75 protein-coding genes, 3 tRNA genes and 4 pseudogenes (1 of these 82 cut by a window edge) are annotated in these 86,128 nt (G+C 66.2%); 48 read left to right on the forward strand and 34 right to left on the reverse strand.

All coding sequences use genetic code 11. The annotated features are described in order from the left end of the window. On the reverse strand, window positions 1–166 hold the start of the coding sequence (locus B8W69_RS04375) for a DUF5318 family protein (RefSeq protein WP_065029591.1). 269 nt of this gene lie to the left of the window's left edge; only the first 166 of its 435 coding nucleotides appear in the window; the start codon lies at window positions 164–166; its stop codon lies off the left edge, out of view. Window positions 167–286: 120 nt separating this feature from the next. Between B8W69_RS04375 and B8W69_RS04380 the strand changes: the two genes are divergently transcribed. The 14 genes from B8W69_RS04380 (at window position 287) to B8W69_RS04445 (ending at window position 13,992) form a co-directional block, all read left to right on the forward strand. Continuing rightward, window positions 287–1,165, forward strand: a complete 879-nt coding sequence (locus B8W69_RS04380; protein ID WP_085288726.1) for a DUF1707 SHOCT-like domain-containing protein — start codon at window positions 287–289, stop codon at window positions 1,163–1,165. 159 nt (window positions 1,166–1,324) lie between these two features. After that, window positions 1,325–1,867, forward strand: coding sequence for a PadR family transcriptional regulator (locus B8W69_RS04385; RefSeq protein WP_003874738.1), 543 nt, complete (start codon window positions 1,325–1,327; stop codon window positions 1,865–1,867). A 56-nt stretch (window positions 1,868–1,923) separates the two neighbouring features. Continuing rightward, a complete protein-coding gene (locus B8W69_RS04390; RefSeq protein WP_085288727.1) occupies window positions 1,924–3,021 on the forward strand; it encodes an inositol-3-phosphate synthase in 1,098 nt (365 codons plus the stop codon). A gap of 144 nt (window positions 3,022–3,165) precedes the next feature. Next, window positions 3,166–4,293: an LLM class flavin-dependent oxidoreductase gene (locus B8W69_RS04395; RefSeq protein ID WP_085288728.1), complete on the forward strand. Its 1,128-nt coding sequence runs from the start codon at window positions 3,166–3,168 to the stop codon at window positions 4,291–4,293. Next, window positions 4,290–5,459 (forward strand): sulfotransferase family protein, encoded by a 1,170-nt coding sequence (locus B8W69_RS04400; protein ID WP_085288729.1) that lies wholly within the window; start codon window positions 4,290–4,292, stop codon window positions 5,457–5,459. The genes B8W69_RS04395 and B8W69_RS04400 overlap by 4 nt, the downstream gene beginning before the upstream one ends. A 1-nt stretch (window position 5,460) precedes the next feature. Continuing rightward, a complete protein-coding gene (locus tag B8W69_RS04405) occupies window positions 5,461–6,264 on the forward strand; it encodes a sugar phosphate isomerase/epimerase family protein (protein ID WP_085288730.1) in 804 nt (267 codons plus the stop codon). 2 nt (window positions 6,265–6,266) lie between these two features. Continuing rightward, on the forward strand, window positions 6,267–7,475 hold the full coding sequence (locus B8W69_RS04410; protein WP_085288731.1) for a DUF1214 domain-containing protein: 1,209 nt from the start codon (window positions 6,267–6,269) through the stop codon (window positions 7,473–7,475). Between the two features lie 15 nt (window positions 7,476–7,490). Beyond that, window positions 7,491–8,405, forward strand: coding sequence for an Rv0045c family esterase (locus tag B8W69_RS04415; RefSeq protein WP_085288815.1), 915 nt, complete (start codon window positions 7,491–7,493; stop codon window positions 8,403–8,405). A 16-nt stretch (window positions 8,406–8,421) separates the two neighbouring features. Beyond that, window positions 8,422–9,234 (forward strand): LLM class F420-dependent oxidoreductase, encoded by an 813-nt coding sequence (locus B8W69_RS04420; RefSeq protein ID WP_085288732.1) that lies wholly within the window; start codon window positions 8,422–8,424, stop codon window positions 9,232–9,234. Between the two features lie 109 nt (window positions 9,235–9,343). Next, window positions 9,344–10,084, forward strand: a complete 741-nt coding sequence (locus tag B8W69_RS04425; protein ID WP_085288733.1) for a GntR family transcriptional regulator — start codon at window positions 9,344–9,346, stop codon at window positions 10,082–10,084. Window positions 10,085–10,132: 48 nt separating this feature from the next. After that, the gene (locus tag B8W69_RS04430) at window positions 10,133–11,947 is read left to right on the forward strand and encodes an ABC transporter substrate-binding protein/permease (protein WP_085288734.1); all 1,815 of its coding nucleotides are present in this window, start codon (window positions 10,133–10,135) and stop codon (window positions 11,945–11,947) included. After that, window positions 11,944–12,693, forward strand: coding sequence for an amino acid ABC transporter ATP-binding protein (locus B8W69_RS04435; protein WP_065029491.1), 750 nt, complete (start codon window positions 11,944–11,946; stop codon window positions 12,691–12,693). The genes B8W69_RS04430 and B8W69_RS04435 overlap by 4 nt, the downstream gene beginning before the upstream one ends. A 65-nt stretch (window positions 12,694–12,758) precedes the next feature. Then, entirely contained in the window at window positions 12,759–13,262 is a 504-nt protein-coding gene (locus B8W69_RS04440; RefSeq protein ID WP_085288735.1) for a MarR family winged helix-turn-helix transcriptional regulator, read from the forward strand. A gap of 58 nt (window positions 13,263–13,320) precedes the next feature. Beyond that, entirely contained in the window at window positions 13,321–13,992 is a 672-nt protein-coding gene (locus B8W69_RS04445; RefSeq protein ID WP_085288736.1) for an SDR family oxidoreductase, read from the forward strand. A 7-nt stretch (window positions 13,993–13,999) separates the two neighbouring features. Here B8W69_RS04445 and leuS read toward each other — a convergent pair whose 3' ends face one another. Then, a complete protein-coding gene (leuS, locus tag B8W69_RS04450) occupies window positions 14,000–16,909 on the reverse strand; it encodes a leucine--tRNA ligase (protein ID WP_085288737.1) in 2,910 nt (969 codons plus the stop codon). A gap of 185 nt (window positions 16,910–17,094) precedes the next feature. Between leuS and B8W69_RS04455 the strand changes: the two genes are divergently transcribed. Continuing rightward, window positions 17,095–18,288, forward strand: coding sequence for an LpqN/LpqT family lipoprotein (locus B8W69_RS04455; protein WP_085288816.1), 1,194 nt, complete (start codon window positions 17,095–17,097; stop codon window positions 18,286–18,288). Window positions 18,289–18,353: 65 nt separating this feature from the next. Continuing rightward, window positions 18,354–18,695, forward strand: a complete 342-nt coding sequence (locus tag B8W69_RS04460; protein WP_085288738.1) for a hypothetical protein — start codon at window positions 18,354–18,356, stop codon at window positions 18,693–18,695. A gap of 33 nt (window positions 18,696–18,728) precedes the next feature. On the opposite strand, the gene B8W69_RS04465 is transcribed toward B8W69_RS04460, so the two are convergent. Beyond that, window positions 18,729–19,334: a YqgE/AlgH family protein gene (locus tag B8W69_RS04465; protein ID WP_065029486.1), complete on the reverse strand. Its 606-nt coding sequence runs from the start codon at window positions 19,332–19,334 to the stop codon at window positions 18,729–18,731. A gap of 100 nt (window positions 19,335–19,434) precedes the next feature. Here B8W69_RS04465 and B8W69_RS04470 point away from each other — a divergent pair. Beyond that, window positions 19,435–20,767: pseudogene (locus B8W69_RS04470) on the forward strand (MFS transporter). A gap of 50 nt (window positions 20,768–20,817) precedes the next feature. Next, window positions 20,818–21,591, forward strand: coding sequence for a TIGR03084 family metal-binding protein (locus B8W69_RS04475; RefSeq protein WP_085288740.1), 774 nt, complete (start codon window positions 20,818–20,820; stop codon window positions 21,589–21,591). A gap of 234 nt (window positions 21,592–21,825) precedes the next feature. Here B8W69_RS04475 and B8W69_RS04480 read toward each other — a convergent pair whose 3' ends face one another. Further along, window positions 21,826–22,146 carry a DUF2710 family protein gene (locus tag B8W69_RS04480; RefSeq protein ID WP_065029483.1) on the reverse strand — a complete coding sequence of 107 codons (321 nt, stop codon included), beginning with the start codon at window positions 22,144–22,146 and terminating at the stop codon, window positions 21,826–21,828. Window positions 22,147–22,218: 72 nt separating this feature from the next. Continuing rightward, window positions 22,219–23,877, reverse strand: coding sequence for a DUF5632 domain-containing protein (locus tag B8W69_RS04485; RefSeq protein WP_085288741.1), 1,659 nt, complete (start codon window positions 23,875–23,877; stop codon window positions 22,219–22,221). A gap of 82 nt (window positions 23,878–23,959) precedes the next feature. On the opposite strand from B8W69_RS04485, the gene B8W69_RS30490 reads away from it, so the two are divergent. Beyond that, window positions 23,960–24,103 (forward strand): hypothetical protein, encoded by a 144-nt coding sequence (locus B8W69_RS30490; protein WP_165762549.1) that lies wholly within the window; start codon window positions 23,960–23,962, stop codon window positions 24,101–24,103. 24 nt (window positions 24,104–24,127) lie between these two features. Here the strand turns inward: B8W69_RS30490 and B8W69_RS04490 are convergent, their stop codons facing one another. The 6 genes from B8W69_RS04490 to B8W69_RS04515 all read right to left on the reverse strand — a co-directional run bounded on the left by B8W69_RS04490 (window position 24,128) and on the right by B8W69_RS04515 (window position 28,402). Beyond that, window positions 24,128–24,439 carry a DUF2694 family protein gene (locus B8W69_RS04490; RefSeq protein ID WP_085288742.1) on the reverse strand — a complete coding sequence of 104 codons (312 nt, stop codon included), beginning with the start codon at window positions 24,437–24,439 and terminating at the stop codon, window positions 24,128–24,130. Next, window positions 24,436–24,753 (reverse strand): ESX-1 secretion-associated protein, encoded by a 318-nt coding sequence (locus B8W69_RS04495; protein WP_007771671.1) that lies wholly within the window; start codon window positions 24,751–24,753, stop codon window positions 24,436–24,438. The genes B8W69_RS04490 and B8W69_RS04495 overlap by 4 nt, the downstream gene beginning before the upstream one ends. A gap of 50 nt (window positions 24,754–24,803) precedes the next feature. Beyond that, complete coding sequence (locus B8W69_RS04500) at window positions 24,804–26,249, reverse strand: DUF4226 domain-containing protein (RefSeq protein WP_085288743.1); 1,446 nt, start codon at window positions 26,247–26,249, stop codon at window positions 24,804–24,806. Window positions 26,250–26,384: 135 nt separating this feature from the next. Further along, on the reverse strand, window positions 26,385–26,750 hold the full coding sequence (locus B8W69_RS04505; protein WP_085288744.1) for a DUF4226 domain-containing protein: 366 nt from the start codon (window positions 26,748–26,750) through the stop codon (window positions 26,385–26,387). Window positions 26,751–26,798: 48 nt separating this feature from the next. Then, window positions 26,799–27,620, reverse strand: a complete 822-nt coding sequence (locus tag B8W69_RS04510; RefSeq protein ID WP_085288745.1) for a C40 family peptidase — start codon at window positions 27,618–27,620, stop codon at window positions 26,799–26,801. Next, a complete protein-coding gene (locus B8W69_RS04515; protein WP_085288746.1) occupies window positions 27,617–28,402 on the reverse strand; it encodes a helix-turn-helix domain-containing protein in 786 nt (261 codons plus the stop codon). The genes B8W69_RS04510 and B8W69_RS04515 overlap by 4 nt, the downstream gene beginning before the upstream one ends. A gap of 144 nt (window positions 28,403–28,546) precedes the next feature. Between B8W69_RS04515 and B8W69_RS04520 the strand changes: the two genes are divergently transcribed. The 7 genes and pseudogenes from B8W69_RS04520 to B8W69_RS04550 all read left to right on the forward strand — a co-directional run bounded on the left by B8W69_RS04520 (window position 28,547) and on the right by B8W69_RS04550 (window position 33,089). After that, window positions 28,547–28,963, forward strand: a complete 417-nt coding sequence (locus B8W69_RS04520; RefSeq protein ID WP_085288747.1) for a WhiB family transcriptional regulator — start codon at window positions 28,547–28,549, stop codon at window positions 28,961–28,963. A gap of 94 nt (window positions 28,964–29,057) precedes the next feature. Further along, complete coding sequence (locus B8W69_RS04525) at window positions 29,058–30,440, forward strand: acyl-CoA dehydrogenase family protein (protein WP_085288748.1); 1,383 nt, start codon at window positions 29,058–29,060, stop codon at window positions 30,438–30,440. 63 nt (window positions 30,441–30,503) lie between these two features. Beyond that, window positions 30,504–31,499, forward strand: coding sequence for a pirin family protein (locus B8W69_RS04530; RefSeq protein ID WP_085288749.1), 996 nt, complete (start codon window positions 30,504–30,506; stop codon window positions 31,497–31,499). Next, window positions 31,486–31,815, forward strand: coding sequence for a GNAT family N-acetyltransferase (locus B8W69_RS04535; protein ID WP_085288750.1), 330 nt, complete (start codon window positions 31,486–31,488; stop codon window positions 31,813–31,815). Before B8W69_RS04530 ends, B8W69_RS04535 begins: the two co-directional genes overlap by 14 nt. Window positions 31,816–31,836: 21 nt before the next feature. Beyond that, window positions 31,837–32,004 (forward strand): annotated as a pseudogene (locus tag B8W69_RS31210) (GNAT family N-acetyltransferase); the annotation flags it as partial. Between the two features lie 187 nt (window positions 32,005–32,191). Then, complete coding sequence (locus tag B8W69_RS04545; protein WP_085288751.1) at window positions 32,192–32,689, forward strand: DinB family protein; 498 nt, start codon at window positions 32,192–32,194, stop codon at window positions 32,687–32,689. A gap of 41 nt (window positions 32,690–32,730) precedes the next feature. Then, window positions 32,731–33,089 (forward strand): annotated as a pseudogene (locus B8W69_RS04550) (nuclear transport factor 2 family protein). A gap of 79 nt (window positions 33,090–33,168) precedes the next feature. Here the strand turns inward: B8W69_RS04550 and B8W69_RS04555 are convergent. Further along, window positions 33,169–33,251, reverse strand: a tRNA-Leu gene (locus B8W69_RS04555). Window positions 33,252–33,504: 253 nt separating this feature from the next. Here B8W69_RS04555 and B8W69_RS04560 point away from each other — a divergent pair. The 7 genes from B8W69_RS04560 to pknB all read left to right on the forward strand — a co-directional run bounded on the left by B8W69_RS04560 (window position 33,505) and on the right by pknB (window position 43,280). Further along, window positions 33,505–35,145 carry an FHA domain-containing protein gene (locus B8W69_RS04560; protein WP_085288752.1) on the forward strand — a complete coding sequence of 547 codons (1,641 nt, stop codon included), beginning with the start codon at window positions 33,505–33,507 and terminating at the stop codon, window positions 35,143–35,145. Window positions 35,146–35,269: 124 nt separating this feature from the next. Next, window positions 35,270–35,737: an FHA domain-containing protein FhaB/FipA gene (locus B8W69_RS04565; protein ID WP_007771646.1), complete on the forward strand. Its 468-nt coding sequence runs from the start codon at window positions 35,270–35,272 to the stop codon at window positions 35,735–35,737. Beyond that, window positions 35,734–37,242: a PP2C family protein-serine/threonine phosphatase gene (locus tag B8W69_RS04570; RefSeq protein WP_085288753.1), complete on the forward strand. Its 1,509-nt coding sequence runs from the start codon at window positions 35,734–35,736 to the stop codon at window positions 37,240–37,242. Before B8W69_RS04565 ends, B8W69_RS04570 begins: the two co-directional genes overlap by 4 nt. Next, window positions 37,239–38,645: a peptidoglycan glycosyltransferase RodA gene (locus B8W69_RS04575; protein WP_085288754.1), complete on the forward strand. Its 1,407-nt coding sequence runs from the start codon at window positions 37,239–37,241 to the stop codon at window positions 38,643–38,645. Before B8W69_RS04570 ends, B8W69_RS04575 begins: the two co-directional genes overlap by 4 nt. Then, window positions 38,642–40,120 carry a D,D-transpeptidase PbpA gene (gene pbpA / locus B8W69_RS04580; RefSeq protein ID WP_085288755.1) on the forward strand — a complete coding sequence of 493 codons (1,479 nt, stop codon included), beginning with the start codon at window positions 38,642–38,644 and terminating at the stop codon, window positions 40,118–40,120. Before B8W69_RS04575 ends, pbpA begins: the two co-directional genes overlap by 4 nt. After that, window positions 40,117–41,403, forward strand: coding sequence for a serine/threonine-protein kinase (locus tag B8W69_RS04585; protein ID WP_085288756.1), 1,287 nt, complete (start codon window positions 40,117–40,119; stop codon window positions 41,401–41,403). Before pbpA ends, B8W69_RS04585 begins: the two co-directional genes overlap by 4 nt. After that, window positions 41,400–43,280, forward strand: coding sequence for a Stk1 family PASTA domain-containing Ser/Thr kinase (gene pknB / locus B8W69_RS04590; protein WP_085288757.1), 1,881 nt, complete (start codon window positions 41,400–41,402; stop codon window positions 43,278–43,280). Before B8W69_RS04585 ends, pknB begins: the two co-directional genes overlap by 4 nt. Here the strand turns inward: pknB and B8W69_RS04595 are convergent. Both B8W69_RS04595 and B8W69_RS04600 read right to left on the reverse strand, forming a co-directional pair. Continuing rightward, window positions 43,258–43,944, reverse strand: coding sequence for an aminodeoxychorismate/anthranilate synthase component II (locus B8W69_RS04595; protein WP_085288758.1), 687 nt, complete (start codon window positions 43,942–43,944; stop codon window positions 43,258–43,260). The genes pknB and B8W69_RS04595 overlap by 23 nt on opposite strands. 39 nt (window positions 43,945–43,983) lie before the next feature. Then, window positions 43,984–44,727, reverse strand: a complete 744-nt coding sequence (locus B8W69_RS04600; RefSeq protein WP_085288759.1) for a DUF881 domain-containing protein — start codon at window positions 44,725–44,727, stop codon at window positions 43,984–43,986. Between the two features lie 129 nt (window positions 44,728–44,856). Here B8W69_RS04600 and crgA point away from each other — a divergent pair, with 129 nt between their 5' ends. Then, a complete protein-coding gene (gene crgA / locus B8W69_RS04605; RefSeq protein WP_085288760.1) occupies window positions 44,857–45,138 on the forward strand; it encodes a cell division protein CrgA in 282 nt (93 codons plus the stop codon). A gap of 155 nt (window positions 45,139–45,293) precedes the next feature. Then, complete coding sequence (locus B8W69_RS04610) at window positions 45,294–45,719, forward strand: PH domain-containing protein (RefSeq protein ID WP_085288817.1); 426 nt, start codon at window positions 45,294–45,296, stop codon at window positions 45,717–45,719. A 23-nt stretch (window positions 45,720–45,742) separates the two neighbouring features. Here the strand turns inward: B8W69_RS04610 and B8W69_RS04615 are convergent, their stop codons facing one another. Next, window positions 45,743–46,291 (reverse strand): peptidylprolyl isomerase, encoded by a 549-nt coding sequence (locus tag B8W69_RS04615; RefSeq protein WP_085288761.1) that lies wholly within the window; start codon window positions 46,289–46,291, stop codon window positions 45,743–45,745. Between the two features lie 123 nt (window positions 46,292–46,414). On the opposite strand from B8W69_RS04615, the gene cwsA reads away from it, so the two are divergent. Then, on the forward strand, window positions 46,415–46,849 hold the full coding sequence (cwsA, locus tag B8W69_RS04620) for a cell wall synthesis protein CwsA (RefSeq protein ID WP_085288762.1): 435 nt from the start codon (window positions 46,415–46,417) through the stop codon (window positions 46,847–46,849). 2 nt (window positions 46,850–46,851) lie between these two features. Here cwsA and B8W69_RS04625 read toward each other — a convergent pair whose 3' ends face one another. Then, on the reverse strand, window positions 46,852–48,066 hold the full coding sequence (locus B8W69_RS04625; RefSeq protein ID WP_085288763.1) for a cytochrome P450: 1,215 nt from the start codon (window positions 48,064–48,066) through the stop codon (window positions 46,852–46,854). 196 nt (window positions 48,067–48,262) lie between these two features. Between B8W69_RS04625 and B8W69_RS04630 the strand changes: the two genes are divergently transcribed. Then, the gene (locus B8W69_RS04630) at window positions 48,263–48,826 is read left to right on the forward strand and encodes a TetR/AcrR family transcriptional regulator (protein ID WP_085288764.1); all 564 of its coding nucleotides are present in this window, start codon (window positions 48,263–48,265) and stop codon (window positions 48,824–48,826) included. A gap of 23 nt (window positions 48,827–48,849) precedes the next feature. Here B8W69_RS04630 and B8W69_RS04635 read toward each other — a convergent pair whose 3' ends face one another. Then, a complete protein-coding gene (locus B8W69_RS04635; protein ID WP_085288765.1) occupies window positions 48,850–52,023 on the reverse strand; it encodes an ATP-binding protein in 3,174 nt (1,057 codons plus the stop codon). 130 nt (window positions 52,024–52,153) lie between these two features. Continuing rightward, a complete protein-coding gene (locus B8W69_RS04640) occupies window positions 52,154–52,927 on the reverse strand; it encodes a phthiotriol/phenolphthiotriol dimycocerosates methyltransferase (protein ID WP_085288766.1) in 774 nt (257 codons plus the stop codon). Between the two features lie 112 nt (window positions 52,928–53,039). Between B8W69_RS04640 and B8W69_RS04645 the strand changes: the two genes are divergently transcribed. Together B8W69_RS04645 and B8W69_RS04650 are read left to right on the forward strand one after the other, a co-directional pair. After that, window positions 53,040–54,767 (forward strand): AMP-binding protein, encoded by a 1,728-nt coding sequence (locus B8W69_RS04645; RefSeq protein ID WP_085288767.1) that lies wholly within the window; start codon window positions 53,040–53,042, stop codon window positions 54,765–54,767. Between the two features lie 64 nt (window positions 54,768–54,831). Continuing rightward, window positions 54,832–55,881 carry a rhamnan synthesis F family protein gene (locus tag B8W69_RS04650; protein ID WP_085288768.1) on the forward strand — a complete coding sequence of 350 codons (1,050 nt, stop codon included), beginning with the start codon at window positions 54,832–54,834 and terminating at the stop codon, window positions 55,879–55,881. Window positions 55,882–55,895: 14 nt separating this feature from the next. On the opposite strand, the gene B8W69_RS04655 is transcribed toward B8W69_RS04650, so the two are convergent. The 13 genes from B8W69_RS04655 to dnaA form a co-directional block, all read right to left on the reverse strand. Then, the gene (locus B8W69_RS04655) at window positions 55,896–56,597 is read right to left on the reverse strand and encodes a GAP family protein (protein WP_085288769.1); all 702 of its coding nucleotides are present in this window, start codon (window positions 56,595–56,597) and stop codon (window positions 55,896–55,898) included. Beyond that, on the reverse strand, window positions 56,594–57,850 hold the full coding sequence (locus tag B8W69_RS04660; RefSeq protein ID WP_085288770.1) for a glycosyltransferase: 1,257 nt from the start codon (window positions 57,848–57,850) through the stop codon (window positions 56,594–56,596). The genes B8W69_RS04655 and B8W69_RS04660 overlap by 4 nt, the downstream gene beginning before the upstream one ends. After that, entirely contained in the window at window positions 57,847–59,289 is a 1,443-nt protein-coding gene (locus B8W69_RS04665) for an amino acid adenylation domain-containing protein (RefSeq protein WP_085288771.1), read from the reverse strand. The genes B8W69_RS04660 and B8W69_RS04665 overlap by 4 nt, the downstream gene beginning before the upstream one ends. Before the next feature lie 11 nt (window positions 59,290–59,300). After that, the gene (gene pks2 / locus B8W69_RS04670; RefSeq protein WP_085288772.1) at window positions 59,301–65,699 is read right to left on the reverse strand and encodes a sulfolipid-1 biosynthesis phthioceranic/hydroxyphthioceranic acid synthase; all 6,399 of its coding nucleotides are present in this window, start codon (window positions 65,697–65,699) and stop codon (window positions 59,301–59,303) included. 253 nt (window positions 65,700–65,952) lie between these two features. Then, window positions 65,953–66,025 (reverse strand) — tRNA-Ala (locus tag B8W69_RS04675). Between the two features lie 148 nt (window positions 66,026–66,173). Then, window positions 66,174–66,247 (reverse strand) — tRNA-Ile (locus B8W69_RS04680). Window positions 66,248–66,318: 71 nt separating this feature from the next. Beyond that, complete coding sequence (locus B8W69_RS04685) at window positions 66,319–67,200, reverse strand: DUF3566 domain-containing protein (RefSeq protein ID WP_085288773.1); 882 nt, start codon at window positions 67,198–67,200, stop codon at window positions 66,319–66,321. Between the two features lie 89 nt (window positions 67,201–67,289). Beyond that, the gene (gyrA, locus tag B8W69_RS04690; protein WP_085288774.1) at window positions 67,290–69,809 is read right to left on the reverse strand and encodes a DNA gyrase subunit A; all 2,520 of its coding nucleotides are present in this window, start codon (window positions 69,807–69,809) and stop codon (window positions 67,290–67,292) included. A gap of 43 nt (window positions 69,810–69,852) precedes the next feature. After that, the gene (gene gyrB / locus B8W69_RS04695; protein ID WP_085288775.1) at window positions 69,853–71,886 is read right to left on the reverse strand and encodes a DNA topoisomerase (ATP-hydrolyzing) subunit B; all 2,034 of its coding nucleotides are present in this window, start codon (window positions 71,884–71,886) and stop codon (window positions 69,853–69,855) included. Between the two features lie 255 nt (window positions 71,887–72,141). Next, window positions 72,142–72,699 carry a DUF721 family protein gene (locus B8W69_RS04700; protein WP_085288776.1) on the reverse strand — a complete coding sequence of 186 codons (558 nt, stop codon included), beginning with the start codon at window positions 72,697–72,699 and terminating at the stop codon, window positions 72,142–72,144. Then, a complete protein-coding gene (recF, locus tag B8W69_RS04705) occupies window positions 72,696–73,853 on the reverse strand; it encodes a DNA replication/repair protein RecF (protein WP_085288777.1) in 1,158 nt (385 codons plus the stop codon). The genes B8W69_RS04700 and recF overlap by 4 nt, the downstream gene beginning before the upstream one ends. After that, entirely contained in the window at window positions 73,854–75,053 is a 1,200-nt protein-coding gene (gene dnaN / locus B8W69_RS04710; RefSeq protein WP_085288778.1) for a DNA polymerase III subunit beta, read from the reverse strand. It lies immediately after the preceding gene. Window positions 75,054–75,620: 567 nt separating this feature from the next. Further along, window positions 75,621–77,156, reverse strand: coding sequence for a chromosomal replication initiator protein DnaA (dnaA, locus tag B8W69_RS04715; protein ID WP_085288779.1), 1,536 nt, complete (start codon window positions 77,154–77,156; stop codon window positions 75,621–75,623). Window positions 77,157–77,754: 598 nt separating this feature from the next. Between dnaA and rpmH the strand changes: the two genes are divergently transcribed. The 9 genes from rpmH to B8W69_RS04765 all read left to right on the forward strand — a co-directional run bounded on the left by rpmH (window position 77,755) and on the right by B8W69_RS04765 (window position 84,212). Beyond that, the gene (rpmH, locus tag B8W69_RS04725) at window positions 77,755–77,898 is read left to right on the forward strand and encodes a 50S ribosomal protein L34 (RefSeq protein ID WP_003874369.1); all 144 of its coding nucleotides are present in this window, start codon (window positions 77,755–77,757) and stop codon (window positions 77,896–77,898) included. 23 nt (window positions 77,899–77,921) lie between these two features. Further along, window positions 77,922–78,281, forward strand: a complete 360-nt coding sequence (rnpA, locus tag B8W69_RS04730) for a ribonuclease P protein component (protein WP_085288781.1) — start codon at window positions 77,922–77,924, stop codon at window positions 78,279–78,281. After that, the gene (gene yidD / locus B8W69_RS04735; protein WP_085288818.1) at window positions 78,278–78,625 is read left to right on the forward strand and encodes a membrane protein insertion efficiency factor YidD; all 348 of its coding nucleotides are present in this window, start codon (window positions 78,278–78,280) and stop codon (window positions 78,623–78,625) included. Before rnpA ends, yidD begins: the two co-directional genes overlap by 4 nt. Next, complete coding sequence (gene yidC, locus B8W69_RS04740; protein ID WP_110881831.1) at window positions 78,609–79,703, forward strand: membrane protein insertase YidC; 1,095 nt, start codon at window positions 78,609–78,611, stop codon at window positions 79,701–79,703. The genes yidD and yidC overlap by 17 nt, the downstream gene beginning before the upstream one ends. Window positions 79,704–79,785: 82 nt before the next feature. Then, entirely contained in the window at window positions 79,786–80,352 is a 567-nt protein-coding gene (locus B8W69_RS04745; RefSeq protein WP_085288783.1) for a Jag family protein, read from the forward strand. 78 nt (window positions 80,353–80,430) lie between these two features. Then, window positions 80,431–81,171 carry a 16S rRNA (guanine(527)-N(7))-methyltransferase RsmG gene (gene rsmG, locus B8W69_RS04750; RefSeq protein ID WP_085288784.1) on the forward strand — a complete coding sequence of 247 codons (741 nt, stop codon included), beginning with the start codon at window positions 80,431–80,433 and terminating at the stop codon, window positions 81,169–81,171. Then, window positions 81,168–82,184: a ParA family protein gene (locus B8W69_RS04755; RefSeq protein WP_245843111.1), complete on the forward strand. Its 1,017-nt coding sequence runs from the start codon at window positions 81,168–81,170 to the stop codon at window positions 82,182–82,184. Before rsmG ends, B8W69_RS04755 begins: the two co-directional genes overlap by 4 nt. Before the next feature lie 23 nt (window positions 82,185–82,207). Further along, window positions 82,208–83,194: a ParB/RepB/Spo0J family partition protein gene (locus tag B8W69_RS04760; RefSeq protein ID WP_085288785.1), complete on the forward strand. Its 987-nt coding sequence runs from the start codon at window positions 82,208–82,210 to the stop codon at window positions 83,192–83,194. A 265-nt stretch (window positions 83,195–83,459) separates the two neighbouring features. Then, window positions 83,460–84,212 (forward strand): acetyltransferase, encoded by a 753-nt coding sequence (locus tag B8W69_RS04765; RefSeq protein WP_110881832.1) that lies wholly within the window; start codon window positions 83,460–83,462, stop codon window positions 84,210–84,212. A gap of 3 nt (window positions 84,213–84,215) precedes the next feature. Here the strand turns inward: B8W69_RS04765 and B8W69_RS04770 are convergent, their stop codons facing one another. From B8W69_RS04770 to B8W69_RS04780, 3 genes and pseudogenes are all read right to left on the reverse strand, one after another. Continuing rightward, entirely contained in the window at window positions 84,216–85,436 is a 1,221-nt protein-coding gene (locus tag B8W69_RS04770) for an N-acetylmuramoyl-L-alanine amidase (RefSeq protein ID WP_085288786.1), read from the reverse strand. A gap of 132 nt (window positions 85,437–85,568) precedes the next feature. Then, window positions 85,569–85,922, reverse strand: a complete 354-nt coding sequence (trxA, locus tag B8W69_RS04775) for a thioredoxin (RefSeq protein WP_085288787.1) — start codon at window positions 85,920–85,922, stop codon at window positions 85,569–85,571. After that, window positions 85,919–86,128 (reverse strand): annotated as a pseudogene (locus B8W69_RS04780) (thioredoxin-disulfide reductase); the annotation flags it as partial. The pseudogene B8W69_RS04780 and the gene trxA, both read right to left, overlap by 4 nt.

Here is an 86,128-nt window from a genome sequence, read left to right on the forward strand (position 1 = left end):
AGATCGGGCACATGACCTGACTCGGTTTCCCGTGAAACTTGGCGGCGCGCAGCAGATACGGGTTCGCGTCACAAACCTCGGACACACCGGTGCGGCCCGAGTACACCTCGGCCAGCAGTGAGCGCCGCCGGAGCGCGTAGTCCACCACTTGTCGCTGCAGTCGCACGCCCACCAGACTACGTCGCCATCCCGACCAGTGATACGCAACCGAACCGTGGCGGTCCGTGGCGGGCAGTCGGGGACGGTTTCGACGCCAAAGCGGGCCCGGACTTCTACGATCATCCCCGTGACGAAATGGCTCGGGTCACCGCTGGGAGGCGGGGTGACCACGACGACCCGCGCCAAGGACAGTGACCGCCAAGACACCTGCACGGTCCTCGACGACGCCCTGGCCGACGGCGAGCTGTCCGCCGAAGAGCACCGGGAGCGGGTCAGCGCGGCCACCAAGGCGGTGACGCTGGGCGACTTGCACGCCCTGGTGAACGACCTGCAGACCAACGCCGGGCGGCAACTGCCCGCCCTCGACTCGCGCCCCAAGCTGCCTCGAATCGGCGGCTGGGGAGTGCCGGCCGCGGCCTTCGTCGCATCGGTGTTGCTGGGGGTGGGCATCGGCTGGGGGTTGTACGGGAACACACGCTCGCCGCTGGACTTCACCACCGACCCGGGGGCCAAGCCCGACGGCGTCAGTGCCGTGGTGCTGACGCCGCCCACCCAGCTGCACTCGGTCGGCGGGCTCACCGGGCTGTTCGAGCAGATGCGCAAGCGGCTGGGCGACACCGTCGGCTATCGGTTGGTGATCTACCCCACCTACGCGGTGTTGGACCGCCCGGACCCCTCCGACGACCGCCGGATGCTGGCCTACACCTACCGCGGCGGGTGGGGCGATCCGACCAGTTCGGCCAAGAGTTCGTCGGACGCCCCCGTTCCCGTCGACCTGAGCAGATTCGACGTGACGAAGACGGTGGGCATCATGCGCGGCGCACCCGAAACGCTGCACATGAGGCCATCCGACGTGAAATCCACGTACCTGATCATCGAGCCAGGCACCGATCCGACCACACCGGGCGCGCTCTCGCTGTCGCTGTACGTCTCGAGCGACTACGGGGGTGGGCATATCACCTTCGCGGGTGATGGCACCGTCAAGCAGATGAGTCTGCCCACGTAAAGAGCGGTTCCGCGGCTCATTTCACACACCCCTGCACTGTGACGAACGGCAAACCAACAGTCAGTGGTGTTGTGGCTAATATATCGAGACGATACGATTGCGCGAGGCGTCGAACCGTCGTAACCAGCCACGCAAATCTTTTTCAGGGAGGTGATTCGATTGCTGGAGCTTGCCATCCTGGGTCTCCTGATCGAGTCGCCCATGCACGGCTACGAGTTGCGCAAGCGGCTGACCGGTCTCCTCGGTGCGTTCCGAGCGTTTTCGTACGGATCGCTCTACCCCGCCCTGCGGCGCATGCAGGCCGAGGGGTTGATTGCCGAGGATGCTGCCCCAGCCGGGACGCCGGTCCGGCGGGCCCGGCGCGTCTACCAGCTGACCGACGAGGGCCGCCGGCGCTTCGGTGAGCTGGTGGCCGACACCGGTCCGCACAACTACACCGACGACGGCTTCGGGGTACACCTGGCGTTCTTCAACCGGACTCCGGCAGAGGCGCGGATGCGCATTCTGGAAGGCCGCCGCCGTCAGGTCGAGGAACGACGGGAAGGCCTGCGCGAAGCGGTTGCGCGGGCCAGTAGCTCGTTCGACCGCTACACCCGTCAGCTTCATCAATTAGGGCTCGAGTCCAGTGAGCGCGAAGTCAAGTGGCTCAACGAGCTCATTGCTGCGGAGCGGGCTATGCCCGGCCTCTCCGAGCAAACGTAAATCCCTGCACAAACCCAGCATCCCAGTCAGTGGTTAGAGGTTAGGAGAACGCCCATATGAGTGAGCAGAACGCGCCGCAGGCGTCGACGGAGGTACGAGTCGCCATTGTCGGCGTCGGTAACTGCGCGTCTTCGCTGGTTCAGGGCGTGCAGTACTACTACGACGCCGACGCGAACAGCACCGTGCCCGGCTTGATGCACGTGAAGTTCGGTCAGTACCACGTCCGCGACGTGAAGTTCGTCGCGGCGTTCGACGTGGACGCCAAGAAGGTCGGCTTCGACCTGTCCGAAGCGATCTTCGCGTCGGAGAACAACACCATCAAGATCGCCGACGTGCCGCCCACCAACGTGACGGTGCAGCGCGGCCCGACGCTGGACGGCATCGGTAAGTACTACGCCGACACCATCGAGGTGTCCGACGTCGAGGCCGTCGACGTGGTCCAGGCGCTGCGCGAGGCCAACGTCGACGTCCTGGTCTCCTACCTGCCGGTGGGCTCCGAAGAGGCCGACAAGTTCTACGCCCAGTGCGCCATCGACGCGGGCGTGGCGTTCGTCAACGCGCTGCCGGTGTTCATCGCCTCCGACCCGGTGTGGGCCAAGAAGTTCGCCGACGCCGGTGTGCCGATCGTCGGTGACGACATCAAGAGCCAGGTCGGCGCGACGATCACGCACCGCGTGATGGCCAAGCTGTTCGAGGACCGCGGCGTGCAGCTGGACCGCACCATGCAGCTCAACGTCGGCGGCAACATGGACTTCCTGAACATGCTCGAGCGCGAGCGCCTCGAGTCCAAGAAGATCTCCAAGACGCAGGCCGTGACCTCCAACCTGCAGCGCGAGTTCAAGACGCGCGACGTGCACATCGGGCCGTCGGACCACGTCGGCTGGCTCGACGACCGCAAGTGGGCCTACGTGCGGCTGGAAGGCCGCGCCTTCGGTGATGTGCCGCTGAACCTGGAGTACAAGCTCGAGGTCTGGGACTCGCCGAACTCCGCTGGCGTCATCATCGACGCGGTGCGCGCCGCCAAGATCGCCAAGGACCGCGGCATCGGCGGCCCGGTGATTCCGGCGTCGGCGTACCTGATGAAGAGCCCGCCCCAGCAGCTGCCCGACGACGTCGCGCGCACCCAGCTCGAAGAGTTCATCATCTCGGGCTAAGGCCCGACGTTCGGCCGGGTGTTCGCCGTCGAGTGTGGGCCCTGGGAAGGAATTCGCGGGCTGTCCCCGCGCAGGGCCCACACCCGGCGCATCATCGCCAAATCATCGACATGGTGCTGTGCAGGTGCTTAGCATCATGTCTCGATGACCGTTCACCCCGCAGCGTTCCTGCGCACCACTCTCCCCCTTGACCTGTCCGGGCTCGCGGGACTCGACAGCGGCCGGTACCACTCCATCTGGCTGCCCGATCACATGGTCAGCTTCTGGCCGGACGCGATCTGGACTCCCGAGTTCACCGACCTGGCCACCGCTTCCCCGTCACCGCACCGCCACCTGGACGGGCTCGCGGTGGCGGCCGCGGCGGCCGTGCTGACCGAGCGGGTTCCTCTGGTCAGCGCCGTGGTCGACACCGTGCGCCGCCATCCCGCTATGCTCGCCCAGACGGCGCTGACCATCGATCACCTCGCCAAGGGCCGTTTCATCCTGGGGCTGGGCAGCGGCGAGAGCGAAAACACGCTGCCCTACGGCTTCGACTTCTCGCGCTCGGTCAGCCGTTTCGAGGAAGCGCTGGCGGTGATTCAGTTGCTGTGGCGCAGCGACGGCCCGGTCAACTTCGACGGCCAGTTCTATTCGCTGCATCATGCCCGCCTGGACACCGAACCCTACGAGGGCCGGGTGCCCCCGATCTGGATCGGCGCCAGCGGCCCACGGATGCTCGACATCGCGGGCCGGTACGCCGACGGGTGGTGGCCAGCGGGCGCCTGGACTCCCGAGCACTACGCCCAGATGCTCGCCGCGGTAAGGGCATCCGCGGACCGCGCCGGCCGCGACCCGATGGCGATCACCCCGTGCTTCATCCAGGTGTGCCTGATCGGTGCGGACGACGGTGCCCTCGCCGAGATCCTGCAGGCTCCCCTGGTCAAGGCCTTCCTGCTGCAGGTCTCCGCAAAGACATTGCGCGACTTCGGATTCGAACACCCCATGGGCGAGGGCTGGCGCGGATTCCAGGACATCGACCCGGCCGTGCTCACCCGGGAACGGATCGTGGAGTTCCTGGGCAACGTGCGACCCGAGATGGTCCTGGCCGTCGTACCCCATGGCACGCCGAAAGAGGTCGCCAAGATCGTCAAGACATACGTCGACGCCGGCCTTCGCGTGCCCAAGATCCTCGACTACGGCGCGATGGCCGGCGTGGAATACACGCAGGCTTCGGCGGCCAACGTCCGCGCGGCCGAAGACGAACTGATGCGGCTCTGCGGAGACCTGCCGTGACACCACGTTTGGACGCCGCGGAGATGCTCGCCGCCGCCGAGGCGGAGACCGGGCTGCGCGACTACGGCGATCCCAGCCTGCCCGAACGCTTCGCCGTCGCCGTCGACCACCTCAACGGTCTGGGCATGGATGCCGACGGCCGCTTCGAAGCGACGCAGGTTTGTCGCTGGCTGCTGACGTCGCGCCTTGAACTCATCGAAGACCGCAACCGCTACCCGATCGGTGCCGAAGTGATCGAGTCGCCGATGTTCGTCACCGGCGAACCCCGCTCGGGGACAACGCTTATGCATGCCCTGATGTCGGTCGATCCGCGCGCCCGCGCGCTGCGGTTCTGGGAGGTGATGTATCCCTCCCCGCCGCCGGGGCTGGCCGCACCCGATGACGACCGCAGGGCGCGCGCCGACGCGGACTGGCGTGAGATCAACGCCAAGATGCCGAAATGGCTGCACAGCCACCCCTACAACGACATGCTGGGCGACGGCCTTCCCGAAGACGAGCGCACCTGGGCATTCGACTTCCGGGTGATGACGCCGACAGCGTGGTGGCGGGTACCAATGCAGTCGCTGGTCGGCGGTCTGGCCACCGACCCGGCCGCACAGTACCGGCTGCACAAGGCCATGCTCCAACAACTGCAATACCAGCGGCCCCCAAAATACTGGGTGCTGAAGGGATTTCACGGATTCCGGCTCAAGGAGATGTTCGACGCCTACCCCGACGCCACCCTGGTCTGGCTGCACCGCGACCCGGTGCAGGTCGCGGCCTCACGCACGATGATGATGGCCGACATCGCCGAAGGCATGGTCGGTCCCGTCGACCTGCACGCCCTGGCGAAGATGCATCTGGAGTTGACGCGCGAGGGCGTCAACAACACCATGAGCGACCCCATGGTGGACGATCCGCGCATCCTGCACATCCGTTACACCGACTTCGTTACCGATCAAATCGCAACGGTCCGACGGTATTACGAATTCGCCGGACGCCAACTCACGCCCGAGGCCGAATCGGCGATGCGCGTGTACCTGGCCGACAACCGCGGCGACCGCTACGGCAAGTTCCGCTACTCCACCCAGCTGCTGATCGACATCGGCGAAAACCTCGATGCGCTGCACGCCGAATTCCGGCCCTTCCGCGAGCGATTCGGTGTCCAGATCGAGACCCGCGGCTAACGTGACGGCGCCGCACAAACGCCTGTCGGTCCATGACGTCACCTTCTTCGGCGCGCCGCTGGCCGAGGTGGCACAGCATTGGGCCGCCCTCGGCGTGTCGCGGCTCAGCGTCTTGGACAGCGAGCTGCTCGACCCCCAATTTCCAAAGCTTCTGCAGCACAACACCTACACCGTGGAGGCGGTGTGCCACATTTTCGGCGGCGGCCGGCTCGACACGCCCGGGACCGCGGCGCGGGATGCGCTACTGGCGGTGATCGATGCCGCGGCCGCGGTGGGCGCGCGGGTGGTCTACATGCTCACCGGCGGCCGGGGCGCGCTGACCTGGCCGCAGGCAGCCGATCGCTTCACCGCCTTGATCGCTCCCTGCGTCGAGCACGCGAGGCGGGCGGGAGTGGCGCTGGCGATCGAGAACGCGTCAAGCCTCTACGCCGACATTCATCTCGCACACACCCTGCGCGATACCGTCACACTGGCCGAGATAAGCGGGCTGGGAATCTGTATCGAGCTGTTCCACTGCTGGGCGGAAGGCGATTTCGAAGCGATGGTGCAGCGGGCAATGCCCCGAACCGAGCTCATCCAGCTCAGCGATTACGTGCTGGGCGACCGGGCGCTCCCGGGTCGCGCTGTGCCCGGCGACGGCGCGATCCCGCTCGAAGCGTTCGTGGCCCAGGCCCTGGCCGGCGGCTACGCGCACGGATTCGACCTGGAACTGATCGGGCCCCGCATCGACGCCGAGGGCCGCCTGCAATCCGCGCGGCGCGCCTGCGAGGTCGTCGGCGCGATGCTGAACAGATTGGGTGCATGACAATGGGTTTCGGCGACGGCCCCGACGACGCGGCGCTGCAATCGGCGTGGACCGACTTCTGCGCCCGGCTGGAGCGCGCGGGCCGGCAGGTGTTCAAAGACGCCAACCCCGTCGCCGCGTCGCAGCGCGTCGACGCGTACCGATTTCTCACCCAAAACCTGGGCCAGGCCTTCGATCTGGCGCTCGAGACGCGCGATACCAGCTACCCGGCGCTGCACGCCTTCTGCGGCCCCACCCGCAAACTCGGCGGAGACTGCGCCGACTTCACCTATCAACAAGCATGGATCGACGGGCACTCCACCTACCGGCTCACCGGCACACGCGGCACCTCCCGTTTTTTCAACGTCACCGTGCAAGGACGACGCACGCCCGGCCCGGGCGTCCTGCACGAGCCATTCGGTGACACACCGGAGGCCAACCTACTCGGCCACCAACTCGACATCGGCGAAGACGGGCAATTCCAGCTTTACCTCGGAGGTCCCGAACGCGGGCCGAACTGGCTGCCCACCACACCGGAGTCCCGAAAACTGTTCATCCGCCAGGGGTTTGACCGCTGGGACGAGTCGCCGGCACAACTGTGCATCGAACGCATAGACATGGCATCCCCCAAGCCGTTGCCCACCCCCACCGACATGGTCGACGCGATGCGCTGGGCCGGCGATTTCGTCACCGGCCTGATGTCCGACTGGCCCGAATTCCCCTTCAACTACGGCGGCGTCGACGTCGAGCACCCCAACACGTTCCCGCGCGTCGGCGCCAGCGACGCCGACAACCAACGCGGCCGCGCCGCGGCCAACATGTTCTGGGAGCTGGCGGCCGACGAGGCGCTGATCGTCGAGTTCGATGCCCACGACGGGCTGTGGATGTTCACCAATATGGGCGTCTTCTTCAACAGCATGGACTACCTGTACCGTCCGGTGAGCTATACGCCGAGCCGCACCAAGGTCGACCGCGACGGCCGCATCCGCCTGGTTATGGCTCACCGCGATCCGGGCGTGCACAACTGGCTTGACACCCAGGGCTTTGAACGCGGCAACCTGACCTACCGGCACATGCTCGAGGGCGAACCCGCTGCGCTGGACACCCGGGTGGTCAAGCACGACGCACTGCTGGGCGTACTGCCCGCGGAAACCGCCATGGTGAGCACGCCGGAGCGCGCCGCCGCGATGTGGCAACGCTTCCACGGCATTCGCCGCCGCTACGTCCTATAGCTAGTGTCAAAGATCGTGACCGAGATCTCCGAAGACGAACTGGCCGGGCTGTCCGAATTCTCGCTGCTGTCCGAAAACGCCGAGCAGGCCGGAGTCTCCGGTCCCCTGCCCGACGTCGAACGCGTCGAGTCCGGCACGGGCGAAAGCAAAATCAGCGCCCTGCGTTGGGGCAGCACTCCCTCACGAATCGTGTTCGTGCATGGCGGCGGGCAGAACGCGCACACCTGGGACACCATCATCGTCGGCCTCGGTGAACCTGCTCTGGCGGTCGACCTTCCCGGCCACGGCCACTCCGCCTGGCGCGAGGACGGCGACTACTCGCCGCAGCCCAACGCCGACAGCTTGTTGCCGATCCTGCGCGAACATGCCGCGTCGGCCGATCTAGTCGTCGGTATGTCGCTGGGCGGACTGACCGCGATCCGGCTGGGCGCGGTGGCACCAGACCTGGTCAAAGAACTGGTGCTGATCGACGTCACCCCGTCGGCGCTGCAACGGCATTCCGAGATGACCAAGGAACAGCAGGGCACCGTGGCTCTGATGCACGGGGAACGCGAATTTCCCAGCTTCCAGGCCATGCTCGACTTGACGGTCGCGGCGGCGCCGCACCGGGAGGTGAAGGCTCTGCGCCGCGGGGTGTTCCACAACTCGCGCAAGCTCGAGAACGGCCAGTGGACGTGGCGCTATGACGCCATCCGCACCTTCCCCGACTTCGCCAGCCTGTGGGACGACGTCGACGCGTTGTCCGCACCCGTCACGCTGGTGCGCGGTGGCACGTCGGGCTTCGTCAGCGACGACGACGCGGCCGAGCTGGCCCGTCGCGCAAAGCATTTCCGCTCCGCGCACGTCGTGGAGAATTCGGGCCATTCCGTGCAAAGCGACCAGCCACGCGCGCTGATCGACCTGCTACGTGGAGTGCTCGACGCACGCTGAGCCTACGGTTGGGGTTATGACTTCTGAGTTCCCGATCCGTATCGGTGTCCAACTGCAGCCGCAACACGCTCCGCAGTACGGCCAGATGCGCGACGCCGTGCGCCGCTGCGAGGACATCGGCGTCGACATCGCCTTTAACTGGGACCATTTCTTCCCGCTCTACGGCGATCCCGACGGTGCGCATTTCGAATGCTGGACGATGCTCGGGGCCTGGGCCGAGCAGACGTCGCGCATCCAGATCGGCGCGCTGGTCACGTGCAACTCCTACCGCAATCCGGAACTGCTGGCCGATATGGCTCGCACCGTCGACCACATTTCCGACGGCCGGCTCATCCTCGGCATCGGTTCGGGTTGGAAACAAAAGGACTACGACGAGTACGGCTACGAATTCGGCACCGCCGGCAGCCGCCTTGACGACTTGGCGGCCGCACTGCCCCGGATCAACGCGCGGCTGGCCAAACTGAACCCGGCTCCCCCCCGCGACATCCCGATCCTCATCGGCGGCAAAGGCCCGCGGAAGACATTACGCATGGTCGCCGAATACGGCGACATCTGGCACGGCTTCACCACCGTCGAGACCTATCCGGGGGCGGCGGCTGTGCTGGAAGAACACTGCGCCGCCGTCGGGCGCGACCCGTCCACCATCGAAAGGTCGGCCGGCGTCGAGAACAACAGCGGCGTCCGGCGCGGCGAGGGCCTCGACGGGCTGATCGCCAACGCGGAAGGCCTCACCGCCCTGGGCGTGACGCTGCTGACCGTCGGCGTAAATGGTCCCGACTACGACCTGACCGCCGCCGAAGCGCTATGCAAGTGGCGCGACAGCCGTTAAACGCCGTATTCAGGTTCATCGGCCAAACACCTAAACGCGCGCGTCAATTCGTGAGAAACTCTCACCGCTAGATTGCCGAACCGGGTGTGAAAGAGACTGAAACAAAAAGATGCCGAAGAAATACGGGGTCAAAGAAAAGGACCTGGTTGTTTCGCACATCCTCCACCTGTTGTTGACCGGGAAGCTGCGCAGTGGAGACCGCGTCGACCGCAATGAAATTGCGCTGGGGTTGGGAGTGAGCCGGGTGCCGATTCAAGAGGCACTGGTCCAACTCGAACACGACGGCATTGTGTCCACGCGTTATCACCGGGGCGCGTTCGTCGAGCGGTTCGATGAGGCCGCCGTCCTCGAACACCATGAGCTCGACGGAATGCTCAATGGGATAGCGTCCGCACGCGCGGCGACCAGCCCCACGCCACGGATCCTGGGGCAGCTCGACACACTGATGCGCTCGCTGCGCACCGCCAAGGATTCGCGCGCCTTCACCGATCTCGCCGCCGAATATCGGCGCACCGTCAACGAGGAGTACGCCGGTCCGCGGCTGCATGCCACGATCCGCGCCTCGCAGAATCTCATCCCCCGCCTGTTCTGGACGACCTATCGGAGCGGGCGCGAAGACATGCTGCCGTTCTACGAAGACGAGACGGCGGCGATACAGCGGCGTGACCCCGAAGCCGCGCGGGCCGCGTGCGTCGACCGCTCCTATCTGATGGCGCAGACCATGCTGGCCGAACTGGTCCGGCGACGGGTCTTCACCCCGCCGGACGACGTCGGTCGGATCGTTCCCGGCCCGCTGCGGGTGATCGCCGACGCGGACACGATCTGCGACGAAGCATCCCTGGTGCTGTGAACCGACGCTGAGCGGCCGCGTCGCCGTTCAGTCGTTACGGTGACACTGATGAGTTCGCGCGTGGGCCGGCATACCGAACGCCGCAAAAGGGCATTCGGCCTGGCCGCGACAGTCGTGATGGTGTGCGGCCTGGCGCTGGGTGGACCGGTCGCGCCGGCGGCCGCCGACTGGAATCAATGCGCGCCGCCCGGCGTGGACAGCGCGCGGACCCTGCCCAAAGACCTGATCGAGAGCCCGACGACCGGCGAGGACGACCGGGACACCACGGCGTCGGTCGAGCCCCTCGACGCGGTCGACGTCGGCTCCCTGGGCCTCGGCGTGCCGGGTGTCCTGACCGTTGGCACGCTGTCGGATGCCCCACCCAACATCTGCATCAACCCCACCGGCGAATTCAGCGGCTTCGACAACCAATTGCTGCGCGCCATCGCCGCCAAGCTGGGTCTGCAGGTCCGCTTTGTCAGCACCGACTTTTCCGCGCTACTCGCCCAGGTGGCGTCCCGGCGCTTCGACGTCGGCTCGGCAGCGGTGAAAGCGACCGACGCCCGCCGGCACACCGTCTCTTTCACCAACGGCTACGACTTCGGGTTCTATTCGCTGGTGGTCCCGCCCGGTTCGGCCATCCACAAATTCAGCGACCTCGCCGCCGGCCAGCGGATCGGCGTCGTGCAAGGCACCGTCGAGGAGTCGTACGTCGTCGACGTGTTGCATCTGCAACCCGTGAAGTATCCGGGCTTCGCCACCCTGTACGCCAGCCTGAAGTCGCGGCAGATCGATGCGTGGGTGGCGCCCGGGTCCCTTGCGGCGACCGTTATTCGCCCGGGCGATCCGGCGGTGGTCGCCGCGAATACCTACAGCCCAGGCAATTTCGTCGCCTATGCGGTCGCCAAAGGCAACAAGCCGTTGATCGACGCGCTCAATTCCGGGCTGGACGCCGTCATCGCCGACGGCACCTGGGCGCACCTGTATAGCCAATGGGTGCCGCGGACAGTGCCGCCCGGCTGGAAGCCCGGCTCCAAAGCCGCGCCCCTCCCCAAGCTGCCGGACTTCGCCGCGATCGCGAAACAACACCGCTCGCCCGCGGGCCCGCCCGCCCCGAAATCTCCACTGGCCCAGTTGGGTGAATCGTTCTTCGACTGGGATATGTACCGGCAGGCCGTTCCCATGCTGTTGACCACCGGCCTGCCGAACACGTTGATCCTGACCAACAGCGCCTTGGTCATCGGCCTGGCGTTCGGGATGGTGTTGGCGGTGGCGGGGATCTCGCACCGGCGCTGGCTACGCTGGCCGGCCCGGGTGTACACCGACATCTTCCGGGGCCTGCCCGAAGTGGTGATCATCCTGCTGATCGGGATGGGCGTCGGCCCGTTGGTCAGTGGGCTGACCAACAAGAACCCTTACCCGCTCGGCATCGCCGCGCTGGGATTGATGGCCGCCGCCTACATCGGCGAGATTTTGCGCTCCGGCATTCAAAGCGTCGATCCCGGACAACTGGAGGCGTCCCGGGCGCTGGGCTTCAGTTACGTCACCGCGATGCGGCTGGTGGTGGTGCCGCAGGGCATCCGCCGCGTGCTGCCCGCCCTGGTCAATCAGGCCATCGGGCTGTTGAAGGCCTCCGCGCTGGTGTACTTCCTCGGCTTGATCGCCGATCAGCGGGAGCTGTTCCAGGTGGGACGGGATCTCAACGCGCAGACCGGGAGCCTGTCACCGTTGGTGGCCGCGGGTCTCTTTTACCTGCTATTGACCATCCCGCTAACGCATTTGGTGAACTACATCGACACCCGGCTTCGCCGCGGTCGTCGCGCCGCCGCGCCGGAGGACGACGCCGACCTGCTCGGGACGGCATTCGGCCAGGAGATCACGTGACCTCCGGCATCCACGGGCGTGCGTCAGTTTCGCTGGCCGCCAAGGACGTTCACCAGACCCTGGGCGGAAGCAAGGTGCTGCGTGGCGTCGATATCGAGGCACCCGCGGGCAGCACCGTGGCGATCATCGGGCCGTCCGGTTCGGGCAAGTCGACCCTGCTGCGCACGCTGAACCGCTTGTATGAGCCCGACAGCGGCGACATTCTGCTGGATGGCCGGTCGGTGCTGCGCGACGATCCCGACGAGTTGCGCCAGCGCATCGGCATGGTGTTCCAGCATTTCAATCTCTTTCCGCATTTGAGCGTCCTGGCCAACGTGGCGATGGCACCACGCAAGTTGCGGCGGCTGCCGGCCGACGAGGCCCGCGACCTGGCGATGACGCAGCTGGACCGAGTTGGCCTGAAACACAAGGCCGGTGCCCGCCCCAGCATGCTGTCCGGCGGGCAACAGCAGCGGGTGGCGATCGCCCGCGCGCTGGCCATGGGCCCGCAGGTGATGTTCTTCGACGAGGCGACCTCGGCGCTGGATCCCGAAATGGTCAAGGGAATACTGCAACTCATTGCCGACCTCGGCGCCGATGGCATGACAATGGTTGTGGTAACCCACGAAATGGGGTTCGCGCGGTCGGCATCCGACGCCGTGGTGTTTATGGATCACGGCAAGGTCGTGGAATCGGGCCCTCCCGAGCAGATATTCGATGCCGCAGAGACCGAACGGCTGCAGCGGTTTTTGTCCCAAGTGCTTTGATCTCCACTAACTGGTGGGCAATAGCTCCCTTGTAAGCACCTCATATCGGGATAGACTCCCGATTTATGGCAGACAGCGAATCGAACCCGGCCGAGGTAGCCGAGCTCGCCGAGGGTTTGCACCGAACGCTGTCCAAATTGTTTGCGATGCTGCGCCGCGGAGACCCCAGCGGCGCGGCGGCCGGGGAGCTGACCCTGGCGCAATTGTCGATCTTGGTCACGCTGCTCGACCAGGGCCCGATCCGGATGACCGATCTCGCCGCACACGAACGGGTACGGACCCCCACCACCACGGTGGCGATCCGGCGGCTGGAGAAGGTGGGGCTGGTCAAGCGTTCCCGCGATCCGTCTGACCTTCGCGCCGTGCTCGTGGATATCACCCCGCGGGGACGGGCCGTGCACGGTGAATCGCTGGCCAATCGACGCGCCTCGCTGGCCGCGATGCTCAGCCAGCTCCCGACGTCCGACCTCAACACCCTGATGCAGGCACTGGCGCCGCTGGAGCGGCTGGCCTCCGGTGACCCGACGTCCGGACCCGCCGGCGTGCCACCCGCGCGCAAGGAAGCCTGAAAAGGACTAGCCGTCAAAGCTTTTCGCTCGCGTTTGCGGCGTCGGTAAACTGCGGGGCATGCCCAATGCACTCATCACCGGCGCCGGCGGCGGTATTGGATCGGCCATCGCCACAGCGCTGGCACCCACGCACACCCTGCTGCTGGCGGGCCGGCCGTCCGATCGGCTCGACGCGGTCGCGGAACGGCTCGGCGCCACCACGTTTCCACTGGACCTCACCGACTCCGGCGATATCGAAGCCGCCTGCGAAATTGTGGACGAGCTCGACGTGCTCGTGCACAACGCGGGGCTGGCCATCCCCGGCAGCGTCGCCGACTCGAACGTCGACGAGTGGCGCGCCACCTTCGCCGTGAACGTCTTTGGACCGGTAGAACTTACGCTGGCGCTGTTGCCCGCGCTGCGGCGGGCGCGCGGCCAGGTGGTGTTCATCAACTCCGGTGCGGGGCGCACCGCTTCGCGGGGTATGGCCTCTTATTCGTCCAGCAAGTTCGCACTGCGCGCCTTTGCGGACTCGCTGCGCAGCGACGAACCGGAGTTGCGGGTGACGACGGTCTATCCGGGCCGCACCGATAGCGACATGCAGCGCGAACTCGTCGAGTTCGAGGGCGGCACCTATGACCCCGCCAAGTTTCTGAAGCCCGAAACGGTCGCGGCCGCTGTGGCCCATGCGGTGGCCACCCCGCGCGACGGTCACATGCACGAGGTGGTGCTGCGGCCCGCCGGGCAATAGGGCAGGGTTATACGACGAGGTTGACCAGGCGGCCGGGGACCACGATCACCTTGCGGGGGTTGGCGCCCGCCAGAAACGCCTGGACCTTTTCGTCGGCGAGCGCGGCGGCCTTCAGGGTGTCCTGATCGGCGTCGGCGGCCACCAACACCCGGCCGCGCACCTTGCCGTTCACCTGCACCGGGTACTCCACCGTATCGTCGACCAGATAGGCGGGGTCGGCGACCGGAAACGGCCCGTGCGCCAGCGGTGTCTGGTGACCCAGGCGCAGCCACAACTCCTCGGCCATATGCGGGGCCAGGGGCGCCAACATCAGCACCAGCGGCTCGACCGCCGCGCGGGGCACCGCGTCGCGGTGCTCCTTGGTGAGATGGTTGGTGTATTCGATCAGCTTGGCCGCGGCGGTGTTATTGCGCAGTGCGGCATAGTCTTCCGCGACTCCGGCGATGGTGCGATGCAGCGCTCGAAGCGTGTCGGTTGCCAACTCCGGTGCGGGACCGTCGGCCACGCGGGTGTCGCCGGTCTGCTCGTCGATCACCAAGCGCCACACGCGCTGCAGGAAGCGGTGGGCTCCTACGACATCCTTGGTGGCCCAGGGCCGGGATGCCTCCAGCGGGCCCATCGACATCTCGTAGACCCGCAGCGTGTCGGCGCCGTAGTCGTCGCAGATCTCGTCGGGTGAGATCGAATTCTTCAGGCTCTTCCCGATTTTCCCGAATTCCTGGAAGACTTCCACCTCTCCCCCAGGTCCGGGGTAGACGAAGCCACCGTCCCGTTCGACGACTTCCTCGGCCGGCACGTACGAGCCGCGCGCGTCGGTGTAGGCGAAGGCCTGGATGTAGCCCTGGTTGACCAGTCGGCGGTAGGGCTCCCGCGAGCTCACGTGGCCCAGGTCGTAGAGGACCTTGTGCCAGAACCGCGCATACAGCAGATGCAGCACCGCGTGTTCGGCGCCGCCGACGTACAAGTCGACGCCACCGGGATCCTGCGGCCCATGCTCGGCCGGCCGCGGACCCATCCAGTAGGCCTCATTCTCCTTGTCGCAGAACCGTTCCGAGTTTTGCGGATCGGTGTAGCGCAGTTCATACCAGGAGCTGCCGGCCCACTGGGGCATCACGTTGGTGTCCCGGCTGTAAGGCTTGAGGCCGTCGCCGAGGTCCAGCTCGACGTGTACCCACTCCGTCGCCTTGGCCAGCGGCGGCGACGGCTCGCTGTCGGCATCGTCGGGGTCGAACAGCACCGGCGAGTAATCCGGGACGTCGGGCAGCTCGACCGGCAGTGCGGCTTCGTCGAGCGCATGCGCGCGTCCGTCGGCGTCGTAGACGATGGGGAACGGCTCGCCCCAGTACCGCTGCCGTGCGAAAAGCCAGTCGCGCAACTTGAATTCGATGCGCGCCCAGCCGCGACCCTCGGCCTCCAAGCGGGCGGTGATCTTTTCTTTGGCCGCGGCCACATCCAGCCCGTTGAGGTAGCCGGAGTTGACCAGCACCCCGTCGCCGGCGTAGGCGGACTCCGAAATGTCGCCGCCGGCAATGACTTCCACGATCGGCAGGCCGAACTCGTGGGCGAAGTCCCAGTCGCGCTGGTCGTGGCCGGGGACGGCCATGATCGCCCCGGTGCCGTATCCGGCCAACACGTAGTCGGCGATGAAGATCGGCACCGGCTTGCCGTTGGTGGGGTTGGTCGCGTAACTGCCCAGGAAGACGCCGGTCTTGGCTTTACTCTCCTGGCGCTCGAGGTCTGACTTCGACCCGATCGCCTGCCGGTAGGCGGCAACGGCCTCAGCCGGTGTGGCGGCGCCGTACGTCCAGCGCGGGTCGGTGCCGTCCGGCCAGGAGGCCGCCACCAACTCGTCGACCAGGTCGTGCTCGGGCGCCAGCACCAGGTAGGTGGCACCGAAGAGCGTGTCGGGCCGGGTGGTGAACACTTCGATGTCGACCGTCTCGCCAGCGCGCCCGGTCGCCGCGAACAGCGCTTTGGCGCCGGTGGACCGGCCGATCCAGTTGCGCTGCATGGCTTTGACCGGTTCGGGCCAGTCCAGCACGTCGAGGTCCTCGAGCAGCCGATCGGAGTAGGCGGTGATCCGCATCATCCACTGCCGCAACCGTTTCCGGAACACCGGGAAGTTGCCGCGGTCGCTGCGGCCGTCGGCGGTCACCTCTTCGTTGGCCAGCACGGTGCCCAGACCGGGACACCAATTCACCATCGAGTCGGCCCGGTAGACCAGCCGGTGGCCGTCGATCACATCGGCCCGCTCCCCCGCCGACAGCCCGGCCCAGTCCCGTCCGTCGTCGAGGCGGCGCGCACCGGATTCGAATTCGGCGACCAGCTCGGCTATGGGACGGGCCTTGTTGGCTGCGGTGTCGAACCAGGCGTTGTAGATCTGCAAGAAGATCCACTGGGTCCACTTGTAGAACTCACCGTCGGTGGTGGAGAAGCTGCGCCGGCTGTCATGGGCGAGGCCCAGGCGTCCCAGCTGGCGCTTGAAGTTGACGACGTTGGCCTCGGTGCGGGTGCGCGGGTGGGTGCCGGTCTGTACCGCGTACTGCTCGGCGGGCAGCCCGAAAGCATCAAACCCCAACGCGTGCAGGACGTTACGGCCGGTCATTCGGAAATAGCGGGCGTATACGTCCGTCGCGATGTAGCCCAGCGGGTGGCCGACATGCAGCCCCTCCCCCGACGGGTAGGGAAACATGTCCTGCACGAACAACTTGTCGTCCGGGACCGGGGCTCCGTCTGCCGGAGCCAGCGAACCGACCGGGTTGGGCACGTTGAACGTCCCGAGCTTCGCCCAGTTCTCCTGCCACGCGCCCTCGATACGCCCCGCCAGCGCCGCGGTGTAGCGATGCGGCGGCGCATCGGAGTCGGGCACGGCGGCGCCGGAACTGCTTGCCGGCGAAGCGGTCGGGGAGTCGGTCACCTGAACAGGGTATAAGGGCCGACACGGCGGGTCCCCAGGCCACAGGTTGGTCTCGGTTCCGTTGCGCGCCGATCAGAGGTTCATCCCAGGTGTGTTTCGAGCCTGTTCACCGCCTTTGACCTCTAGTTACAGTCAGCCACTATCGACGGCTTCTGGTACTGACGCCTTTGGAAGGACCGACGCAGATGATTGAGATCGTCCCCGTCCACCGGGCACTCCTCGGCGGTATGGTCGCTGGCCTGATGGGCCTGGCGGTTGTCACGGGCGGCGCGGCATCGGCAGACCCTGCGCCCCCAGCGCCGGCACCCGTCCCCGCGGTTCCCGCCCCGGCGCCGCAGAACCTCGGGCCCGAGTTGGTGCCGCCGAGCAGATACCTCGCGGCCCCGCCGGCCGGCAACCAGATCGCCCCGCCGGCGACCGCCATCGCTCCGGGAACCGCGGCGCCGGCCGCGGTCACCCCGCCGGCCCCGGCTCCGGTCCCCGCTCCCGCGACGTCCGGCACCATCCACGAATTCCTGCAGTCGAAGGGCGTGAAGCTCGAGGCGCAAAAGCCTGAGGGCTTCAAGGCACTCGACATCACCTTGCCGGTGCCCGCCCGCTGGACCCAGGTGCCTGATCCCAACGTGCCCGATGCGTTCGCGGTTATCGCCGACCGGCACGGCAGCAGCATTTACTCGTCGAACGCGCAGGTCGTGGTGTACAAACTGGTCGGCAACTTCGACCCGAAAGAGGCCATCACCCACGGCTACGTCGACAGCCAGAAGCTTCTGGCGTGGCAGCCCACCAACGGCGCGATGACCGATTTCGGCGGCTTCCCGTCGTCGATCGTCGAAGGCACCTACCGCGACGGTGATCTGACGCTCAATACGTCGCGGCGTCACGTCATCGCCACCTCGGGACACGACAAATACCTCGTGTCGCTGTCGGTGACCACCGATCGCGCGGTGAGCGTCGCCGACGCACCAGCCACCGACGCGATCATCAACGGATTCCGCGTGAGCGCACCCGGCGCGGCCGCCCCGGCGCCGGCCCAGGCCCCCGCCGCCTCTCCCGTCGGACTGCCCGCCCAGGCTCCCGCCGCCGCTCCCGTCGCGCCGGTCGCTCCGGCACCGGCTGTGGCTCCGGTCGCGCCTGCCGCCCCGGCACCCGTTGCTGCCCCGGTCGCCCCGGTCGCTCCGGCACCGGCTGTGGCTCCGGTTGCGCCTGCCGCCCCGGCACCCGGCGCAGCGCCGCTGGTACCGCTTGCCCAGACGACCCCCGCGGCCCCGGGCGGGCTCCCCGCGCAGGCGCCCGTGACGAACCCGCAGCGCACCCCCAGCCTGTTGGCCATGGTGCCGGGCCTGCCCCCGCTACCGAACTTCTCGTTCCTGCAGCACTAGAGGACGGCGCCGGCACCCACCGAGCCGGATGTGCGGGCCGCTAACCCGGCTCGTATTGTGAGCCCATGCTGATTGCGGGCGTGCTGTGCATGTGTGCGGCGGTGGCCTCGGCGGGGTTCGGCACCTGGTCGCTTGCCCACAACGGGAATTTCGGTGCCACCGCGTTGGCGCTGCGCGCGATGGCGCCGACTCAGTTGGCGGCCGCGGTGATGTTGACAGCCGGCGGCGCGGTGGCGATAGCCGCCGTCCCGGAGACCGCGCTGGTCGTGCTCATCGTCTGTGTGGTGGGCGCGCTCGGAACGCTGGCCGCGGGCTCGTGGCAGAGCGCGCGCTTCGCGCTGCGCCAGGAAGCGGCGGCGCCCGCCTGCGCCGGCAGCTGCGCCGGCTGCACGCAGTCGTGCCAGTGAACTAGAGGGCCGGTGGGCCCGACGTCAGCAGCCCTAGTTCCGGCTGATGTCGATGGGGTGGGTGGCCAGCAGCGAGAGCGGCAGCGGCTGGCGACGCAGGACTTGGCCCCACAGGTCGGACCTCGGTCCGACGAGCACGTCGGATGGCAACGCGGACAACACAATCCAGTCGTCGCGCTCGATCTCGCCTTCCAGCTGACCAATCGTCCAGCCCGAGTACCCCGCGAAGATTCGCACCCCTTCGACCAGCGGCGCGATCACGTCGGGGTCGGCGTCCAGGTCGACCATGACCACCCGGCCGTCCACGTGCCGCAAGCCCGGCACGCCCTGGGGATCGGCGCCGACCCGCAGCGTCGCCAGACACAACGCCGCGTCACGCTTCACCGGCCCGCCGATGAACATCGTCTTCGGCTTGGCCGACAGCTTGGTCCACTGGGGCAACACGTTGTACACCGCGGTTTCGCTGGCGCGATTCAGGACGACACCCAGGGTGCCTCCGTCGTTGTGCTCGACGATGTAGATCACGCTGCGCCGAAATGTCGGTTCGAGGAGATCGGTGTTGGCGAGCAGCAAAGTGCCCGCACGCACCCGTTGCGCGGCAGGTGCGACGTAGTCCTCTGGATCCTCCGGCGGCGGCACCCCACCATCATCGCATCCGGCGCATGGTGGCCCGGGGCAATCGAGAGCGTGGGCCACGGAGATTTGTACTGTTGTTGGGACGGCTCTGATCGCGCGAGCTTTGCCAGCCCCAATCGTGGAAGTCGGTTTCGGTGATCCCAACCCGGATGCAGTCCAGTGCACCCGTCGAGATTTGGCGGTCCGTGCGTGATTTGCCGGATTTCTGGCGGCTGCTGCAGGTGCGCGTCGCAAGCCAATTCGGTGACGGCTTGTTTCAGGCGGCGCTGGCCGGCGCCCTGTTGTTCAACCCGGATCGGGCCGCCGACCCTCTCTCCATCGCGCGCGCGTTCGCGGTTCTGTTCTTGCCGTACTCGCTGCTCGGTCCGTTCGCTGGTGCGCTGATGGACCGATGGGATCGGCGGCTGGTGCTCGTCGGCGCCAACGGCGGTCGGCTGATCCTCTTCGCCGCGATCGGCACCATCCTGGCGGTGCGGGCCGGGGATCTGCCGCTGTTGCTGGGCGCCCTGTTCGCCAACGGCTTGTCCCGCTTCGTCGGGTCCGGGCTGTCGGCGTCGCTGCCGCACGTGGTGCCGCGCGAGCAGGTGGTGACGATGAACTCGGTTGCCACCGCGTCCGGGGCCATCGCGGCGTTCATCGGCGCAAACTTCATGCTGGTGCCCCGGTTCATCTTCGGGTCCAGCGACAAGGGCGCCTCGGCGATCGTGTTCCTCACGGCGGTTCCCGTGTCGATCGCGTTGCTGTTGTCCTTGCGGTTCGGGGCGCGAGTGCTGGGGCCCGACGACACCTGGCGAGCGATCCACGGGCCGGTCATCTACGCGGTGATCACCGGCTGGCTGCACGGCGCACGGACGGTGGCGCAGCGCCCCACGGTCGCCGCCACCCTGTCCGGCCTGGCCGCCCATCGGATGGTCATCGGCATCAACTCGCTGCTGGTCTTATTGCTGGTCCACCACATGCCCAACCTCGAGGGCGGGGGATTCGGCACCGCCTTACTGTTCTTCGGCGCCGCCGGCCTGGGCGCCTTCCTGGCCAACGTTCTGACGCCGCCCGCCATCCGCCGCTGGGGGCGCTACGCGACGGCCAACGGCGCGTTGGCGACGTCGGCGATCATCGAGGTCGCCGGCGCCGAGCTGCTTCTCCCGGTCATGGTCGCGTGCGGCTTCCTGCTCGGCGTCACCGGGCAGATGGTCAAGCTCTGCGCCGACACCGCGATCCAGATGGACGTCGACGACGCTCTTCGCGGGCATGTGTTCGCAGTGCAGGACGCACTGTTCTGGGTCGCGTTCATCGTCTCGATCACGGTGGCCGGCAGCTTGATTCCCGACGACGGGCACGCACCCACATTCGCGCTGTTCGGATCGGTGCTCTACCTGATCGGACTGGCCGTGCACAGCATCATCGGGCGCCGCGGCGACCAAGCGAACGATCGTTAAGGTACAGACGTGACGTGTCCGACGGCCGCAGCCGACAGTCGAGGACTCCGATGACCGGCCCCGCGCCCATGATCGACGACCTGCGCGCCGAAAGCGACGCGCTCGACGAGCTGGTCGCGCCGTTGCCCTCCGACCGCTGGGGCGACCCGACACCGGCGCCCGGGTGGACCATCGCACACCAGATCGGCCACCTACTGTGGACGGATCGCGTCGCCCTGATCGCCGTCACCGACGAGGCTGGCTTCGCCGAGGTGTTGGCGGGCGCGGGCGCCGACCCGGCGGGTTTCGTGGACAAAGGCGCCGAGGGGCTGGCGGCGCTGGCGCCGGCCGAGTTGCTCGCGGACTGGCGGGTCACCCGAGGCCGGCTGCACGAGGCGCTGCACACCGTGCAGCCCGGTCGCAAGCTCCCGTGGTTCGGCCCGCCGATGAGTGCGGCCTCGATGGCCACCGCGCGCCTGATGGAGACCTGGGCGCACGGTCTCGATGTCGCCGACGCGCTGGGCGTGACGCGGCCCGCGACCGAGCGCCTGCGGTCGATCGCTCACCTTGGGGTGCGCACCCGCGACTTCGCCTTCGCCGTCAACAATTTGGCGCCACCGGCCGAGCCGTTCCTGGTCGAGCTGCGCGGGCCCGCCGGCGACACCTGGTCCTGGGGGCCACCCGACGCCGAGCAGCGGGTCAGTGGGTCCGCGGAGGATTTCTGCTTCCTGGTCACCCAGCGGCGTCCGTTGAGCGCCCTCGATGTCACCGCCCAGGGCGCCGACGCCCAGCGGTGGTTGCAGATCGCGCAGGCTTTCGCCGGGCCACCCGGCCCCGGTCGATGAGCGCGTGAAACGCGCGAAGAGAGCCGGGGCCCATCAGGTCAAGCCCGGTCGATGAGCGCGTGAAACGCGCGAAGAGAGCCGGGGCCCATCAGGTCAAGCCCGGTCGATGAGCGCGTGAACCGCGTCAAGAGAGCCGGGGCCCATCAGGTCAAGCCCGGTCGATGAGCGCGTGAACCGCGTCAAGAGAGCCGGGGCCCTTCAGGTCAAGCCCGGTCGATGAGCGCGTGAAACGCGTCAGTGCAGCGGCCCGCCGTAACTCGCCCGGTTCTCGGCCTCGGCCTCCTCGCGCAACGCGGTAATCGCGAGGTTAAGTCGTTCGGCCAGCTCTCCGTGGCCGTATCCGGTCATCACCCCGGGGTGCAACGTCAGTTTGAGTAACCGGCCGTCGGAATTCGCGACGGCGTGGACGTCGCCCAGATCGACGCTGTAGGTGACCGCTTCGGCCTGCGCCACAAGGGCTTCCCACTTGTCGGCCGCCTCGCTCAGTTCCCGAAGAACCGATTCGACGAGATCCTTCTCGCTGAGATTCGCGCGACTGCCCGAACCCGCCACCATGACAGTATCGTCGACCCCTCCGACCAGCGTCAATTCATACGCGAGCAGGTGTGCGGCCGGCCCGCCGCGCGTTCACCCGCCGAGCTTTTGATACCAGGCGAGGTGGTAGTTCGCGGACACCGCGTCGCCGCTGGCGATGCCCTCGGTAGCGGCCATCAACAGGCACTTGAGTAGGAGCGCGGGATTGACGTTCGGGTACTGAACAAGGAGCTGGTAGCGCGCGGTATCGAGATGCACCCGCAGCACGTCGACCTCCTGGTCGACGACGACCGTTCCCGCGGCGGCCGCCTCTGCCAACCTCGGCACGATCTTGGGCAGATCGTCACGTCTGCGGGTGGTCGCGCTGAGTACGCTCGCCAAATCATCGATCGCGGGCAGGGTGCGCGGCTCCACCGACGACCTGGTCGCGGCGAAGTCGACCGAGCGGCGCAGCGAATCACCGGGAGCGTAAGTGACGACGCGCGCCGTTTCTCCGATCAGCGCGTCCACCCTGCCGGTGCGCCGCTCGGGCTCCAACAACCGCACGCCCGCAGGAAGGCTGATTCCCGACGGTATCCACCCGTGAGCAAGGTCGGTGACGAGTACCGTCGTGCCGTCGGCGCGGTCTCCGATCGCCCAATTCACACGTGGCTCCTGCCGGACCACGAACTCGAGCAGCCGATTCAGCCGCTCGCCATCGGATCCTGTTGACGGCGTTGGCTTTTCGGTCTGCGGCCGGGCGGCGGCGAAGGCGGTGGTTTCGGCCTCGGCGGCGGGAGTGACGTCGACCGGGGGTTTCTGCCCGGCCGGCTCCGCCTTTGCGACGATCGCCTCGTCGACCACCGCGTGGTGGCGACCGGAATCGCTCAGCTCCGGGGCCGGCTCGGGCGCGCGCTGCGCCGGCGCCTCGAACACCGGCTCCGCCCGCGTGACCAAGGGGATGACCTGCGTCTCGTCGAGATGCGTTGCATCGGCGGCGGCGACAGGCTCGTCTTCGTCTTCCGGGTCGACGACCGCGTGGTGGCGACCGGAATCGGTCAGCTCCGGGGTCGGCTCGGGTGCAGGCTCGGCCGCCGTCGGCGAAACCGGCTCGTCCCTGACCACCGGGATGATTTGCGTCTGGTCGAGATGTGACGCATCGGCGCTGCGACGGGCCGCGTCGTCGGCAGGGGCTTTGGGCCCGGCTGCCTGCGGTGCGCCGGTGTCGCTGATGGTCTGTTCCGCGGACTCTCGACGACTGCGCCGTGTGCCCGGCCGCGGGGTGGACTCGGGCGGACTCGGCGGAGGCGCCTCGGCGACGGGCTTCACCTCGCGGATTGTTGGCAGCACCTGTGTCTTTTCCAGGTCCGTGTCGGATGGCTCGACCCGCGGTGGGGGAGCAACGGGAGCTTGGATTCCGCTCTGCACCGCGTGCAAATAGCGGATGGTCGATTCGACTCGGCGCACCGCACGGCCGCGGGCGGCGTCGATGACCCGCGCCTCCGCCGCCCGACGGGAAAGGTCCGTCATTCCCGATCGCTTGACCAACTTCAGTTCGTCGTTGGCGGCGCGAGCAATTCGTTCCAGGTCGGCCTTGAGATACTCCGCGAGGGTGGCGGTTTCGGGCGTCACCGTCGACAATTCGGCAGGCCACAACCCGCCTGTCACCCACGGGGTGCAGTCGATAGGGGAGCTGAAAGCCGGCATCGCCAGTGATTCCCGGGTAGCTCTCCGGAGGCGCTGGCGCGCCGACATCCGACCGAAGACCGCCACCGGCTAAGCGTACCGGGATCCGGCGGGCGACTTGTGCGGTCAGTGAATTGTGCGGTCGCAAGGCCCTGGGTAGCGTAAGGCCATGGCTGATTCTGCACTGCAGCAGCAACTCGACGAGGTGCGCACCATGCTCGCTCGCGCGCGAGAGTTGTTCGGCCCCAATCCGGTAGAGCCGCCGACCGGTATCGCTCCCGATCCCAGCGTGGCTAAGCCGTGGTTGCGCTAGGCCGGCAGCTCGCCTGACAGCCCTTTAAATCACACCGTTTCGGCGACGTAGTTTGTGCGCCAGCAACTTTTCGATGGCCGCATCCAGATCCCGGTGGGTCGGAACCTCCGCGGAGGGGGTGTGCCCGGCCGCGACGATCTCGTTGCGAATTTCCAGCAACGCTTTGAGGCACGACACGTCGGCGGTCAGCAGAATGCCCTGCGCCAACGTCTCGGCGTCGGTCTCCATCGCCTCTTCGCTCAGCGCGACGCTGTGCATATAGCCGCCGCGGCAAGAGCGGACGAGGATGTGTCCACTCGGGTGAACGGTGTCGAAAGCGGGATTCGCGTCGGTCATCGACCGCGGTCGACGATGTCGCCGAACTTCCCTGCCGCCTCCTGCTCGTGCTGTTCCCACATCGTCGCCGAAACCGTCAGTTTGTCGGCCAGATCGGCGTGGTCGGCAGCCTGCTGCTCATAACACTGGCGTCGAAGTTCCAGCAGCTCCCGGCCCGCGTCGCGCAGCTCACTGAAGATCGGCCCGAGCGAGTCGAGGCTCTCTTGGATCGCCGCATGCGACGACGGAACGGTGCGCAAGTATTCCGAGGTGTCCTGGTGATGCGCGGCAGCCTGACGTAAGTGCGCAGGCACTACATGAATCGAATCTGCCATCCGCTGTCTCCTGTTGACGACCGCCGGTTGTGCCGGCGGATTCATTTTTGTCAGGCGGTCGACGAGGTCGCCGGCCGGGTAGGTGTCGGTGGGTCAGGCTTGGCCGGCGTCGGTATTGCCGCGGCCGCCGCCGGCGGATGCTCCCAGCCTAGGAAGGTCGGCCCGCTCACGGTGGCGATGTGTTGAATTTGGCCATCGAGAAGCGCCTTGCCGGAGCCGAGGGCGAGTGCGTGACGATCGGTTAACATCCCGATATCGCCGGGTGCGACCTGGAGGGCATCGATGGGGCTGGGCACCGCCGTTCCCGCTGGCGGAATGGTCATTCCCTGCTGTTGAAAGGCCTCCGCGATCGGGGTACCGGCGACGGCGGCCATGATCGCGGCCGCCAACTGTGGGCTGGCGGCGGTCACCGTTTCCCCGTCGGGCAAGGTCACCGGTGTCGGACCGGCCGGCGGCTCATCGGACGACGTGCCGTGCTGGGCGTCGGTGCCGTCGGCCGCCTCGTCCGAGGCATCGCGCGCTCCCGGGTCCTGGCCCTGGTCGTCCGGCAGTTCCTCATCGGCAAGATCCTGAAGAGCCGGATCGGCCCCGTCGCCACCATCTGGTCCGGAGAGCGGAAGGCCGCCCGGCTCCCAACCGGCCATCGTCGGCATGGAGCCGAGCCCCGGCAGTGAGCCACCACCAAAGTTGGGCATGGCCGGCGTCATCGGCGGCTGCGGTACGGTCGGCATCGCCGCGGCGGCGCCCGAATCCGGACCCGGCACATCCCCGGACAGGTCGTCATCGTCGGCCAACAACGAGTCCAGCAGCGGATCCCATCCGGCGTCGAGATCATCGGTCGCGTCGTCCGCGGATGTATCACCAACCGGCACCGCGGCCCGCGCCTGTTCGCCTGGCGCATGCGGTTCCCCTTTGGAGGCGTCGTACAGCGACGTCCAGGCGGCCATCAACGCTGACTTCGACGTGTCGTCCAGGCTGGCGTTCAGGACGACCTCGCGGATGTCTCGGAGCTTGCCGATAAGAAAACGCTGGAAGTCCCGCGCCCCCGCCGGGGTGTCCAGGTCTGACCTGGTCCGCACCGCGGCTTCGGTTTCATGTTGCAACTTGGTCAGGGCTTCTCTGCCGTCGACCGCACGCAGGTGTGCGTTCAGGATCGCCGAGACCACCTGCATGTCCAGCTGCGAGCTCGCCGAATTCTGTTGCGCAAGAGCGGCTTCGGCATTGGCAATGGCATCGGCCGCGGCGCCCGTCTCGCGATCCGGCGGTGCCGAGGTTCCGGCGGACGGCCGCTGCACGGCCGCCGTTGCGGCGCCGAAGACGCCGGCGTGCTGCTGCCGGATCTTGCGCAGGATCGCCTCGACCTCTTCGGGGCGAGTGGTCGGCGTGATCACGGCGGTCACTTCGGCGGGCGCCAATCCCGTCTGCCATGCGTTCGGGTCACCGGTACGGTCTCGGACGTATTTGACCGCGGCAAGCAGGTCGTCATACGCCGACATCAGCCGGGCAGGCGGCGCCGCAGCCTGCCCGAACGCTGCTGCGGGAAACGACGCGACCCCTCCATGTTCGGGGACAGTACTCAGAGGCATCGCCGCCGACAATTCACTGCATCGCACGGTGTGGACTAGTTCTGGCTAACCGCTGTCGGCGGCGTATTGGGCCCGGAGGCTCTGTAACACAGCCCTTTTCGACTGGGCGAATTCGCGCGCTTCGGCCACGACCGAGGCGATCTCGCGTTGCTTGGCCATCAGGAATTTCTGAAACTCGCGCGCCCCCATGGGCGTATCGAGCGCGAGGTCCGCCTGGTTCACGGTCGCGTGGTCGATCTGCTCGGCGATGGAGTCCAATCGCCGGATGCTCTCGCGGGCTGCCTCGTGAGCCCCCGTCAGCACCTCGGTCAGCACCTGATCAGCTTCCGACGCGGTGCCGTGCTGACTCGCCAGCGCCGACCGTCGCGCCTCGACGGCCTCTAACGAGGGCCCCGGTTGTTGTTCCGGCATCGGCTCACCCCATTCGTCGTGCCCGCATTGCCGGGCGGTCTTGGGTTGTCATATCGGTCGGCGGATCGCAACGTTGTTGCCCAGTCGGCTTATTCGCACCGAGGCGCCCGAATAGGGCGCTTCCACGACTAGGTTGTTCCCGATCGCCAGCTGCACGTGGCCGGCATGCGGAAACACCAGATCACCGGCCCGCACCTGGGCACGGGTCACCGGGATGCCGTCGTTGATCTGCTGATACGTGGTGCGATCCAGATGGATGCCGGCCTGCGCATAGCTCCACTGCACCAGCCCGGAACAGTCGAACTGGTCGGGTCCGGTCGCGCCCCAGACATACGGCCGGCCCAAGCGAGACAAGGCGGCGCGCACCGCGAGTGCGGCGCGACCGTTCGGCAGTCCCGCTATCCCGAACCGACGGTCATGCCGGAGCCGATAGCGCAAGGCCAGTAGTTCCGCGTAGCGCTGTCGAGCACGCAAGCGCGCCGACAGGACGTGCGCCCGTTGGGCCCGCAGGCGAGTCGCGCGGCGCCGCATGGCCTCCCGCTGAGCCAGTGGTGTCGCGGGCATATCGGCATCCGCGCGGGCCGCATCCAGCACGCTTCGGGTCACGTCGCTGGCCTGTGCCCGATCGCGGTGCGCGCCGGCGATGACGTCAGAGGCCGCGGCGTCGATGCCGGCCGCCGCGGTGAGGCGTTGCCGGCTGTGGTCCACCGCGAGTTGGTAACCGCCGTGCGCCATCTTGTCGCTCAGCCGGGCCGCTTGCTGCAGTACGTTGCGGTAGTGCGCGGTGCCCGCGTCCAGGAACGACGGATGCGTGCCGCCGGCGAACAGTTGATGGGCGCGGCTCAATGCCTCGACTTCGGTTTGACTCACGGCGCCCCCTCGTCGTCGGCTCGGCTTTCCTCGGTTTCGCCGGACTCGACCGCGTCGGTGAAGGCGCGGACGCGGGGCAGAGCACCCGGCGCGATCACCCCCCGGTTGCGGATGTCCCACATCTCGTCGACATCCACGCCGACCAGTGCCGCGATGATGGTCTCCGGCAAGGGCGACTGCGCGCACGCCCGGTCGAAACGGGCGCTCAAGCTGGTGGGCATCCGCTCCAGCAGCGCCGCGCGCGTCGCCTCCAGGGCTTGCAGATGCTCCATCAGCCGACCGGTCGAGTCGGCGCCGGCGTTCACGGCCACCCGCCACGAGCTGGCTGCGAGCATCTCTGCCTTCACGCACTGCGCGATCACAGACAGAATATACGTCTCATATTCGTTTGATGTTGTCGCAGGCAATCGATCGATGACGGATTTGAGGGCATCGAGCTGCGCTTCGGCATAGCCTTCCAGCACTTCTGTGTCGCTGTGACGGTCCACCACCACCGGTCCGCTGCGCCGCGTGGGCATGGGGGCCGGCGGCTGGGCGGCCATCAGACGCGCTAGCTCGGCGTCCGGATCGGCGGCCACCAACAGCCGCGAGTAGGTGCCAGGCGGCAGGCCAAGGCCGTTTTCGATCTTCTGAACTGTGCTTTTGTGCGGCTTGCGGGCGCCACGCTCGAGAAAGCTCAGTCCCATGATGCTGACCCCGGTCGCGGCGGCGAGGTCGGCTAGTGACCAATCGCGCGACTCCCGTAGCGCGCGGATAGCCGCACCGGCCGATTCACGGGTCACCGCACGCTCCGGCCATGGGCCGGATATTACACAGCCAGCGCCTTCGATATCGGTATATACGTTTCTGTCTCGTTTCTCTTGCGCCCGGCTTCACGTTTTGTATACGCTTCCATCTACGTTTCACGCTCGACCAAGGAGACCGAAATGGCACACCCCTGCGCAGCCAACCCGGAACTGTGGTTCGGCTACCCCGACGACGACAGTGGTGACGGCGCCGCGAAGGCGCGCGCATACGAGCGGTCGGCCACCGAGGCGCGGATCCAGTGCCTGCGTCGCTGCCCGCTGGCACAGCAGCGCCGTTGCGCCGCCCACGCCATCGCCCACCGCGAGGAGTACGGCGTGTGGGCCGGGGTGAAGCTACCGGGAGGCCAATACCGCAAGCGGGACCAGCTCGCTCACGCACACGACGTCCTGCGGCGTATCGCCTCCGGCGAGATCAATGCCCGGCAGCTACCCGAGAACGCAGCCCTGCTGGCACGCCACGAGCACGAAGCGGTCGCGGTGGCCGCGGTCGTGCTGCACCTGCCGCTGGCCCAAGTCAAACCCCGTTCGGCTGCCTGACATTTCGCCGAAAGCCCGCGGCGGCAGTTTGCTGAGCCGGTCAACGGGGTAGTCGGGGTCGGCAAGACCAGTCTGTCGACCTAGAGGCGCACCCATGACGTTCGACCTGACCCCGACGGCGGCACAACACGACCTTGCCCGGCGCACACACGAGTTCGCCGAATCCGTAATACGCCCAGTCGCACTCGACTACGACCAGCGACAGGAATTTCCGTGGGCCGTACTCGAGGAGGCGGCCCAGCGGGGGTTCTACAGCCCGCTGTTCTACCGCGACCTGATCGGCGACCCGACCGGCATCTCGCTGCCCATGTTCATGGAGGAGCTGTTCTGGGGCTGCGCGGGCATCGGCTTGGCGATCGTCATGCCGGCGCTGGCGCTCTCCGCCATCGGCCAGGCCGCGTCGCCGGAGCAGATGCTGGAGTGGGCGCCCGAATGTTTCGGCACACCAGGAGATCTCAAGCTGGCTGCCCTGGCCATCTCCGAGCCCGAGGGCGGCAGCGATGTGCGTAACCTGCGCACCCATGCGCGCCGCGATGGTGACGACTGGATCATCGACGGCCACAAGATGTGGATCGGCAATGGTGGCATCGCCAACGTGCACGTGGTCAACGCGGTGGTCGACGAGGAGCTCGGCCATCGCGGTCAGGCACTGTTCGTGGTGCCGGGCGGCACGCCCGGACTGAAGCTGGTGCGAAAACTGGACAAACTGGGTTGTCGGGCCTCTCACACCGCCGAGTTGCTCTTCGAAGGAGTGCGCGTTCCGGGCGCCAATCTGCTTGGCGGAGAAGAAAAGCTCGAATACAAGCTCGCCAAGGCCAGGGAAGTCGTGGCGGGCGGGAAGCGGTCCGGCTCGGCGACGCTCGGCACCTTCGAGCAGACCCGACCCATGGTCGCCGCCCAGGCCATCGGCATCGCCCGCGCGGCGCTCGAGTACGCCACCACGTACGCCACCGAGCGAGAGGCCTTCGGCGGGCCCATCATTGACAACCAGGGCATCGCGTTCCCGCTGGCGGAGCTGGCCACCCAGATCGACGCCGCCCGGCTGCTCACCTGGCGTGCGTCGTGGATGGCGGCCAACAACGTTCCCTTCGAACGGGGCGAGGGTTCGATGTCGAAGATGGCCGCCAGCGAAGTCGCGGTCAAGGCCACCGAACGCGCTATCCAGACCATGGGCGGCTGGGGTTACATCACCGATCATCCGGTGGAAAAGTGGTATCGGGACGCCAAGCTGTACACCATCTTTGAAGGAACGAGCGAGATCCAGCGGATGGTCATCTCCAACGCGCTGGGTGCCGCCGTGGGTACCCCGCCGCTGCATGTGGTGCTCGAGCCGTCCGGGGGACCGCTGAACCGGGTATTCGGGCGGGGCACCCCGCTGCGTTCCCGCGCAGCCGACAGCGCCCTGTCGATGAAGGATCGCGTGCCCGAGCCCGTCATGCGACTGGCCATGAAAGTGCTGCGGCCCCCGCGCAAATAGGCGTGGCGGGTACCGTCGCGGAGGACGGCGCTTGCGCGAGGCCCCGCGACGGAGGGTGGACGGATGAGCAATCTCGAAGCCGCGCCGGCCGAAGTCGCCTGCGCCGCTTCACAACAATTTGATGCCTCGGCGATGGTGGAAGTTCTGCGGCCGCGAGAGGTTCCGTTGGGCGGCCCCAGGGCGATCCGGGTGCAACGCATCCTTCCGCAGCGACAGCGCTCGCTGGTCGGGGCGTGGTGCTTCATCGACCGCTACGGTCCGGTCGCCGGGCGAATGGACGTCCCGCCGCACCCCCATACGGGACTACAAACCGTCAGCTGGTTGTTCAGTGGGGAAGTGGAGCACCGCGACAGCGCCGGCGTGCACGCGGTTGTCCGGCCCGGCGAGCTGAACCTGATGACCGCGGGGGCCGGCATCTGCCATTCGGAAGTCTCACTCGATTCCGGCGCGCTGTTGCACGGCGTCCAGCTCTGGGTCGCGCTGCCCGCAGCCGATCGCGACACCGGACGTGACTTCGCCCATTACGCACCCGCGCCCCTTGCGCTGCCGGGCGCAACCGCGCGGGTCTTTCTTGGCGAGCTGGCCGGCGGCCGATCGCCGGTGCCGACGGCTACGCCGTTGGTGGGTGCCCAGATCGACCTTGACGCCGGGGCCGCGCTGGACTTCGGCGTGGACCCGGCCTTCGAGCACGGGGTGCTCTGTGATTCCGGGACCGTACACGTGGATGGGGCAGCCCTGGCGATCGCCGAATTGGCGTACCGGAGTCCCGGCCGGGCCCGGCTGCAGGTAGAGAATGCGGGGGAGGGCCCCGGGCGGGTACTGCTGCTCGGCGGCACGCCGTTCACGGAAGAGTTGGTGATGTGGTGGAACTTCGTCGGGCGAAGCCACGAGGACATCGCCAACTACCGACAACTGTGGGAGGACGCCGACGACCGTTTCGGCGCCGTCCATGGATACCGGGGAGCGCTCGCCCGACTGCCCGCCCCACCGCTGCCGACCGCCCGGCTGCGGCCCCGACCTACACCGCAAAGAAAGGGAAACACAGATGACAACCGATAAGACCGGCGCCGAAGCCACGGTCACTCTCGAGGACGGCAAGTACACGATCGCCGTCGAGGGTAAGGCGGTGGGGCTGGCCGATTTTGCCGACCGCGGCAATCAGCGCGTCTTCTATCACACCGAAATCGATCCGGCGTATGGCGGACGTGGGCTGGCGACAATCCTTGTCGAGGAGGCGCTCAACGAGGCGCGGGATGAGGGCAAGCGCATTGTTCCGGTGTGCTCGATGATCGGCACGGTGCTCAAGAAGCATCCCGAATTCGATGACATCACCGACGCGGTCACTCCAGAGATTACGCAGTGGGTGCGCTCGTAGCGCGGTAAGTGATAATCGGGCAAGGTCATCGCCAGCATCCTGGACATTGACCCTGCGTGCCAACGGATCACGTTCGATCCCGACCATCGAAACACGACGGTGCGGCGGCTCTGCGAGTTCCTGGGTTGCGAATTCCTCGGCGAACACGACATGCCGAACCGCCGGATGGCGCTTTACGCGCTGGAGCGTGCACCGTCGCGCGACCCCGGACGCGCTGCCCCGCTCGTCTCGGCCTGCTATGGCGTGGCGCATTCACTGCGAAGGGCGGCGGTGTCTTCTATTTGCCGCCTCCACAACAACTTTCCAGGCCGCTGCATCGGCCGCGCCAGCAACCATTTTGGCGCTTCGCGCAGGAAGGGTCTGAAATGATGGTCTGGTGACGGACCCCTGCGCGGGATGCGGTTTCAGATACGACCTGCGGCAAGCCACATCCGCCGGCGATGACATCCGCGCCACTGCCGCCGAAGTTGTTTCGCTTCTGTGTAATAGCGGTGGCGGCGTGCGGCGGCGGGCACAACCCGTCATCTGGTCTCCGCTGGAGTACGCGTGCCATCTGCGCGATGTGCTGCTCGTGCAGCGCGAACGGGTGCTCGCGGCGCGGCGCGCCAACGGCGCCGACTGCGTGTCTATGGGCCGCGAAGAGCGTGCCGAGCACGACGGCTACAACGAGCAAGATCCCCTCGAGGTCGCCCGCCAACTCAGCGACGCCGCAACGCTCTTCAGCAATGTGCTGGCACGGCTTGCCGGCGACGACTGGGAGCGCACGGTGGTCTATCACTATCCCGAGACCAGTGAGCGGTCGTTACGCTGGGTTGCGGTGCACACCGCACACGAATTGCAGCACCACCTCCTCGACATTCGCCGCCAACTATGAGCTGGCGCCGGCAGCTGAAGCCCCAAAGCCAGAGTGCCGGCATGAATGTCGATGCGGTCACTTTCAGCGAACGGTGGGTGCGCAACTGGAACGCCCACGACGTCGAAGCCGTTCTCGCCGACTTCCACGACGACGTCGTGTTCACGTCGCCGGTGGCCGCCAAACTTTTTCCGGAAACGCGCGGCGTGGTCCGCGGTAAGGCCGCGTTGCGGCGGTACTGGACCGAGGCCGTCACACGCATTCCGGATCTGCGGTTCTCCGTTGACGGCCTCTACCAAGGCATCGACACGATCGCCATCGCGTCCGCAACCAGAACGGCGGCCCGGTCAACGAGGTCTTGACCTTCCGGGACGACGCGGTCATCGAGGGCCACGGAACCTATCGGATATCCGACTCGTAGCGCTCCGCCACACCCACCCACAAAACACGAAAGCCACGACCTCTTTCGAGGCCGTGACTTTTCGTTGAACCGCTCAGTGTGGGCGAAGGGGGACTTGAACCCCCACGTCCCGAAGGACACTGGCACCTGAAGCCAGCGCGTCTGCCATTCCGCCACTCGCCCGGAAAAACAACCGATGGACCATATCACTCTAATGGCCTGATCCCCGAACCGCCGAAGTGGGCCCCGAAGCCGCACGGAACGGTGCAACCGTCGGCCGACACCTGTCTGAGCTGGGCCGATGCAATTCTCACGATTTCGAAAGTGCCGCGCCGACACGGTGTGCCGATACCATGCGGAAGTGATCCAGCACCGAGGTGATTCGTTTGCCGTCCACCGGCAATACCTGAGGGCAAGTGCACGCGAACGGTAGGACATGAGTAGCCAACGGGGGCTGGTTGCGCGGATCGAGCGCAAACTCGAGGCGACGGTAGACAATGCCTTCGCCCGGGTATTCGGCGGATCGATCGTTCCGCAGGAGGTCGAAGCCCTGTTATGCCGCGAAGCGCGTGACGGGATCCAGAAGCTCCACGGAAACCGCCTTTTGGCCCCCAACGAATACATCATTACCCTCGGTATGCACGACTTCGAGAAGGTGAGCGCCGATTCGGATCTCACGTCGAGCGCTTTCGCGAGGTACTTGGCTGACTACATCCACGAACAGGGGTGGCAAACGTATGGTGAGGTGGTCGTTCGGTTCGACCAGTCGTCGAACCTGCGCACCGGCCAGTACCGCGCCCGCGGTGCTGTCAACCCCGATGTCCAGCCCCGCCCGACGGTCCACGACCCCGTCCGGCCACAATCAAATAACGCGTTCGGCGAAGAACGAGGAGTAGCACCAATGACTGACAATTCTGGCTACCGCGGGGCTCAGGGGCCGGGCCGATCCGGCGACGAGTACTACGACGACCGCTACGGGCATCCGCAGGACGACGCGCGCGGTGGCCCGGACCCGCAGGGAGCACCCGACCAGCGCGGTGGATATCCACCCGAGCAGCAGGGCTACCCGCCTCAGCAGGGCTACCCGCCGCCCCGCCAACCCGAGCAGGGTGGCTACCCGGAGCAGGGCGGCTATCCCGAGCAGGGGCACGGCGGCGGCTACCCGCCGCAGCAGGGCTACCCGGACCAGCGCGGCTACCCCGACCAGCAGGGTCAGGGCGGCTACCCCCCGCAGCAGGGCTACCCGGACCAGCGCGGCTACCCCGACCAGCAGGGTCAGGGCGGCTATCCGCAGTCGTACGAGCAGCGTCCACCCGCTCCCGGCGGTTACGGCGGCCAGGGTTATGACCAGGGCTACCGCCAGGGCGGCGGCTACGGCCCTCCCGGCGGTCAGCAGGGCGGCGGCCAGCAGGGATACGGCGGATACGGCGACTACGGTCGCGGTCCGGCCCGCCCGGAGGAGGGCGGCTACGCGCCGCCCGAACACCGACCCGGCTACCCCGAGCAGGGTGGCGGATACGACCAGGGCTACCAGCAGGGGGGCGGATACGGCCGCCAGGACTACGGGTCCGCCGAGTACACCCAGTACTCCGAGCACGCGCAGGGCGGAACGTACGGCGGCCAGGCCGGGGGCTACCCCGACGCCGCCAGCCCCGAGTACGAGTACGGCCAGCCGGCCGACTACGGCCAACAGGCTGACTACGGCCAGCCAGCCGACTACGGGCAGCCCGCCGACTACGGCCAGCAGGGTGGTTACGGCGGCTACGACCAGGGCGGCTACGGCGCCGGCGGGACCACGATCACTCTTCAGCTCGACGACGGCAGCGGGCGTACCTACCAGCTGCGCGAGGGATCGAACATCGTGGGTCGCGGGCAAGACGCCCAGTTCCGGTTGCCCGACACCGGCGTGTCACGGCGTCACCTCGAAATCCGCTGGGACGGACAGGTCGCGCTGCTGTCGGATCTGAACTCGACCAACGGCACCACGGTGAACAACGCACCGATCCAGGAGTGGCAGTTGGCCGACGGCGACGTGATCCGCTTGGGCCATTCGGAGATCATCGTCCGGATCCACTAAGCCACTGGGCTTAACGCTGCCGTGCTTCGCCCCGTGTCGTCCGCCGTCCAAGTATCGTGACGTAGCCGATGTGCTCGGAGTCACGGGCGCCAGGAATGCGACGCTAGGACGGAAAGGACGCCAGATGCAGGGACTGGTACTGCAGCTGACGCGCGCCGGATTTTTAATGTTGCTGTGGGTATTCATCTGGTCCGTGCTGCGAATCCTTCGGACCGACATCTACGCGCCCACCGGTGCTGTCATGGTACGACGTGGTTTGGCGCTGCGGAGCACGCTGTTGCCTTCGCGCCAGCGCCGCCACGCGGCTCGGTACCTGGTGGTCACCGAAGGCGCGCTGGCCGGCGGACGCATCACGCTGAGCGGACAGCCGGTCTTGATCGGCAGGGCCGACGACTCGACGCTGGTGCTTACCGACGACTACGCCTCGACGCGGCACGCCAGGCTGTCTCAGCGCGGCTCGGAGTGGTACGTCGAGGATCTAGGATCGACCAACGGCACTTACCTTGACAGGGCGAAGGTGACGACTGCGGTACGAGTTCCGATCGGAACACCGATTCGAATCGGCAAAACGGCGATTGAGTTGCGCCCGTGACCCTGGTCCTGCGATATGCCGCGCGGAGTGATCGCGGCCTGGTACGCGCCAACAACGAAGATTCCGTCTATGCGGGCGCACGGCTGCTCGCGCTGGCCGACGGCATGGGTGGTCATGCAGCCGGCGAGGTGGCGTCCCAGCTGGTGATCGCCGCGCTGGCCCACCTCGATGACGACGAGCCGGGCGGCGATCTGCTGGCCAAGCTCGACAACGCGGTGCGTTCCGGCAATGCGGCCATCGCCGCACAGGTGGAGGCCGAGCCCGAGCTGGAGGGGATGGGCACCACGCTCACCGCGATCCTGTTCGCGGGCGACCGCATCGGGATGGTGCACATCGGCGACTCGCGCGGCTACCTGCTGCGCGACGGGGAGCTGACCCAGATCACCAAGGACGACACGTTCGTCCAGACCCTGGTCGATGAAGGCCGCATCACCCGAGAAGAGGCTCACAGCCACCCGCAGCGGTCGTTGATCATGCGGGCGCTCACCGGCCACGAGGTCGAGCCGACGTTGACCATGCGCGAGGCGCGCGCCGGTGACCGCTATCTGCTCTGCTCGGACGGGTTATCGGATCCGGTGAGCGACGAGACCATCCTCGAGGCCCTGCAGATCCCCGATGTCGCCGAGGCCGCCTACCGCCTCATCGAGTTGGCGCTGCGCGGCGGCGGGCCGGACAACGTGACCGTCGTGGTCGCCGACGTGGTCGACTACGACTACGGGCAGACCCAGCCGATTCTCGCCGGCGCGGTGTCGGGCGACGAGGATCAGATGACCCTGCCCAACACCTCGGCCGGCCGCGCCTCGGCGATTCGGCCCCGTGAAGAGGCCGCCAAACGCGTTGCGCCGCAACCGGAGACACCGAACCGGCCGCGCTGGTCGCGCCAGAAGATGTACATGGCCGTCGGCCTGGCGGTGCTGTTGGTGTTCGCGGGCCTCACCGTCGGATGGTGGGTCATTCAACGCAACTACTACGTCGCGGAATACAGCGGCAGGATCTCCATCGTCCGCGGGATCCAGGGCACCCTGCTGGGCATCCCGTTGCAGGAGCCCTACCTGGTGGGCTGCCTCAACGCCCGCAACGAGCTCTCCCTGGTCAGCTACGGGCAATCCAGTGGCCACCCCAATTGCCAGCTGATGACGCTGCAAGACCTGCGCCGCCCCGGACAAGTGCAAGTCCAAACCGGGTTGCCGGGCGGCAGCCTGGACCAGGCCGAGTCGCAGCTGCGGCAGCTTCTGGCCGAATATCTGTTGCCGATCTGTCCGCCCCCGCGCGCGACGTCACCGCCCGGCTCACCGGGCGCCCGCAGCGGAACACCAGAATCCGGCACCACCGCATCGCCCGCACCACCGACCACCAGCTCTTCGAGCGCCAGCCCCTCACCGAGCACGAGCGCCAACGGCCCCGCGAACTCTGCGCCGGCAGGCCCGACGACCACGTCGCAGACAGTCACCGCGCTTCCCGGGCCGCCACTTCAACCGGGCATCGATTGCCGGACGGTGGCATGACGACCCAACTTCAGCCGCCGGTCGCGGTCACGCCCCCGTTGCCTACCCGGCGTAATGCCGAGTTGCTGCTGCTGGGCTTCGCCTCACTGATCACTGTCGCCGCGCTGCTGATAGTTGAAGCCAACCAGGAGCGCGATCTGCACTGGACCGCGATCAGCTACGGGCTGGTGTTCCTCATCGTCTTCGGGTCGGCGCACATGGCGATCCGACGTTTCGCGCCCTACACCGATCCGCTGCTGTTGCCGATCGTGGCCTTGCTCAACGGCCTTGGCCTGGTCATGATTCACCGACTCGACCTGGTCACCAATCAACTCAGCGGACGACACCACCCCAGTGCGACCCAGCAGATGCTGTGGACCCTGATCGGCGTGGTTACCTTTTCGCTGGTGGTCACGTTCCTGAAAGACCATCGGCAACTGGCGCGCTACGGTTACATCTGCGGCCTGGTCGGCCTGGTCTTCCTGGTGATCCCTGCCCTGCTGCCGGCGTCGCTGTCCGAGCAGAACGGCGCCAAGATCTGGATTCGCTTCCCCGGCTTCTCAATTCAGCCCGCCGAGTTCTCCAAGATCCTGCTGCTGATCTTCTTCTCCGCGGTGCTGATCGCCAAGCGCGGCCTGTTCACCAGCGTCGGTAAGCATTTCATGGGACTGACCCTGCCCCGTCCGCGCGACCTCGCGCCCCTGCTGGCGGCGTGGGTGATCTCGGTCGGCGTGATGGCGTTCGAAAAAGATCTCGGCACATCGCTATTGCTGTACACCTCGTTTCTGGTGGTGGTGTACCTCGCCACTCAACGCTTCAGCTGGGTGGGGATCGGCCTAGTGCTGTTCATCGCGGGAAGCGTTGTCGCGTATTACATTTTCGCCCACGTCCGGGTCCGCGTGCAGATGTGGTGGGACCCGTTCTCCGACCCCGACGGGAGCGGCTACCAGATTGTCCAGTCGCTCTTCAGTTTTGCCACCGGCGGGATCTTCGGGACCGGCCTGGGTAACGGTCAGCCCGACACCGTACCGGCCGCTTCGACCGACTTCATCATCGCCGCGTTCGGCGAAGAACTGGGGCTGGTGGGCCTGGCCAGCATTCTGATGCTCTACACCATCGTGATCGTGCGGGGCCTGCGCACGGCGATCGCCACCCGCGACAGCTTCGGCAAGCTCCTGGCCGCGGGCCTGGCGTCGACGCTGGCCCTTCAGCTGTTCATCGTCGTCGGCGGGGTAACCCAACTCATTCCGCTGACCGGCCTGACAACGCCGTGGATGTCTTACGGGGGCTCGTCCCTGCTGGCGAACTACGTGCTGCTGGCCATCCTGGCGCGCATCTCGCACAGCGCCCGTCGTCCCCTGCGCAGCCGCACCCGCAAGCCGCCGATCGCGGCGGCCAGCACAGAGGTGATCGAGAAAGTATGAACGCCTCTCTGCGCCGGATCTCGGTGACCGTGATGGCGTTGATCGTGTTGCTGTTGATCAACGCCACGATGACGCAGGTCTTCGCCGCCGACTCGCTGCGTGCCGACCCGCGCAATCAGCGGGTTTTGCTCGACGAGTATTCGCGCCAGCGCGGCCAGATTGTGGCAGGCGGCCAGCTGCTGGCCTATTCGGCCGCCACCGACAACCGCTACCGCTTCCTGCGCGTCTACCCCAACCCGGCGGAGTACGCACCCGTCACCGGCTTCTATTCGCTGCGCTATTCCAGCACCGGCCTGGAACGCGCCGAGGATCCGCTGTTGAACGGGTCCGACGAGCGGCTGTTCGGGCGCAGGCTGGCCGACTTCTTCACCGGCCGTGACCCGCGCGGCGCGAATGTCGACACCACGATCAAGCCGCGGATCCAGCGCGCCGCCTGGGACGCGATGCAACAGGGCTGCGGCGGCCCGCCGTGCAAGGGCGCCGTCGTCGCCCTCGAGCCGTCGACCGGCAAGATCCTGGCGATGGTGTCGTCGCCGTCCTATGACCCCAACCTGCTGTCGTCGCACGATCCCGAGGTGCAGGCGCAAGCGTGGCAGAAGTTGCGTGACGACCCCAACAACCCGCTGACCAACCGTGCGATCTCGGAGACGTACCCACCCGGCTCCACCTTCAAGGTGATCACCACCGCGGCCGCGCTGCAGGCCGGGGCCTCCGACACCGAGCAGCTGACGGCGGCGCCCTCCATCCCGCTGCCCAACAGCACGGCAACTTTGGAGAACTACGGTGGGGAATCGTGTGGAAACGAGCCGACGGTGTCGCTGCGGCAGGCCTTCGCCCTGTCCTGCAACACGGCATTCGTCCAGCTCGGCATGCTCACCGGCTCCGACGCGCTACGCAACATGGCGCACTCGTTCGGGCTGGACAGCACGCCCAGCGTCATCCCGCTGCAGGTCGCGGAGTCGACCGTGGGGATCATTCCGGACGCCGCGGCGCTGGGAATGTCGAGCATCGGCCAGAAGGACGTCGCGATGACACCCCTGCAGAACGCCGAGATCGCCGCGACCATCGCGAACGATGGGGTGACGATGCAGCCCTACCTGATCGACAGCCTCAAGGGGCCAGACCTGACCACGATCAGCACCACGGCACCGTATGAGCAGCGGCGCGCCGTGTCACCGCAGGTCGCCGCTAAGCTAACAGAGCTGATGGTCGGCGCCGAGAAGGTCGCACAGCAGAAAGGGGCCATTCCCGGCGTGCAGATCGCATCGAAGACTGGTACCGCAGAGCATGGCAGCGATCCGCGGCACACCCCGCCGCACGCGTGGTACATCGCTTTCGCGCCCGCACAGACCCCGAAGGTCGCTGTGGCGGTGTTGGTGGAGAATGGCGCCGACCGCCTGTCCGCGACAGGGGGTGCACTCGCCGCGCCGATCGGACGGGCTGTGATCCAGGCCGCGCTACAGGGAGGACCATGAGCCCGCGAGTTGGTGTGACGCTGTCTGGCAGGTACCGCCTACAGCGCCTGATCGCCACCGGCGGCATGGGTCAGGTGTGGGAGGCGGTAGACAGCCGGCTGGGCCGACGCGTCGCGGTGAAGGTGCTCAAGCAGGAGTTCTCCCAGGACCCCGAGTTCATTGAGCGGTTCCGCGCCGAGGCGCGTACCACCGCGATGCTCAACCACCCGGGGATCGCGGCCGTCCACGACTACGGCGAAAGTCAGCTGGACGGGGAGGGCCGCACCGCCTATCTGGTGATGGAGCTGGTCAACGGCGAGCCGCTGAACTCGGTGCTCAAGCGCACCGGCCGACTGTCGCTGCGCCACGCCCTGGACATGCTCGAGCAGACGGGACGCGCACTGCAGGTGGCGCACGCGGCCGGGCTGGTGCACCGCGACGTCAAGCCGGGCAACATCTTGATCACCCCGACCGGCCAGGTGAAGATCACCGACTTCGGTATCGCCAAGGCCGTCGACGCCGCACCGGTGACCCAGACCGGGATGGTGATGGGCACCGCCCAATACATCGCACCCGAGCAGGCTTTGGGCCACGACGCCACCCCGTCCAGCGACGTGTACTCGCTGGGAGTCGTTGGCTACGAGGTTGTTTCGGGCAAGCGGCCGTTCACCGGTGACGGCGCGCTGACGGTGGCGATGAAGCACATCAAGGAACCGCCGCCGCCGCTGCCCGCCGAGCTGCCGCCTAACGTGCGCGAACTCATCGAGATCACCCTGGTGAAAAACCCCGCGATGCGATACCGCAGCGGCGGGCCGTTCGCCGACGCCGTGGCCGCGGTGCGCGCCGGTCGTCGTCCGCCACGGCCCAGCGCGACACCGCCCGCCGGCCGGGCCTCGCCGGCGGCCATACCGTCCAGCCCGACCACCCGCGCGGCCGCGGTGTCGCCGAGCCGAAGCGCGGCGCCCCGTCGGTCGCGACCGACCACCGGCGGACACCGCCCACCCCCGGCTCGGCGTACCTTCTCCTCGGGTCAGCGCGCGCTGCTGTGGGCGGCCGGCGTGCTCGGCGCGCTGGCGATCATCATCGCGGTGCTCATCGTCATCAATTCGAAGGCCGACCAGCAGCAACAGCCACCGACGGTGACCGACACCGGGACGCCGCCCGCCTCGGCGCCTCCGCCGGCGAGCAAGACACCGAGCGGTTCGGGGGCCCGGCCCGAAATGCGACTCGATTGGCCGGATGACGGGACAATAGGGACCTCCGGCTTCCACAACGTGCCGGCCCGACACGGAACACATCAATGACCACGCCGCAGCACCTGTCCGACCGTTACGAACTGGGCGAGATCCTCGGCTTCGGGGGTATGTCCGAGGTTCACCTGGCCCGCGACGTCCGTTTGCATCGCGACGTCGCGGTGAAGGTGCTGCGCGCGGATCTGGCCCGCGACCCCAGCTTCTACCTACGCTTCCGGCGCGAGGCGCAAAACGCCGCCGCGCTGAACCACCCGTCCATCGTCGCGGTCTACGACACCGGCGAGGCCGAGACACCCACCGGGCCGCTGCCCTACATCGTCATGGAGTACGTCGACGGCGTCACCCTGCGCGACATCGTGCACACCGATGGCCCGCTGCCGCCGCGCCGGGCCATCGAGATCATCGCCGACGCGTGTCAGGCGCTGAACTTCAGCCACCAGAACGGCATCATCCACCGAGACGTCAAGCCGGCCAACATCATGATCAGCACCACCAACGCGGTCAAGGTGATGGACTTCGGTATCGCCCGCGCGATCGCGGACAGCGGCAACAGCGTCACCCAGACCGCCGCGGTGATCGGAACCGCGCAGTATCTCTCGCCCGAGCAGGCCCGCGGCGACACCGTCGACGCCCGTTCCGACGTGTACTCGTTGGGCTGTGTGCTTTACGAAATCCTCACGGGCGAGCCGCCTTTCACCGGTGATTCGCCGGTTGCCGTTGCCTACCAACATGTTCGGGAAGACCCGATCCCGCCGTCACAGCGGCACGAGGGCATCTCCGCCGACCTCGACGCCGTGGTGCTCAAGGCGCTGGCGAAGAATCCCGACAACCGTTATCAGACCGCGGCGGAGATGCGTACCGATCTTATTCGGGTGCACAACGGCGAAAAGCCCGAAGCGCCAAAGGTGCTCACCGATGCCGATCGGAGCTCGCTGCTGTCGTCCACTCCCGGCGCCGCCGGCCCGTCGCGGACCGATCCGCTGCCGCGTCAGGTTCTCGCCGACGCGGGCGAGGACCGCAACGTCGGCTCGGTCGGCCGCTGGATCGTCGCGGTCGCCGCGCTGGCGATTTTGACGATCGTTGTCGTCATCGCGTTCAACACGTTCGGCGGTGGCGCCCGCGATGTGCAGGTGCCCGACGTGCGCGGGCAGGTGTCCGCCGACGCCATCGCGGCGCTGCAGAACCGCGGCTTCAAGACCCGCACCTTGCAGAAGCCGGATTCCGCGATCCCGCCCGACCACGTCATCGGCACCGACCCGGGCGCCAACGCGTCGGTCACTGCGGGCGACGAGATCACCATCAACGTCTCCACCGGGCCCGAACAGCGCGAGGTGCCCGACGTGTCCTCGCTGAGCTACTCCGACGCGGTCACCAAGCTCAAGGCCGCGGGATTCAGCAAGTTCAAGCAGGCCAACTCGCCGTCGACCCCGGAACTGCTGGGCAAGGTGATCGGGACCAACCCGCCGGCCAACCAGACATCGGCGATCACCAACGTCGTCACCCTCATCGTCGGCTCCGGGCCGGAGACCAAGCAGGTTCCCGATATCGCGGGTCAGACCGTCGACATCGCGCAGAAGAACCTGACCGTCTACGGCTTCAGCAAGGTCACCCAGGTGCAGGTGGACAGCCCCCGTCCGGCCGGTGAGGTGATCGGCACCAATCCGCCCAAGGGACAGCCGGTTCCGGTCGACTCGGTGATCGAGCTGCAGGTGTCCAAGGGCAACCAGTTCATCATGCCCGACCTATCCGGCATGTTCTGGACCGACGCCGAGCCACGGCTACGCGCGCTGGGCTGGACGGGCATCTTGGACAAGGGCGCCGACGTCGACGCCGGTGGCTCTCAGTCCCATCGGGTGGTGTATCAGAACCCGCCGGCCGGTTCCGGGGTCAACCGGGACGGCATCATCACGCTGAAGTTCGGTCAGTAGCCGTCGGGTCGGCCGGGAAATAGGGTCGCACCGCGACGTGTACGTCGTTCTCGAGCCGGCGCACCAACGTGTCGTCGCGCTCCCATCCGCAGTCGGCGAGCCAGTTCGCCAGTATCCGGTGGCCGCCCTCGGTCAGGATCGACTCCGGGTGGAACTGGACACCGTGAATCGGTAATTCGGTGTGCCGCACGCCCATGATCACGCCGCTTTCGGTGTGGGCCGTGACCTGAAGCACCGGCGGCAGCGACTCGGGCAGGATGGTCAGCGAGTGGTAGCGAGTCGCCGTGAAGGGGTCCGGAAGTCCTTGCAGCACACCGGTATTGCCGTGGTGGACGCTGCTGGTCTTGCCGTGCAGCAGCTCGGGGGCCCGGTCGACAACGGCACCGAAGGCGACGCCGATGGCCTGGTGCCCCAAACAGACGCCGAGCAGCGGGGTCCGCTCGGCGGCGCACGCGCGAACCATCGGAATCGACACGCCCGCGCGTTCCGGGGTGCCCGGCCCCGGACTGAGCAACACCCCGTCGAACTGGCGGGCGACGGCGGCCTCGTCGGCGAGCCGGGTGTCGTCATTGCGCCAGACTTCGGCGTCTACACCCAGCTGACCGAGGTACTGCACCAGGTTGAACACGAAGCTGTCGTAGTTGTCGACAACCAGGATCCGCATCGTGCCAGGTTACCGCCCCGCCGGTGCTCGCGAAGCTGGTCAGTAGCCGATCGGGCCGTTGGGCTGCGCGAAATGCAAACGGTCAGGCTCGAAATGACCCACCACCTGCGCGTCGGACTTGACCTCTTCGGTGTAACCGAGGCCGAAGCGAACCACATACTGCTTGTACAGGATCACCAGCGGCGCGGCGGCCAGGGCGGCCTGCATGGCGGCCGCGTTGCCGATCGCGGTGATCGTGTACGGCGGGCTGTAGGTGCGCCCGTTGAGCAAGAGGGTGTTGCCGACGCAGCGCGGCACCGAGGTCGCGATGATCCGCTGGTCCTGCATCTGGATCGCCTCGGCGCCGGCGCTCCACAGCGCGTTGAGCACGGCCAGGATGTCTTGCTGGTGCACCACCAGATCGTCCGGGGAAGCGTCGCGGGGAAAACGGCCGTTGGCGTCGCGCTGTGCGTCCGCGAGAGTGACCACCAGGCCCGGCCCATGCACCGGGCTCATTCCCGCCTCGCCGGCGAGCTGGCCGGAGCGCCGCAGCATGGCCGCCAGCGCGGCATCGGACGACCGCCCGTGCGCGGCGTCGATCTTGCCCGCCAGCGCTTCGCGCTGCGCGCTGAGACGGTTCACCGACGACTGGGTCTCGCGGACCAGGTCCACCAGCCGCGGGGCGTCACTGCGGCGGATCTCGGCGCCCCCGGAGACGCCGTGGGTAGCGGCGAGCAGCAGACCGGCCAGCAGACACACGACCGGGACGCCCCAGCGCCATGGCGATCGGCGCGTCTGGATCATCGCCTCTCCGTTTCCTGGTCACCGCCCCAGGTGAGTTAGTCTCGTAGCCAAGCTATGGCTGCAGCTGCAGTGCTTATCGTTGCACCCCGTCCCGCTCACCGTGTCGTTGAGGTAATCCGCGAGGTAATCATGCCCAAGTCCAAGGTTCGCAAGAAGAACGACTTCACCGTCGGCGCGGTCAGCCGTACCCCGGTGAAGGTCAAGGTCGGGCCCTCGAGTGTGTGGTTCGTCGCGCTGTTCATCGGTCTCATGCTGGTCGGCCTCGTCTGGCTGATGGTGTTCCAGTTGGCCGCCGTCGGGAGCCAGGCGCCGACCGCTCTCAATTGGATGGCCCAATTGGGCCCGTGGAACTACGCGATCGCGTTCGCTTTCATGATCACCGGTTTGTTGCTCACGATGCGCTGGCACTGAGCAGGACAGTCGCCGCAATGAATTCATTTTCGGCCTTATTCGTCACCGCGTCAGCAACTTTGTAACCACCCAATCACACGCGTGTGATTTATCCCCACTGTTGATAGCTGATGTGGATAACTGCATAGGCAGTGGTGGGAGGGGTTAAGGACCGCATGCAGCAAACACAATGGCAGCCGCACACGGCGGGAATCGCAGGTTGTGGAGCCGCGGGGGTTCTGATGGCTATCGCGGCTGTGACGGTGGTCACAGACCCGCCGGGGCGCATTCTGGCGGGCGTTGCCGCGGCGGGTCTGATCTTGTTTGCCGGCGTGTCGTGGCACGCGCGTCCCAAGCTGGCAATCACGCCCGGCGGCCTGGTGCGCCGCGGCTGGTTCCGGACGCAGGTATTGCAGCATTCCGACATCAAGATCATCCGCATCATCGAGTTCCGCCGCTACGGACGCAAAGTGCGGTTGCTCGAGGTCGAGACGGGCGATGGCGACCTGGCGTTGTTCTCCCGCTGGGACCTCGGAACCGATCCGCTGGAGGTACTCGACGCGCTCACGGCAGCGGGCTACGCGGGCCGTCAGCAAGGCTGATCGGCCCTCGGCCTACGGCCGGCTCAGGAGATGGTGATCGACTCGATGACGACCGGCTCGGTGGGACGGTCGTTGCCGTCGGTGCCCGTCGTCGAGATCGCGTCAACGACCTTCTGCGACTCGGGGTCGGTCACCTCACCGAAGATCGTGTGGCGCCGGTTCAGGTGCGGGGTTTGGCCGACCGTGATGAAGAACTGCGAGCCGTTGGTGCCGGGGCCAGCGTTCGCCATCGCCAGCAGGTAGGGCTTGTCGAATTGCAGTTCGGGGTGGAACTCGTCCGCGAATTTGTAGCCCGGGCCGCCGCGACCGGTCCCGGTCGGGTCGCCGCCCTGGATCATGAAGCCCCGGATCACCCGGTGAAAGACCGCGCCGTCGTAGAACGGGCCGGACGAGCCTCCCGATGCGTTCTGCGTCGAGTACTCCTTGGTGCCCTGCGCCAGGCCAACGAAGTTGGCGACGGTCTTGGGCGCGTGGTTTCCGAAGAGGGCGACCTTGATGTCGCCGCGGTTGGTGTGGAGCGTCGCGGTAGCAGTCTGAAAGGGGCTGTTGGTCACGGCACCAGAGTCTGCCACTACGGGCGGGCGTTGCCGCACGCGGTGTCACCCAAGGCGGCGCCGACGTCCCTATGCTGGCAGTCTGTTCAGATAGCGGGCCGGCTTCACGCCAGCTCTACCCACGGGACAGGAAGGCGACAGATGAGCGCGAAGACGGAGTCCCGGCTGACCCCGCGGCAGCGACTGGCCCGCGGCCTGACCTATTCGGCGCAGGGGCCGGTGGACGTCACCCGGGGAGTGGTCGGCCTGAGTGTCCAGTCCGCGCAGTCGACCGCCTCGAAGCTGCGTCGTCGGTATCAAGAGGGTCGGCTGGCCCGAGACCTTGCCGCGGCCCAGGAAACCCTGGCCCAGGAATTGGCCGCGGCGCAGGAAGTGGTCACGAGCCTGCCCCAGGCGCTGCAGGATGCGCGGCGCGCGCAGCGTCGCGGCAAGCGCCCGTTGGTCTTTGCCGGCGCCGCCGTCGCGGTCCTCGCCGGGGGCGCCGTCGTGTTCACCCTCGTCCGGCGCTCCGTGCGGGCGAAGCCTCAGGACCCGCAGTCGCGTCCGCCCAGCGTCGACGTGCAGCCGCGGCCCTAGGATCACCGCACAGCCAGCTGAAGCCGTTCGCGGCGCCGGACCAGGATGCTCGGCAGCCAGTCGCCGATGTCGGTCGCGTCGATCCATGAGGTGCGCTCGAGCAGCATCCGCAGCACGATGTGGGCCTCCAAGCGAGCCAGCGCGGCTCCTACGCAGAAATGCACGCCCCTGCCGAAACTCACGTGGCTCTTGGCGGCCGCGCGGTCGAGCCGGAACTCGTCCGGATCCGCAAAGTGCGTCGGGTCGCGGTTGGCGGCTCCCCACATCAGTAACAAGTGCGCGCCGGCCGGCACCTCGACCCCAGCCAGCGTGGTGTCGCGCCACACGTGGCGGTAATGACCGCGAAACGGCGACTCGAAGCGCAGCGTCTCTTCGATGAAACTGCTTAGTAATTGCGGGTTTTCGCGAAGTTGCTGCTGGATCGCGGGGCGATCGGTGAGGATCCAGGCCGCGCTGCCCAGCAGCGACGCCGTCGACTCTCCGGCGGCACTGAAGAGGGTGAGCATGATCCCGAGCGCCGGCAGCTGCGCGAGCTCACCCGACGCGCAGCGGGCTGCCAGATCGGCGATCAAACCGTCTTCTCTGTTGTCGCTTGCCTTTTCGAAGTGCTCGAGGACATAGCCGGAGAGTTCCATTGCCGCGGCCCCGGCCGCTGCGAGCTGGTCGGGTGTGACGATCCCGTCGAGCAACGTGGTGGTGGCGTAGCCGAGCCGAATGAGCCTGTCGACATCATCGTCCGGCAGACCCAGCAGCTTGCAGACCACCATCATCGGCAACCGGTTGGCTATCGCACTCATCCAGTGGATCCGGCCATCGCGCAGATTCTCGTCCCAGAGACGGTCCGCGGTCTGGGCGGCGAATTCTTCAATGATCCGAACACGTTTGGCCGACAAGTGGGGCAGCAGGATCTTCCGGTGCATCGCATGTACCGGGTCGTCCGCCGTGGCCAACGCGTGGGCAGGGCCTCCCGGTGGCCCCATGTCGAGCGGGGTGACGGAGCCGTCGTCATGGAAGACCACGGTGGCGGTGAGATTCGACGAGAAATCTTCGACGCGGTCGACTGCCTCGAGTACGGCGTCCCAACCGCACACCGCGTAGAACACGGAATCGCCGATGCGGTGCACCGGCGCCTCGGCACGCATGCGGTCGAACAGCGGGTAGGGATCCTGGATCGCCTCGCTGCTGAAGAATTCGATCGCACTGTCCAAGACCGCCATGTGTTTCAGGCTCGATGCAGCTCACCGCAGCGTCAATGGGATGCCGAGAAGTTGAGGAGCCGTCGCGCCTCCGGTCGACGGGGAACGACCGCGCGTACCCGCCGCCAGCAGCCGATTCGCGTGATGAAAACTACCGAAGATTTCTCACATTGCGAGAAGTATTTCCGCATCGCGCAACGTGGTGGAGCATGGGTGAATGCCGCGTGACGACTGGTTGGTGGGCCGCGATCGCCGTAGCGAAGCCGCCGAACGGATCTACAACGCGGCGGCCGACCTCATCGCGCGCCAGGGATACGAAGGATTCACGATCGAGGCCTTGGCGGCCCGGGTGCACTGCTCGCCCGCAACGATCTACCGGCATGCCGGCGGCAAGGCGACCATCCGCGACGCCGTGGTCGGTATTCAAGCGGCTCGCATTGTCGACGCCACACGGCGGGCCATCAAGGACCTTCGAGGCCCCGAGCGGGTCGTGACCGCCACGATCATGGCATTGGAACGCCTACGCTCCGATCCGCTGGCTCAGCTCATGCGGTCGATCCACGCTGCCCCGGTCAGCGATTGGGTCATCAGCTCACCCACGGTGACCGCCTTGGCCGCCGAGATGCTGGGGCCCGACAACGACGACCCGCTGGCCGCGCAGTGGCTGATCCGCGTCTTCCTGGCACTGTGGGCCTGGCCGCTCAAAGATCCGATCGCTGAGCGCGCCTTGGTGGAACGCTTTCTCGGTTCGTCCTACACGAAGGCAGTGAAGGAAGATTAGTCACGGGCGGCCGAAGGCTGCTTCTATTGCATCGCCTCTGCCCACGCGATGTGGCCTTCGAAGCCAAGCGTTCTCGCCAGGTCGCGGTAGCGATCCCTCAAGTGTGTGTAAGCGCCGACATCGCCGCGAGCCCGCGCCAATAAGGCCCTCGCCCGCTGCAACCAGATCTCCCTTATCAGCAGGCCCTCGTCGGCCGGCGCAGCCGCCAACCGCTCGATTGCGGCCTCAGCTTCGGCGACATCACGCTCCGCCCCGCGGTCGAGCAGGGTCTCCACCAGAACACCCGTCGCCAAAATGCCCCACGACAATAATTGCCCCGCCCGAGCGAGATGGTCGACGCCCGCACGCATCTCCGCTATCGCCTGGTCCTGATCTCCACGCCGAGCCGTCTCGCGGGCCACGTACACATCAATCATCGGTATATCGCACAAGAAGTGCCCCCCGCGCAGGAACACTTCGCGGACCTCCGCCAATAACTGCTGTCCGCGATCACGTTCGGCATCCGAACGCCGGTGTACCAGCGCAAGGCCCAAGGTCAACCAGGCGACCCCCACCTGGAGGTTGTCGCCGGATCGTTCGGCAATCGCCAAGGCATCCTCGATCTCGCGCAACGTCGAATCGTGGGGCCGCAACGCGCCGGCCGGTACCGCCGCGGTGTACACGTAGCTGACGACGGTGACGTAGGACAACGAGTCGGCGCCCTGCGCCACGGCCAGGCCGCGCCGCTGGTCATCTCGCCACCCGGGAAGTCCCAGCGCGTAACGGGCGGTAGCCCGCTGCGCAAAGGCGAGCGCCAGGGGGCACCCGAAGAGGAAGTTGCCCTTCGTCGGGTCTCCTTCGGCGAGGTCAATGACTCGCTGTGACAAGCGCAGCATCTCGGACCACTCGCCACTTGCCATCTTGGCGCGGATAGGGGTGAAGGACAGCCCTACCGTCAAGGTCGGATCGCTGATGGACTCGATAAGAGCGACGGCTTCGGAAGCCAGCCGCGACGCCTCGCGCACCCTGTCCTGGAACGCGTGATTCACCACGAGTCCCGCCATCGCAATGGCCAGTGACGGCTTGTCCCCCGCGGCACTGCACAATTTCCGCAACTCTTCGAAACGGTCCCCGACGTTGCTGACATGCAACCGCCAGGCGATGCCGCACAACATGGTGCGGGGAGCAATGCACATGGCCGCCAGGTCCGGGTTATCGGCGGTCAGTGCGTCGGCGATCCGCGTGGCACTTTCCCAACTCAGACGTGCCGCAGCGATATCGCGGTATCTCGCCCACATTGCCGCGCGCATGTGCCAGCCGTAGGCGTCGTGCAAGTCACCCGCGGCTTCCAGATGTTCGGCGATCAGCGCCGCGTTCTGGTCGCTCGATTCCGGCTCGCGGGCTTCGATGGCGGCGGCCAGACGGCGGTGCATCTGGGCGCGATCGGCTTTCAGTTGTGATTCGTAGGCCACAGCGCGAATCAGCGGGTGGCGGAACGCGAACTCGGTGCCGGGTGTGAATCGGACCTGATCGATCAGCGCAGCCTTCAGGAGTGCCTCGAGAGCAGGGGCATTGCCCACCGCGGCGAGGAGTTCCGGCGTGAAGCGCGAGCCGATCACCGCCGCGGCGTTCAGAGTCTGCTTGGCGTCGGGATCCAAACGGTCGATGCGCGCGGCGATCGTGGCCTGCAGGGTGGCCGGAACGGTGACCTCGGCCAGATCTGTGGCGCAGGTGAAACCGCCGCGGTCACCTGTGAGCACAGCACGCTCCGCAAGCTCGCGCACCATCTCCTGTGCGAAAAACGGGTTTCCGCCCGCCCGTTCGGCCACGAGCGCTTTGATCCCCGCGACCGACGAATCGGTGCCCAGCAATTCGTCAAGCAGCACCGCGGCTTCCGAATCGCTCAGCGGCGCCAGCGAGATTGTCTGTGTGCCAGGCACTTCCGCTAACGCGCCGCGATAGTCGGGACGGTAGGTGATCAGCACCATCGACGGCGTTTGGGGTATGACGGTGAGGAACTCGGCCAGCATCGACTCGCTGGCCTGATCGATCCAATGCACATCCTCGATGACGTAGAGAACCGGTTGGGTGCGGTTCAATGACAACGAGTTGATCAATGCGCTCAACCGTCGTCGCCGTGCATCGGGATGGATTGTCGGGGGCGGTGTGTCGGGGTCACGGATACCCATCAGGTCGTAGAGCAGCAGCACATCCTCATCGGAAGCGTCGGGGACGCCGGCGCGCACCTGTATGCGCGCTGCTTCGTCGTCGAGACCGGTTATCCGGGCGGCTTCGCGCAACAGCCCCGCTGCCACGAGAAAGGGCACGTCGCTGGTATGCGACTCGCAGAAAACCGAAGACACCACAACACCGCGACGATGGGCCATCGCGACCGCCTCATCGGTGAGTCGCGTCTTGCCGATGCCTGGCGGCCCGGCAACACAGACGACACACCCCCGCCCGCTCATCGATCGATCCAGGAGGCCGGCGATCGTTGTCACTTCGAGCTCTCGCCCGACCAACGCGCCTTGCAAGTCGTCACTTCGCTGGGGACCGCCGGTCAGGCTGAGGAGACGGCGGGCCAGCACCGGGAAAGCTTTGCCCTTGATGCGCACCTGCTCCGTTTCGCCCAGCAGGGCGCCCGGCTGAACGAGCCGGGCGGTGGATTCGCTGAGCATCACACCACCCGGCGGTGCCACAGATTCCATCCGTTGCGCCATCCCGACTTGCGCGCCAATTGCGGTGTAGCCCAACGGTCCCGAACCGACGTCACCCGCGATGACCTGACCCGAGTTCAGTCCCACCCGCAGCTGAAGGTCCACACCGTCGCGCTGTTGGACATCGGCCGCAAGCTGCTTGATGTCTTCCTGGACACCCAAGGCCGTCAGACAGGCGCGAAGAGCGTGGTCTTCCATTGCTACGGGCGCGCCGAACACCGCCATGATCCCGTCGCCGGTGAACTTGTCGACCGTGCCCCCGTAGCGGTGTACCACCTTGCTGCAGCGGTCGACCAGTTCGGCCATGATTTCGCGCAGCCGCTCCGCACCAACCGCGGCGGCGATGTCCATGGAATGCACCACGTCGGCGAACAGCACCGATACTTGCTTGTACTCCGCACGTGCGGCGGGGTCGGTAACCGGCGAGCCGCATCCGTGGCAGAACCGTGCATTCTCGAGGAACTCGGTGCCGCACGTCTGGCACGCCGCTACGGCCGTCATCCGACCCTCCGCCAACTGAAGACCCCAGGCGTTTGCTGGGGTATTCAAAGAATAAGCCGTTGGACACTCACCAGGGAGCCCTAGTTTCACGCGCGGTGACACCGGCCCGAAGTTTCAGGACAACCACGCCTCAATCCTTGGCAAAGCAGAACAACCGGTACGACGCCTCGCCGTTTTCCAGCCGGCGGTAGATCAACGACCCCCGCCCACCCGCGTAGTCATCGGCTATGCCGCGCAACAACGCGATATTCGGTAGCCGACGAGTGATCTGGTCGAAGAACCGATTCTTCTCCAGCCCGCGCATCACCTCAGCGTTGATGGTCTGCTCCGACACCCGGCGCATCGGGACGTTGGCCAGGTCCGTCTCCCAGGCGGCGATTTCGTCGGCATAGCGGATATCGGCGTACAGAAAATGCCCTCCCGTGCGCAGCACACGCTCCACCTCGGCGAAGAACTTGGGCACGTTTTGGTAGTTGATCGCGGCTTCGACATTGATCACCGCGTCGAAGGACCGATCGGGAAAGGGCAGGCTCTCGGCATTGCCCGCCACGAAGTTCAGACCGGGCAGCTTGTGCCTCTGTTGGCAGAATTCGATGCCGACCGTGTTCAGATCCAGCCCCGTATAGCAGGCCGGGCGCAGAGTCCGCATCAGATACGAAGCCCCGCCACCATGGCCGCAACTGACCTCGAGCACCTTTTTGCCGGCGAGATCCACCTGGGTCGCCGTGCGGTGGTAGAGCTGGATAGGAAATCGATCGGGCTCGTCGGACGCCGCCAGTGGCAGGGCCATCGGCGGGCTCTCCTCGTATCCGTAGTTCAGGAACAATACGTCGTCCCTTATGAGCAGGCGGCTGAGGAACCGGTAACCGTATTTGAACCGCAAATTCAACAGTTTCAGCAGCATTGGGTTGCTGTTCAGCCGGTCGATGAGGCTTTCGATGGTCGTCTGCTGGAGCCGCGCATCGTCTCTGGCGCAAAACCGGCGCAGCGGTAATCGCCGAGGTAGCCTGACGCCCATGCTTAAGTGTCCCATTCCGACACTGCTGCGCGAACGTGCCAGTCTGCAGCCCAACCAGACGGCGTTCACATTTATGGATTACGAACAGGACCCGGCCGGAATTGCCGAAAGCCTGACGTGGTCACAGCTGTATCGACGGGTGCTTAATATTGCACGGGAGCTCAGGCTTCACGGATCAAATGGCGACCGCGCTGTGATACTGGCGCCGCCAGGACTTGACTACATCAGCGCGTTTCTCGGCGCATTACAGGCCGGGCTCATCGCGGTCCCCCTGGGTGGGGCCAGCGATGAGCGTATTGACGCGGTGCTGGGTGACGCGTCGCCCGCGGTCATTCTCACGACATCGTCTGTCGCGGGCGATATCGCCGCGGGTCTCGAATCGAAGGCCGGCGAAGCCGTCCCGTCATTTATCGAAGTTGATTTGTTGGACCTCGACTCGAAGAAGGCGTCCGCTGCGCGGGTCGAGAATTCAACAGAGACAGTGTATTTGCAGTACACGTCCGGATCGACCCGTACCCCCGTCGGCGTCATGGTTACGGACAAAAACGTCATGGCGAATTTCGGCCAGATCAATGCTGACTTCTTCGGGGACCATGGGGGAGTTGCCCCGCCGGACACCACTGTGGTGTCCTGGCTGCCCTTCTACCACGACATGGGGTTGCATCTCGGAATCATCTTTCCGGTTCTGACCGGATTTCGCGCTGTCCTTGCCAGTCCCGTCGCGTTTCTGCAGCGGCCGGCCCGGTGGATGCAATGGCTTGCCGGCAACAGTCACTCACTGTCGGCAGGACCTAACTTCGCCTTCGAATTAGCGGCACGAAAAACATCGGACGATGACCTGGCCGGGCTCGACCTTGGAAACGTGCTCAGCATCCTCAACGGGAGCGAGCGCGTACAGCCCGCAACTCTGCAGCGCTTCACCGAGAGGTTCGCGCCCTTCAACCTGCACGACAGGGTGCTACGGCCCTCATACGGGATGGCAGAAGCAACGTTGTATGTCGCGACTCGCGAAGCGGGTCAACCACCCCAGATCGTTCATTTCGACTCCGAAGAGCTGACCGCGGGCCGCGCGAAGCGTCGGGCAGACGGGGGCGGTACAGCGCTCGTCAGCTACGGCGTTCCGGAATCGCCGATGGTGCGAATCGTCAATCCGGAGAACAGCATCGAGTGTCCGGCGGGAACGACCGGTGAAATCTGGGTGCACGGGGACAACGTCGCAACCGGCTACTGGCAGCGGCCCCAAGAGTCGACGCAGATATTCGGCGCAACGCTTGTCACTCCGTCCGACGGCACCCCGGAAGGGCCGTGGCTGAGAACTGGAGATTCGGGCTTCATCTGCGACGGCGAGCTGTTCATCATCGGCCGGATCAAGGATCTTTTGATCGTGTACGGGCGTAACCACTCTCCCGACGACCTTGAAGCAACGATCCAGAGCATCACGCCGGGACGATGCGCGGCGATTGCGGTTCCGGACGACGGCACGGACAAGGTCGTCGCAATCATCGAGCTCAAGGATCGCACCGACTCCCACGAGGACGCGGCTGATAGGTTCAACGTCGTCAAACGTCAAGTGACCTCTGCGATTTCCAACATGCACGGCCTGCGCATCGCGGATCTCGTTGTGGTAGCGCCTGGTTCGATTCCCATCACCACTAGCGGCAAGGTGAGAAGGGCAGCCTGCGTCGAGCGGTACCGCCAGAACCAATTCGCCCGCTTGGACGCTTAGTGCCAGCGCCACGGGCGATCGCGGAGTCCGCGCACCGGTGCCACTACCTGTTGCAGGGGGCGTCGTGAAACTGTCGAACATGCTGCTAGCCGAATCCGAGCGCACGGTGGCAGTCGTGCGACACCACCTGAACCGCGACACTTTACGTTTTCTGCGCGAAAGCCACCTGGGGCTTCCACCGCAGCCTCCATCGGGTCGCCGCACGCTCGTTCTATTCGCACACTTCGATCCCCAGGGCATCGTCGATCCTTACGTCACCTATTACCTGAAGGCGCTGCAAGGACTTGGTGCAGCCATCGTTTTCGTTTCCGGCTCACCCATCCTCTCGGCGGAATCGGTCGCTCCCATCCGGCCCTTCTGTGCGGGCATTTACACCCGCCGCACGCTTGCCTACGACTTCGGCTCGTGGCACCTCGCGTGGTGCATCCTCCGGCAGCGCGGCTGGTCGCTCGATCAGTTCGACCGGTTCGTCATCGCCAACGACAGCGTGTTCGGCCCCCTCTTTCCCCTCGAGGAGATGTGGAACTCGTTCCACGATGCCGACATGTACGGCCCCATCGAAAATACCCAGATGGCCCCCCACCTCCAATCTTTCTTTGTGGGATGGGATCTCAACTCACGCACTCGCGCCTTCCTCGACGATTTCTGGAACAACTTCCAGTACGTCGTCCATAAAGGCACCCTTGTCTGGCGGTACGAGGTCGGCTTATCCAAACGCGCTCGTAATGCAGGCTTGCAGATCAAACCGTTCGTCTCCGCCGCCACCGTCAAAACAACCTATGGGCGCTCATCGGCGCAGCGCTGGGCCGGCGAACGCTCCGCACGAAATAACAGCACTCTCTACTGTTGGGACGGCCTGATCGAGGATTTCCGATTCCCGTTCCTCAAGACGAACCTGGCGCGGTACGACATGCCGTGGCACGCGTCGATGGAGGACCTCCGCGCGGTCATCGAGCAACATACCTCCTATCCCTTCCAATTCGTCCAATCGAACGTGGACAGGCTCGGACGGAGAGCGCCCCCGCTGATCAGCGGCTACGCCCGCCCAACAGCTCGGTGGACGCACCCCGAAGCGCGCAAGACCTACTCGCCGCGGGCCAGCGGGTCAAGATGAACGCCCTTCGCCGCTCAAATGCTGCTCATACCAGCGCTCACCAGCATTAACCCCGCCACAGCGGGGACGACAATGAGAATCCGCCGACGGTTAACGGCGGCCCACCGCTGCAGCTGCAGCATGGCCAACTCGGTTCTCGCCGGCATTACCAGACAGCTGACGAGCGGGACCTCCACGAGAACAAGCACCATGACGGTGAATATCACGACCGCGCCGAGCTGAGTCGCGATTCCGGCTCCCGAGGAGACGATGATGACGAGCACGAAGAGATAATCGATGGGCGGCATGGTCGATACCACGCCAATCCCGAACGCCACCCACGGATTTCCGCCTTGCAGCGCATGACGCATGCGGGCAATTACCCAGGCGGATGGGGTCGGTGTGGGCTGCAGAGTCGGGGACGGAGCGCCGCCGTACGACCCCGCCGACACAACTACCGCGATCAACAGCATGAGCACACCGACGGCGACTTGGAAATAGCCACTCGTGAAGCGTGCGAGCGTGGACCTCGCCTCTTCCATATCCTTCAGCAGCGAACCGTGCAGCAGGACAAGCGCGCCAACGCCGGGGGCGACGCCGGCTGCCAGACCGCCCAGCCAGTACGCAAAAAGGTTGTGCCGGGCCCGGGGGCGTGACATCAACACCCCGCCGATGACCAGACGCGTCGGGTCGATCGACACCCAGAGGGCGATCGCCAGCACCGTGCCCCACATCATCGGCCACGCTCCCGGCGGGCGATGCCTTCTATGAGATCGGTCGCAGCGCCGACACTTTCGGCAGGCTTGGTCATTCGGGCGGCGATCTCGCCAGCACGGGCCACGTAGTGCGGCGCTCGAATACGACGTAAATGTGAGATCAGCGATCTTTGGGTGATGGTCGATAAGCGTTGAGCGCGAGCGACTTTCATACGTGTCGCCTGCGCTGCCCATAGCGGCTGATCGGCCACGTCCCAAAGGATCAACATGGGGATTCCTGCCCGTAGGCCCGCGGCCGTGGTGCCCGCACCACCGTGGTGGACGATCGCGCGACAGATCGGAAGGATGGACGAATAGTTGAGCAGATCAACAAGCTTCACGCGCTCGGGAGGTGACACGCCGTTGGGGCCGCTGGCATCGCAATAAATCAAGGCCCGTTCGCCGAGCTCCGCGCAAGCTGCGGCGATCATGGCGATCGTGTCGGCGGGAGCTTGGACCGGCGTGCTGCCGAAACCGAAGTAGATCGGCGGCGTTCCCGCGGCAACCCACGACGCGACCTCACCGTCGGAATCCGTCGGCAACTCCATCGTCAGCGCGCCGACGAAGGGGCGCCGGCCAGTCCATTCGGCTGCGAGGCCCGGAAAGCAAGCCTCGTCGTAGGCCTGGATTTCGACCGATCCACGTTCCGCCATCCGCTTGGCCGCGGGGGCCGCCGCGCGCGGTAGGCCGAGTTCACGACGCTGTGCGTCGTCGGCGTCCTTGGTGATGCGCCAATACAGCCGCCAAGCTGCCCGCAGAGTGGAGCGGACCAGGGGTGCCGGCGACGGTAGCGATGGCAGGGCGAGTTGTCCATTGACGCAGATCGGCATGTGGTGGAGCGCCGCCAGCGGAATGTCATAGTACTCCGCAACATTGGCAACGACGCCGTGGTACGTCTGGCCCGTTACCAGCAGGTCGGCCCCGTCCGCCAGCGACACCAGCGTCCTGCTCATCTGCGCCCAACCCTCGACGAAGAGGTCCTTGCCGGTGCGCACCAAGTTGACGGGATTCTGCGGCTTGAAGGCGTGGTGAACAAAGTCCGCGACCGCCCTGACCTGCTTCTGCGAATCTGGTCCGTAACCGACCGCAGTAAGGCCGGCCGACTCCACGAAGCCGAGCAGGTTGGGTGGAGCCGCTATGCGCACGTCGTGGCCCCTGCGCAGCAGCTCCAAACCAACTGCGGCGCAGGGTTCGACGTCGCCGCGAGTCCCATGGGCGGCCAACACGATTTTCATCCGGATAGTTCGATTGGTTGACTTGCACGACGTCCGTCCGCGACGCGCTTCAAGACGGATTTCATCGCTTGCAGGTAGCGGGTCACGGAGTCTTTGGCGATCGGATTTTTCGGGAGGTTCACCCACATGGACACCTCATCGAAGAGACGGATCACCGAGAAATAGAGGTGCGCCGGATCCCTGGGGTCGCAGTAGATGCTGACCTTCGCGTTTTTCATGTGGGAGGCGACAGTCGCGGAGAAGGGAGGGAGGCCCGCATCCATGTAGTTGACCATCGTGCAGTTCGGGCCCCATGCCCTGAGCCAGGGCGCCAATTTCAATATTTCGTTAAACGACACGTTGGCGAGGTCCAGATTCGAATCGAAGGAAGCCTGCGCGGCACGGGCGGTCTCTTCGAAGGATGCCGGGTTGACAGGTACCGTGAACGGAACCACGCCGGTGAACCAGCCCATTGTCGAAAATTCCGCCAGCGACCTGCGCTTGTCGGTCGGCGCAAGGCCATAATACGTTGTGGCGCCGGTTAACTCATGCTGCGCGAGAGCTATGCAGGCAAACAAACCGCCGCTGACGCGCGCCCCCGCCGCGATGCAGCGGGATTCGAATTCGGCCGTCTGTTGCTGATCCATCAGCCGATCGACCACCAGGTCGCCACCCGTGGCCTGCGACAGATCACCAAGCGGCAGTGGGAAGTCCGGTAGGGTTCCACCGTTGTTCTCGGCGAACTCGATCCACCTGCGTACCTCGGCGGAATCCAAGGTCAGAGACGATACGTGCTGCTGCTCCCGGATGCAGAAATCGTCATGGCTGGCCGCCGGCGGTACCTGGACGAGCGCACGGCCGGCTACCAGGACACGGTAGTTCATCACGATTTCGGTGTATAAGCCCGCAATGATTGTCGGGTCACAGTGCAGGTGATCGACAATCGAGAAAATCGTGAAGTGGTCCTCGCGCTGAATAATGCCGAACCTGAAGCAATCCCACTCCACCGGATCCGGAGTGGACAGCACGAACTGATGCCACTCTTGTGGCGTCATGTCGCCCTGCCGGACCGGGACGAACTCGATGTCGGCCGGCTCGACGATCGTATGCCGCACAATGCTTTCCGTGCCTTCGTACTCGAACCAACTGTGATAAGTCTTGTGCCGCCGCAGGTGCGAGTTTATGACGTAGCCCATGGTACGAACGTCGCAACGACCGGGCTCGTCTCCGGTGCCGATTACCAGGCGCGCATAATCGAGCCCGCGGGCCGCGTAGCGGGAAAAGCCGCGAAGGTGCGCTTCTTGCATTGCGCTGAGCGGTACATCACTTATCGGGGCTTGCCGGGCTTTCGCCAGCGAGGCCGACGATGGCTGCCAAGAAACGACTTTGCCCGTCTCCGGCGCCCAGTCATACACCGTTCCCACGAACAGCCCGTGCGCTGGCCCTGCACCTACGAACACCCGGCCCTCCTCTAGTCGACTTGCGGCTCGGCCGGCGTTTCGATGTGCTGACCTATTGCGGCGGGCCCGAGACCACCCGTAGGAGCGAGCCTTTCGCACAACAGTCCGGCCAAGCCCTGAATGGTGGTGATGTCGTTGGTGGTGACGCGTATCCCTGTCTCAGCCTCGATGCGGGTGCGCAGCTCGAGGTTTCCCATGGAGTCGAGACCGTATTCGGAGAGCGGGTGGTCCGGATCGATGGTGCGACGCAGAATCAGGCTGACCGCATCGGAGATCATCCGCCGTAGTCGGACGGGCCACTCCTCCGATGGCAGCGCATACAACTCGTTCAGCAATTCGCCCGCTGCCGACGCACTTTGATCGTTGGACCGGAACAGTTCAGCGAACCGGCTGCGGTGCGCGTAGGCGGCGAACCACGGCGTTCCCGTCAGCTTTGCATACCCGGAGTACGCGCGGTCATGGCACAGCAGAGCCTGGAATGCGTAGCCACCCTCGTCGGCGGTGAAAGCGGTGTCGCGCCAGTGCGCGATGGCGGTGCCTTCGCCGTCGCGTCCGGGCGCCAAATCCTCACCGGCCTCGGCTCGGAGCTCTGCGGCGCGACCGACCTCGGCCCACAATGCCCACCCGATTCCGGTGGCGGGTAGGCCTTGAGTTCGGCGCCACCGCGCGAATGCGTCCAGCCAGCCGTTAGCGGCGGCGTACGGCCCTTGCCCGGGCGAGCCCACCAGGCCTACCGCCGAGGAGAACAAGCAGAACCAATCCAGGGGCAGCGTGGACGTGGCCTGGTGTAAGTTCCACGCGCCGTAGACCTTTGGAGCCCAATTTCGGTCGATGAGCTCGTCAGTCACGTTCGCCAGCATCGCGTTTTCGAATACCGCAGCGGCGTGCAGCACCCCACGCAACGGAAACCCGGTGGCGGTCGCCGCACGTACCAAACGCGGCGCTGTGTCGACTTCAGTGATGTCGCCGCATTCCACCGCGATGTCGGTGCCCATCGCCCGGATGAGCTCGATCGTTTCCAGCGCCTTGGGATTGGGCTGAGAACGGGAGCTGAGCACAATGCGCCCACAACCGGCCGCGGCCATTTTCTCGGCGAGAAACAGTCCGATGCCACCCAGACCGCCGGTGACGATGTAGGAACCGTCGTTCCGGAAAGGCCGGGCCTGTTCGGGCGGCACCACGACGCTGGTGTGTCCGGACCGGGGCACGTCGAGCACGATCTTGCCCGTCTGCTCGGCCGCGCTCATCGTGCGGACTGCGGTGGCCGCATCGCCGATCGGTTGGTGAGTGCTTGCCGGTAAAGGCAAATCGCCGTCTGCGACGAGCCGGTACACCGTGCCCAGCAGGTCGCCTACCCGTTGTGGATGACTCTGTGACATCAGTGCCAGGTCGACGTAGTGGAACGTGAGATTGCGATGGAACGGGAAGAGCCCCAGTCGGGTGTTGGCGTAGACATCGCGCTTACCAATCTCCACAAATCGTCCGCCGATGGACAGCACTTCCAGCCCGGCGCGCTGTGCGGCGCCAGGTAGCGAGTTGAGCACGATGTCGACGCCGTCTCCGTCGGTGTCACGGCGGATATGCTCGGCGAAGTCGGTACTACGGGAGTCGTAGATATGCTGGATATCCAGCTCGCGCAATAGTTCTCGGCGGTGCTCGCTACCCGCGGTAGCGAAGATCTCGGCGCCCGCGGCACGGGCGATCGCGATCGCCGCCCGCCCCACGCTGCCAGTGGCGGAGTGAATCAACACCCGGTCACCGCTGGTGATCCTGGCCTGATCGTGCAGGCCATACCAGGCGATGGCGTGCGCGGTACTCACCGCCGCCGCTTGGGCCTCGGTGAGCCCCCGCGGCAGGGTCACAGCCAGGCGCGCGTCACATGTGGTGAACGTGGACCAGCAACCGTTTTTGGAGAAACCGCCGACACGGTCACCCACACGATGAGTTGTCACGTCGGAAGCGACCGCCGTCACAACACCGGCAAAATCCATACCAAGCTGCGGCACATCCCCGTCGATGCTCGGATACCGGCCCAAGGCCAAGAGGACATCGGCGAAGTTGATGCCAGCTGCGCTCACCTTGACTTCGATCTCGCCGGCCTCCGGCGACACGCGTTGGAAGGCAGTCAGTTCCATCGTTTCCAAGTCACCGGGCGTGCGGATCTGCATGCGCAGACCATCGTGCTCGTGGTCCACCATGGTGGTTCGCCGCTCCTCAGGGCGTAGCGGTGCGGGACTCAGACGCGCCGTATACCACTCGCCCTTCCGCCAGGCCGTCTCGTCCTCCTCCGAGCTCCCCAGCAGTTGCCTTGCCAGCCGCTCGGCCTCGCCGTCCTCGCCCATGTCGATCTGGGTGGCGCACAGATGCGGATACTCCGTGCTGATCGCTCGCACCAGGCCGCGGAGCCCAGCCTGCTCGAGGTTCGGCACGTCGCCCGGCAACACGGTCTGAGCGTTCCGCGTTACGAGGTAAAGGCGCGGCGGCTCTTCGTCAATGTCCGTGATTTTCCGGGCGATTCGCACTAGATGACGCACATAGTCGCCACCGAGCAGCCCACACTCCTGCTCCGGGTTGCCGTTCTTGGGGCCGGTGAGTATGACGACCCTGCTGACCTGGTCGGCAAGATGCCTGCCGACCAATTCGGTGTTCGCCTGGTGATCGGCATGCTGCGGCCATGTCATGGTCAAGCACCTGGCACCCTCGGCCTTCAATGCGTCGGTCAGGCTTGTCGCCATGACGTCGGCGGTGGCGGAAGTGCTGATCAGCAAACACGTTCCCGGGCCGACGTGATCCACATCCGGCAGGGTTCGCCGTTTCCACTCGATGCTCAGCAGCCGCTCGTTGAGCACGCGATCGCGGTTTGCGCTCTCCGAGGACCCGGTCCCGAGTTGCAGCCCGCGCACGGCCAGCAGAACCGTCCCGTGCTCATCGAGCACATCGAGGTCGGCCTCCAACCCGACCCCGTCAGCCCGTGTCACCTTCGTATAGCAGTAACGCGCGGTGCGAGCAGAACCATAGGCACGGACTCTGCGTACGCCCAGCGGCAGCAGCAACCCGGCGTCACCTGCGGCCTGGGCGCCGGAATGAGCGGCCACCGACTGAAAACAGGCATCCAACAAGGCCGGATGGACGCCGTAGGCGCTGTGTTGCGAGCGGATAGGGCCGGGTAGGCCCACCTCGGCCAGCACCGTGCCGATCGGCTCCTCTGCGCCATGCACCGCGGCCAATCCGGCGAACGCCGGGCCGTACTGCAACCCGTGCCCGTCGAACTGGGTCCGCAGCTCCGTTCCGGCGAGCCGGCATGGGTGGGCCGCGAGTAGGGCGGGCATCTCGTACGCCGGTGGCTGGTCCTCATCCACCCCCGCGTGCAGCACCGCTGTCGCCCGCCGAAGCTGTGTACCGTCCTGGAAGGTCTCCACCACGAATTCGACCGCGCCCGTCATGGTCACCGACGCAACCGCCGATACCGGCGTCTGGTCGTCCAGCAACAGCATCGCCTCGAAACGGATGTCGCGAACTTCAGATTTCTCGCCAAGGATCGTGCGAGCCGCGGCCAGCGCCATCTCGCAGTAGGCCGCCCCCGGAAGGGCGGCCACATTGTGTATCCGGTGGTCGCCCAGCCAGGGGTGGGCCGCGGTGCCGACCTCGCCCTGCCAAACGTGGCGCTCCGGCTCCTCGTGCAATCGCACATGCGCCCCCAGCAGCGGGTGCGCCGGAACCGTGCCGGCCCCGCGCGCCCGCGGATCCGGGCCTTTGCGGGTCAGCAGCAGCGGGCGGTGACTCCATGCCGGCAGCGGTGCATCCACCAGCTGACCGCGCGGATAGATCACCGAGAAGTCAATCGCCGCACCGGCACTGAACAAATCCAGCAGCAAGCTGCGCAGGCCGTGCGGTAGCGGTTGGTCGCGGCGCATGGCGGTGAGCGCGGCCACCGGCATGCCAACACTGCCGGCGGTCTGCTCGACGGCGTGGGTGAGTAGGGGGTGCGGAGCCAACTCCGCGAAGACCCGGAAGCCGTCCTCCAACGCCGCCTGTACAGCCGCGGCGAAACGCACCATGTGACGCAAATTGTCCGACCAGTACCAGGCATCGCACACGGGCTGCTCACGCGGGTCGAACGCGGTCGCGGAGTAGAACGGCAGCTGCGGTGTCGCGGGCTTAATCTCCGCGAGCAGGTCGAACAGCTCGTCGAGGATCGGATCGACCTGTGGGGAGTGGGAGGCGACATCGACGGCGATTTCTCGTGCCACTAAATCCCTTTGCTCCCAGGCATTGACCAGATCCCGCACGGTTTGCGCGGCGCCACCGATCACCGTGGACTGTGGCGAGGCCACCACCGCCAGCACAACGTCATCGACGCCGCGGGCCGTCAGTTCCAAAAGCACTTGCTCGGCGGGCAGTTCCACCGCTGCCATCGCCCCGGAACCGGCGATCGTGGACATCAGCCGCGAGCGGCGACAGATCACGCGGACCCCGTCTTCCAGCGTCAGCGCTCCCGCCACAACCGCGGCTGCGGCCTCGCCCATCGAGTGGCCGATCACGGCGCCCGGCTGCACACCGTATGCCTTCATCGTGGCCGCCAGTGCGACCTGCATGGTGAACAGGGTGGGCTGAATCCGATCGATCCCGCTCACCGTCTCGGGTACCGAAATCGCCTCGGTGACAGAGAATCCCGACTCGCCGGTGATCATCGGCTCGAGCTGGGCCACGGTCGCGGCGAACACCGGCTCGGCGGCGAGCAGGTCGGCGCCCATCGCCGCCCAGTGCGAACCCTGCCCGGAGAACACCCATACCGGGCCTCGATCGTCCTGCCCGACCGTGGGCTGATACGGAAAATCGGTTTCGGCGACCTTGCGCAATCCCTCGGTCAGTTCCTTGATGGTGGGTGCGATGACCGCGGTGCGCACCGACCGGTGCGCACGCCTGCGAGCAAGCGTGTACGCCAGATCCGTTGCCGCAAGGTCCGATGCGTGCGCGTCGACCCAGTCAGCGAGGCGCCCGGCCGTTTGCCGTAGTCCGCTGGCCGACGTGGCCGACAACGCGAACAGCAGCGGGCCGTCAATAGCGGGAGTGGTTGGCGCGGCATCCGGCACGACCGTCTCGGGTGCTTGCTCCACAATGGCATGCACGTTGGTTCCGGAGAACCCGTAAGACGACACCGCCGCGCGCCGGGGTCCATGATGGCCATTGTCGGGCCACGGCGTATTCTCCTGCGGCACAAAGAGGTTGGTCTCGATCTGTGCGATCTCGTCAGGCAGTCGGGTGAAGTGCAGATTGGGCGGAATCACACCGTGCTGCAGCACGAGAACCGCCTTCATCAGCCCCAGCGCTCCGGCAGCCGATTGGGTGTGCCCGAAGTTGGTCTTCACCGATGCCAGCGCGCATGGCCCGTCGAGGCCGTACACCTCTGCCAGGCTGGCGTATTCGATGGGATCGCCCACCGGGGTGCCGGGACCGTGTGCCTCCACCATGCCGACGGTGCGGGCGTCCACACCGGCCCCGGCCAATGCTGCCCGATAGGCTTCGACTTGTGCGCCTCGCGACGGCGTCACGATGTTCGGCGTGTGGCCATCCTGGTTGGCGGCGGTGCCGCGTAGCACAGCCAAGATCCGGTCGCCGTCGCGGAGCGCATCCGCTAACCGCTTGAGCAACAGCACGACACAACCCTCGCCGGCCACGAACCCGTCAGCAGCGATGTCGAATGCGTGGCAGCGTCCGGTTGCAGACAACATTCCGATCGCAGAACCCGAACAGGATTTGCGCGGCTCAAACGACACCGAGGCGCCGCCGGCCAGGGCCATGTCGCTTTCGCCGTCATGCAGGCTGCGGCACGCTAGATGCACCGCGGCCAGGCCGGACGAGCATGCGGTGTCCACCGTCATCGCCGGACCTTGCAGTCCCATCGTGTAGGCGATCCGCCCGGACCCCATGGCGAAGCTGTTGCCCATGTATCCGTACGGCCCCTCCAAGGCGTCGGCTTCGGCGTGCACGAATTGGTAGTCGTCGTGCATCAGTCCCACAAACACGCCCGTCCGCGACCGGGCCAGCATCTTGCGCGTCAGGCCGCCGTGCTCCATGGCCTCCCATGAGGTTTCCAGCAGCAAGCGGTGCTGGGGATCCATCGCCGTCGCTTCTTTTTCGGTGATGCCGAAAAAGTCGGGGTCAAAGCCGGCCACGTCATCCAGGAATGCACCCCACTTACACACCGATCGACCCGGCACACCGGGCTGGGGATCGTAGTACTCGTCGGCGTCCCACCGGTCGGGTGGAATCTCGGTGACCAGGTCGTCGCCGCGCAGCAACGCCTCCCATAGCCGTTGGGGAGAGTCGATACCGCCAGGTAGTCGGCAAGCCATGCCGATCACCGCCACCGGGGTACAGGGCGTCTTGACTACCGGAACAACAGGCATAACCGGTCCTGAATCCGCACCCGATGATGAATTGGCCCGCACAAGCCGTTCCTCCTCACAGCAACGGTCGAGTTGCGCTGTGGGCTGACTTATCGCTGGGTTGCAACCGGTCAGTTGTCGGGCATGCTAGCCGATCGCGGCCGGTTTGCGGCGCCGGTTAAGTGCGAGGCGAGTGCGTGGCGAGAGTTAACTGAGTGCGGTAGTGAGTGGGCGGCGCGCCCAAACGCAAGGTGGCGGGGAAGGGACTGACTTGTGGAGCCTAGGGGAATCGAACCCCTGACACCCGCCTTGCAAAGGCGGTGCTCTACCAACTGAGCTAAGGCCCCTCATCGTGACTAAGTGGCTGACCTTGGTCATCCACAGCCACGTGCCAGACCTCGACTCCACGTCGTGACCACGCCACCGCTGCCAATACGGCGATGAGTCCCAGTGGCAGTGCGAGCCTTACGCAACGTCTTGACGGGCACATGGTTGTGGGCCTAGGAGGACTCGAACCTCCGACCTCTTCGTTATCAGCGAAGCGCTCTAACCGCCTGAGCTATAGGCCCGTACTCGCGTACGGCCGAGCGACGAGATTACCGCAATCCCTGCCCTACTCCCAAAAGCGCAGCATCCACTGCTAGTCGCGGTCCGCCAGCGTGACCTCGACGCCGCCGATCAGATCGGTCGTCAGGTTGTAGACGAACGCGGCGATGGTCGCCATCGCGGTCAGCAGCACGATGTTGACCAAGCCGATCAGGACGGCGCCGCCGAAGATCGTGCCGCTGGATACCAATTCGCCGCTGCTGCCGCTGGTGTTGTTCAGCAGGTCACCGACGTTGCTGTTCAACTTCGACCAAACCCCCATGCCGCCGAGCACCAGGTAGAGGAACGCGACGGCGATCATCCAGACAAAGAACAGCGCCACCGAGAGCAGCAACGACACCTTCAACGTGCTCCACGGGTCGATGCGGCGGATCTGCATGCTCGCTCGCACCGGACCCCGCGTGCGCCGGGACACCTGCACCCGGTTGTCGCGGCTGTCCCGTCCCTCCCGGGTGTCGGCGGTGGCCGAACGTCCGGCGCCTGACGAGCTCGACGATTCCGCGGACCGCTCGGGGGTGGGCTTGCGGTGCGGGCCGCGCGGCAGCGGGCCGGACAGATCCGGTAGCTCGCTGGCGTAGGCGTCCGTCGGCGCTGCCTCACCACGCGTGGGCTCGGGCTCTTTGGCATGCGACGGAGCGCCAGGTGCCGCGGTGCCGGAGATGAAACGGTTCAGCCGGGCTTCGACGCCGCCGGCCTGACCGGATGACCGCTTCTCGGTGGGCGGCTCGCCCTGCCGAGGTCCCGGCTGCTGAGGCCGGGCGCCGCCGCGCTGCCAGGGCGGTCCATCCCCGCCCTCTTGGCTGCGGCCACCCTGCGCGGGCGGCGCGGCGCGGCGCACCCCGGCACGCTCGACCGAACCATCCCCGTTGGGGCCGTCCCCCTTGTTGGGGGCGCCCGGCTCGTTCGGTGAGGTCACCCCGACTCCTTAGGTCTCCTACCCTGGCCGCCCACGCGGTGGCAGTCGCATTACGTCTGGTCGGGCTGAGTCTAGTGGCTCGTTGCCGACTAGCTGTCCGACTCCGCGGCACCGCCGCTTTCCTCGACGACTTCGTCCGCGTTTTCCTCCGCGTTGCGGGCGATGGCCAACAGCGTGTTCTCTTCACCGAGGTTCATCAGGCGCACGCCCTTGGTCTGCCGTCCCGCCTTGCGGACCTGGCCCGCTGCGGTGCGGATGACGCCGCCTCCCGAGGTGATCGCGTACAACTCGCTGTCCTCATCGACAATCAACGCACCAACCAGCCTGCCACGCCGCCGGTCGTACATCACCGTCAGGACTCCCTTGCCGCCGCGGCCCTGCACCGGATACTCCTCGATCGCGGTGCGCTTGGCGTAGCCGCCCGACGTCGCCACCAGCAGGTACGTGTCCTCGCGCACGACGTTGAGCGACAACAGATAGTCGTCGGTGTTGAACCGCATGCCCTGGACGCCGGAGGTGGCGCGGCCCATCGGGCGCAGCGCTTCGTCGGTCGCCGAGAACCGGATGGACTGCCCGTTGGCCGAGACCAGCAACAGGTCCTCCTCGGCGGAGCAGAGCACCGCACCGACCAGTTCGTCGCTGTCGCGCAGGTTGATCGCCACGATTCCGCCCGAGCGATTGGAATCGAAGTCGGTCAGCTTGGTCTTCTTCACCAGACCGTTGCGGGTCGCCAGCACCAGGTAAGGGGCGTCCTCGTAGCCGCGGATCTGGATGACCTGCGCGATGCGTTCCTCGGGTTGGAACGCCAACAGGTTGGCGACGTGCTGACCGCGCGCGGTCCTCGAGGCCTCGGGTAGTTCGTACGCCTTGGCGCGATACACCCGGCCCTGCGTGGTGAAGAACAGGATCCAGTCGTGCGTGGAGCACACGAAGAAGTGCCGCACGATGTCGTCCTGCTTGAGCCCGGCGCCCTGCACGCCCTTACCGCCGCGTTTCTGGCTGCGGTACAGGTCGGTCTTGGTGCGCTTGGCGTAGCCGGTCTCGGTGATGGTGACGACGACGTCCTCGCGGGCGATCAGGTCCTCGTCGTTGACGTCACCGTCGGCGGCGATGATCCGGGTACGACGCTCGTCGCCGTGCTTGTCGACGATCTCGGACAGCTCGTCGTGCACGATCGCGCGCTGGCGCTCGGGCTTGGCCAGGATGTCTTCCAGGTCCGCGATCTCGGCCTCGATCTTGGCCAGGTCGTCGATGATGCGCTGGCGCTCCAGCGCGGCCAGCCGGCGCAGCTGCATGTCCAGGATCGCCTGCGCCTGGATTTCGTCGATATCCAGCAGCTCGATCAGGCCGGCCCGCGCGATCTCCACGGTCTCCGACGCGCGGATCAGGGCGATCACCTCGTCCAGCGCGTCGAGCGCTTTGACCAGACCGCGCAAGATGTGGGCGCGTTCGTTGGCCTTGCGCAACCGGTAGGTGGTGCGCCGCACGATGACGTCGAGTTGATGCGCGACGTAGTAGCGGATCATCTGGTCGAGCCGCAGCGTGCGCGGCACCCCGTCGACGATCGAGAGCATGTTCGCGCCGAAGCTGGTCTGCAGCTGGGTGTGCTTGTAGAGGTTGTTCAGCACCACCTTGGCCACGGCGTCGCGCTTGATCTCCACCACGATGCGCAGACCGACGCGGTCGCTGGACTGGTCTTCGATGTTGGAGATGCCGGCCAGCTTGCCGTCGCGGACCTGCTCGGCGATCGAGGTGATGAAGTTGTCGTGGTTGACCTGATACGGCAGCTCGGTAATCACCAGCGAGGTGCGGCCACGTGAATCCTCTTCCACCTCAACGACTCCGCGCATCCGGATCGAACCGCGGCCGGTGGTGTAGGCGTCGTGGATGCCCTGCGACCCGACGATCAGACCGTGGGTGGGGAAGTCCGGGCCCTTGACCCGCTCGCAGACCGCGGCCAGGGTGGCCTCTTCGTCGGCCTCGTGATTGTCCAGGCACCAGTAGACGGCTTCGGCCAACTCGCGCAGGTTGTGCGGGGGGATGTTGGTCGCCATGCCGACCGCGATACCGCCGGAGCCGTTGGCCAGCAGGTTGGGGAACCGGCTGGGCAGCACGGTCGGTTCCTGCACACGACCGTCATAGTTGGGGATGAAATCGACTGTCTCCTCGTCGATTTCGCGCAGCATCTCCATCGCGAGCGGGGTCAGCCGCGCCTCGGTGTACCGCATGGCGGCCGGCGGGTCGTTACCCGGCGAACCGAAGTTGCCCTGCCCGTCGACCAGTGGATAGCGCAGCGACCACGGCTGCGCCATGCGCACCAGGGTGTCGTAGATCGACGCGTCACCGTGCGGGTGGTAGTTACCCATCGTCTCGGCGACCGAACGCGCCGACTTGGCGTGGCTGCGGTCCGGGCGGAACCCGGAGTCGTACATCGCATAGAGCACCCGGCGGTGCACCGGCTTGAGGCCGTCGCGCACCTCGGGCAGCGCGCGGCCGACGATGACGCTCATCGCGTAATCGATGTAGCTGCGCTGCATCTCCTGCTGAATGTCGACCGGTTGGATGCGGTCGACGGAGTCGTCGCCTGGCGGCAGCGTGGTGTCAGTCATGTATTCCTCGTTGGTTGGTCAACGGTGGGCCGGGTCTGATCGCTCAGACATCCAGGAAGCGAACGTCCTTGGCATTACGGGTGATAAAGCTGCGGCGCGCGTCGACGTCCTCGCCCATCAGGATGGAGAACAGTTCGTCGGCGGCCGCGGCGTCGTCGAGCGTGACTTGGCGCAGCACCCGGACGCTGGGATCCATTGTGGTTTCCCACAATTCCTTGGCATCCATTTCACCGAGACCCTTGTAGCGCTGGATCCCGTCGTCCTTGTTGATCTTCTTGCCCGCCTTTTGCCCGGCGTCCAGCAAGCCGTCACGCTCGCGGTCGGAGTAGGCGAATTCGGGTTCGCTGCGCTGCCACTTCAGCTTGTACAGCGGCGGCTGCGCCAGGAACACGTGGCCGTGCTCGATCAGCGGCCGCATGAACCGGAACAGCAGCGTCAACAACAGGGTCGAAATGTGCTGGCCGTCAACGTCCGCGTCGGCCATCAGCACGATCTTGTGATAGCGCAGCTTGGTGATGTCGAACTCGTCGTGGATACCGGTGCCCAGCGCGGTGATGATCGCCTGGACTTCGGTGTTCTTCAAAACCCGGTCGATGCGGGCCTTTTCGACGTTGATGATCTTGCCGCGCAGCGGCAGGATGGCCTGGAACATCGAGTCACGGCCACTCTTGGCCGAACCTCCGGCCGAGTCGCCCTCCACCACATACAGTTCCGACTTGCGCGGGTCGCTGGAGCGGCAGTCGGCGAGCTTGCCGGGCAGCCCGCCGAGATCGGTAGCGCTCTTGCGGCGCACCAACTCTCGCGCTTTGCGCGCGGCGATGCGGGCCTGCGCCGACGACACCGCCTTATTAACCACGACCTTGGCGTCGGCGGGGTTGGCCTCGAACCAGTGCGTGAGTTGTTCGTTGCAGACCTTCTGCACGAACGACTTGACTTCGGTGTTGCCCAGTTTGGTCTTGGTCTGGCCCTCGAACTGGGGTTCGCTGACCTTGACCGAGATCACCGCGGCCAGGCCCTCACGGATGTCGTCGCCGGTGAGGTTCGGATCCTTGTCTTTCAGCAGCTTCTTGTCTTTGGCGTACTTGTTGACCACCGTCGTCAGCGCGCTGCGGAAACCCTCTTCGTGGGTGCCACCCTCGTGGGTGTTGATGGTGTTGGCGAAGGTGTGCACCGATTCCGAGTAGCCACCGTTCCACTGCATGGCGATTTCGACCTCGTGGCCGGGGCCCTTGCCGTCGAAGTCGATGATGCTCTGCTGGATCGGGCTCTTGGTGCGGTTGATGTGCTTGACGAAGTCGACGAGCCCACCGGGGTAGTGGAACGTGCGGTGCTTAACCTTATGGGGTGCAGTGGATTCCGCGGCCTTCTCCTGGGCAGATTTGGGTGCCTCGGCGGTGTCGCTGACGACCTCGTCGACCACCTCCTCGTTGCTGACCCGCTCGTCGGTGAGGTTGATCGTCAACCCCTTGTTGAGGAACGCCATCTCTTGCAGCCGGCGCGCGACGGTCTCGAAGTCGTACTCGGTGGTCTCGAAGATTTCCGGGTCGGCCCAGAATCGGATCGTGGTGCCGGTGCGCTTGGTGGCCTCACCCTGCTTGAGGGTGCCGGGCACGGCGCGGTCGTAATACTGCGACCATTCGTGGCCGTCGCGGGCGATGTCCACCTCGAGCCGGGTCGAGAGCGCGTTGACCACCGACACACCGACGCCGTGCAGACCACCACTGACGTTGTAGCCGCTGTTCTCACCGCCGAACTTGCCACCCGCGTGCAGTTGGGTCATCACGACGTCGACGGTGGGGGCGCCGGTCGCGTGCATGGCGACCGGGATGCCACGGCCGTTGTCGGACACCTCCACGCTGCCGTCGTCGAGAATGCGGACGTCTACCTTGTCGGCGTAGCCGGCCATCGCCTCGTCGACCGAGTTGTCGACCACCTCCCAGATGAGGTGGTGCAGACCACGCTCACCAGTGGACCCGATGTACATACCGGGGCGTTTGCGGACGGCCTCCAGGCCTTCGAGCACGGTGATCGCTGAAGCGCCGTAATCGTCTTGCGCCTTCTTCTTCTGGGCAGCCACGGTCGGAATGCTCTCCTTGGGGTTTCATGCGGGCGGTTCCAGTCACCGCAACAGTCGCATCCTGCCAGTCTAGCGTGAGCAGCCGTCCGCACCGATTTTCTGGCCGCGTTTCTACCCAGCTAACCGCGCCGTGCGCACGATTTCTTTATTCTGGCCGCGTCCCGACGTGCGTCGAGGGGGTCCGCGTCGTCCTGGCGGATTTCAGGGGCCTGTGGACGACCCCCGTCCGGGGATCCGCGGTTGCCATCAAACTCCCTAACCGTAGGTGTCGCGCGGTCCTCTTCCAGCGATATGACGCGGCCCCTTGCGCCACGAAGGCGCGGCCGGGCCGGTGATCTTCACCGATGTCACCACGCCGTTGCCGACGGCGGCGGCGATCTTGGCCAGTAACTGCGACTGGATCATCCGCAACTGGGTGGCCCACGCCGTCGATTCGGCGGCCACGCTCAGCACACCATCGTTGAGGGCGGTCGGTGTCGCATGGTCAGCGATCTGATGTCCGACGACGGTCGCCCAGTTGCCCAGCACGGTGCCCTCGGCGACTTGCGCCGACCAACCCCGTTTTTTCGCCAGATCACGCGCCAGGTTGCCCAGGGGTTGCGGATCGCGAACATCGGGTCCCGGCCCCGACCAACTGCGTCGCCGGCCCGCCACCCGGCGCGGGGTGGGGGCCACCGCCCGGCCACGGCCGGCGTCTTTTCCCTGCGCCCGCGCGGCGGCGCGCGCCTCCTCCAGGGTGCGCCGCACCAGATCGATCCCACTGAGCGCACTCGACGGCTCGATAGGACGCGAACCGTCATCCGTGCCGGTCACGAGCGCATCTCCGATATCCGTCCCGAGTCGCCGTCGCGTAAGTCGACGTACACCTGCCGAGCCTCCCAGCCCGCCGGAATGTCTTCCAGCACCGCCGCGGTGACCAACACCTGTTCGGCCGATTCGGCCACCGTGGCCAGCGCCCGGCGCCGCGCCGCGTCGAGTTCGGCGAACACGTCGTCGAGCAATAACACGGGATCGCTCTCTTCGGCGCGCAGTAATTCGTAAGCGGCCAACCGCAGCGACAACGCGAACGACCACGATTCCCCGTGGCTGGCAAAGCCTTTCGCGGGCTGGTCGCCGAGCCACAATTCCAAGTCGTCGCGGTGCGGGCCGACGAGGCACATACCGCGGTCCAGCTCCGCGTCGCGGCGCGCCGACAATGCCGCCAGCAAGGCGGCTTCCAGGAACTCGCGATCGGCACCGGCGACGTCCGCCGCTGCCTCGGCGCCCAGGCTGGATCGATAGCCGATGGAGGCGACGCGCGATCCCGGCGCCAGCAGCTGATAGGCCTTCTCGACTTCCGGTGCCAATTGGTTCACCAAATCGATACGGACAGCCATCAATTCGGCTCCGTATTCGGCCAGCCTGCTGTCCCAGACGTCTAGCGTGTCCAGGGCGCTCTGATCGCCGCGGTAGCGCGCACCGGACAGGGATTTCAACAGCGCCGTGCGCTGCCGCAAGACTTTTTCGTAGTCGGCGCGGACCCCGGCCACCGCCGGCCGCCGCACGGTCGCCAAATCGTCGAGGTAGCGCCGCCGATCGGACGGATCACCGCGGACCAGGGACAAATCCTCTGGAGCAAACAGCACCGCGCGCAAGACCCCGATCACCTCGCGCGTACTGCGCACCGGTGAGCGATTCAGCCGCGCCTTATTTGCCCGGCCGGCCGCGATTTCCAGATCGACCGCGCACTCCCTGCCTTCGTTGACCACGATCGTGGAAACCACCGCGCGGTCGGCGCCCGCGCGGATCAACGGCGCATCCGTGCCCACCCGATGTGAACCCATGGTGCTTGAATACCACAGAGCCTCAAGGAGATTCGTCTTCCCAAACCCGTTGGACCCGATGAAGACCGTCCGACCAGGCTGCAATTCGAGGTCGGCGTGTGCCCAGGACCGGAAATCGCGCAGTCCCAAATGCCGGACGTACACCTAGCCAGGCAACCGGACGGGCATCAGCAAGTAGACGTAATCGGTCGGCAGGGCGCTGTAGGGCCCCGCGCCGGTCGGGTGGCTGTCGTCATTCAACGCCGGACGCAGCAACGCCGGCTTGCCCGGCGTCGTGAAACCGAACGACACCCGCTCGGAATGGACCGATCCCAATCCGTCGGTCAGGTACGTCGGGTTGAAGGCGATCGTCAGCGGCTCCCCGACGAAATCGACCGCCAAGTCCTCCTCGGCCCGGCCGACGTCATCGGCACCGGCGGACAGCCGCAGCGATCCCTCGCTGAATTCCATCCGCACCTGGGCGCCCCGGTCGGCCACCAACGCCACCAGCTTGATCGCCTCGGTCAACTCCGCGACGTTGATGGTCGCGACCGCCGTGTGCTCCGCCGGCAACAACTGACGGAACTTCGGGAATTCCGCATCCAGCAGGCGGGTGGTGCTGCGCTTGCCGTTACCGCTGATGCCGAGCAACCCGTCTTTGCCGACGCCCGATCCCGCGCCCAGTGACAGCCGGACCTCGGAACCGTCGGCGCCCGTCCGCGCGGCCTCGGCCAGCGTCTTGGCCGGGACCAGGACCGCGGCTTCGATGTCGGGCGAGGCCGCCGACCAGGTCAGCTCGCGAACTGCCAGGCGGAACCTGTCGGTAGCGGCCAAAACCACGGTGTCACCCGAAATCTCAACCCTGATTCCGGTCAGCATCGGCAACGTGTCGTCGCGGCCGGCCGCGATGGCGACCTGGCTGATCGCCTCGGCGAACAGGTCGGCCGGCAACGTCCCGGTCTCTTCCGGCAGCGCCGGCAGCGTCGGGTAATCCTCAACCGCCATCGTCGGCAGCGAGAACCTGGCGTTTCCGCAGTGCAGCGCCACCCGGTTACCTTCGACGTAGAAGTCGATCGGCTTGTTCGGCAGCGCCCGCACGATGTCGGACAACAACCGACCGGATACCAAAACGCTTCCCGGAGAAGCAATTTCGGCTGCAACCTGTGCTTCGGCCGAAACCTCGTAATCGAATCCGGAGATCGTCAGGCCCTCATCGGTTCCCGAAAGCAGCACACCGGAAAGCACCGGCACCGCAGGTCGGGACGGCAGGTTCTTCGCCACCCACGACACCGCGTCTGCGAAAGACTCCCGCACCAAACGAAATTTCAAGTCGCTGAGGCCAGCCGTTGTCGTCGCCGCGTCCATAGCGTCCCTTCACCTACCCAGCGTTTTCGAATCCATTGGCTAGCCGCCCCCGCTAGCACGGGGCTCCGCCACGAACGCCGATGACACGTAATGCCAACGACGATCGCAACGGCAGTCGAAGAACAACCGTAGATCCTCCGACGCCATCTTGAAAGCTAATCGCAAAGCCTGACAACCCGAGCTGACGAAGGCTCAGACGACGGGTGTGCGCCGCGCGTCCCCAAGCCTGTATTTCAAAGAAGAACCGATGAAGAGATCTCAGTACCAGTATTAAGGCCTGTGCATTCTGGGGACAGCACCCTCTCGGCGCAGCTAGCGCCTCGATCGGGTTGTGCATCGCGGTGCGAACGCCTGTGGGTGACATGTTGGGCGGATGGGGACGAACGACGGCTGTGCACGCAAGGCTTGTCACTGCACCGGCGTTTGATTGCGTTGTGCACAGCCCTGCGCACATGCCCTGGGTGTGGCGGATGTGACAGACGGGTGTGAAGTTTCTCGAAAAAAATTACAAACAAGGGCAGCGGAAGCACGAAATTCGGCGCTCGCAGCGCTGGGGGAGCGGAGAACTCAGCGCTTGGAGCGCTGACGGATGCGAGTGGTGAGCTCCTTAACGTGATCAAAAACCTCACGCCGCTCGGCCATCTCGGACAAAATCTTGCGCTGCGCATACATGACCGTGGTGTGGTCCCGGCCGAATGCCTGCCCGATCTTGGGCAGTGAGAGGTCGGTGAGTTCGCGGCACAGATACATGGCGATCTGGCGCGACTGTGCCAGCGCCCGGGTCTTGCCGGGCCCGCGGAGCTCTTCGACGGTGGTGTCGAAGTATTCGGCGGTGGCCGCCATGATGGTGGCGGCACTGATCTGCATGGTGCTGGCATCGGCGATCAGATCGCGCAGCACAATCTCGGCGAGCGACTTGTCGATCGGCGTCTTGTTCAGCGACGCGAACGCGGTCACCCGGATTAGGGCACCCTCGAGCTCACGGATGTTGCGTTCGATGCTGCTGGCGATCAACTCGAGCACGTCGTCGGGCACCGCCAGCCGCTCCATCTGCGCTTTCTTGCGCAGGATGGCGATGCGGGTTTCCAGCTCCGGGGGCTGCACATCGGTGATCAAGCCCCACTCGAACCGCGTCCTGAGCCGGTCTTCGAGGGTGGCCAGCTGTTTGGGCGGCCGGTCCGACGAGATGACGATCTGCTTGTTGGCGTTATGCAGGGTGTTGAAGGTGTGGAAGAACTCCTCCTGGATACCTTCCTTGCCCTCGATGAACTGAATGTCATCGACCAGCAGCACGTCGACGTCGCGATAGCTGCGCTTGAATGCGACCTTGCGGTCGTCGCGAAGCGAGTTGATGAAGTCGTTGGTGAATTCCTCGGTGGAGACGTACTTGACCCGCATCCCGGGGAAGAGCCGCTGCGCGTAATTGCCGGCGGCATGCAACAGGTGGGTCTTGCCCAGACCGGACTCACCCCAGATGAACAAGGGGTTGTAAGCCCGGGCCGGCGCCTCGGCGATGGCCAGGGCGGCGGCGTGGGCGAACCGGTTGGAGGCGCCGATGACAAAGGTGTCGAAGGTGTAGCGACGGTTGAGGCTCGTTCCGGCGGCGACGGCCGGATCGATGGCGTGCGGCCGCTCAGTGAAGTAGTTGGGCCAGCCCGGTTGGTTGTCGTTGACGGTCTCGCTGTTTTCGAATGCTTCCTCGGTCTCGACGGCCGCGGCGTCAGCGGTGAACGACGGATCGGATTCGGGGAACGGTTCCGCCGGCGGGATGAGCGCGTCGTCGACATCGTCGGGTGGGGGAGCGATGCGGACGCCCAGCTGGATCTGCTGCCCGAGCCGGCGGCTCAGCGCATCGGTAATCGGGGCCCGCAGATGTCGTTCGATCTCGTTTTGGACAAAACTGCTCGGCACCGACAGCAGAGCAAATCCCTCGACGATGGTCAGCGGGCGAACCAGATTCAGCCACGCACGTTGCTGGGGAGTGAGGGGGGTGACCAGAGTCGTGCGGTTGGCGGCCATGCCGTCGGCGGTGGGCTCTCCGTTGAGTTCGGAAACGACCGCATTCCACACTGTCGTGAAACTGGAACCGGGGTCATCGGTCAACGACGCATCTCCCTGGTTCTCGAACGTCCCGACCCGAGTTACACCACGCTTGGGCGACAAAACATCTGTCCACATAGTTATACACAGGTGTGGACAGGATGATCGTAGGCGAGCCACAACCTACCGGCGACGGCTCGCGATCTCCGCGCTGGAAGAAAACCTCGAAAGGTTGTCTAGGCAGCTAGTCGATCCACCATCCTCGCTTCGTTGTCGAGCGCTGTTTCAGTCTAAAACGACTTCGCAGAAGCTAACAGTTTTCCGTTCGGCTGCCAACCGTTCCGCTGCATTCCAATCGGGTCGTTTAGGGCACCTGGTGCCTACTTCGGCTCGTTATGGTAGCCAACTCGGTCGTGGGTGTGACCGAAACGGAAATCTTTCTTGAGGGTCCGCGCGGTTCGTTGCGGGAAGCCAGGTTTGACCAGGCGAAGCCTCGTCAGTACCCTCAAACAGTCGCCCGAAAGTCGGCGATACGGCTGCGACCCGAACCACTTGGGGACCGCGCCGGCCAGCAGCACCAAGACCACCTCCGGTCGAACCGCAGACGAGCCCGATGCGAAACGTCTGAGCGGCCGGATGGCAACACAACGAGGAGAACGTCGTGGCCAAGGGCAAGCGGACCTTCCAGCCGAATAACCGGCGCCGAGCCCGCGTGCATGGTTTCCGCCTGCGGATGCGCACTCGTGCCGGACGCGCGATCGTGTCCGGTCGGCGCCGCAAGGGTCGTCGCGCGCTCTCTGCCTGAGCGCAACGGCAGGTCTTTCGGCGGTGCTTCCCGCACGCAACCGCATGACGCGATCAATTGACTTTGACGCGACGGTGAAGCACGGGATTCGTCTGGCACAGCCCGATGTCGTCGTGCACTTACGTCGGGGAGTGGACGGCGACGAAATCGGTGCGCCGCGCGTCGGATTGGTTGTGGGCAAGCCCGTCGGATCCGCCGTGGAACGCCACCGGGTCTCGCGCCGGTTGCGGCATGTGGCCCGCACGCTACTGAGCGAGCTCGGCCAATCCGATCAGTTGGTGATCCGTGCGCTGCCCAGCAGTCGTACCGCATCCTCGGCCCGACTTGAGCAGGAACTGCGTCGGTGCTTGCGACGCGTGCCGGCGGCGGGGAGCAGGTCGTGACGGCACCGGCGCGGCTGCGCGCGTTCACCCGTACGACCGGTAGGGTCGCCGCACGCGGAGTGATTTTTCTGATCCAGCTGTACCGGCATATGGTGTCGCCGCTACGCCCGGCGACGTGTCGCTTCGTTCCGACCTGCAGCCAGTACGCGGTCGATGCGCTCAACGAGTACGGCCTGATTCGGGGGAGCTGGTTGGCTGCGGCCAGGCTCGCCAAGTGCGGACCATGGCATGAAGGCGGATGGGATCCGATACCGGACCGCCCCGAAAGCCACGTGAATTGCCAAAATGCCAGCGACGCTTGGGTTGTCCGGGCGGCGCGAGGGGAGAGTGGATCTTTTGTTTGATTTCTTCAGCCTCGACTTCGTCTACTACCCCGTGTCGTGGATCATGTGGGTTTGGTACAAGTTGTTCGCCTCCATGCTGGGGCCGTCGAACTTCTTCGCCTGGGCGCTGTCGGTGATGTTCTTGGTCTTCACCCTGCGGGCGCTGCTCTACAAGCCGTTCGTGCGGCAGATCCGCACCACGCGCCAGATGCAGGAGCTGCAGCCGCAGATCAAGGCGCTGCAGAAGAAGTACGGCAAGGATCGGCAGCGCATGGCGCTCGAGATGCAGAAGTTGCAGCGCGAGCACGGCTTCAACCCGATCCTGGGCTGTCTGCCGATGCTGGCGCAGATCCCCGTGTTCATCGGTCTGTATCACGTGCTGCGCTCGTTCAACCGGACCACCGGCGGCTTCGGCCAGCCCCATTTGTCGGTGGCGCAGAACCGCATGACCGGGAACTACGTCTTCACCCCGACCGATGTCGGACACTTCCTGGACGCCAACTTGTTCGGCGCACCCATTGGTGCCTTTATGACGCAGCGCACCGGGCTGGACGCGTTCACGTTCTTCAGCCGTCCGGCGGTGATCGCGGTGGGGCTGCCGGTGATGATCCTGGCGGGCGTCGCGACCTACTTCAACAGCCGGGCGTCGGTGGCGCGCCAGAGCCCGGAGGCGGCGGCCAACCCACAGACCGCGATGATGAACAAACTCGCGCTCTACGTCTTCCCGCTCGGCGTGGTGGTCGGTGGGCCGTTCCTTCCGCTCGCGATCATCCTGTACTGGTTCGCCAACAACATCTGGACCTTCGCGCAGCAGCATTACGTCTTCGGGATGATCGAAAAAGAGGACGAAGCCAAGAAGCAGGAAGTGATCCAGCGTCGGGCGGCCAATGCGCCGGCGCCGGGAGCGAAGCCGAAGCGGAACCCCAAGGCGGCGTCGCCGGGCGGCAACGGCTTGTCGACGGACGACAGCGATTCCGATGCATCCGGTTCGACGACGGCGGCTTCTGACGGGGCCGACGGCCCGGCCGCCGGCGCGAGCGAGCGGCCTACGAACCGCACGCCGCGGCCCGGGGCGCGACCGAAAAAACGCAAGCGCTGATCCGGGCGGAGTAGCTATCGGGGCCGCCCGAACAGGGCGACTCCAATTGGGCTGGGGCCCATGGAACGAGGGAGAGAAGACCATGACAGACGCCGACACCACCGAGCGCGACGCCGATACCGAGCTCGACACACAAGCGGCCGCCGAGGATGCCGCGGAATCCGGTGCGGAGGAAAGCGATGATCTCGAGGAGCGGTTGGTCGCCGAGGGCGAGATAGCCGGCGACTACCTCGAAGAGCTGTTGGACCTGTTGGACTTCGACGGTGACATCGACTTGGACGTCGAGGGCAGCCGCGCGATCGTCAGCATCGATGGCAGCGACGACTTGAACAAGTTGGTCGGCCGCGGCGGTGAGGTGCTCGACGCGCTGCAGGAACTAACGCGGCTCGCGGTGCACCAGAAGACTGGCGTGCGGAGCCGGTTGATGCTCGACATCGCGAGCTGGCGCCGGCGACGCCGGGAGGAACTGGCGGCGCTGGGCGACAAGGTCGCGCGTCGGGTGCTCGAATCCGGGGAACGCGAAGAGCTCTCGCCGATGACACCGTTCGAACGCAAGATCGTCCACGACGCCGTCGCGGCGGTCGACGGGGTGCACAGCGAGAGCGAAGGCGTCGAGCCCGCGCGCCGCGTGGTCGTCCTGCACGACTGACCGCCCAGAGTTACAGCGGTGTAGTTCCCGTCGCCCGCCCGGCCTCCGAAGGTTGCAAGTGCACGCTCCAACTAGAGGATGTTTCACGTGAAACATGTCGGTCCCACCGACGCCGCGACGGGTCCGTCGGGGGAGGGCGCGGGGATCCGCGCGGCCCCAGACTCGGCGACCACGATCTTCGGCGACCGGCTGGGAACCGCGCAACGCTATGCGGAACTCCTCGCGACCGCCGGAGTGGAACGTGGGCTGCTCGGCCCGCGCGAGGTAGACCGTATCTGGGAACGCCACATTCTCAACAGCGCGGTGCTCGGTGAATTACTCGGCTCGGGCGAACGGATCATCGATATCGGCAGCGGGGCGGGCCTGCCCGGGATACCGTTGGCGATCGTGCGTCCCGACTTGGACGTCGTATTGCTTGAGCCGCTGTTGAGGCGCAGCGAATTTCTCAACGAGGTCATCATCGAACTAGGGTTAGCCGTCGAGGTGGTCCGTGGCCGTGCGGAGGAACCGGGAGTGCGCCACCGGTTCAGGGAGAGGGATGCTGCGGTGTCGCGAGCGGTTGCGTCATTGGACAAGCTGACGAAATGGAGCCTGCCACTACTACGTCCCGATGGGCGGATGCTCGCCATCAAGGGGGAGCGGGCTTTCGATGAAGTTGAACAGTACCGGCGTGTGATGGCAGCATCGGGCGCCGCTGATGTCAGGGTGGTGACATGTGGCGCGAACTATTTGCGTCCCCCCGCAACCGTAGTTTCAGTGCGACGCGGAAAGCCGCCACACCACAAGCCGGCATGGACCGGGAAGGCCGGAACCCGATGAATTCTTCAGGAGATTGGCCGGTGGCTCCGCAGGGGCCGGCCGACATTCACCAGGCTCCAGCGCCGGCTCCAACGGCGGCGAATCCGGACGTGTCCGCGCCGCCACCGGTTGCCCCCCCGCCGACCGTGGGGACGAATGTTTCACGTGAAACAGTGGACGAATTCGACACCCCGATCGGAGCCGCCGCCGAGCGCGCGATGCGGGTGCTGCACACCACCTACCCACCGCTGCGCCGGCCGTCCCATCGTCGAGTGTTCACGGTCGCGAATCAGAAGGGCGGCGTCGGAAAGACGACCACCACCGTCAACCTCGCGGCCGCCCTCGCGCTGCAGGGACTCAAGACCCTCGTCATCGATCTCGATCCCCAGGGCAACGCCAGCACAGCGCTCGGCATCACCGACCGCCAATCGGGGACGCCATCGTCGTACGAGGTTTTGCTCGGCGAGGTCGCCGTGCACGACGCGCTCCGGCAGAGCCCGCACAACGAGCGGCTGTTCTGCATCCCGGCGACGATCGACCTGGCCGGCGCCGAAATCGAATTGGTCAGCATGGTGGCGCGCGAGAACCGATTGCGCACCGCGCTGGCCGACCTCGACAGCCTGGACTTCGACTGCGTCTTCATCGACTGCCCGCCATCGCTCGGGTTGCTGACCATCAATGCGCTCGTCGCCGCCCCGGAGGTGATGATCCCGATCCAGTGCGAGTACTACGCCCTCGAGGGCGTCTCGCAGCTGATGCGCAACATTGAGATGGTGAAGGCCCACCTCAATCCCAGACTCGAGGTGACCACCGTCGTGCTGACCATGTACGACGGCCGCACCAAACTCGCGGACCAGGTCGCGGAAGAGGTACGCCGATATTTCGGAAGCAAGGTGTTGCGCACGGTGATTCCGCGCAGCGTGAAGGTTTCCGAGGCGCCCGGCTACAGCATGACCATCATCGATTACGACCCCGGCTCACGCGGGGCGATGAGCTATCTCGATGCGAGCCGCGAACTCGCCGAGCGCGATTGACCACCATCCGCGAAGGGACGACTATGACGCAGCCGTTACGCAAGAAGGGCGGCCTCGGCCGGGGCCTGGCTTCGCTAATTCCGACCGGCCCCGCGGAGGGTGACTCCGGGCCGGCGACACTCGGTCCGCGGATGGGCGACGCCGCCGCCGACGTCTTGATCGGGGGACCGCCGCCACAGGACGCATCGTCGGTGGGAGCGGTCTATCGCGAGATCGCGCCGGCCGACATCGAACGCAACCCGCGTCAGCCCCGGCAGGTCTTCGATGAGGAGGCGCTGTCGGAACTGGTGCACTCCATCCGCGAGTTCGGCCTCTTGCAGCCGATCGTGGTGCGGGCCGTCAAGGACTCCGCGACCGGTGCGCGTTATCAGATCGTGATGGGGGAGCGGCGCTGGCGCGCAGCCCAAGAGGCCGGCCTGGCGACCATCCCGGCCATCGTGCGCGAGACCGGCGACGACGATCTGCTGCGCGACGCCCTCTTGGAAAACATCCATCGGGTGCAGCTGAATCCGTTAGAAGAAGCGGCCGCCTACCAACAACTGCTCGACGAGTTCGGGGTCACCCACGATGAACTTGCCGCGCGCATCGGCCGGTCGCGGCCGTTGATCACCAACATGATCCGGTTGCTCAAGCTACCGATCGCGGTGCAGCGGCGGGTCGCCGCCGGCGTGCTGTCCGCCGGTCACGCGCGTGCATTGCTGTCGCTGGAGGCGGGCCCGGAGGCTCAGGAGGAGCTGGCCACCCGGATCGTCGCCGAGGGGCTGTCGGTGCGGGCCACCGAGGAGGCGGTCACCTTGGCCAACCGGAGCGGTGCGGCCACGCCGACCGCCCCGCGTCGCAAGCCGATCCAGATGCCGGGCCTGCAAGACGTTGCTGACAAGCTCTCGACAGCCTTCGACACCCGGGTCACGGTCAGTCTGGGCAAACGCAAGGGCAAGATCGTCGTCGAGTTCGGTTCGGTGGACGATTTGCAGCGGATCATCGACGTCATGTCCCCGCCCAAGGCATGAACTAGGACACCGCGTAATTACGTCACTGTGACACCGAGGCCGTTTTTGCCGGGACTTCACGTGCGCCAGGTGTTCCGGATCGACGAATCGGCATGCGCATCAACAACTTTCGACCATAGGCGCGATGTAGCGTCGCGGCGCCGGGCGTTCGGGGCCGCCAACCCCGGTGGCCAGGCCAAAGCTGGCCCGATCCCGACAACCTCTCCTATTCTGGAGGGGTTGCCGGTGCAGATCGCCGCAGTACCGCACAGAAGCCAGGAGGGTAGTGTCCGCTCGAATCATGCCGCTACGGCTCGAGGCATTCGAGCAGCTTCCCAAGCACGCACGCAGGTGCGTCTTCTGGGAAGTCGATCCAGCGACCCTCGGTAATCAGGACCACCTCACCGACCCCGAATTCGAAAAAGAAGCGTGGCTGTCGATGGTGATGCTGGAGTGGGGTTCGTGCGGACAGGTCGCGACCGCCGTCCCCGACGAGCGGAGCCAAGCCGAGCCGCCGTGCCTGGGCTACGTGTTCTATGCGCCGCCGCGGGCGGTGCCGCGGGCCCAGCGTTTCCCGACCGGTCCGGTATCGGCGGACGCGGTGCTGCTGACGTCGATGGGCATCGAACCGGGGCCGGCGGCCGACGACCTACCGCATGGTTTGATCGCCCGAGTCATCGCCGAACTGGTGCGCCGCGGCGTCCGCGCGCTCGAAGCGTTCGGCCGGACCCCGGCGGCTTCCGAATTGCAAGATCCGCGCCTCGTCGGCCCGGACGTGCGGCCGGTCCTGGAAGCCGTCGGCGACTGCTCGGTGGATCACTGCGTCATGGATGCAGAATTTCTGAAAGACGCGGGTTTCGTTGTGGTGGCGCCACATACGTATTTCCCCCGGCTGCGCCTCGAGCTCGACAAGGGCCTCGGGTGGAAGGCGGAGGTGGAAGCCGCCCTGGAGCGCCTGCTGGAGAACGCGCATTTGGAGCAGCCGGTGGGCGCGGGGTCCACGACAGGGAATACGTTGAAAACCACCCAGGGTGGTTAGAACCTAGGAACCGCCAAGTTGGCTGGTGCGTTCCACCGACAGTTCGTGGGCCAGCAATTCGGCGAAAGTGAATGTGCCAGTGGGCCGGTCGTTCTTGCCCAACAGGTAGAGCCGCTTGACCGCGGCCAGGATTCCCTCGGCGATGGCGTCACGGGTCTGGGTCGAGACCAGCATCGAGCGATCCCGCGGGTTGGTGATGTAGCCAACGTCGACCTGCACCGTCGGCATCCGGGTCAGGCGCAGCAGGTCCCATGTCCGGCCGTGCGTGCGGCAGTCTCGTAAACCGGTGCGGGCCACGACTTCTCGCTGGATGAAGTCGGCGAGGTTACGCCCGATGGTGGAGACCGATCCATGCGAGTTGCCGAAGTGAAAGGAAGCCACCCCATTGGCGGCGGTGCTGAGCTGACTTTCGCAGCGCAGGCTGATCATCAGGTCGGCGCCGACGTTGTTCGCGGTGGCGGCGCGTTCGGCGTCGAGGGGGCTACGGCTGACCGGTCGGGACAGGAAGGTTTCCATGCCGATCGCGGCCATCCGTCCCTCCAGGCGGCTGGCCAAGTCCCACAACACATCTGCTTCGCTGACGGGTCCGGACGGACCCTGCATGATCGTGCCGTGGTCCGCGCCGCCGCGGCCCGGATCGATGATGATCCGCTTGCCCGACAGTTTGGGACCCGATGAGCGAACCAGCTCCTCCTCGCGCAGCGCATGCGGAGATCCGCCGGTGACCCGCGAACTCAGAAAGTGAAAGGAGCGCAACGTTTCCGGGCCGCAGATGCCGTCGGCGGACAGCCCGTACTCGCGCTGATATGACATCAAGGCGTTGTGGGTCTGCAACCCGAAGTAGCCGTCAACCAGCCCGGTGTAGAAGCCGAGATCCTGCAGCCGTGCCTGCAGCGTGGCGACGTCATCGCCGAACAGCGGGGCGCCGAATTGGTGATAGAGCGTGCGGGCACCGAGCCGGTACGACGCCTCCTTCAGCGCCCGGTAGGTGGCCTCGCCGACGATGCCGTCCACCAGCAGACCGCGATGCTGTTGAAAGGCGCGAACTGCCTGGTCAAGCTCGGCATCGAAAAGTTCGAGGGCCACGTGCCGCCCGGTGTTGAGATCGTCCTCGGAGCTATCCAGCAGGCCCAGTGTGGCCAGGGTTGCCCGGATCTCGGTCACAGCAGCGCTGCGGTCACCACAGCGCAGCGCGTCGCCGTATTCGCGGCGCGGACTCGACATACCAAGGGCCCTCCGGGACTAATTGACAAGCTCAGATGTAGGCAACAGCTAACCGTATTGTCGCAGACGCTTCGCAAATTCGGGAAAACCCCAGGCCATGCGCGGGGCGTGGTGGGACGAATTGAATGTATGTCAGCCGAGGTCGGGAACCGCGTCTGAGAGCTCACGCAGTAAAGATGCCTTGCCCTTCGCGCCGACTATCCGCTTCACCGGCTGCCCGCCTTTGAACAGGATCAGGGTGGGAATAGAGACCACCTGGAAGTTCTGCGCGGTTTCGGGGTTGGCGTCGACGTCGAGCTTGGCAACGGTGAGGTGTTCGCCGCGCTCGCTGGCGATCTCCTCGAGAACCGGCGCGACCATTTTGCAAGGGCCGCACCAGGTCGCCCAAAAGTCAACCAGCACAGGCTTATTGCTGGACAACACGTCGGTGGAGAATGACGCGTCAGATACTTCTATTGTGGCACCGGCTTTTTCGGCATCGGTCATTGTGGTGCTCCAATCAATGTGTCGGTACTGCCGGGAAATTCGGTGGCGTCGCCTTGTGCGGCGGCGCTGTTCTCTTCGTGGTCGGTGAGCCAGCGTTCGGCGTCGATGGCGGCCGCGCAGCCGCTGCCTGCGGCGGTGACGGCCTGGCGGTAGGTGCGATCCACCAGGTCCCCGGAGGCGAACACCCCATCAATCGAGGTAGCCGT

It is taken from the genome of Mycolicibacterium vulneris (genome assembly GCF_002104765.1).
GTDB classification, from domain to species: Bacteria; Actinomycetota; Actinomycetes; order Mycobacteriales; family Mycobacteriaceae; genus Mycobacterium; species Mycobacterium vulneris.

Bases quoted from the DNA above. Each gene is read 5' to 3' on its own strand.
- B8W69_RS04390 (WP_085288727.1), top strand. From the start codon at position 1,924: ATGAGTGAGCAGAACGCGCCGCAGGCGTCGACGGAGGTACGAGTCGCC.
- B8W69_RS04395 (WP_085288728.1), top strand. From the start codon at position 3,166: ATGACCGTTCACCCCGCAGCGTTCCTGCGCACCACTCTCCCCCTTGAC.
- B8W69_RS04410 (WP_085288731.1), top strand. From the start codon at position 6,267: ATGGGTTTCGGCGACGGCCCCGACGACGCGGCGCTGCAATCGGCGTGG.
- B8W69_RS04420 (WP_085288732.1), top strand. From the start codon at position 8,422: ATGACTTCTGAGTTCCCGATCCGTATCGGTGTCCAACTGCAGCCGCAA.
- B8W69_RS04425 (WP_085288733.1), top strand. From the start codon at position 9,344: ATGCCGAAGAAATACGGGGTCAAAGAAAAGGACCTGGTTGTTTCGCAC.
- B8W69_RS04430 (WP_085288734.1), top strand. From the start codon at position 10,133: ATGAGTTCGCGCGTGGGCCGGCATACCGAACGCCGCAAAAGGGCATTC.
- B8W69_RS04440 (WP_085288735.1), top strand. From the start codon at position 12,759: ATGGCAGACAGCGAATCGAACCCGGCCGAGGTAGCCGAGCTCGCCGAG.
- B8W69_RS04445 (WP_085288736.1), top strand. From the start codon at position 13,321: ATGCCCAATGCACTCATCACCGGCGCCGGCGGCGGTATTGGATCGGCC.
- B8W69_RS04455 (WP_085288816.1), top strand. From the start codon at position 17,095: ATGATTGAGATCGTCCCCGTCCACCGGGCACTCCTCGGCGGTATGGTC.
- B8W69_RS04460 (WP_085288738.1), top strand. From the start codon at position 18,354: ATGCTGATTGCGGGCGTGCTGTGCATGTGTGCGGCGGTGGCCTCGGCG.
- B8W69_RS04475 (WP_085288740.1), top strand. From the start codon at position 20,818: ATGACCGGCCCCGCGCCCATGATCGACGACCTGCGCGCCGAAAGCGAC.
- B8W69_RS04480 (WP_065029483.1), bottom strand. From the start codon at position 22,146: ATGGTGGCGGGTTCGGGCAGTCGCGCGAATCTCAGCGAGAAGGATCTC.
- B8W69_RS30490 (WP_165762549.1), top strand. From the start codon at position 23,960: ATGGCTGATTCTGCACTGCAGCAGCAACTCGACGAGGTGCGCACCATG.
- B8W69_RS04490 (WP_085288742.1), bottom strand. From the start codon at position 24,439: ATGACCGACGCGAATCCCGCTTTCGACACCGTTCACCCGAGTGGACAC.
- B8W69_RS04495 (WP_007771671.1), bottom strand. From the start codon at position 24,753: ATGGCAGATTCGATTCATGTAGTGCCTGCGCACTTACGTCAGGCTGCC.
- B8W69_RS04500 (WP_085288743.1), bottom strand. From the start codon at position 26,249: ATGTCGGCGTATGACGACCTGCTTGCCGCGGTCAAATACGTCCGAGAC.
- B8W69_RS04505 (WP_085288744.1), bottom strand. From the start codon at position 26,750: ATGCCGGAACAACAACCGGGGCCCTCGTTAGAGGCCGTCGAGGCGCGA.
- B8W69_RS04520 (WP_085288747.1), top strand. From the start codon at position 28,547: ATGGCACACCCCTGCGCAGCCAACCCGGAACTGTGGTTCGGCTACCCC.
- B8W69_RS04525 (WP_085288748.1), top strand. From the start codon at position 29,058: ATGACGTTCGACCTGACCCCGACGGCGGCACAACACGACCTTGCCCGG.
- B8W69_RS04530 (WP_085288749.1), top strand. From the start codon at position 30,504: ATGAGCAATCTCGAAGCCGCGCCGGCCGAAGTCGCCTGCGCCGCTTCA.
- B8W69_RS04535 (WP_085288750.1), top strand. From the start codon at position 31,486: ATGACAACCGATAAGACCGGCGCCGAAGCCACGGTCACTCTCGAGGAC.
- B8W69_RS04560 (WP_085288752.1), top strand. From the start codon at position 33,505: ATGAGTAGCCAACGGGGGCTGGTTGCGCGGATCGAGCGCAAACTCGAG.
- B8W69_RS04565 (WP_007771646.1), top strand. From the start codon at position 35,270: ATGCAGGGACTGGTACTGCAGCTGACGCGCGCCGGATTTTTAATGTTG.
- B8W69_RS04575 (WP_085288754.1), top strand. From the start codon at position 37,239: ATGACGACCCAACTTCAGCCGCCGGTCGCGGTCACGCCCCCGTTGCCT.
- pbpA (WP_085288755.1), top strand. From the start codon at position 38,642: ATGAACGCCTCTCTGCGCCGGATCTCGGTGACCGTGATGGCGTTGATC.
- B8W69_RS04585 (WP_085288756.1), top strand. From the start codon at position 40,117: ATGAGCCCGCGAGTTGGTGTGACGCTGTCTGGCAGGTACCGCCTACAG.
- pknB (WP_085288757.1), top strand. From the start codon at position 41,400: ATGACCACGCCGCAGCACCTGTCCGACCGTTACGAACTGGGCGAGATC.
- B8W69_RS04595 (WP_085288758.1), bottom strand. From the start codon at position 43,944: ATGCGGATCCTGGTTGTCGACAACTACGACAGCTTCGTGTTCAACCTG.
- B8W69_RS04600 (WP_085288759.1), bottom strand. From the start codon at position 44,727: ATGATCCAGACGCGCCGATCGCCATGGCGCTGGGGCGTCCCGGTCGTG.
- crgA (WP_085288760.1), top strand. From the start codon at position 44,857: ATGCCCAAGTCCAAGGTTCGCAAGAAGAACGACTTCACCGTCGGCGCG.
- B8W69_RS04610 (WP_085288817.1), top strand. From the start codon at position 45,294: ATGCAGCAAACACAATGGCAGCCGCACACGGCGGGAATCGCAGGTTGT.
- cwsA (WP_085288762.1), top strand. From the start codon at position 46,415: ATGAGCGCGAAGACGGAGTCCCGGCTGACCCCGCGGCAGCGACTGGCC.
- B8W69_RS04625 (WP_085288763.1), bottom strand. From the start codon at position 48,066: ATGGCGGTCTTGGACAGTGCGATCGAATTCTTCAGCAGCGAGGCGATC.
- B8W69_RS04630 (WP_085288764.1), top strand. From the start codon at position 48,263: ATGCCGCGTGACGACTGGTTGGTGGGCCGCGATCGCCGTAGCGAAGCC.
- B8W69_RS04635 (WP_085288765.1), bottom strand. From the start codon at position 52,023: ATGACGGCCGTAGCGGCGTGCCAGACGTGCGGCACCGAGTTCCTCGAG.
- B8W69_RS04640 (WP_085288766.1), bottom strand. From the start codon at position 52,927: ATGCTGCTGAAACTGTTGAATTTGCGGTTCAAATACGGTTACCGGTTC.
- B8W69_RS04645 (WP_085288767.1), top strand. From the start codon at position 53,040: ATGCTTAAGTGTCCCATTCCGACACTGCTGCGCGAACGTGCCAGTCTG.
- B8W69_RS04655 (WP_085288769.1), bottom strand. From the start codon at position 56,597: ATGATGTGGGGCACGGTGCTGGCGATCGCCCTCTGGGTGTCGATCGAC.
- B8W69_RS04660 (WP_085288770.1), bottom strand. From the start codon at position 57,850: ATGAAAATCGTGTTGGCCGCCCATGGGACTCGCGGCGACGTCGAACCC.
- pks2 (WP_085288772.1), bottom strand. From the start codon at position 65,699: ATGCCTGTTGTTCCGGTAGTCAAGACGCCCTGTACCCCGGTGGCGGTG.
- gyrA (WP_085288774.1), bottom strand. From the start codon at position 69,809: ATGACTGACACCACGCTGCCGCCAGGCGACGACTCCGTCGACCGCATC.
- dnaN (WP_085288778.1), bottom strand. From the start codon at position 75,053: ATGGACGCGGCGACGACAACGGCTGGCCTCAGCGACTTGAAATTTCGT.
- B8W69_RS04745 (WP_085288783.1), top strand. From the start codon at position 79,786: ATGACAGACGCCGACACCACCGAGCGCGACGCCGATACCGAGCTCGAC.
- rsmG (WP_085288784.1), top strand. From the start codon at position 80,431: ATGTTTCACGTGAAACATGTCGGTCCCACCGACGCCGCGACGGGTCCG.
- B8W69_RS04755 (WP_245843111.1), top strand. From the start codon at position 81,168: ATGAATTCTTCAGGAGATTGGCCGGTGGCTCCGCAGGGGCCGGCCGAC.
- B8W69_RS04760 (WP_085288785.1), top strand. From the start codon at position 82,208: ATGACGCAGCCGTTACGCAAGAAGGGCGGCCTCGGCCGGGGCCTGGCT.
- B8W69_RS04770 (WP_085288786.1), bottom strand. From the start codon at position 85,436: ATGTCGAGTCCGCGCCGCGAATACGGCGACGCGCTGCGCTGTGGTGAC.
- trxA (WP_085288787.1), bottom strand. From the start codon at position 85,922: ATGACCGATGCCGAAAAAGCCGGTGCCACAATAGAAGTATCTGACGCG.